Annotated in this window: 102 protein-coding genes and 9 tRNA genes (2 of these 111 only partly in view); 88 read left to right on the top strand and 23 right to left on the bottom strand. The window is 65.3% G+C overall.

Annotated features, from left to right (window positions below; translation table 11 throughout):
* The 43 genes from RAM80_RS09525 to RAM80_RS09315 all read left to right on the top strand — a co-directional run.
* Positions 1–214 carry the 3' end of a ketoacyl-ACP synthase III gene (locus RAM80_RS09525; protein WP_416426104.1) on the top strand. The gene continues 710 nt to the left of window position 1, outside the view, so only the last 214 of its 924 coding nucleotides appear in the window; its start codon lies beyond the left edge, outside the window; it ends in the stop codon at positions 212–214.
* 91 nt (positions 215–305) lie between these two features.
* Positions 306–1,598, top strand: coding sequence for a motility associated factor glycosyltransferase family protein (locus RAM80_RS09520; protein ID WP_416426103.1), 1,293 nt, complete (start codon positions 306–308; stop codon positions 1,596–1,598).
* Positions 1,595–1,861, top strand: coding sequence for a hypothetical protein (locus RAM80_RS09515; RefSeq protein WP_416426101.1), 267 nt, complete (start codon positions 1,595–1,597; stop codon positions 1,859–1,861). Before RAM80_RS09520 ends, RAM80_RS09515 begins: the two co-directional genes overlap by 4 nt.
* Positions 1,862–2,919: 1,058 nt before the next feature.
* The gene (locus RAM80_RS09510; RefSeq protein WP_416426099.1) at positions 2,920–3,768 is read left to right on the top strand and encodes a flagellin domain-containing protein; all 849 of its coding nucleotides are present in this window, start codon (positions 2,920–2,922) and stop codon (positions 3,766–3,768) included.
* A 73-nt stretch (positions 3,769–3,841) separates the two neighbouring features.
* Positions 3,842–4,201 carry a flagellar protein FlaG gene (locus RAM80_RS09505; protein WP_416426098.1) on the top strand — a complete coding sequence of 120 codons (360 nt, stop codon included), beginning with the start codon at positions 3,842–3,844 and terminating at the stop codon, positions 4,199–4,201.
* A 95-nt stretch (positions 4,202–4,296) separates the two neighbouring features.
* The gene (gene fliD, locus RAM80_RS09500) at positions 4,297–5,787 is read left to right on the top strand and encodes a flagellar filament capping protein FliD (protein WP_416426097.1); all 1,491 of its coding nucleotides are present in this window, start codon (positions 4,297–4,299) and stop codon (positions 5,785–5,787) included.
* A gap of 158 nt (positions 5,788–5,945) precedes the next feature.
* Positions 5,946–6,341 carry a flagellar export chaperone FliS gene (gene fliS / locus RAM80_RS09495; protein WP_277962281.1) on the top strand — a complete coding sequence of 132 codons (396 nt, stop codon included), beginning with the start codon at positions 5,946–5,948 and terminating at the stop codon, positions 6,339–6,341.
* A 23-nt stretch (positions 6,342–6,364) separates the two neighbouring features.
* Positions 6,365–6,658 (top strand): flagellar protein FliT, encoded by a 294-nt coding sequence (gene fliT, locus RAM80_RS09490; RefSeq protein ID WP_416426095.1) that lies wholly within the window; start codon positions 6,365–6,367, stop codon positions 6,656–6,658.
* 167 nt (positions 6,659–6,825) lie between these two features.
* Positions 6,826–8,301 carry a sigma-54 dependent transcriptional regulator gene (locus tag RAM80_RS09485; protein ID WP_416426094.1) on the top strand — a complete coding sequence of 492 codons (1,476 nt, stop codon included), beginning with the start codon at positions 6,826–6,828 and terminating at the stop codon, positions 8,299–8,301.
* A 233-nt stretch (positions 8,302–8,534) separates the two neighbouring features.
* Entirely contained in the window at positions 8,535–9,743 is a 1,209-nt protein-coding gene (locus RAM80_RS09480) for a sensor histidine kinase (RefSeq protein WP_416426093.1), read from the top strand.
* A gap of 5 nt (positions 9,744–9,748) precedes the next feature.
* Positions 9,749–11,152 (top strand): sigma-54-dependent transcriptional regulator, encoded by a 1,404-nt coding sequence (locus RAM80_RS09475; protein WP_416426092.1) that lies wholly within the window; start codon positions 9,749–9,751, stop codon positions 11,150–11,152.
* 204 nt (positions 11,153–11,356) lie between these two features.
* On the top strand, positions 11,357–11,686 hold the full coding sequence (gene fliE / locus RAM80_RS09470; RefSeq protein WP_027981673.1) for a flagellar hook-basal body complex protein FliE: 330 nt from the start codon (positions 11,357–11,359) through the stop codon (positions 11,684–11,686).
* A 15-nt stretch (positions 11,687–11,701) separates the two neighbouring features.
* Complete coding sequence (fliF, locus tag RAM80_RS09465) at positions 11,702–13,492, top strand: flagellar basal-body MS-ring/collar protein FliF (RefSeq protein ID WP_416426091.1); 1,791 nt, start codon at positions 11,702–11,704, stop codon at positions 13,490–13,492.
* Positions 13,485–14,504: a flagellar motor switch protein FliG gene (gene fliG / locus RAM80_RS09460; RefSeq protein WP_416426090.1), complete on the top strand. Its 1,020-nt coding sequence runs from the start codon at positions 13,485–13,487 to the stop codon at positions 14,502–14,504. The genes fliF and fliG overlap by 8 nt, the downstream gene beginning before the upstream one ends.
* Positions 14,505–14,652: 148 nt before the next feature.
* Positions 14,653–15,417: a flagellar assembly protein FliH gene (fliH, locus tag RAM80_RS09455; protein ID WP_416426089.1), complete on the top strand. Its 765-nt coding sequence runs from the start codon at positions 14,653–14,655 to the stop codon at positions 15,415–15,417.
* Entirely contained in the window at positions 15,407–16,765 is a 1,359-nt protein-coding gene (fliI, locus tag RAM80_RS09450; protein WP_416426088.1) for a flagellar protein export ATPase FliI, read from the top strand. Before fliH ends, fliI begins: the two co-directional genes overlap by 11 nt.
* 6 nt (positions 16,766–16,771) lie before the next feature.
* Positions 16,772–17,221, top strand: a complete 450-nt coding sequence (fliJ, locus tag RAM80_RS09445; protein ID WP_416426087.1) for a flagellar export protein FliJ — start codon at positions 16,772–16,774, stop codon at positions 17,219–17,221.
* An 88-nt stretch (positions 17,222–17,309) separates the two neighbouring features.
* On the top strand, positions 17,310–17,615 hold the full coding sequence (locus RAM80_RS09440) for an STAS domain-containing protein (protein ID WP_416426086.1): 306 nt from the start codon (positions 17,310–17,312) through the stop codon (positions 17,613–17,615).
* Positions 17,616–17,617: 2 nt separating this feature from the next.
* Positions 17,618–19,324, top strand: coding sequence for a SpoIIE family protein phosphatase (locus RAM80_RS09435; protein ID WP_416427441.1), 1,707 nt, complete (start codon positions 17,618–17,620; stop codon positions 19,322–19,324).
* Positions 19,325–19,350: 26 nt separating this feature from the next.
* Positions 19,351–19,695 (top strand): Hpt domain-containing protein, encoded by a 345-nt coding sequence (locus RAM80_RS09430; protein WP_416426085.1) that lies wholly within the window; start codon positions 19,351–19,353, stop codon positions 19,693–19,695.
* A gap of 189 nt (positions 19,696–19,884) precedes the next feature.
* Positions 19,885–21,348 (top strand): flagellar hook-length control protein FliK, encoded by a 1,464-nt coding sequence (locus RAM80_RS09425; RefSeq protein ID WP_416426084.1) that lies wholly within the window; start codon positions 19,885–19,887, stop codon positions 21,346–21,348.
* A gap of 207 nt (positions 21,349–21,555) precedes the next feature.
* The gene (gene fliL, locus RAM80_RS09420) at positions 21,556–22,059 is read left to right on the top strand and encodes a flagellar basal body-associated protein FliL (RefSeq protein ID WP_416426083.1); all 504 of its coding nucleotides are present in this window, start codon (positions 21,556–21,558) and stop codon (positions 22,057–22,059) included.
* Positions 22,060–22,068: 9 nt separating this feature from the next.
* Positions 22,069–23,037, top strand: coding sequence for a flagellar motor switch protein FliM (gene fliM, locus RAM80_RS09415; protein WP_416426082.1), 969 nt, complete (start codon positions 22,069–22,071; stop codon positions 23,035–23,037).
* 55 nt (positions 23,038–23,092) lie between these two features.
* Positions 23,093–23,560 carry a flagellar motor switch protein FliN gene (fliN, locus tag RAM80_RS09410; RefSeq protein ID WP_416426081.1) on the top strand — a complete coding sequence of 156 codons (468 nt, stop codon included), beginning with the start codon at positions 23,093–23,095 and terminating at the stop codon, positions 23,558–23,560.
* Complete coding sequence (gene fliO, locus RAM80_RS09405) at positions 23,561–24,034, top strand: flagellar biosynthetic protein FliO (RefSeq protein WP_416426080.1); 474 nt, start codon at positions 23,561–23,563, stop codon at positions 24,032–24,034. It begins immediately after the preceding gene.
* Positions 24,034–24,786: a flagellar type III secretion system pore protein FliP gene (gene fliP / locus RAM80_RS09400; protein ID WP_416426079.1), complete on the top strand. Its 753-nt coding sequence runs from the start codon at positions 24,034–24,036 to the stop codon at positions 24,784–24,786. The genes fliO and fliP overlap by 1 nt, the downstream gene beginning before the upstream one ends.
* A gap of 21 nt (positions 24,787–24,807) precedes the next feature.
* A complete protein-coding gene (gene fliQ / locus RAM80_RS09395; RefSeq protein ID WP_027981659.1) occupies positions 24,808–25,077 on the top strand; it encodes a flagellar biosynthesis protein FliQ in 270 nt (89 codons plus the stop codon).
* Complete coding sequence (gene fliR, locus RAM80_RS09390) at positions 25,074–25,859, top strand: flagellar biosynthetic protein FliR (RefSeq protein ID WP_416426077.1); 786 nt, start codon at positions 25,074–25,076, stop codon at positions 25,857–25,859. The genes fliQ and fliR overlap by 4 nt, the downstream gene beginning before the upstream one ends.
* 1 nt (position 25,860) lies before the next feature.
* Positions 25,861–26,997, top strand: coding sequence for a flagellar biosynthesis protein FlhB (gene flhB, locus RAM80_RS09385; protein WP_416426075.1), 1,137 nt, complete (start codon positions 25,861–25,863; stop codon positions 26,995–26,997).
* A 186-nt stretch (positions 26,998–27,183) separates the two neighbouring features.
* Positions 27,184–29,313 (top strand): flagellar biosynthesis protein FlhA, encoded by a 2,130-nt coding sequence (gene flhA / locus RAM80_RS09380; RefSeq protein ID WP_416426073.1) that lies wholly within the window; start codon positions 27,184–27,186, stop codon positions 29,311–29,313.
* Positions 29,314–29,324: 11 nt separating this feature from the next.
* The gene (flhF, locus tag RAM80_RS09375; RefSeq protein WP_416426072.1) at positions 29,325–30,638 is read left to right on the top strand and encodes a flagellar biosynthesis protein FlhF; all 1,314 of its coding nucleotides are present in this window, start codon (positions 29,325–29,327) and stop codon (positions 30,636–30,638) included.
* A gap of 123 nt (positions 30,639–30,761) precedes the next feature.
* Positions 30,762–31,595: a flagellar synthesis regulator FleN gene (fleN, locus tag RAM80_RS09370; RefSeq protein WP_416426070.1), complete on the top strand. Its 834-nt coding sequence runs from the start codon at positions 30,762–30,764 to the stop codon at positions 31,593–31,595.
* Complete coding sequence (gene fliA, locus RAM80_RS09365) at positions 31,589–32,338, top strand: RNA polymerase sigma factor FliA (protein WP_416427440.1); 750 nt, start codon at positions 31,589–31,591, stop codon at positions 32,336–32,338. Before fleN ends, fliA begins: the two co-directional genes overlap by 7 nt.
* Before the next feature lie 260 nt (positions 32,339–32,598).
* Entirely contained in the window at positions 32,599–32,973 is a 375-nt protein-coding gene (locus tag RAM80_RS09360; protein ID WP_177323407.1) for a chemotaxis response regulator CheY, read from the top strand.
* A 19-nt stretch (positions 32,974–32,992) separates the two neighbouring features.
* Positions 32,993–33,781 carry a protein phosphatase CheZ gene (locus RAM80_RS09355; protein ID WP_416426068.1) on the top strand — a complete coding sequence of 263 codons (789 nt, stop codon included), beginning with the start codon at positions 32,993–32,995 and terminating at the stop codon, positions 33,779–33,781.
* A gap of 12 nt (positions 33,782–33,793) precedes the next feature.
* The gene (locus RAM80_RS09350; protein WP_416426066.1) at positions 33,794–35,998 is read left to right on the top strand and encodes a chemotaxis protein CheA; all 2,205 of its coding nucleotides are present in this window, start codon (positions 33,794–33,796) and stop codon (positions 35,996–35,998) included.
* 48 nt (positions 35,999–36,046) lie between these two features.
* Positions 36,047–37,180 carry a protein-glutamate methylesterase/protein-glutamine glutaminase gene (locus RAM80_RS09345; RefSeq protein WP_416426064.1) on the top strand — a complete coding sequence of 378 codons (1,134 nt, stop codon included), beginning with the start codon at positions 36,047–36,049 and terminating at the stop codon, positions 37,178–37,180.
* The gene (locus tag RAM80_RS09340) at positions 37,180–37,920 is read left to right on the top strand and encodes a flagellar motor protein (RefSeq protein ID WP_416426062.1); all 741 of its coding nucleotides are present in this window, start codon (positions 37,180–37,182) and stop codon (positions 37,918–37,920) included. The genes RAM80_RS09345 and RAM80_RS09340 overlap by 1 nt, the downstream gene beginning before the upstream one ends.
* Positions 37,921–37,930: 10 nt before the next feature.
* The gene (motD, locus tag RAM80_RS09335; protein ID WP_416426060.1) at positions 37,931–38,818 is read left to right on the top strand and encodes a flagellar motor protein MotD; all 888 of its coding nucleotides are present in this window, start codon (positions 37,931–37,933) and stop codon (positions 38,816–38,818) included.
* A 56-nt stretch (positions 38,819–38,874) separates the two neighbouring features.
* Positions 38,875–39,663 (top strand): ParA family protein, encoded by a 789-nt coding sequence (locus tag RAM80_RS09330; RefSeq protein ID WP_416426059.1) that lies wholly within the window; start codon positions 38,875–38,877, stop codon positions 39,661–39,663.
* Positions 39,663–40,511 (top strand): CheW domain-containing protein, encoded by an 849-nt coding sequence (locus RAM80_RS09325; protein ID WP_416426057.1) that lies wholly within the window; start codon positions 39,663–39,665, stop codon positions 40,509–40,511. Before RAM80_RS09330 ends, RAM80_RS09325 begins: the two co-directional genes overlap by 1 nt.
* A gap of 69 nt (positions 40,512–40,580) precedes the next feature.
* Positions 40,581–41,060, top strand: a complete 480-nt coding sequence (locus tag RAM80_RS09320) for a chemotaxis protein CheW (RefSeq protein WP_027981645.1) — start codon at positions 40,581–40,583, stop codon at positions 41,058–41,060.
* Entirely contained in the window at positions 41,061–41,453 is a 393-nt protein-coding gene (locus tag RAM80_RS09315; protein ID WP_416426055.1) for a DUF2802 domain-containing protein, read from the top strand.
* An 85-nt stretch (positions 41,454–41,538) separates the two neighbouring features.
* Here RAM80_RS09315 and RAM80_RS09310 read toward each other — a convergent pair whose 3' ends face one another.
* On the bottom strand, positions 41,539–43,029 hold the full coding sequence (locus RAM80_RS09310) for a DHA2 family efflux MFS transporter permease subunit (RefSeq protein ID WP_416427439.1): 1,491 nt from the start codon (positions 43,027–43,029) through the stop codon (positions 41,539–41,541).
* Positions 43,030–43,078: 49 nt separating this feature from the next.
* Positions 43,079–44,116 carry an HlyD family secretion protein gene (locus tag RAM80_RS09305; RefSeq protein WP_416426053.1) on the bottom strand — a complete coding sequence of 346 codons (1,038 nt, stop codon included), beginning with the start codon at positions 44,114–44,116 and terminating at the stop codon, positions 43,079–43,081.
* A gap of 175 nt (positions 44,117–44,291) precedes the next feature.
* On the opposite strand from RAM80_RS09305, the gene gltX reads away from it, so the two are divergent.
* From gltX to RAM80_RS09250, 11 genes are all read left to right on the top strand, one after another.
* Entirely contained in the window at positions 44,292–45,770 is a 1,479-nt protein-coding gene (gene gltX / locus RAM80_RS09300) for a glutamate--tRNA ligase (RefSeq protein ID WP_416426051.1), read from the top strand.
* 279 nt (positions 45,771–46,049) lie between these two features.
* Positions 46,050–46,125, top strand: a tRNA-Ala gene (locus RAM80_RS09295).
* Between the two features lie 72 nt (positions 46,126–46,197).
* Positions 46,198–46,273, top strand: a tRNA-Glu gene (locus RAM80_RS09290).
* A gap of 50 nt (positions 46,274–46,323) precedes the next feature.
* A tRNA-Ala gene (locus RAM80_RS09285) sits at positions 46,324–46,399 on the top strand.
* A 43-nt stretch (positions 46,400–46,442) separates the two neighbouring features.
* A tRNA-Glu gene (locus tag RAM80_RS09280) sits at positions 46,443–46,518 on the top strand.
* 111 nt (positions 46,519–46,629) lie between these two features.
* A tRNA-Ala gene (locus RAM80_RS09275) sits at positions 46,630–46,705 on the top strand.
* 43 nt (positions 46,706–46,748) lie between these two features.
* Positions 46,749–46,824: transfer RNA gene (locus RAM80_RS09270), tRNA-Glu, on the top strand.
* 173 nt (positions 46,825–46,997) lie between these two features.
* Complete coding sequence (locus RAM80_RS09265) at positions 46,998–47,537, top strand: TetR/AcrR family transcriptional regulator (protein ID WP_416426049.1); 540 nt, start codon at positions 46,998–47,000, stop codon at positions 47,535–47,537.
* Positions 47,538–47,553: 16 nt separating this feature from the next.
* Positions 47,554–48,381, top strand: coding sequence for an alpha/beta fold hydrolase (locus RAM80_RS09260; protein WP_416426047.1), 828 nt, complete (start codon positions 47,554–47,556; stop codon positions 48,379–48,381).
* A 49-nt stretch (positions 48,382–48,430) separates the two neighbouring features.
* Positions 48,431–48,868, top strand: a complete 438-nt coding sequence (locus tag RAM80_RS09255; RefSeq protein WP_416426045.1) for an acyl-CoA thioesterase — start codon at positions 48,431–48,433, stop codon at positions 48,866–48,868.
* Between the two features lie 117 nt (positions 48,869–48,985).
* Positions 48,986–49,945 (top strand): tRNA dihydrouridine synthase, encoded by a 960-nt coding sequence (locus tag RAM80_RS09250; protein ID WP_416426043.1) that lies wholly within the window; start codon positions 48,986–48,988, stop codon positions 49,943–49,945.
* Between the two features lie 102 nt (positions 49,946–50,047).
* On the opposite strand, the gene RAM80_RS09245 is transcribed toward RAM80_RS09250, so the two are convergent.
* Positions 50,048–53,338 carry an EAL and GGDEF domain-containing protein gene (locus RAM80_RS09245; RefSeq protein ID WP_416426040.1) on the bottom strand — a complete coding sequence of 1,097 codons (3,291 nt, stop codon included), beginning with the start codon at positions 53,336–53,338 and terminating at the stop codon, positions 50,048–50,050.
* Between the two features lie 56 nt (positions 53,339–53,394).
* Entirely contained in the window at positions 53,395–54,279 is an 885-nt protein-coding gene (locus RAM80_RS09240) for a LysR family transcriptional regulator (RefSeq protein ID WP_416426038.1), read from the bottom strand.
* Positions 54,280–54,410: 131 nt separating this feature from the next.
* Between RAM80_RS09240 and leuC the strand changes: the two genes are divergently transcribed.
* The 18 genes from leuC to RAM80_RS09150 all read left to right on the top strand — a co-directional run bounded on the left by leuC (position 54,411) and on the right by RAM80_RS09150 (position 72,802).
* The gene (leuC, locus tag RAM80_RS09235) at positions 54,411–55,844 is read left to right on the top strand and encodes a 3-isopropylmalate dehydratase large subunit (protein WP_416426037.1); all 1,434 of its coding nucleotides are present in this window, start codon (positions 54,411–54,413) and stop codon (positions 55,842–55,844) included.
* A complete protein-coding gene (gene leuD, locus RAM80_RS09230) occupies positions 55,841–56,485 on the top strand; it encodes a 3-isopropylmalate dehydratase small subunit (RefSeq protein WP_416426035.1) in 645 nt (214 codons plus the stop codon). The genes leuC and leuD overlap by 4 nt, the downstream gene beginning before the upstream one ends.
* Positions 56,486–56,526: 41 nt before the next feature.
* The gene (gene leuB, locus RAM80_RS09225; RefSeq protein ID WP_416426033.1) at positions 56,527–57,609 is read left to right on the top strand and encodes a 3-isopropylmalate dehydrogenase; all 1,083 of its coding nucleotides are present in this window, start codon (positions 56,527–56,529) and stop codon (positions 57,607–57,609) included.
* Positions 57,610–57,666: 57 nt separating this feature from the next.
* Positions 57,667–58,779 carry an aspartate-semialdehyde dehydrogenase gene (gene asd, locus RAM80_RS09220; protein ID WP_416426031.1) on the top strand — a complete coding sequence of 371 codons (1,113 nt, stop codon included), beginning with the start codon at positions 57,667–57,669 and terminating at the stop codon, positions 58,777–58,779.
* 300 nt (positions 58,780–59,079) lie between these two features.
* The gene (locus RAM80_RS09215) at positions 59,080–60,081 is read left to right on the top strand and encodes an aspartate-semialdehyde dehydrogenase (RefSeq protein ID WP_416426029.1); all 1,002 of its coding nucleotides are present in this window, start codon (positions 59,080–59,082) and stop codon (positions 60,079–60,081) included.
* Positions 60,082–60,218: 137 nt separating this feature from the next.
* Entirely contained in the window at positions 60,219–63,029 is a 2,811-nt protein-coding gene (locus tag RAM80_RS09210) for a FimV/HubP family polar landmark protein (RefSeq protein ID WP_416426027.1), read from the top strand.
* A 109-nt stretch (positions 63,030–63,138) separates the two neighbouring features.
* A complete protein-coding gene (truA, locus tag RAM80_RS09205; protein ID WP_416426025.1) occupies positions 63,139–63,993 on the top strand; it encodes a tRNA pseudouridine(38-40) synthase TruA in 855 nt (284 codons plus the stop codon).
* A 61-nt stretch (positions 63,994–64,054) separates the two neighbouring features.
* Positions 64,055–64,687 carry a phosphoribosylanthranilate isomerase gene (locus RAM80_RS09200; protein WP_416426023.1) on the top strand — a complete coding sequence of 211 codons (633 nt, stop codon included), beginning with the start codon at positions 64,055–64,057 and terminating at the stop codon, positions 64,685–64,687.
* A gap of 311 nt (positions 64,688–64,998) precedes the next feature.
* A complete protein-coding gene (gene accD / locus RAM80_RS09195; protein WP_416426021.1) occupies positions 64,999–65,919 on the top strand; it encodes an acetyl-CoA carboxylase, carboxyltransferase subunit beta in 921 nt (306 codons plus the stop codon).
* Positions 65,916–67,223: a bifunctional tetrahydrofolate synthase/dihydrofolate synthase gene (gene folC, locus RAM80_RS09190; RefSeq protein WP_416426019.1), complete on the top strand. Its 1,308-nt coding sequence runs from the start codon at positions 65,916–65,918 to the stop codon at positions 67,221–67,223. The genes accD and folC overlap by 4 nt, the downstream gene beginning before the upstream one ends.
* The gene (locus tag RAM80_RS09185) at positions 67,207–67,884 is read left to right on the top strand and encodes an SPOR domain-containing protein (protein WP_416426017.1); all 678 of its coding nucleotides are present in this window, start codon (positions 67,207–67,209) and stop codon (positions 67,882–67,884) included. Before folC ends, RAM80_RS09185 begins: the two co-directional genes overlap by 17 nt.
* 77 nt (positions 67,885–67,961) lie before the next feature.
* Positions 67,962–68,522, top strand: coding sequence for a CvpA family protein (locus RAM80_RS09180; RefSeq protein WP_416426015.1), 561 nt, complete (start codon positions 67,962–67,964; stop codon positions 68,520–68,522).
* Between the two features lie 42 nt (positions 68,523–68,564).
* Complete coding sequence (gene purF / locus RAM80_RS09175) at positions 68,565–70,070, top strand: amidophosphoribosyltransferase (protein ID WP_416426013.1); 1,506 nt, start codon at positions 68,565–68,567, stop codon at positions 70,068–70,070.
* A gap of 235 nt (positions 70,071–70,305) precedes the next feature.
* Positions 70,306–71,520, top strand: a complete 1,215-nt coding sequence (locus RAM80_RS09170) for an O-succinylhomoserine sulfhydrylase (RefSeq protein ID WP_027981620.1) — start codon at positions 70,306–70,308, stop codon at positions 71,518–71,520.
* Complete coding sequence (locus RAM80_RS09165) at positions 71,517–72,293, top strand: SDR family oxidoreductase (RefSeq protein ID WP_416426010.1); 777 nt, start codon at positions 71,517–71,519, stop codon at positions 72,291–72,293. Before RAM80_RS09170 ends, RAM80_RS09165 begins: the two co-directional genes overlap by 4 nt.
* 123 nt (positions 72,294–72,416) lie before the next feature.
* Positions 72,417–72,492 (top strand) — tRNA-Val (locus tag RAM80_RS09160).
* A 62-nt stretch (positions 72,493–72,554) separates the two neighbouring features.
* Positions 72,555–72,631: transfer RNA gene (locus RAM80_RS09155), tRNA-Asp, on the top strand.
* A gap of 94 nt (positions 72,632–72,725) precedes the next feature.
* Positions 72,726–72,802 (top strand) — tRNA-Asp (locus tag RAM80_RS09150).
* A 192-nt stretch (positions 72,803–72,994) separates the two neighbouring features.
* Here RAM80_RS09150 and RAM80_RS09145 read toward each other — a convergent pair.
* Genes RAM80_RS09145 through RAM80_RS09135 form a run of 3 tightly spaced genes read right to left on the bottom strand, consistent with a single transcriptional unit; the run spans position 72,995 to position 74,742 of the window.
* Positions 72,995–73,654, bottom strand: coding sequence for a DUF799 domain-containing protein (locus RAM80_RS09145; RefSeq protein WP_416426008.1), 660 nt, complete (start codon positions 73,652–73,654; stop codon positions 72,995–72,997).
* Complete coding sequence (locus RAM80_RS09140) at positions 73,654–74,025, bottom strand: DUF4810 domain-containing protein (RefSeq protein ID WP_416426006.1); 372 nt, start codon at positions 74,023–74,025, stop codon at positions 73,654–73,656. The genes RAM80_RS09145 and RAM80_RS09140 overlap by 1 nt, the downstream gene beginning before the upstream one ends.
* A 33-nt stretch (positions 74,026–74,058) precedes the next feature.
* Positions 74,059–74,742, bottom strand: coding sequence for a CsgG/HfaB family protein (locus tag RAM80_RS09135; protein ID WP_416426004.1), 684 nt, complete (start codon positions 74,740–74,742; stop codon positions 74,059–74,061).
* Positions 74,743–75,045: 303 nt separating this feature from the next.
* On the opposite strand from RAM80_RS09135, the gene RAM80_RS09130 reads away from it, so the two are divergent.
* Together RAM80_RS09130 and RAM80_RS09125 are read left to right on the top strand one after the other, a co-directional pair.
* Positions 75,046–75,954 (top strand): DUF2242 domain-containing protein, encoded by a 909-nt coding sequence (locus RAM80_RS09130; RefSeq protein ID WP_416426002.1) that lies wholly within the window; start codon positions 75,046–75,048, stop codon positions 75,952–75,954.
* A gap of 506 nt (positions 75,955–76,460) precedes the next feature.
* Positions 76,461–77,992 (top strand): IS3 family transposase gene (locus tag RAM80_RS09125; RefSeq protein WP_416422263.1). Its coding sequence is split into 2 segments (ribosomal slippage): positions 76,461–76,902 and positions 76,902–77,992, totalling 1,533 coding nucleotides; the frame shifts between segments, so codons are not numbered across the junction.
* Between the two features lie 547 nt (positions 77,993–78,539).
* On the opposite strand, the gene RAM80_RS09120 is transcribed toward RAM80_RS09125, so the two are convergent.
* Positions 78,540–79,580: an AraC family transcriptional regulator gene (locus RAM80_RS09120; RefSeq protein ID WP_416426000.1), complete on the bottom strand. Its 1,041-nt coding sequence runs from the start codon at positions 79,578–79,580 to the stop codon at positions 78,540–78,542.
* Positions 79,581–79,584: 4 nt separating this feature from the next.
* Positions 79,585–80,715, bottom strand: coding sequence for a nitrilase-related carbon-nitrogen hydrolase (locus tag RAM80_RS09115; RefSeq protein ID WP_416425998.1), 1,131 nt, complete (start codon positions 80,713–80,715; stop codon positions 79,585–79,587).
* Positions 80,716–80,842: 127 nt separating this feature from the next.
* On the opposite strand from RAM80_RS09115, the gene RAM80_RS09110 reads away from it, so the two are divergent.
* From RAM80_RS09110 to RAM80_RS09100, 3 genes are all read left to right on the top strand, one after another.
* Positions 80,843–81,448, top strand: coding sequence for a glutathione S-transferase (locus tag RAM80_RS09110; protein ID WP_416425996.1), 606 nt, complete (start codon positions 80,843–80,845; stop codon positions 81,446–81,448).
* Positions 81,449–81,599: 151 nt separating this feature from the next.
* Complete coding sequence (locus RAM80_RS09105) at positions 81,600–83,636, top strand: FAD-dependent oxidoreductase (RefSeq protein WP_416425994.1); 2,037 nt, start codon at positions 81,600–81,602, stop codon at positions 83,634–83,636.
* 41 nt (positions 83,637–83,677) lie between these two features.
* Positions 83,678–84,574: a 1-aminocyclopropane-1-carboxylate deaminase/D-cysteine desulfhydrase gene (locus tag RAM80_RS09100; RefSeq protein WP_416425992.1), complete on the top strand. Its 897-nt coding sequence runs from the start codon at positions 83,678–83,680 to the stop codon at positions 84,572–84,574.
* Positions 84,575–84,706: 132 nt separating this feature from the next.
* Here the strand turns inward: RAM80_RS09100 and RAM80_RS09095 are convergent, their stop codons facing one another.
* Together RAM80_RS09095 and RAM80_RS09090 are read right to left on the bottom strand one after the other, a co-directional pair.
* Positions 84,707–85,258, bottom strand: coding sequence for a cytochrome b (locus RAM80_RS09095; RefSeq protein WP_416425990.1), 552 nt, complete (start codon positions 85,256–85,258; stop codon positions 84,707–84,709).
* A complete protein-coding gene (locus RAM80_RS09090) occupies positions 85,255–86,235 on the bottom strand; it encodes a DUF1853 family protein (protein ID WP_416425989.1) in 981 nt (326 codons plus the stop codon). Before RAM80_RS09090 ends, RAM80_RS09095 begins: the two co-directional genes overlap by 4 nt.
* A 527-nt stretch (positions 86,236–86,762) precedes the next feature.
* On the opposite strand from RAM80_RS09090, the gene RAM80_RS09085 reads away from it, so the two are divergent.
* From RAM80_RS09085 to pepN, 6 genes are read left to right on the top strand one after another with little or no spacing between them, the layout of a single operon-like run.
* Complete coding sequence (locus RAM80_RS09085; RefSeq protein ID WP_416425987.1) at positions 86,763–87,653, top strand: NAD(+) kinase; 891 nt, start codon at positions 86,763–86,765, stop codon at positions 87,651–87,653.
* Positions 87,653–88,624, top strand: a complete 972-nt coding sequence (locus RAM80_RS09080; protein ID WP_416425985.1) for a metallophosphoesterase — start codon at positions 87,653–87,655, stop codon at positions 88,622–88,624. Before RAM80_RS09085 ends, RAM80_RS09080 begins: the two co-directional genes overlap by 1 nt.
* Complete coding sequence (locus RAM80_RS09075) at positions 88,621–89,490, top strand: rhomboid family intramembrane serine protease (protein ID WP_416425983.1); 870 nt, start codon at positions 88,621–88,623, stop codon at positions 89,488–89,490. The genes RAM80_RS09080 and RAM80_RS09075 overlap by 4 nt, the downstream gene beginning before the upstream one ends.
* Before the next feature lie 14 nt (positions 89,491–89,504).
* A complete protein-coding gene (locus RAM80_RS09070) occupies positions 89,505–89,765 on the top strand; it encodes a YeaC family protein (RefSeq protein WP_008371636.1) in 261 nt (86 codons plus the stop codon).
* On the top strand, positions 89,762–90,592 hold the full coding sequence (locus RAM80_RS09065) for a DUF2797 domain-containing protein (protein ID WP_416425981.1): 831 nt from the start codon (positions 89,762–89,764) through the stop codon (positions 90,590–90,592). Before RAM80_RS09070 ends, RAM80_RS09065 begins: the two co-directional genes overlap by 4 nt.
* A 12-nt stretch (positions 90,593–90,604) precedes the next feature.
* Positions 90,605–93,262 (top strand): aminopeptidase N, encoded by a 2,658-nt coding sequence (gene pepN, locus RAM80_RS09060; RefSeq protein ID WP_416425979.1) that lies wholly within the window; start codon positions 90,605–90,607, stop codon positions 93,260–93,262.
* Positions 93,263–93,511: 249 nt separating this feature from the next.
* Here pepN and RAM80_RS09055 read toward each other — a convergent pair whose 3' ends face one another.
* Positions 93,512–93,808 (bottom strand): DUF3077 domain-containing protein, encoded by a 297-nt coding sequence (locus RAM80_RS09055; protein WP_416425978.1) that lies wholly within the window; start codon positions 93,806–93,808, stop codon positions 93,512–93,514.
* A 474-nt stretch (positions 93,809–94,282) separates the two neighbouring features.
* Here RAM80_RS09055 and RAM80_RS09050 point away from each other — a divergent pair, with 474 nt between their 5' ends.
* On the top strand, positions 94,283–95,077 hold the full coding sequence (locus tag RAM80_RS09050) for a hypothetical protein (RefSeq protein WP_416425976.1): 795 nt from the start codon (positions 94,283–94,285) through the stop codon (positions 95,075–95,077).
* A gap of 60 nt (positions 95,078–95,137) precedes the next feature.
* The gene (locus tag RAM80_RS09045; protein ID WP_416425974.1) at positions 95,138–95,749 is read left to right on the top strand and encodes a DUF5666 domain-containing protein; all 612 of its coding nucleotides are present in this window, start codon (positions 95,138–95,140) and stop codon (positions 95,747–95,749) included.
* Positions 95,750–95,820: 71 nt separating this feature from the next.
* Here RAM80_RS09045 and RAM80_RS09040 read toward each other — a convergent pair whose 3' ends face one another.
* The 10 genes from RAM80_RS09040 to gcl form a co-directional block, all read right to left on the bottom strand.
* Complete coding sequence (locus tag RAM80_RS09040) at positions 95,821–98,955, bottom strand: multidrug efflux RND transporter permease subunit (protein ID WP_416425972.1); 3,135 nt, start codon at positions 98,953–98,955, stop codon at positions 95,821–95,823.
* 8 nt (positions 98,956–98,963) lie between these two features.
* Positions 98,964–100,109, bottom strand: a complete 1,146-nt coding sequence (locus RAM80_RS09035; RefSeq protein ID WP_416425970.1) for an efflux RND transporter periplasmic adaptor subunit — start codon at positions 100,107–100,109, stop codon at positions 98,964–98,966.
* Between the two features lie 250 nt (positions 100,110–100,359).
* Positions 100,360–101,361, bottom strand: coding sequence for a sulfate ABC transporter substrate-binding protein (locus tag RAM80_RS09030; protein ID WP_416425968.1), 1,002 nt, complete (start codon positions 101,359–101,361; stop codon positions 100,360–100,362).
* A 91-nt stretch (positions 101,362–101,452) separates the two neighbouring features.
* Positions 101,453–102,277, bottom strand: a complete 825-nt coding sequence (locus RAM80_RS09025) for an ion transporter (RefSeq protein WP_416425966.1) — start codon at positions 102,275–102,277, stop codon at positions 101,453–101,455.
* Between the two features lie 39 nt (positions 102,278–102,316).
* Positions 102,317–103,159 (bottom strand): urea transporter, encoded by an 843-nt coding sequence (locus RAM80_RS09020; protein WP_416425964.1) that lies wholly within the window; start codon positions 103,157–103,159, stop codon positions 102,317–102,319.
* Between the two features lie 123 nt (positions 103,160–103,282).
* The gene (gene pyk / locus RAM80_RS09015) at positions 103,283–104,698 is read right to left on the bottom strand and encodes a pyruvate kinase (RefSeq protein ID WP_416425962.1); all 1,416 of its coding nucleotides are present in this window, start codon (positions 104,696–104,698) and stop codon (positions 103,283–103,285) included.
* On the bottom strand, positions 104,695–105,969 hold the full coding sequence (locus tag RAM80_RS09010) for a glycerate kinase type-2 family protein (protein WP_416425960.1): 1,275 nt from the start codon (positions 105,967–105,969) through the stop codon (positions 104,695–104,697). Before RAM80_RS09010 ends, pyk begins: the two co-directional genes overlap by 4 nt.
* A 120-nt stretch (positions 105,970–106,089) precedes the next feature.
* Positions 106,090–106,980, bottom strand: coding sequence for a 2-hydroxy-3-oxopropionate reductase (locus tag RAM80_RS09005; protein ID WP_416425958.1), 891 nt, complete (start codon positions 106,978–106,980; stop codon positions 106,090–106,092).
* A gap of 110 nt (positions 106,981–107,090) precedes the next feature.
* Positions 107,091–107,873 (bottom strand): hydroxypyruvate isomerase, encoded by a 783-nt coding sequence (hyi, locus tag RAM80_RS09000; RefSeq protein WP_416425956.1) that lies wholly within the window; start codon positions 107,871–107,873, stop codon positions 107,091–107,093.
* An 18-nt stretch (positions 107,874–107,891) separates the two neighbouring features.
* The gene (gcl, locus tag RAM80_RS08995) at positions 107,892–109,667 is read right to left on the bottom strand and encodes a glyoxylate carboligase (RefSeq protein ID WP_416425954.1); all 1,776 of its coding nucleotides are present in this window, start codon (positions 109,665–109,667) and stop codon (positions 107,892–107,894) included.
* A gap of 213 nt (positions 109,668–109,880) precedes the next feature.
* On the opposite strand from gcl, the gene RAM80_RS08990 reads away from it, so the two are divergent.
* Positions 109,881–110,321, top strand: coding sequence for a GlcG/HbpS family heme-binding protein (locus tag RAM80_RS08990; protein ID WP_416425953.1), 441 nt, complete (start codon positions 109,881–109,883; stop codon positions 110,319–110,321).
* Positions 110,322–110,397: 76 nt separating this feature from the next.
* Here RAM80_RS08990 and RAM80_RS08985 read toward each other — a convergent pair whose 3' ends face one another.
* Positions 110,398–111,006 carry a TetR/AcrR family transcriptional regulator gene (locus tag RAM80_RS08985; protein WP_416425951.1) on the bottom strand — a complete coding sequence of 203 codons (609 nt, stop codon included), beginning with the start codon at positions 111,004–111,006 and terminating at the stop codon, positions 110,398–110,400.
* A 210-nt stretch (positions 111,007–111,216) separates the two neighbouring features.
* Here RAM80_RS08985 and RAM80_RS08980 point away from each other — a divergent pair, with 210 nt between their 5' ends.
* Together RAM80_RS08980 and RAM80_RS08975 are read left to right on the top strand one after the other, a co-directional pair.
* Positions 111,217–112,338 (top strand): efflux RND transporter periplasmic adaptor subunit, encoded by a 1,122-nt coding sequence (locus RAM80_RS08980; protein ID WP_416425950.1) that lies wholly within the window; start codon positions 111,217–111,219, stop codon positions 112,336–112,338.
* Positions 112,335–114,982 carry the 5' portion of an efflux RND transporter permease subunit gene (locus RAM80_RS08975; RefSeq protein ID WP_416425948.1) on the top strand. Its footprint extends 427 nt past the window's final position, so the window shows 2,648 of its 3,075 coding nt (coding positions 1–2,648); the start codon lies at positions 112,335–112,337; its stop codon lies off the right edge, out of view. The genes RAM80_RS08980 and RAM80_RS08975 overlap by 4 nt, the downstream gene beginning before the upstream one ends.

The following is a 114,982-nucleotide window of genomic DNA, read 5'->3' as shown; positions in this document are numbered from 1 at the left end:
CCAGGGCAGCGCGGCCATCGTCGACGCCGTGGCGCGACGCTTCGAGGAAGAGCCGGAGAAGTTCATCAAGGACATGGTCGAGACCGGCAACACCGTCTCCTCCAGCGTGCCGCTGCTGCTGGAAAAGCACGTGATGGACGCCAAGTGGAAACGCGTGGCCATCAGTGGCTTCGGCGTAGGCCTGTCCTGGGGGTCGGCGATTCTCTATCGCTGAGTGCCTGGGGGAGCTGGCAAGCCAGCTCCCCCCGTTGTTTGCGGCTTCTGGTACGCTTTACGGCTGAACGTACCATCAGGGCCGCCCCACCATGACCGATATCCCCCAGCGCAACGCACAGCTGCTGCAAACGCGCTGGCCTTCGCTGTTCACCCGCCTGCAACTGGAAAATCCCGAGACCGTCCCCGCGCAACTGGTGGAAGGGCTGGGGTCGACCCTGAGCGTCAGTGGCGTGCAGCTCACCAGCCGCCACGACCGAGTGGCCGAGGCGCAGCTGCAAGCGGCGAGCGTGCCGGCCGATGCCGCCCATGTGCACGTCTATGGCACCGGCCTGGGTGACCTGCAGCTGGCCTTGCTGCAGCGCCCCGTGTTGCAGCGCCTGACCGTGCACATCCTCAACAGCGCGATCTTCGCCCTGGTGGTGCAGATCCTCGACCAGGGCGACTGGCTCAAGGACCCCCGGGTCGAGCTGGTGATGGCCGGTGACCACGCCGAAATCTGCCTGCCGTTCTTCGCCGTGCCCGCCGAGCTGGTGCTGGCCGACGACTACAACGCGAAGATCCGCGACCGCCTGATCAGCGAGGTGCACCTGGCGTTCAACAACCGTGATTTCACCGTGCAAGACCCGGAAATCGCCGAGCGCCTGCAACACGCCGTGCCCCTGCTGCAGCGCGACCCCGACGTGGCCGAGCTGTTTGCCAGCCAGCCGGGCCGCGAGTTCTTCGTGATTGCCACCGGGCCGAGCCTGGAGCAGCACTTCGCCGCGTTGAAGCACGTGCGCGAACGCGCCCAGCGGCCGTTCTTCATCTGCGTCGACACCGCCTACCGGCCCCTGCTGGCCCAGGGCATCGTTCCGGACCTGGTGGTCAGCATCGACCAGCGCATCAGCAGCCGCCACCTGCCGGCCGAAGGCTCAGCGGCCGTGGGGCTGGTGTACCTGCCACTGCTGGAGCGCGCGCTGCTGGAAAGCTGGCAGGGGCCGCGGCATGTCGGCTATTCCAGCAGCCCGGTGTATGCGCAATTGCGCGAGCAGCTGCCCAAGGCCAGCCTCTACGTGGGCGGCAGCGTCATCCACCCGGCGGTGGACCTGGCGGTGAAGATGGGGGCAGGGCGGGTGACTCTGTTCGGCGCCGACTTCGCCTTCCCGGGCGACAAGACCCACGCCGGCTGGGGCGACGGCGACCTGGGGCCGCAATTGCAGGCGGCCCGCCACTGGGTGCTCGACGGCCACGGCCAGCGCGTGCGCACCCAGCTCAACTTCCGCAGCTACCTGGTGGAGCTTGAACGCTTCATCGCCGGCCACCCGCAGGTGCCGTTCTTCAACACCAGCCGTGCCGGGGCGATGATCGCCGGCACGCGTTTCGATCCGGAGTGGTGCCAATGAGTGGTTTCGAGCAACACCGGGCGGCAGCAGTCCACTGCGCGCACCTGTTCCGCCTGGGGCGGGATGTCGAGGCGGCGTTGGTGATGGTGGAGGTGTTTGGTGCGGTGATGCCGTTGTTCGAGGGGGCCTCGGTGCAGTTGCAACAGCAGTGGCAGGCGGTGTTGGGGCAGATTCTGGTGTGTCAGGAAGGGCAGGATTGGTTGGGGTTGGCGGATTATCTGGAGTATGAGTTGGTGGAGTTGATGCGACAGGTCGCACTGTAGCGGCTGCGCTGAAAACAGCACTCAAGCGAGACAGGTGCTGCTCTTGATCTTGATCTTGATCCCGTGAGGCCTTTGACCTTGATTGTGTGCCCCGTAAAGCGCCAGGGCCGACTGGAGGCGTCGGCCAAGCGGTCCCCGGCGTAGCCGGGGAAGACGGAACCGGAGGCGCTTCTATTCCGGGCCGTCGGCCGCTTGGGCGACGCCGGAAGGAGGGGACCCGCAGCGAAGCGTAGGGACCAAGCAGGGGCAAGCCTTTTTTGCTTACTTTTTGTGGCGTTTGACAAAAAGTGAGTCGGCGTAAGGCCGAAAAGGTGAAGTGGCATCACCCTGAATGCTGGATATACATAGGGCTTTCGAATCCCGCTTCGGCGATTTCGAACATATCCATTTTCGCGGTGAGACCACCGACCGTTTCGCCCTTACGGCGACTCCCTTTTTGGCAGTCGCCCCAAAAAGGAAGCAAAAAAGGCTTGCCCCTGCTTGGGCCCTCCGCTGCGCTACGGGTCCCCTCCTTCCGGCGCCGCTCAACGGGCAGACGGCACCCGCTATAGAAGCCTGCGGGTTACCGTCTCTTCGGCCTGCGGCCTCGGCCCTTCGGGCAGCCCGTTGATCGACGCCTCCAGTCGGCCCGGGCGCTTTACGGGGCATACAATCAAGATCACAAGCCAGATCAAGATCAAGAGCCAGATCAAAAGCCAGATCAAGATCTATAGCAGATCAAAAGCGCAGCCCAACCTCCGAATCGTGATCGGCGTCACGAAAGTGGCACTGCAGCCTTGGTGGGCTGGTCTATCGTCAAACCTCTGCCGCCGGGATCACTCGGCGCAGAAAATGTGATCTGTGTCACAGTCGATACCTGGAAAGGTGCAGCCAAATGAATCGTCGGCCGGGCTGGAAGCCCCGGTTTACAAGGGTTTTCCCACTGATGGCATTTTTTTTCAGAAAAGACCCTCAAGCAACTTCCCATCACGACGATAACTATTACGAAGGTTCTCTAGGCCACACCCGGCGGTTGCCAGGGCCGGAAGCCGCTGCACCCACCCATCGAGGAATTCGTCATGGCTTTGACTGTAAACACTAACATCGCTTCGCTGACCGTTCAGAACAACCTGAACAACGCCGCCAGCTCCCTGTCCACCGCTATGACTCGTCTGTCTTCCGGCCTGAAAATCAACAGCGCCAAAGACGACGCTGCCGGTCTGCAAATTGCCAGCCGTCTGACCACTCAGATCAACGGTCTGACCACTGCTACCAAGAACGCCAACGACGGTATCTCGATCGCCCAGACCGCTGAAGGCGCTCTGCAAGAATCGACCAACATCCTGCAACGTATGCGTGAACTGGCCGTTCAGTCCCGAAACGACTCCAACAGCACCGCTGACCGTACTTCGCTGAACGCCGAATACGACCAGATGAGCCAGGAACTGACTCGTATCTCGACTTCGACCACTTTCGGTACCGGCATGAAACTGCTGGACGGTTCGGCTTCGACCCTGGAGTTCCAGGTTGGCGCGATGACTGGTTCCGACCAGCACATCACCCTGTCCCTGACCGGCGACTTCTCGGCCAGCGGCCTGGGCCTGTCGTCCACCTCGATCTCGGGTTCGGACAACACCACCGCTCACACCAACGTCGACGCCTCGATCTCCGCGATCGACGCCGCACTGTCCACCATCAACAGTGCACGTGCTGACCTGGGTGCCAAGCAAAACCGTTTCGCCAGCACCATCTCCAACCTGAACAACATCGTTTCGAACGCTACCGCTTCGCGTTCGACCATTCAGGATGCTGACTTCGCTGCTGAAACCGCTGAACTGACCAAGCAACAAACTCTGCAGTCGGCTTCCACCGCGATCCTGTCGCAAGCCAACCAACTGCCATCCGCTGTACTGAAGCTGCTTCAGTAATAGCAACGGCTAGTTGAACGGAAGGGTGCTCACGAGTGCCCTTTCGTTTTTTCACATTTTCGAGGTGACGGACATGGACATGAGCGTCAAATTGAACGCGTCTTACCCCCAGGTTGTGACCCAGGCGGCGGCAACTCCGGCTGCGCCAGTGGCGACCGCCGCCACCGCGACCGACGGCAAGACCAGCACCGCCACCGGCAAACAGCCAGAGCGGGCAGAATTGGATAAAGCAGTGAAGGACATGCAGGCCTTCGTCGATTCGACGCAGCGCAACCTGCAGTTCTCCATTGATGACACCACCCACCAGGTGGTGGTCAAGGTCATCGCCACCGAGAGTGGCGAGGTTGTCCGGCAGATTCCGTCGGAAACCGCCTTGAAATTGGCGCAGAGCCTGAAAGAAGGCAACAGTGTGCTGTTTGATACGCAAGTCTGAGCGTGTTGGCACGAGACTTGTTTGATTCTGTAGAAATCAGCTTACGATAGGCGTTTTGTCAAAAAGTCGACAGCCGCCGGAACGGGAGTTCAACCATGACCACTACTTCCAGCACCACGAGTTCGACCAGTACCACGGGCACGACATCCGTCAGCAGTTCGGGCGGCATCACCGTCAGTGGCGTGGGTTCGGGTATCGATACCTCGAGTATTGTCGAAGCGTTGGTGAACGCCCAGAAGGCGCCCAAGCAGACGCAGATCACCGCGCAGCTTTCCACTACCTCCGCCCTCAGTGCGGCGGTGGATACCGTGAACACGGCGTTGAAGACGTTCACCACCGCGATGGCGGCGTTGAACGATGTCAACTCGTTCACCGGGCTGGCGGCGACGTCGTCCAATACTTCGGTGGCAACGGCAACCTCCAGCAACTCGGCTGCCGCAGGTACCTATGACCTGACGGTCACGCAGTTGGCGACCGCCTCGAAGGTGACCACCGCGGCGGTCAGCGGTGGTTCGAGCACGGTGATGAACACTGCGGCGACGACGCTGAGCATCACCCAGGCCAACGGCACCTCCTACAGCGTTTCGCTGGCGGCCAACACGTCGTTGTCTGGTGTGCGGGATGCTATCAACACCCAGCTGCAGTCCGACGGCGTCACCGCCAACCTGGTGACCGACTCCACCGGTGCTTCGCGCCTGGTGCTGTCGTCGACCACCACGGGCGCCAACACCGGCCTGTCGATGAGTGGCATCGATGCCCTGGCAATCGATGGTACCCAGGCGGGCTCCAGCACGGGTGCCGGCTACCTGGGCAAGCTGCCTCAGGACGCGATCTATTCGATCGACGGCCTGGACAACATGACCAGCTCCAGCAACACCCTGACGACGGCCATCAGCGGCGTGACCATCAATCTCACCGGTGGCAGTGACTCGTCGGGTAACCCGGGCACCAGCACTATTACGGTGGGTTCCAGCACTGACGACATGAAAACCTCGGTGACCACCTTTGTCAGTGCCTACAACGCGCTGATGCTGGCGGTCTCGGCGCAGACCGCGGTGACCCCTACCGGTGCCACGTCCAGTACCAGCACCTCGGCCACCACCACGGCCGGCGCGCTGACCGGTGACTCGGGTATCCGTTCGCTGCTGGCTTCCATCCAGGGGCAGTTGACCAAGTCGAGCACCACCAGTGGCAACCTCAGCGTGCTGTCGCAACTGGGTATCAGCACCCAGGAAGACGGCACCCTGCTGATGAACTCGACCACCTGGGACACGGCCATGACCACCAACGCTGGCAACGTCGCCAGCCTGTTCGTGGGCACCGACGGGTTGCTGACCCGCCTGACCTCGGTAATTACGCCGTACACCCAGACCGGTGGCATTCTCGAGACCCGGATCAAGGCCTATGCTGCCACCACGACTGATCTGCAAAACCAGCAGACCGACCTCGATTCGCGGATGGACGCCCTGACCACCACGCTGACCGCCAAGTACACCCAGATGGACACCCTGGTGGCCCAGCTCAACGCCACCAGCACCAGCGTCATGACCACCTTGAACGCCCTGAACACCAAGTCGTCGAGCTGATCACGCCGCACCGCCATGGGCCCGGAACCGCTGTCAAAGGCGGCCCGGGCTTTTGTCGTTTGAGGCCGTGGCGCAGGCAGGCTAAAGTTTTTTGCGGGCCAGTCGACACAATGGTCATGCAAGCACACATCACCGTTGACGTGTAACGAGGAAGCAACATGAATCCCATGAAAGCCCTTCGCCAATATCAGAAGGTCAGCTCCGTGGCGCAGACCTCCGAGGCGAGCCCGCACCGCCTGGTGCAGATGCTCATGGAAGGTGGGCTCGACCGCCTGGCGCAAGCCAAGGGCGCGCTGAGCCGTGGCCAGATTGCGCAGAAGGGCCTCATGCTGAGCAAGGCCATCGAGATCATCGGTGGCCTGCGCACTGGCCTGGACCCCGAGAAAAGCGGCGGCGACCCGGCCTCGCTGCAAGACCTGGATGCACTGTATGCTTATATGATGCAGCGCCTGGGCGAAGCCAACCGCAAGAACGATCCGGAGATGATCGATGAAGTGGCGCGTTTGCTGATTACCGTGAAGAGTGGCTGGGACGCCATTGCCAACGTCGAGTAAGGCCAATGTCTGAGGAAGTCGACATGAGTGCGCTGCAACGTATTGAACACACCAGCCATGCCCTGACCGATGCATTGGCGGCGCGTGATTGGGAAGCCATTCGCGAGCTGGATCGCCAGTGCCGGGCTTGCGTCGATGCGCTGATGACCGAGGACCAGGCGGACGAGGAGCAGTTGCGCAGCAAACTCGAGGGTTTGCTGGCTGTGTATCGCCGGTTGCTGGAGGCTAGCCAAGGCGAGCGCAAGGCAATAGTCGACGAGATGTCACAACTGAAACATGCGCACAACGCTGCAAAGGTTTACCATCTGTTCCGTTAATTTGCTCGGTTGATCAGAAGTAATGCGCCATAAATTTGACTGTATTCGCTTTTTTGACTTAACTAGTAGCTGTTTACTTTCTTCAGGCGTCTAAAGGCCAAACCAGGCCGATTTTCGTCTAGCTTGCCCATAGCGGGCATCGAGTTGACTAGGGAAGTTGCTATTGCATGTGGCGTGAAACCAAAATTCTGCTAATCGATGACGATAGCGTTCGCCGCCGTGACCTGGCGGTGATACTCAATTTTCTTGGCGAAGAAAATTTGCCCTGCACCAGTGGCGACTGGCAGCAGGTGGTCGATTCGTTGTCGTCGAACCGGGAAGTGCTGTGCGTCCTCGTGGGGACTGTAAACGCGCCCGGTAACCTTCAGGGCTTGCTTAAGACCATCGCTGGGTGGGATGAGTTCCTTCCGGTGCTGCTTTTAGGTGATACGGCCACCGGCGACCTGCCGGAAGACTTGCGCCGGCGCGTGCTTTCCAGCCTGGAAATGCCGCCCAGCTACAGCAAGCTCCTCGACAGCCTGCACCGCGCCCAGGTCTACCGCGAGATGTATGACCAGGCCCGCGAGCGCGGCCGGCAGCGCGAGCCCAACCTGTTCCGCAGCCTGGTCGGTACCAGCCGTGCCATCCAGCACGTGCGCCAGATGATGCAGCAGGTGGCCGACACCGACGCCAGCGTGCTGATCCTCGGCGAGTCGGGTACCGGCAAGGAAGTGGTGGCGCGCAACCTTCACTACCATTCCAAGCGTCGCGACGCGCCGTTCGTGCCGGTCAACTGCGGGGCCATTCCCGCCGAGCTGCTGGAAAGCGAACTGTTCGGCCACGAGAAGGGCGCCTTCACCGGTGCCATCACCAGCCGCGCCGGGCGTTTCGAGCTGGCCAACGGCGGTACGCTGTTCCTCGACGAGATCGGCGACATGCCGCTGCCGATGCAGGTCAAGTTGCTGCGCGTGCTGCAGGAGCGCACCTTCGAGCGCGTGGGCAGCAACAAGACCCAGAGCATCGACGTGCGCATCATCGCTGCCACGCACAAGAATCTGGAAAGCATGATCGAGGTGGGTACTTTCCGCGAGGACCTGTACTACCGCCTGAACGTGTTCCCGATCGAAATGGCGCCGCTGCGCGAGCGTGTCGAAGACATTCCGTTGCTGATGAACGAACTGATCTCGCGCATGGAACATGAAAAGCGCGGCTCCATTCGCTTCAACTCCGCGGCCATCATGTCGCTGTGCCGTCACGGCTGGCCGGGCAACGTGCGCGAACTGGCCAACCTGGTGGAACGCATGGCCATCATGCATCCGTACGGGGTGATCGGCGTCGCCGAGCTGCCGAAGAAATTCCGCTACGTCGACGACGAAGACGAGCAGATGGTCGACAGCCTGCGCAGCGACCTCGAAGAGCGCGTAGCCATCAACGGCCATACCCCGGACTTCACCACTGGCGCCATGCTGCCGCCCGAAGGCCTGGACCTCAAGGACTACCTCGGTGGCCTGGAGCAGGGCCTGATCCAGCAGGCGCTGGATGACGCCAACGGTATTGTCGCCCGTGCCGCCGAACGCCTGCGTATCCGCCGTACTACCCTGGTGGAAAAAATGCGCAAGTACGGCATGAGTCGCCGTGAGGGCGATGATCAGACAGATGATTGACGCCTGAGTTCCCGCAAGCGGCGCACGGAAGCGCCGCCGGACTCGCTCTGTAGCTTTTTTCTCGCCTTTACCTTCCCCGCAAGCCCCTGTCCTTATTGGCTTTCCTTGATTTGTATCAAGGATGATTCCAATCTTTGCCGCTGTAATGCCCTGTACAAAATGATCCGGCACGACGATTGCTACATGTCAGTCACGATACCCGTTTATGACGGTATGCCACGCGAGAGATCACGATGCCACAGGCCGCCCCCATGACCACCGCCCCTGAACTCGAGGGTCAACCCTCCGTCGAGCAAACCAGCCGGCTTGGCCTTGAGCAGGCGTTTGCGCTGTTCAACCAGATGTCCACGCAGCTCAGCGACTCCTACAGCATGCTCGAGGCCCGCGTGGCCGAGCTCAAGGGCGAGCTGGCGGTGGTGAGCGCCCAGCGCATGGCCGAACTGGCCGAGAAAGAGCGCCTGGCCAACCGCCTGCAGCACCTGCTGGACCTGCTGCCCGGGGGTGTCATCGTCATCGACGGCCATGGTGTGGTGCGCGAGGCCAACCCGGCCGCCACCCTGCTGCTGGGCGAGCCGCTGGAAGGCATGCTGTGGCGCCAGGTGATCGCCCGCTGCTTCTCGCCCCGCGAGGACGACGGCCACGAAGTATCCTTGAAGGATGGCCGCCGGCTGTCCATCGCTACCCGTTCGCTGGACGCCGAGCCGGGCCAGCTGGTGCTGCTTACCGACCTGACGGAAACCCGGCGGTTGCAGGACCAGCTGGCGCGCCACGAGCGTCTGTCCTCCCTGGGCCGCATGGTGGCTTCGCTGGCCCACCAGATCCGCACGCCGCTGTCGGCCGCGCTGCTCTACGCCAGCCATTTGACGGAGCAAGCCTTGCCGGTGGAAACCCAGCAGCGCTTTGCCGGCCGCCTGAAAGAACGGCTGCACGAGCTGGAACACCAGGTGCGCGACATGCTGGTGTTCGCCCGCGGCGAGCTTCCGCTCAGTGACCGCCTGACGCCGCAAGCGTTGTTCGAGGCCCTGCAGGCGGCGGCCCACACCCACGTGCAGGACCTGTCGGTGCGCTGGCAGTTCGACTGCCCCCGCGGCGAGCTGCTGTGCAACCGTGACACCCTGGTGGGCGCGCTGCTGAACCTGGTGGAGAACTCGATCCAGTCCAGCCCCGGCCAGGTCCACCTGAAGATTCATTTGTACGCCCGTGATCATCAATTGCGGCTGGCCATCAGCGACAACGGCAGCGGCATCGAGCCGGCGGTGCTGGCGCGCCTGGGCGAGCCGTTCTTCACCACCAAGACCACCGGCACCGGCCTGGGCCTTGCCGTGGTCAAGGCCGTGTCCCGCGCCCACCAGGGCGAGCTGGCGATTCGTTCGCGGCTGGGCCGCGGCACCTGTGCGCTGGTGACGCTGCCACTGATCCATACCCGTGCGGTGCAGGAGTAACGCTGATGGCTATCAAGGTCCTGCTGGTCGAAGATGATCGGGCCCTGCGCGAGGCGCTGGGCGATACCCTGGAGCTGGGCGGCTACGACTACCGCGCGGTGGGCAGCGCCGAGGACGCCTTGCTGGCGGTGGGTGCCGAGGTGTTCGGCATGGTCATCAGCGACGTCAACATGCCAGGCATGGATGGCCACCAGCTGCTGTGCCAGCTGCGCGCGCGCCAGCCACAATTGCCGGTGCTGTTGATGACGGCCCATGCGGCGGTGGATCGCGCAGTGGAAGCCATGCGTGCCGGCGCCGCCGATTACCTGGTCAAGCCGTTCCTGCCCAAGGCCCTGCTGGACCTGGTGGCCCGGCATGCCCTGGGTTGCCTGGGTGCCACCGAAAGCGAAGGCCCGGTGGCCGTGGAGCCTGCCAGCGCCAAGCTGCTGGAGCTGGCCGCACGGGTGGCGCGCAGCGATTCCACGGTGCTGATCTCGGGGGAGTCCGGCACCGGCAAGGAGGTGCTGGCACGCTACATTCACCAGCAGTCCAACCGCGCCAACCGGCCGTTCATTGCCATCAACTGCGCGGCGATCCCCGACAACATGCTGGAAGCCACGCTGTTCGGCCACGAGAAGGGCTCGTTCACCGGCGCCATTGCCGCGCAGGCGGGCAAGTTCGAGCAGGCCGACGGCGGCACGCTGCTGCTCGACGAGATTTCCGAGATGCCCCTGGGCCTACAGGCCAAGCTGCTGCGGGTGTTGCAGGAGCGTGAAGTGGAACGGGTAGGGGCGCGCAAGCCGATTGCCCTGGACATTCGCGTGGTGGCTACCACCAACCGCGACCTGGCCGGCGAAGTGGCGGCGGGGCGCTTCCGTGAAGACCTGTTCTATCGCCTGTCGGTGTTCCCGTTGGCCTGGCAACCGCTGCGCGAGCGTACCGCCGACATTCTGCCGCTGGCCGAGCGCCTGCTGGCCAAGCACGTCAATAAAATGAAGCACGCTGCCGTGCGCCTGGCGCCGGGCGCCCAGGCCTGCCTGGTGAGCTACCCCTGGCCGGGCAACGTCCGCGAACTGGACAATGCCATCCAGCGCGCGCTGATCCTGCAGCAGGGCGGGCTGATCCAGGCCGAGGACTTCTGCCTGGCCGGCCCGGTGGGCGTGGCGCCGTCGCCGGCGCTGTCCATCGTGCGCAGCGCGCCTGCCGCCGTCGAGTCCTTGACGGCGCTGCCGGCGGAAACCGCCGGGGCCCTGGGTGATGACCTGCGCCGCCGGGAATTCCAGCTGATCATCGACACCCTGCGCACCGAGCGCGGCCGCCGCAAGGAGGCCGCCGAGCGCCTGGGCATCAGCCCCCGCACCCTGCGCTACAAGCTGGCGCAGATGCGTGACGCGGGCATGGACGTGGAAGCCAGCCTGTACGCCAGTTGAATATTTAACCCCTGACACGAACCCTTGTGGGAGCTGGCTTGCCAGCGAGTTTTTGAAGCCTCAAAAGCTCGCTGGCAAGCCAGCTCCCACGTTGTTGTGTAAGGATTTTGTGATGCAAGTCCGGAGCTGGCACCCTTGTTGCTACCTCCTTTGTATCCGTTGTAACAGTGTCAAAAAATTGCGGGCCGTCGGAGAGAGTGATCCATGAGCCAAGGTATTGAATTCAACCGTCTGATTATGGACATGCGCACCATGCAGGCCGATGCCATGGGTGCCAGCAAAACTGCTGCCGCGCCAGAAGTGGCCGGCACCAGCAGCTTTGCCGATTTGCTGGGCAATGCGGTCAACAAGGTCAGCGACACCCAGCAGGCGTCCGACCAGTTGGCCAACGCCTTCGAGATCGGCAAGAGCGGTGTCGACATCACCGACGTGATGGTGGCGTCGCAGAAAGCCAGCGTGTCGTTCCAGGCGCTGACCCAGGTACGCAACAAGCTGGTCCAGGCGTATCAAGACATTATGCAGATGCCGGTATAAGGGCGAGATTGAGACATGGCAGACGCAGTCGTGGATAACGTACCAGCCAAGAACGGCGCAGCCGGCGGCAAGCCGCCGCTGTTTGGCCTGTCCTTCCTGGAAAATATTTCCAAGATGACCATGTTGCGTCAGGTGGGCCTGTTGGTCGGCCTGGCTGCCAGCGTGGCGATTGGTTTTGCCGTGGTGCTGTGGTCGCAGCAGCCCGATTACCGTCCGTTGTACGGCAGCCTGGCCGGCATGGACACCAAGCAGGTGATGGAAACCCTCAACGCCGCGGACATTCCCTACACCGTGGAGCCCAACTCCGGCGCGCTGCTGGTGAAGGCCGACGACGTCGGCCGTGCGCGCATGAAGCTGGCCGCCGCGGGCGTGGCGCCGAGCGACGGCAACGTCGGCTACGAGATCATGGACAAGGAACAGGCGCTGGGCACCAGCCAGTTCATGGAGACCGCCCGTTACCGCCAGGGCCTGGAAGGCGAGCTGGCCCGCACCATCTCGAGCCTGAACAATGTCAAGGGTGCCCGCGTGCACCTGGCCATTCCGAAGAGCTCGGTGTTCGTGCGTGACGACCGCAAGCCTACCGCCTCGGTGCTGGTGGAGCTGTACCCGGGCCGCACCCTGGACGCAGGCCAGGTGCTGGCCATCGTCAACCTGGTGGCCACCAGCGTGCCTGAAATGGACAAGTCCGGCGTTGCCGTGGTCGACCAGAAGGGCAACCTGCTGTCCGAACAGCTGCAGGACTCCGAGCTGACCATGGCCGGCAAGCAGTTCGACTACAGCCGCAAAATGGAAAGCATGCTCACCCAGCGTGTGCACAACATCCTGGAGCCGGTGCTGGGCAACGACCGCTACAAGGCGGAAGTGTCGGCCAATGTCGACTTCAGCGCCGTCGAGTCCACCAGCGAGCAGTTCAACCCCGACCAGCCGGCCCTGCGCAGCGAGCAGTCGGTGACCGAGCAGCGCTCCAGCGGCAGCGGCCCGTCCGGCGTGCCAGGCGCCCTGAGCAACCAGCCGCCGACCCCGGCCAGCGCCCCGCAGAAAACCGGTGGTGCCGCCGCACCGGCCGCGCCGGCGGCGATCCCGCCAGGCCAGCCGCTGCTGGACGCCAACGGCCAGCAGATCATGGACCCGGCCACCGGCCAGCCGATGCTGGCGCCGTACCCGGCCGACAAGCGCAACCAGTCGACCAAGAACTTCGAGCTGGACCGTTCCATCAGCCACACCAAGCAGCAGCAGGGTCGCCTGACCCGCCTGTCGGTGGCGGTGGTGGTCGACGACCAGGTCAAGACTGACGCCAAGGGCGAAGTCACCCACACCCCGTGGAGTGCCGACGACCTGGGCCGCTTCACCCGCCTGGTGCAGGACGCCGTGGGCTTCGACGCCAGCCGTGGCGACAGCGTGACCGTGATCAACGCACCGTTCTCCGCCGACCGTGGCGAAGTGGTGCCGGAAGTGTCCTTCTACCAGCAGCCCTGGTTCTGGGAAGTGGTCAAGCAGGTACTGGGCGTGCTGTTTATCCTGGTGCTGGTGTTTGGCGTGCTGCGCCCGGTGCTCAATAACATCACCGGTGGTGGCAAGGGCAAGGGTTTGGTCGGCGCCGGCGGCGACGTGGAACTGGGTGGCATGGGCGGTCTGGATGGCGAACTGGCCAACGACCGCGTCACCCTGGGTGGGCCGCAGAGTATTCTGCTGCCAAGCCCGAGCGAGGGATATGACGCTCAGTTGAACGCAATCAAGAGTCTGGTGGCCGAAGACCCGGGCCGCGTCGCCCAGGTCGTGAAAGAGTGGATTAACGCCGATGAGTAACAATCAAGCGCTTGCCGCCAAACTGACCAAAGTCGACAAGGCGGCCATCCTCCTGCTGTCCCTGGGCGAGACCGATGCTGCCCAGGTGCTGCGGCACATGGGCCCCAAGGAAGTACAGAAAGTTGGCGTGGCCATGGCGCAGATGCGCAACGTGCACCGCGAGCAGGTCGAGCAGGTGATGAGCGAGTTCGTCGACATCGTCGGCGACCAGACCAGCCTGGGCGTGGGTTCGGACACCTACATCCGCAAGATGCTGACCTCGGCCCTGGGCGAGGACAAGGCCAACGGCCTGATCGACCGCATCCTCCTGGGTGGCAACACCAGCGGCCTGGACAGCCTGAAGTGGATGGAGCCGCGCGCCGTGGCCGACGTGATCCGCTACGAGCACCCGCAGATCCAGGCCATTGTGGTGGCGTACCTGGACGCCGACCAGGCGGGCGAGGTGCTGGGCCATTTCGACCACAAGGTACGCCTGGACATCATCCTGCGCGTCTCGTCGTTGAACACCGTGCAACCGGCGGCGCTGAAAGAGCTGAACCTGATCCTGGAGAAGCAGTTCTCGGGGAACTCCAACGCGGCGCGTACTACCCTGGGTGGTATCAAGCGGGCGGCGGACATCATGAACTTCCTCGACAGCTCGGTGGAAGGCGCGTTGATGGACTCGATTCGCGAAGTCGACGAAGACCTGTCCAGCCAGATCGAAGACCTCATGTTCGTGTTCAACAACCTGGCCGACGTGGACGACCGCGGCATCCAGGCGCTGCTGCGCGAAGTGTCCTCCGACGTGCTGGTGCTGGCCCTCAAGGGCTCGGACGAGAACGTCAAGGAGAAGATCTTCAAGAACATGTCCAAGCGTGCCGCCGAACTGCTGCGCGACGACCTGGAAGCCAAGGGGCCGGTACGGGTCAGCGACGTGGAAACGGCGCAGAAGGAAATCCTCACCATTGCCCGCCGCATGGCCGAAGCCGGCGAGATCGTGCTGGGTGGCAAGGGCGGCGAGGAAATGATCTAACCCCCTGTAGCCGCTGCCGCCAGGCTGCGCTGGCCCTGATTTGCACTGCAGATTTACAGTGTACGTGAGGGCCAGCGCAGCCTGGCGGCAGCGGCTACAAGGCGGCTCTTTTTTGTGCATTGCATTCTGGCGCCATCAGGAATAATTCATGTCCCGCCCCTCTGAACAACACCCCAGTGACCTGATCCGCGCCGAAGACCTGCAAGGTGTCGACCTGTGGGCCATTCCCAGCTTCGACCCCGAAGTGCCCGAGCCTGAACCCGAACCCGAGCCGATCGTCGAGGAAATCGAGGAAGTGCCGCTGGAAGAAGTCCAGCCGCTGACCCTGGAAGAACTCGAGAGCATCCGCCAGGAGGCCTACAACGAAGGCTTCGCCACGGGCGAGAAAGAAGGCTTCCACAGCACCACCCTCAAGGTGCGCCAGGAGGCCGAAGTGGCCCTGGCCGCCAAGCTGCAAAGCCTGGAACAGCTGATGGGCCACCTGATGGCGCCCATCGCCGAGCAGGACAGCCAGATCGAAAAGTCCCTGGTGGAACTGGTGGCGCACATCACCCGCCAGGTGATCCAGCGCGAACTCAAGACCGACTCCAGCCAGATCGAGCACGTGCTGCGCGAATCGCTGAAGTTGCTGCCCATGGGCGCCGGCAATGTGCGTATCTTCGTCAACCCGCAGGACTTCGAGCAGGTCAAGGCCCTGCGCGAGCGCCATGAGGAAAGCTGGCGCATCCTCGAGGACGAGGCGCTGCTGCCCGGCGGTTGCCGGGTAGAGTCCGAGCACAGCCGCATCGACGCCAGCATGGAAACCCGCATTACCCAGGCCATCGCGCAGCTGTTCGACCAGTTGCACGAACAGGCCCTGCACCCCGCCGAAGCCGACGTCAGCGTCGACCTGGAAGGCCCCGATGCGCCTTGACCGCACCAGCTTCGCCAAGCGCCTGGGCGGCTACGCGCCCACCATCAGCCTGCCGGCCCAGCCGGTGCTGGAAGGGCGCCTGCTGCGCATGATCGGCCTGACGCTTGAAGCCGAAGGCCTGCGCGCTGCCATGGGCAGCCGCTGCGTGGTGATCAACGACGACAGCCACCACCCGGTGCAGGTGGAAGCCGAGGTCATGGGCTTCTCCGGCACCAAGGTGTTCCTGATGCCGGTGGGCAGTGTCGCCGGCATCGCCCCCGGTGCCCGCGTGGTGCCGCTGGCCGACACCGGTCGCCTGCCCATGGGCATGAGCATGCTGGGACGGATTCTTGACGGTGCCGGCCGCGCGCTGGACGGCAAGGGCGGCATGAAGGCCGAGGACTGGGTGCCCATGGACGGCCCGACCATCAACCCGCTCAAGCGCGACCCCATCAGCCAGCCGCTGGACGTGGGCATTCGCAGCATCAACGGTTTGCTGACGGTAGGCCGCGGCCAGCGCCTGGGCCTGTTCGCCGGCACCGGCGTGGGCAAGAGCGTGCTGCTGGGCATGATGACCCGCTTCACCGAGGCCGACATCATCGTGGTGGGGCTGATTGGTGAGCGGGGCCGCGAGGTGAAGGAATTCATCGAGCACATCCTCGGCGAAGAAGGGCTCAAGCGCTCGGTGGTGGTGGCTTCGCCCGCCGACGAAGCGCCGCTGATGCGCCTGCGCGCCGCGATGTACTGCACGCGCATCGCCGAATATTTCCGCGACAAGGGCAAGAACGTCCTGTTGCTGATGGACTCCCTGACCCGTTTCGCCCAGGCCCAGCGGGAAATTGCCCTGGCCATCGGCGAGCCGCCAGCCACCAAGGGCTACCCACCATCGGTGTTCGCCAAGCTGCCCAAGCTGGTGGAGCGCGCCGGCAACGCCGAGGCCGGGGGCGGCTCCATCACCGCCTTCTACACCGTGCTGTCCGAGGGTGACGACCAGCAGGACCCCATCGCCGACTCGGCGCGGGGCGTGCTCGACGGTCACATCGTGCTGTCCCGGCGCCTGGCGGAGGAGGGGCACTACCCGGCCATCGACATCGAGGCGTCCATCAGCCGGGTCATGCCCAGCGTGGTCAGCCCCCAGCACATGGGCCAGGCCCAGCACTTCAAGCAGCTGTGGTCGCGCTACCAGCAGAGCCGCGACCTGATCAGCGTGGGCGCCTACGTGCCCGGCGGCGACCGCGAGACTGACCTGGCGATCAACCTGCACCCCACGCTGGTGCGCTACCTGCGCCAGGGCCTGGACGACAACGAGAGCCTGGAAGCCAGCAGCGAGCGCCTGGCAGCCGTGTTCAAACCTGTCGCGCCGAGCTGATAAGCCATGGCCATCAGTCGCGCAGCACGCCTGGCCCCGGTGGTCGACATGGCCGAAAAGGCCGAGCGCACGGCTGCCCAGCGCCTGGGTCACTTCCAGGGCCAGGTGCGTCTGTCGGAAACCAAGCTGGCCGAGCTTGACCGCTACCGCGAGGACTACCAGGCGCAGTGGCACACCTACGGCAGCAAGGGCGTGTCGGGCCAGTGGCTGATGAACTACCAGCGGTTTTTGAACCAATTGGAAACCGCCGTTGCCCAACAGAAGCAGAGCCTGGCCTGGCACCAGAAGAACCTGGAGAACGCCCGGGGCACCTGGCAACAGGCCTACGCCCGCGTCGAGGGCCTGCGCAAGCTGGTGCAACGTTATATTGACGAGGCACGCCAGCTGGAAGACCGCCGCGAGCAGAAGCTGCTGGACGAGTTGTCCCAGCGTTTGCCGCGTCAGGGCAGCTTCTAGCCAATTATTTGTCAAGGGGCAGGTTGCCGGGGTTCGTGCGTGGTGCTAAACCTTGTACGGAGCTGGCTAATTTAAAGGAATTTTGTACATGGCCGTAGAAGCTAATCAATCTGGTGATGGCAAAGAGCTGACCATCAGCATCAAGGGACGCTTTGACTTCGGCTCCCACCAGGACTTCCGCAACGCCTACGAGCGGGTCAACACCAAGCCAACCGCCTACCGCATCGATCTCAAGGACACTACGTACCTGGACAGCTCGGCGCTGGGCATGTTGCTGCTGCTGCGCGACCACGCCGGTGGCGACCACGCCAAGGTACGGCTGATCAACAGCCAGCCGGACGTGAAGAAAATCCTCGCGATTTCCAACTTCGACAAACTGTTCGAGATCGAATGAGCATGCTCGCGGCCAGTGAACCACTGACCGTACTGATTGCCGACGACAACATGACTGATCGCATGTTGCTCTCCAGCATCGTACGGCGTCAGGGCCATCGCGTGTTGACCGCCAGCGATGGCCAGGAAGCAGTCGAAGTGTTCGCCCAGCGCCGCCCGCAGCTGGTGCTGCTGGACGCGATGATGCCGGTGGTGGATGGCTTCGAGGCCGCCCGGCAGATCAAGGAGCTGGCCGGCGAGGCGCTGGTACCGATCATCTTCCTCACCTCCCTGACCGAAGAGGAAGCGCTGGTGCGCTGCCTGGAGGCGGGCGGTGACGATTTTCTGGCGAAGCCCTACAACCAGGTGATCCTGGCCGCCAAGATCAAGGCCATGGACCGCATGCGCCGCCTGCAGGCCACGGTGCTGGAGCAGCGCGACCAGATCACCCGCCACCACGGCTACCTGCTCAACGAGCAGCGCGTGGCCAAGGCGGTGTTCGACCAGGTGGCCCACTCCGGCTGCCTCAGCTCGCCCAATATCCGCTACATGCAGTCCCCTTACGCGCTGTTCAACGGCGACCTGCTGCTGGCCTCGTTCACGCCGTCGGGCGGCATGCACCTGCTGCTGGGCGACTTCACCGGCCACGGTTTGCCGGCGGCGGTGGGCGCCATGCCCCTGGCGGAAGTCTTCTATGGCATGACCGCCAAGGGCTATGGCCTGCCGGAAATCCTCCGGGAGATGAACGCCAAGCTCAAGCGCATCCTGCCGGTGGACATGTTCTGCTGCGCGACCCTGCTCAACCTGAATTTCCAGCGGCGCATCGTCGAGGTGTGGAACGGCGGCATGCCCGACGGCTACCTGCACCGGCTGGACACCGGCGAGCACGTGCCGCTGCGCTCGCGCCACCTGCCGCTGGGGGTGCTGTCGCGGGCGACCTTCCAGGAAAAGACCGAGACCTTCGCCCTGCAGCCCGGTGACCGGCTGTTCCTGATGTCCGATGGTGTCATCGACACTGCCAACAGCGATGACCAGCTGTTCGGCCTGGAGCGCCTGCAGCGGGTGTTCGAGCTGAACAAGGACCCCGACCTGCTGTTCGAGGACATCCAGGCCGCGCTCAAGGCGTTCCGCGGTGAGTCGCGCGATGACGTGAGCATGGTCCAGGTCACCATGGTGGAACCCGACACCCTGGTGCCGCCGGCCACCGTGTACTCCGACAGCGGCGCGTCCAGCCCGCTGAACTGGTCCATGAGCCTGGAACTGCGCGCCGACACCCTCAAGCGCTTCAACCCCTTGCCCTACCTGTTGCAACTGCTGCAGGAAATCCACGGCCTGCGGGCCCAGAGCGGTGCGCTGTACAGCGTGCTCTCGGAACTCTACTCCAATGCCCTGGAGCATGGCGTGCTGGGGCTCGATTCCAGCCTCAAGCGCGATGCCGAAGGATTTGCGCAATATTACGAGCAGCGCAATACTCGTCTCAGCCAACTCAAGGACGGTTACGTGCGCCTGCACTTCCTGGTCACCCCGGAAGGCAACGGCGGCCGCCTGATCATCGATGTCGAGGACAGCGGCCATGGCTTCGACCCGCGCCAGGTCATGGCGCGCCCCGCCGAGGAAAAAGGCCTTTCCGGACGGGGTCTGAAACTGATCCGGCAACTGAGCCACAGTGCCCAATGGTCGGAAGACGGTCGAAGTGCCTGCGTGGAATTTTCCTGGGGGGCTCTGGCATAATCCCGGCTTGATCAAGGAGCGAACAAGTGTCACATCAACATCTGGACTATGACGTGCTCAGCGCGTTGCAGGAAGTCATGGAGGAGGAGTACCCGCTGCTGCTGGATACCTTCCTCACCGACTCCGAAGTGCGCCTCAGCGAGCTGCACATGGCCACCGACCCCGCCCAGCTGGGGCAGGCCGCCCACAGCTTCAAGGGCAGCAGCAGCAACATGGGCGCCACTGCCCTGGCGGATCTTTGCCGCCAGCTGGAGGAGCGCGTCAAGCATCCGCCACTCAACGGCATCGAAGACCTGGTCAACCGCATCGACCATGAATTCGCCACCGTGCGCCGCCTGTACAGCGACGAGCGCCAGCGTTTCGCCTGCTGAACCACCCCTTGTAGCCGCTGCCGTCAGGCTGCGCTGGCCCTGTGCCACGCTGGAGATTTCCAGGTGTTCACGCAGGCCAGCGCAGCCTGGCGGCAGCGGCTACAGGGGAGAGTGTCAAGGCTTGGCCCGACTCTTGCTACCTTCCCTGCACCTGTACCCCCCCGATTTCAGTGCAGCGGAGACCTGTAAATGTCAGTCGCGTCAAACCCCCTCTTGCAGATCGGCAGTACCGCCAGCACCCAGGCCAGTACCCTGGCGAGCCTGAGCAAGGCCGCGGAGCCCGCCAAGGACACCTCCGCAGACTTCGCCAAGGTGTACGCCAAGCAGTCGCAGAACCCGCCTGCGAAAGCGGCGAGCGCCACTGCCAGCCAGGCCAGTGCCCAGCAGAACCAGGCGAAGAACAGCACTGCCCATGACAAGGACACTGCCGCTGCGAAGCCGGCCGTTGCCGATAGCGGCAAGAATTTGCCTGCCCACAAAACCGCCAAGGCGGACCAGCCGGGCAAGGCCGACAAGTCGGATAAGAGCGCCAGCAGCACCAAGGCCGACAAGAGCGACAAGAGCGACGCCACGGACAAGAGCAAGGCCAAGGACGACGACCAGGACGACGACGCCACCGTCACCGACGCCGCCAGCACCGACACAGCCACCCCGGTAGCCACCGTCGCCACCCCGGAGCCAGCCGCGCCCGTGGCCCCCGTGGTCGACCCGGCCCTGGCCCAGGCGCAGCAACCCACGCCGGTCCCGGACCCGACCCAGGCGGCGGCCGTGGTGCAGGTGGCGCCGCCGGTGGTGGACACGCCCGCCACGACCGACAGCGACACCTTCGACCCGTCCAAGGACGACCCGCTCGCCAACATGCCCACCCTGCGCCTGGCGCTGGAGCAGAACGCCAAGGCCCAGGGCACCACCTCGGCCCACGCGCAGCCGGACACCGCGGCGGCACAGGCCACCAACGGTTCCGACACCGACCAGAGCTTCGCCAGTGGCCTGGCGGCCATGGTGGTGCAGCAGAAGGGCAGCGGTGAGAGCGACGTCAGCGACAAGGCGTTCAGCGCGCAGATCGACGATGGCCTGAAGGACGTCAAGGGCGCCACCGCCGACACCCGCATCGACGACTTCGCCAATCGCCTGGCGGCCATGACCGACACCTCCGCGACCAAGACTGCCGCAGCCACCCCGGCCGCCGTGCAGGCGCCCACCACCCAGCTGGCCATGAACCAGAACGGCTGGACCGAGGGCGTGGTCAACCGGGTCATGTACCTGTCCAGCCAGAACCTCAAGTCGGCGGACATCCAGCTGACCCCGGCCGAGCTGGGCCGCCTGAGCATTCGCGTGGACATGACCCCCGACCAGCAGACCGCGGTGACCTTCACCAGCGCCCACCTGCACGTGCGCGAGGCGCTGGAAAGCCAGCAGGGCAAGCTCAAGGACATGTTCGCCGAGCAGGGCATGGGCCAGCTTGACGTCAACGTCTCCGACCAGTCGCGCCAGTCCTCCCAGGACCAGGCCCAGCAGAACCAGCGCAGCAGCCGCAGCAGCAGTACCGGGAGCGACAGCCTGGACGGCGTCGCCGCCGCTTCGCCGTTGGCCTCGGAGCCTACGGTGCAGCAGGTGATCGTCGGCACCAGCGCCATCGATTATTACGCCTGACGCCGCTTTTTGTGGGAGCTGGCTTGCCAGCGAGCTGTTGAGGTCCGAACAGCTCGCTGGCAAGCCAGCTCCCACAGACCGCGCATCCCAGGTGCCACGCCAATCCTCCCGCGAACGCTTTGTCAGCATCCCGACAAATCTGGCATAACACTTGCTCCACCCTCTCCAGGTGAGTGTTAACCCCCCGATTAGTGACGGATTATTGGCATGGCGAAGAGCGAAGCAGCAGAGAAAGAACCGGCAGGCAAAGGCAAGCTGAAGATGATCATTCTTCTTGTCGTGGTCCTGCTGCTGGTGATCGGTGGCTCCGTGGGCGCTACCTGGTTCTTCCTGCACAAGGGCGCCGAGGCCAAGCCGGCCGAGGCCGCCGCCGCAGCCCCCGCGGGCAAGCAGCCCGCCCTGTACGAACCACTGACCCCGGCGTTCGTGGTCAACTTCAAGCAAGACGGCCGTGACCGCTACATGCAGGTCAGCCTGACCATGCAGGCGCGCGACAAGGCCGACCTGGATGCCCTGCTGGTGCACATGCCGGTGATCCGCAACAACCTGGTGATGATGTTCTCCGGCGAAAACTTCGCCACCCTGGCCACGCCCGTGGGCGAGGAAATGCTGCGCCAGAAAGCCACGGCGGCGGTGCAGGCCGTAGCCCAGAAAGAAGTCGGCAAGCCGGTCATCGACCAGCTGCTTTTCACTAACTTCGTATTGCAGTAGGAACACGACATGGCCGTGCAAGACCTGCTGTCCCAGGATGAGATCGACGCCCTGTTGCACGGCGTCGACGATGGGCTGGTGCAGACCGAGAGCCTGGGTGAGCCAGGCAGCGTCAAAAGTTATGACCTGACCAGCCAGGACCGTATCGTCCGGGGGCGCATGCCGACCCTGGAAATGATCAACGAGCGCTTCGCGCGCTACACCCGCATCAGCATGTTCAACCTGCTGCGCCGCTCGGCGGACGTGGCGGTGGGCGGCGTGCAGGTGATGAAGTTCGGCGAATACGTGCACTCGCTGTACGTGCCCACCAGCCTCAACCTGGTGAAGGTCAAGCCGTTGCGCGGCACCGGCCTGTTCATCCTCGACGCCAAGCTGGTGTTCAAGCTGGTGGACAACTTCTTCGGCGGCGACGGCCGTCACGCCAAGATCGAAGGCCGTGAATTCACGCCGACCGAGCTGCGCGTGGTGCGCATGGTGCTGGACCAGGCCTTCATCGACATGAAGGAAGCCTGGCAGGCCATCATGGAAGTCAACTTCGAGTACATCAACTCCGAAGTGAACCCGGCCATGGCCAACATCGTCGGCCCCAGCGAGGCGGTGGTGGTGTCCACCTTCCACATCGAACTGGACGGCGGTGGCGGCGACCTGCACGTGACCATGCCGTATTCCATGGTGGAGCCGATCCGCGAGATGCTCGACGCCGGCTTCCAGTCCGACCTGGACGACCAGGACGAGCGCTGGAGCAAGGCCCTGCGCGAGGACGTGCTGGACGTCAGCGTGCCGCTGAGCGCCACCGTTGCCCGTCGCCAGCTGCGCCTGCGCGACATCCTGCACATGGCGCCGGGGGACGTGATTCCCGTGGAGCTGCCGGAAGAACTGGTACTGCGCGCCAACGGCGTGCCGTCCTTCAAAGCCAAGCTGGGTTCCCACAAGGGCAACCTGGCGCTGCAAGTGATCGAGCCGATCGAACGTCGCTGACTGGCGCTGTCGATAAGCTGTTATCCCTGAATTTACTGCCCGTCGAGGACCCCTGATGGCTGACGAACACGAAATGACTTCCCCGGAAGACCAGGCCCTGGCCGACGAATGGGCTGCGGCCCTGGGTGAGTCCGGCGACGCCGGGCAAAGCGACATCGACGCACTGCTGGCGGCCGATGCCGGCAACGGCAGCGCCGGCTCGCGCATGGCCATGGAGGAGTTCGGTACTTCGCCCAAGCACAACGGCCCGGTCAGCCTGGAAGGCCCGAACCTGGACGTGATCCTGGACATCCCGGTGACCATCTCCATGGAAGTGGGCTCCACCGACATCAACATCCGCAATCTGCTGCAGCTCAACCAGGGCTCGGTGATCGAGCTGGACCGCCTGGCCGGCGAGCCGCTGGACGTGCTGGTCAACGGCACGCTGATCGCCCATGGCGAGGTGGTGGTGGTCAACGAGAAGTTCGGCATCCGCCTGACCGACGTGATCAGCCCCAGCGAACGCATCAAGAAGCTGCGCTGAATGGGCCGCCTGCTGACCCTGCTGCTGGCGCTGCCGCTGCCGGCGTTCGCCGCCACGGTGGGCGCGCCCGCTGCGCCTGCCACCCCGGCTGCCACCCCTGCGGTGCCTGCCGTGGGGTCGGCGCTGGGCAACGGCATGGCCGGCCAGCTGACCCAGCTGATGCTCGGCCTGCTGCTGGTGATCGGCCTGATCTTCGCCCTGGCGTGGGTGCTGCGCCGCGTGCAGCAGGCCACCCCCAACGGCGGCCAGGTGATTGAGCTGCTGGGTTCGCGCGCCCTGGGCCCGCGGGACCGGCTGGTGCTGGTGCAGGTGGGGTCCGAGCAGATCCTGCTGGGCCTGAGCCCGGGCCGCATCGCCCCGCTGCATGTGCTGGAGCACCCGATTGCGGTGCCAGCCAAGACCAAGACGGCCTCGCCGGAGTTCGCCCAGCGCCTCATGGAGCTGATGGGCAAGGACCACAAGGATAAGCACTGATGGGCGCGCTGCGCTTTTTGTTGACCCTGGCACTGTTGGTGGCCGCGCCCATGGCGCTGGCCGCCGACCCGTTGTCGATCCCGGCGATTACCCTGGGCACTGGCGCCAACGGCCAGCAGGAATACTCGGTCAGCCTGCAGATTCTGCTGATCATGACGGCGCTGAGCTTCATTCCGGCGTTCGTCATGCTGATGACCAGCTTCACCCGCATCATCATCGTCTTCTCCATTCTGCGCCAGGCCCTGGGCCTGCAGCAGACGCCGTCGAACCAGCTGCTCACGGGCATGGCGCTGTTCCTGACCATGTTCATCATGGCGCCGGTGTTCGACAAGGTGAACCAGCAGGCGCTGCAGCCCTACCTGGCCGAGAAGATGAGCGCCCAGGACGCCGTGCTCAAGGCCGAGGGGCCGGTGCGCGACTTCATGCTGGCGCAAACCCGCCAGAGTGACCTGGACCTGTTCATGCGCCTGTCGCGCCGCACCGATATCGCCAGCCCCGACCAGGCGCCGCTGACCATCGTGGTGCCGGCGTTCGTCACCTCGGAGCTGAAGACCGCGTTCCAGATCGGCTTCATGATTTTCATCCCGTTCCTGATCATCGACCTGGTGGTGGCCAGCGTGCTCATGGCCATGGGTATGATGATGCTGTCGCCGTTGATCATCTCGCTGCCGTTCAAGATCATGCTGTTCGTGCTGGTGGATGGCTGGGCACTGATCATCGGCACCCTGGCCAGCAGTTTTGGCGGCGTCTGAGACCCCGCACGGAGATCCGTCATGACCCCTGAAGTGGCTGTCGACCTGTTTCGCAATGCGCTGTGGCTGACCACCATGATGGTCGGCATCCTGGTGGTGCCCAGCCTGGTGGTGGGCCTGATCGTGGCCATGTTCCAGGCGGCCACGCAGATCAACGAACAGACCCTGAGCTTCCTGCCGCGCCTGCTGGTGATGCTGATCACCCTGATCATCGTCGGGCCCTGGCTGGTGCGTACCTTCATGGAGTACATCACCAACCTGTACACCAGCATCCCGCAAGTGATTGGATGAACCCGCTCCTGCACCTGACCGACGCCCAGATCGGCGCCTGGGTTTCCAGCTTCATGCTGCCGCTGTTCCGCGTCGGCTCGATGCTGATGGCCATGCCGGTGTTCGGTACCACCATGGTGCCCAAGCGCATACGCCTGTACCTGGCCATGGCCATCACCGTGGTCATCGCGCCGTCGCTGCCGGCCATGCCGGTGGTGGATTCCCTGAGCCTGCAGGGGCTGATGCTGGCGGGCGAGCAGATCATCATCGGCTCCCTGCTGGGCTTTTCCCTGCAGATGCTGTTCCAGGCCTTCCTGATTGCCGGGCAGATCCTCGCCATCCAGATGGGCATGGGCTTCGCGTCCATGAACGACCCGGTCAACGGCGTGCAGACGGCGGTGGTGGGGCAGTTCTTCACCATGCTGGTGACGCTGCTGTTCCTGGCCATGAACGGCCACCTGGTGGTGTTCGAGGTGCTGGTGGAAAGCTTCACCACGCTGCCGGTGGGCGGCGGGGTGCTGGTGAGCCAGTTCTGGGAGCTGATCATGCACATGAGCTGGGTGCTGGCGGCGGCGGTGATCCTGGTGCTGCCGGCCATCACCGCGCTGCTGGTGGTCAACGTCGCGTTCGGGGTGATGACCCGCGCGGCGCCGCAGCTGAACATCTTCTCCATCGGCTTCCCGCTGACGCTGGTCATGGGTATGGTGATCCTGTGGCTGAGCCTGGCGGACATTCTCAACCAATACCAGCCCATGGCCACCGAGGCCTTGCAGTGGCTGCGCGAACTGGCACGGGCACGCTGACATGGCAGAGAGCGAGAGCGGTCAGGACAAGACAGAAGACCCCACGGACAAAAAGCTGCGCGAGGCGCGCGAACGTGGGGAAGTGGCACGCTCCAAGGAGCTCAACACCCTGGCGGTGATGATCGGCGGCTGCGGCGCGTTGCTGGCCTACGGCGGGCATCTGGCGCAGACGCTGATGGAGCTGATGCGCATGAACTTCACCATCAGCCGCGAGACCCTGCTGGACCAGAGCCAGATGGGCGTGGTGCTGCTGGCCTCGGGCAAGATGGCCATCGACGCGGTGCAGCCGATTCTGCTGGTGCTGCTGATCGTCTCGTTCGTTGCCCCCATTTCCCTGGGCGGCTGGTTGTTCTCGCCGGGTAGCATGGCGCCGAAATTCAGTCGTATGAACCCCCTCAACGGCATCAAGCGCATGTTCTCCATGCACGCGCTGACCGAGCTGCTGAAAGCCCTGGCGAAATTCTTCGTGGTGCTGCTGGTGGCCCTGTTCGTGCTCAACAAGGACCGCAACGACCTGCTCAGCATCGCCCACGAGCCGCTGGAAATGGCCATCATCCACTCGGTGCAACTGGTGGGGTGGAACGCGCTGTGGATGTCCATGGGGCTGCTGATCATTGCCGCCGTGGACGTGCCGATCCAGATGTACCAGGCGCGCCAGAAACTGCTGATGACCAAGCAGGAAGTCCGCGACGAGCACAAGGACAGCGAGGGCCGCCCCGAGGTCAAGCAACGTATTCGCCAGCTGCAGCGCGAGATGTCCCAGCGCCGCATGATGTCGGCCATTCCCACTGCCGACGTGATCATCACCAACCCGACCCACTACGCCGTGGCGCTCAAGTACGACCCGGAGAAGGGCAGTGCGCCGATGCTGTTGGCCAAGGGCACCGATTTCATCGCCCTGAAGATCCGCGAGATCGGCAACGAGCACAACATCCAGATCCTCGAATCGCCGGCGCTGGCGCGGTCCATCTACTACTCCACCGAGCTTGAGCAGCAGATTCCCGCCGGCCTGTACCTGGCCGTGGCCCAGGTGCTGGCGTACGTCTACCAGATCCGCCAATACCGCGCCGGCCGCGGCAAGCGCCCGACGCCGCTCAAGGACCTGCCGATCCCGCCGGACCTGCGCCGCGACAATTGAATGTGGGAGCTGGCTTGCCAGCGAGATTTTTGCTGACGCCGCAAAACTCGCTGGCAAGCCAGCTCCCACAGGATGGTGACACCCCTTAAATTGCCGGCCCCGGCAAAAGTTGGAAAGGTTCTTGCAGAGGCATACCCACAACGCCATCAGGCGTCAAAAGTTTGCTTGAGCTCACGGGGACTATCGGTGGATCGCACTCAGTTAATCAACAACGCGCGCAGCAACCTGGTCGGCCTCGGCCGGGGCAGCCTGGGTGTGCCGCTGTTGCTGTTGATCATGCTGGCAATGATGATGTTGCCGGTCCCGCCGTTCCTGCTCGACGTGTTCTTCACCTTCAACATCGCCTTGTCGATCGTGGTCCTGCTGGTGTGCGTGTACGCCCTGCGGCCGCTGGACTTCGCCGTGTTCCCGACCATCCTGCTGGTGGCGACGCTGCTGCGCCTGGCGCTGAACGTGGCGTCCACCCGCGTGGTCATGCTGCACGGCCACGACGGCCACCAGGCCGCGGGCAAGGTGATCCAGGCCTTCGGCGAAGTGGTGATCGGCGGCAACTACGTGGTCGGTGCGGTGGTGTTCGCCATCCTCATGATCATCAACTTCGTGGTGGTGACCAAGGGTGCCGGGCGTATCTCCGAGGTGAGCGCACGTTTCACCCTGGACGCCATGCCCGGCAAACAGATGGCCATCGACGCCGACCTCAATGCCGGCCTCATCGACCAGGCCCAGGCCAAGCTGCGCCGCCTTGAAGTGGCCCAGGAAGCCGAGTTCTACGGTTCCATGGACGGTGCCAGCAAATTCGTCCGCGGTGACGCCATCGCCGGCCTGCTGATTCTGTTCATCAACCTGCTGGGCGGCATGGCCATCGGTATCTTCCAGCACGGCCTGAGCTTCGCCGAAGCCGGCAAGGTGTACGCCCTGCTGACCATCGGTGACGGTTTAGTGGCACAGTTGCCATCACTGCTGCTGTCCACGGCTGCCGCCATCATGGTGACCCGTGCCTCGGGCTCCGAGGACATGGGCAAGCAGATCAGCCGCCAGATGTTCGCCTCGCCCAAGGCGCTGGCCGTGTCGGCGGGCCTGATGACCATCATGGGTGCGGTGCCGGGCATGCCCCACGTGTCGTTCCTGTTCCTGGCCATGCTGGCCGGCGGCGCCGCCTACCTTGTGTGGAAGAAACAGAACGAGGCCAAGGTTGCCGCTGCCGCCGAAGTACAGCGCCAGCAGGACCTGCTGCCATCGCCAACCCGCTCCCAGGACACCAAGGAACTGGGCTGGGACGACGTCACCCCGATCGACATGATCGGCCTGGAAGTGGGCTACCGCCTGATTCCGCTGGTGGACCGCAACCAGGGCGGCCAGTTGCTGGCGCGGATCAAGGGGGTGCGCAAGAAGCTGTCCCAGGACCTGGGCTTCCTGATGCCCACCGTGCACATTCGCGACAACCTCGACCTGGCGCCCAGCGCCTATCGCCTGACGCTGATGGGGGTGATCCTGGCCGAGGCCGAGATCTACCCGGACCGCGAACTGGCGATCAACCCGGGCCAGGTGTTTGGCACCCTCAACGGCATCACCGCCAAGGATCCGGCTTTCGGCCTGGACGCGGTGTGGATCGAGCTGAGCAACCGGCCCCAGGCGCAGTCGCTGGGTTACACGGTGGTCGACGCCAGCACGGTGGTGGCCACGCACTTGAACCAGATCCTGTCCAAGCACGCCCACGAGCTGATTGGCCACGAGGAAGTGCAGCAATTGCTGTCGGTGCTGGCCAAGGGCTCGCCGAAGCTGGCCGAGGAGCTGGTGCCGGGCGTGCTGTCGCTGTCCAACCTGCTCAAGGTGCTGCAGGCGCTGCTGGCCGAGCAGGTGCCGGTGCGCGACATCCGCAGCATCGCCGAAGCCATCGCCAACAACGCGGTCAAGAGTCAAGATACCGCCGCTTTGGTCCAGGCAGTACGGGTTGGCTTGAGCCGCGCTATCGTCCAAAGCATTGTAGGGCTTGACTCCGAGCTACCTGTTATCACCCTGGAGCCAAGGTTGGAACAGATATTGCTCAATAGTTTGCAGAAGGCCGGTCAGGGTCAGGAAGAAGGCGTTCTGTTGGAGCCAAGCATGGCCGAGAAGCTGCAGCGGTCGTTGATCGATGCGGCGCAACGCCAGGAAATGGCCGGGCAACCGGTGATCCTCCTGGTGGCGGGCCCGATCCGCGCGATGCTCTCGCGCTTCGGCCGCCTGGCAGTACCTAATTTACATGTCTTGGCGTATCAGGAAATTCCTGACAACAAGCAAGTGACCATCGTTGCGACAGTAGGGCCCAACGGCTGAGGTAGTGGGTTATGCAAGTTAAGCGTTTTTTCGCCGCCGATATGCGTCAGGCCATGAAACTGGTCCGTGACGAGCTGGGCGCCGATGCCGCTATCATCGGCAACCGTCGGATTGCCGGCGGCGTCGAGCTCACGGCCGCGCTGGACTACAAACTGTCCGCGCTGGCACCGCGTGTGCCGAACATGGAGCTTGAGGACGAGCTGCGCAAGACGCAGTCGCGGATCGTCAACGCCCAGGCTGAACTGGACACCCGTGGCGACAGCGACGCGGTCACCAACCGGCAACTGTTTGCCGGCCTGCCGCTGACCGCGCCCGAGCCGCTGGTGGAGCCGACCTTCGTCGAGCCGCCGCGCCCGCAGGCCCCGCCTGCCGCGCCGGTGGACCAGCGCCTGTTCGAGTCCATGCGTTCGGAGCTCAACGGCCTGCGCGAGTTGCTGGAAGTGCAGCTCGGCTCCCTGGCCTGGACCCAACTGCAAGGCAGCAAGCCTGCGCAGGCCAACCTGTGGCGCCGCCTGCAGCGCATCGGCCTGTCGGGCCCGCTGTCGCGCGAGCTGCTGGACATGGTTGGCGAGATCAATGAACCGCGCCAGGCGTGGCGCATGCTGCTGGCCCACCTGGCCCGCATGATCGTGACGCCGGACGTGGAGCCGCTGGAAGAGGGCGGTGTCATCGCCATGGTCGGCCCGGCCGGCATGGGCAAGACCACCACCCTGGCCAAGCTGGCGGCCCGTTACGTGCTCAAGTACGGCGCGCAGAACATCGCCCTGGTGAGCATGGACAGCTTCCGCATTGGTGCCCAGGAGCAGCTCAAGACCCTGGGCCGTATTCTCAACGTGCCAGTGACCCACGTCGACCCGGGCCAGTCCCTGGCCCAGGCGCTGGAGCCTCTGCTGCGCAAGCGCGTGGTGCTGATCGATACCGCCGGCCTGCAGGCCAGCGACCCGGCCCTGCGCCTGCAACTGGAAAGCCTGGCAGGGCGCGGCATCAAGGCGCGCAACTACCTGGTGCTGGCAACCACCAGCCAGAAGCAGGTTTTGACTGCTGCCTACCACAGTTACAAGCGTTGTGGGCTCGCAGGTTGTATCCTGACGAAATTGGACGAATCGGCAAGCCTGGGCGAAGTGCTTAGCCTGGCGATTGGTCATGAACTACCAGTGGCTTATCTCACCGACGGGCCACGCATTCCGGACGATTTGCACCTGCCAAGACGGCACCAGTTGGTGAGCCGCGCGGTTAACGTGCAAATGCAGGATGAGCCCAGCGAAGAGGCCATGGCCGATATGTTCGCTGATCTCTACCACAGCCCGAGTAAACGAGTTGGCTGAGGTGAATGTTTTGAAGTCGTTGCAATCTACCTACATTGTTGGTCTGCCGGGCATTTTTCATGTGTTTGAAAGCGCAGCCAGTCATGTGGCCTCGGTCTAAGTAAGACAAGGTAAAGAACGAACATGGGCAGCATGCATCCCGTACAGGTGATCGCCGTGACAGGCGGCAAAGGCGGCGTCGGCAAGACCAACGTGTCAGTGAACTTGTCTTTGGCGCTGGCCGAGCTTGGCCGTCGCGTGATGTTGTTGGACGCCGACCTGGGCCTGGCGAACGTCGACGTCCTGCTGGGGCTGACACCGAAACGAACCCTTGCCGATGTCATCGAAGGGCGCTGTGAGCTGCGCGACGTGCTGCTCCAGGGGCCTGGTGGCATCCGCATCGTGCCGGCCGCGTCCGGCACCCAGAGCATGGTGCACCTGACGCCAGCTCAACACGCGGGCCTGATCCAGGCCTTCAGCGACATCGGCGACAACCTCGATGTGCTGGTGATCGACACCGCCGCCGGTATCGGCGACTCGGTGGTCAGCTTCGTGCGCGCCGCGCAGGAAGTGCTGCTGGTGGTGTGCGACGAGCCCACCTCGATCACCGATGCCTACGCGCTGATCAAGCTGTTGAACCGCGACTACGGCATGAACCGCTTCCGCGTGCTGGCCAACATGGCCCAGAGCCCGCAGGAAGGCCGCAACCTGTTCGCCAAGCTGACCAAGATGACCGACCGTTTCCTCGACGTGGCCCTGCAGTACGTGGGTGCCGTGCCGTACGACGAATGCGTGCGCAAGGCCGTGCAGAAACAGCGCGCGGTGTATGAGGCGTTCCCGCGTTCCAAGTGTGCGCTGGCGTTCAAGGCCATCGCCCAGAAGGTCGACACCTGGCCGTTGCCAGCCAACCCACGCGGGCACCTGGAGTTCTTCGTCGAACGCCTGGTGCAGCAGACCAGTGCAGGTCCCGTATCATGAGCGCCAGCGGCTATCGGATGTACAGCAAGGCTTCCCGCGAGTCGCAGCAGTACGAGCTGATCGAGCGCTATGCGCCGCTGGTCAAGCGCATCGCCTATCACCTGCTGGCGCGCCTGCCGGCCAGCGTGCAGGTGGAAGACCTGATCCAGGCCGGCATGATCGGCCTGCTCGAGGTGTCCACCAAGTACGACTCCACCAAGGGCGCCAGCTTCGAGACCTACGCCGGCATCCGCATTCGCGGCGCCATGCTCGACGAGGTGCGCAAGGGCGATTGGGCCCCGCGTTCGGTGCACCGCAACACGCGCATGGTCAGTGACGCGATTCGCGCTATCGAAGCGAAAACCGGTCGCGACGCTAAAGATCATGAGGTTGCGGCCGAACTCCAGTTGAGCCTGGACGATTACTACGCGATTTTGAACGATACCCTGGGCAGCCGCCTGTTCAGCTTCGACGACCTGTTGCAGGACGGCGAGCACGAAGGCCTGCACGAGGATGGCGCCAGCGCCGGGCTCGAGCCCTCGCGGGACCTGGAGGACGAGCGTTTCCAGGCGGCCCTGGCCGAGGCCATCAGCAACCTGCCGGAGCGTGAACGCCTGGTGTTGGCCCTCTACTACGACGAGGAGCTGAACCTGAAGGAGATCGGCGAGGTGCTGGGGGTCAGCGAGTCGCGGGTCAGCCAGCTGCACAGCCAATGCGCGGCGCGCCTGCGCAGCCGGTTGGGCGAGTGGCGCGCACGGGCATAATTCCTTGGTGGGCCAAGGTGTGTGGGAGCTGGCTTGCCAGCGAGCTTTTCAGGGCCTCAACAGCTCGCTGGCAAGCCAGCTCCCACAGGGCCTGCATTAGCAGTTCAATGGCCCGCAATCGCTGTAAAACTGGATTTGGGGATGCGGCATGGGTATTTTCCTTGCCGCACGTCATGTAGTGCACTAGCCAGATTTGATTGAATGCGCGTTCGGGGACCGGACGCGTTTAAGACTGCTTGGAGGTCTAATTGGACAAGAACATGAAAATCCTCATCGTTGACGACTTCTCGACGATGCGGCGGATCATCAAGAACCTGTTGCGCGACCTGGGCTTCACCAATACCCAGGAAGCCGATGATGGCACCACCGCGCTGCCAATGCTGCACAGCGGCAGCTTCGACTTCCTGGTGACCGACTGGAACATGCCTGGCATGTCCGGCATCGACCTGCTGCGCCAGGTGCGTGCGGACGAGCGCCTCAAGCACCTGCCGGTGCTGATGGTGACCGCCGAAGCCAAGCGCGAGCAGATCATCGAAGCGGCCCAGGCTGGCGTCAACGGCTACGTGGTCAAGCCATTCACGGCACAAGTGCTGAAAGAGAAAATCGAAAAGATTTTCGAGCGCGTCAATAGCTGATGTCCGCCACGGGGGTGCTATGGAGCATAAGAACTCATCTTTGGGCGACTTCGAGTCGACCCTGAAGAAACATGCGCAGGAGTTGGTCGAAAGCCTGGAACGAGGCAAGTTCGGCGACGCTGTGCAATTGATCCATGAGCTGAACCAGACCCGTGATCGTGGCCTGTACCAGGAAGTTGGCAAGCTCACCCGCGAGTTGCACAGTGCGATCGTCAGTTTCCAGATTGACCCGCACATGCCGCAAGCCGAGGAAGTTTCACAGATCACGGATGCCACCGAGCGCCTTTCCTATGTGGTCAGGCTGACCGAAGGTGCGGCCAACCGCACCATGGACCTGGTGGAGCAGAGCACGCCGGTGCTCAACGACCTCAGCGGCGAGGCCAAGGCCTTGAGCGCCGACTGGCAGCGTTTCATGCGCAAGGAAGTCGGCGCCGCCGAGTTTCGCGACCTGGTGAAGCGTGTCGACGGTTTTCTGACGCAAAGCGAGCAGGGCACCCGCAAGGTGTCCGGCGCGCTGAACGACATTCTGCTGGCGCAGGATTACCAGGACCTTACCGGCCAGGTGATCAAGCGCGTGACGCAACTGGTCACGGAAGTTGAAAGCAACCTGCTCAAGCTGGTGCTCATGGCCAGCCAGGTAGACCGCTTCGCGGGCATCGAACACGACCGTGAACAGCTTCGTGCTGAAAAAGATCAAGAAAAACATCCCACTCGGGGTGAAGGTCCGCAGATTCATGCCGATAAACGTGAAGACGTTGTGTCCGGTCAGGACGATGTCGACGATCTGCTATCCAGTCTTGGTTTTTAAGGGGCACGTTAAATGAGCTTCGGCGCCGACGAAGAAATCCTCCAGGATTTCCTGGTAGAAGCCGGTGAAATTCTTGAGTTACTTTCCGAACAACTGGTCGAGCTGGAAAGCCGACCTGATGACGGTGATTTGCTCAATGCAATTTTTCGCGGTTTTCACACTGTAAAAGGGGGCGCCGGCTTCCTCCAGCTCAACGAGCTGGTGGAGTGCTGTCACATCGCCGAGAACGTCTTCGACATCCTGCGCAAGGGTGAGCGTCGCGTTGACTCGGAACTGATGGACGTGGTGCTCGAAGCGCTGGATGCGGTGAACGGCATGTTCAGCGAAGTTCGCGAGCGCACCGACATCACCCCGGCCACGCCTGAACTGCTGGCGGCGCTGTCGCGCCTGGCCGAACCTGCCAGCGCCGACGAGGCGCCGGTAGCGGTTGCCGAACCTGAGCCTGTGGTTGAAGAGCCCGCCGAGTCGGGTGACATCACCGACAGCGAGTTCGAACAACTGCTCGACTCGCTGAGCGCGGTCAAGGCCCAGGCCGAGGCCCCGGCCAGCCAGCCACCGGCAGCCCAGGCCCCGGCCGCCGACAGCGACGAAATCACCGACGACGAGTTCGAGTCCCTGCTCGACCAGCTGCATGGCAAGGGCCAGTTCGCGCCTGACGCCGTGGCGCCGGCCAGCACTGCCGGCAGCGCGCCGGCCAGCGACGAAATCACCGATGACGAATTCGAGGCCCTGCTGGACCAGTTGCACGGCAAGGGCACCTTCGCCCCTGACGCGCTGGACAGCGGTGCCCAGCCACCGGCCGCCGAACAACCGGCGGCTGCGGCCAGCGACCTGATCACCGACGACGAATTCGAGTCGTTGCTGGACCAGTTGCATGGCAAGGGCAAGTTCAGCGAGGCGCCAGCCGCCGCCGAAGCGGCCGTGGCCGCCCCGGTCGCTGCCAAGCCGGCGCCCAAGCCCGCTGCCGCCCCCGCCCCGGCCAAGGCTGCCGCCCCGGCGCCAGCCCGTGCCGCCGCGCCTGCGCCAGAGAAACACGCCGCCAGCGAAGCGGAAACCACCGTGCGGGTCGACACCGCGCGGCTGGACGAAATCATGAACATGGTCGGCGAACTGGTGCTGGTGCGTAACCGCCTGGTGCGCCTGGGCGCCAACAGTGGCGACGAGTCCATGCAGAAGGCCGTGTCCAACCTCGACGTGGTCACCGCCGACCTGCAGACCGCGGTCATGAAGACGCGCATGCAGCCGATCAAGAAGGTCTTCGGGCGCTTCCCCCGGCAGGTTCGCGACCTGGCACGCCAGCTCAAGAAAGAGATCAACCTGGAGCTGATCGGCGAAGAGACCGACCTGGACAAGAACCTGGTCGAGGCCCTGGCCGACCCGCTGGTGCACTTGGTGCGCAACGCGGTGGACCACGGCGTCGAGACCCCGGAAGAGCGCGAGGCCGCCGGCAAGTCGCGCAACGGCAAGGTGGTGCTGTCCGCCGAGCAGGAAGGCGACCACATCCTCTTGTCCATCAGCGATGACGGCAAGGGCATGGACCCGCAGGTGCTGCGTGCCAAGGCCGTGGAAAAGGGCCTGATGGACAAGGACGCGGCCGACCGCCTGAGCGAATCGGACTGCTACAACCTGATCTTCGCCCCCGGCTTCTCGACCAAGACCGAGATCTCCGACGTGTCCGGCCGCGGCGTGGGCATGGACGTGGTGAAGACCAAGATCTCCCAGCTCAACGGTTCGATCAACATCTACTCGGCCAAGGGCCAGGGTTCGAAGATCGTCATCAAGGTGCCGTTGACCCTGGCGATCATGCCGACGCTGATGGTGATGCTGGGCAACCAGGCCTTCGCCTTCCCGCTGGTCAACGTCAACGAGATCTTCCACCTGGACCTGTCGCGCACCAACGTGGTCGACGGCCAGGAGGTGGTGATCGTACGCGACAAAGCCCTGCCGCTGTTCTACCTCAAGCGCTGGCTGGTCAGTTCGGCCGCCCACGAGGAGCAGCGTGAAGGCCACGTGGTGATCCTGTCGGTCGGCACCCAGCGCATCGGCTTCGTCGTCGACCAGCTGGTAGGCCAGGAAGAGGTTGTCATCAAGCCACTGGGCAAGATGCTCCAGGGTACGCCGGGCATGTCGGGCGCCACCATTACCGGTGACGGCCGCATTGCCCTGATTCTCGATGTTCCGAGCATGCTCAAGCGCTACGCAGCGCGGCGTATTTGATTCTGTGGGCGGGCGCACCCGGTGCGCCCGGCCGCTAATGGAGTGTTTATGGCAGTCAAGGTCCTGGTGGTGGATGATTCCGGTTTCTTCCGCCGCCGCGTCTCGGAAATTCTCTCGTCGGACCCCGCTATCCAGGTAGTGGGCACCGCGACCAATGGCAAGGAAGCGATCGAGCTGGCCCAGTCGCTCAAGCCCGATGTCATCACCATGGACTACGAGATGCCCATGATGGATGGCATCACCGCCGTGCGGCATATCATGCAGCGCTGCCCCACCCCGGTGTTGATGTTCTCCTCGCTGACCCACGAAGGCGCCCGGGTGACCCTGGATGCGCTGGACGCGGGTGCGGTGGATTACCTGCCGAAGAATTTCGAAGACATCTCGCGCAACCCCGAGAAGGTCAAGCAGATGCTGTGCGAGAAGGTGCATACCATCTCGCGCAGCAACCGTCGTTTCAGCGCCTACAGCGCCCCGGCGGCGGCCGCTGCGCCTACGCCGGCCGCTGCGGTTGCCAGCAGCCCGGCCCCTGCGCCACGGCCAGCGCCCGTGCGCACCCCGGTGGCCAGCCACGCCCCGGCCGCGGCGGCCCACGCGCCGTCGTCGCCGGCGCCCAAACGCAAGAACTACAAGCTGGTGGCCATCGGTACGTCCACCGGCGGCCCCGTGGCCCTGCAGCGCGTGCTGACCCAGCTGCCGGCCAGCTTCCCGGCGCCCATCGTGCTGATCCAGCACATGCCGGCGGCCTTCACCAAGGCCTTCGCCGAGCGCCTGGACAAGCTGTGCCGCATCACCGTCAAGGAAGCCGAGGACGGCGACGTGCTGCGCCCCGGCCTGGCGCTGCTGGCCCCCGGTGGCAAGCAGATGATGGTGGACGGCCGCGGCACGGTGAAAATCCTGCCGGGCGACGAGCGCCTGAACTACAAGCCGTGCGTGGACATCACCTTCGGCTCCGCCGCCAAGTCCTACGGTGACAAGGTGCTGGCCGTGGTGCTGACCGGCATGGGCGCCGACGGCCGCGAGGGCGCGCGCCTGCTCAAGCAGGGTGGCAGCCACATCTGGGCCCAGGATGAAGCCAGCTGTGTCATCTACGGCATGCCCATGGCGATCGTCAAAGCCAACCTCGCCGATGCCGTGTACGGCCTCGACGACATCGGTCGGCACCTGGTCGAGGCCTGTGTCTGATGGACGTCCTGAGCCTACTGGGGCTGCTGCTGGCCTTCATCGCCATCATCGGCGGCAATTTCCTCGAAGGCGGTCACCTGTCGGCGCTGCTCAACGGCCCGGCGGCGCTGATCGTCATTGGCGGCACCCTGGCTGCCTGCCTGTTGCAGTCGCCCATGAGCGCGTTCAAGCGCGCCATGCAGAACGTCATCTGGATCCTGTTCCCGCCGCGCATCGACCTGGCCGGTGGCATCGACCGGGTGGTGAACTGGAGCCTCACCGCGCGCAAGGAAGGCCTGCTGGGCCTGGAGTCGATCGCCGACAGCGAACCCGACAGTTACTCGCGCAAGGGCCTGCAACTGCTGGTGGACGGCGCTGAGCCGGCGGCCATCCGCAGCATCCTGGAAGTGGATTTTCTCACCCAGGAGGCCCGCGATATCCAGGCCGCCAAGGTGTTCGAGAGCATGGGCGGCTACGCGCCGACCATCGGCATCATCGGCGCGGTGATGGGCCTGATCCACGTGATGGGCAACCTCGCCGATCCGTCGCAGCTGGGCAACGGCATTGCCGTGGCCTTCGTCGCCACCATCTACGGGGTGGCCACCGCCAACCTGATCCTGCTGCCCATCGCCAACAAGCTCAAGGCCATTGCCGTGCGCCAGGCGCTGTACCGCGAGATGATGCTCGAAGGCATCCTGTCGATCGCCGAGGGCGAGAACCCGCGGTCCATCGAGCTCAAGCTGCAAGGCTTCATGGAGTGAGGGAATAGCCATGGCCCGCCGTCGTCATACCGAAGAGCATGAAAACCACGAACGCTGGCTGGTGTCCTACGCGGACTTCATCACCCTGCTGTTCGCCTTTTTCGTGGTGATGTACTCGATCTCGTCGATCAACGAAGGCAAGTACAAGGTACTGTCCCAGGCGCTGGTGGGGGTGTTCAACGACCCCCAGCGCAGCCTCAAGCCCATTCCCATCGGGGACGAGCGGCCGCTGACCATGCGCCCCTCGGAGCCTCTGGTGACCGACAGCGAACAGCCCGACGCCGGCATTGCCAGCGCCGCCGAGGACCCGCTGAAGAGCATCGCCGACCAGGTGCGCGACGGCTTCGGCGACCTGATCAAGTCCAACCAGCTGACCGTGCGCGGCAACGAGCTGTGGATCGAGATCGAGCTCAAGTCCGGCCTGCTGTTCGGCAGCGGCGACGCGATCCCCAGCGACAAGGCGTTCACCATCATCGAGAAGGTCGCCGGCATCATCAAGCCGTTCGGCAACCCCATCCACGTGGAAGGGTTCACCGATGACCAGCCGATCCGCACCGCGCAGTACCCCACCAACTGGGAGCTGTCGTCGGCGCGGGCGTCGAGCATCGTGCGCATGCTGGCGATGGAAGGCATCAACCCCGGGCGCATGGCCTCGGTAGGCTACGGCGAGTTCCAGCCCATCGACACCAATGCCACCCCCGAAGGCCGCGCGCACAACCGCCGCGTGGTGCTGGTGATCTCGCGCAACCTCGACGTGCGCCGCAGCATTACCGGTGCCGGCAGCGCCAATGTGACGCCGGACGCGGCATTGCGCCGTGCTGGCACACAAAGTGCACCGCAGCCCGTATCGCAGTCGGTTGGGGGCAATGCTGTCAATTCCCCGTCACCGGCCTTATAACTTGAGTCGCATGTCTCGGTAGGCAAACGCTGCCGTGCCGGGAGGAAGCAAATCCCATGAGAGTCTGGGCAGTAGCCAACCAAAAAGGTGGTGTCGGCAAGACCACCACCTCCATCGCCCTGGCCGGCCTGCTGGCCGAGGCGGGCAAGCGCGTGGTCGTGGTCGACCTCGACCCCCACGGTTCCATGACCAGCTACTTCGGGCACAACCCCGACGCGCTGGAACACAGCTGCTACGACCTGTTCCTGCACAAGGGCCAGGTGCCCCAGGGCTTGCCCGGGCAACTGCTGCTGAGCACCAGTGACGAAAACGTGGCGCTGCTGCCGTCCAGCACGGCGCTGGCCACGCTTGAGCGTCAATCTCCTGGCCAGAGTGGCCTGGGCCTGGTGATCGCCAAAACACTGGCGCAGCTGTGGCAGGACTTCGACTACGCCATTATCGACAGCCCGCCGCTGCTGGGCGTGCTGATGGTCAACGCCCTGGCCGCCAGCCAGCAGCTGGTGATCCCGGTGCAAACCGAATACCTGGCCGTGAAGGGCCTGGAGCGCATGGTCAGCACCCTGGCCATGATCAACCGCTCGCGCAAGCAGCCGCTGCCGTTCAGTATCGTGCCGACCCTGTTCGACCGTCGCACCCAGGCCTCCATGGGCACCTTGCGGGTGCTCAAGGACGCCTATCCGGAGCAGATCTGGCAGGGCTACATTCCGGTGGACACGCGCCTGCGTGACGCCAGCCGGGCAGGGCAGATGCCCTCGCAGTTCGACCCCAAGAGCCGCGGCGTGGTGGCCTACCGCGCGCTGCTCAAGCACCTGCTGGCCCAGCAACTTGTCGCGCAGGTGGCCTGATGAACCGGCCGGTCACTACCGTTACCAAGCCGCAGGTCGCGCTGCAGTCCTACCTTGACGGCCTGCTGCAGGACGCCACCGAGGAGCTGGACGCCGAGGTGCTGGAACCCAGCGACCAGGTGCTCGACGAATTCCAGGCCGCGGTGCTCGAGGAGCAGGTGCGTGACGCCCGGGTAGAACCCAAGGCGCCCGTTGCACCGCCCGTCGCCCCGGCCCCTGCACCCGTGGCAAAACCTGTGCCGGTGGCCCCGGCGGTCGTTGCGCCCGCTCCAGTTTCGCCGCCGGTTGCCGAAGTAGTGGCAACACCGGTGGAACCGGTGGTCGAAGTGCACAAGCCCACCCCGCCGGGCGCCGTGCCGCCCGCTACGGTGGACGGCCGGCCCAGTTGGGCGGCCGAGCCCTTCGAATGCCTGTTGTTCGATGTTGCCGGGCTGACCCTGGCGGTGCCGCTGGTGTGCCTGGGCTCGATCTACGCCCTGGCCGGCCACGAGCTGACGCCGCTGTTCGGCCAGCCCAGCTGGTTCCTGGGGATCCTGCCCAGCCAGGCCGGCAACCTCAAGGTGCTGGACACGGCGCGTTGGGTGATGCCCGACCGCTACCGCGACGATTTCCAGCAGGGCCTGCAGTACGTGATCTCCGTGCAGGGCTACGAGTGGGGGCTGGCGGTGCATCAGGTCAGCCGCTCGCTGCGCCTGGACCCGGAGGAGATCAAGTGGCGCAGCCATCGTGGCCAGCGCCCGTGGCTGGCGGGCACGGTGATCGAACACATGTGCGCGTTGCTGGACGTCTCGGCCCTGGCCGAACTGATTGCCAGCGGCGCGGTGAAACAGCTGCAAGAACTCAAATGATTAGCGGCGCCGCGCGGCGCCACTGTACTGCACACACACCGTCATCACGGTTTTCGAGAGGTTAGGGGTATGAAGAAGTCGTCTGCACAAGGTTCCGAAGATCCTATTCTGCAGTGGGTAACCTTTCGCCTGGATAATGAGTCGTACGGCATCAACGTGATGCAGGTGCAGGAAGTACTGCGCTACACCGAGATCGCTCCGGTGCCAGGCGCCCCCAGCTACGTGCTGGGTATCATCAACCTGCGCGGCAACGTGGTCACCGTGATCGACACCCGCCAGCGCTTCGGCCTGATGCCGGCTGACGTCAGCGACAACACCCGCATCGTCATCATCGAGGCCGACAAGCAAGTGGTCGGCATCCTGGTCGATAGCGTCGCCGAAGTGGTATACCTGCGCCAGTCGGAAGTGGAAACCGCGCCGAACGTGGGCAACGAGGAATCGGCCAAGTTCATCCAGGGCGTGTGCAACAAGAACGGCGAGCTGCTGATCCTGGTGGAACTGGACAAGATGATGACCGAGGAAGAGTGGTCCGAGCTGGAGAGCATCTGATTGATTCTAGAGGTAGGTGTCATCGTGCTGGCCGTGTTGTGGGTGGTCACGCTCGCGGTATTGCTGGGCAACATCCGCGGGCAGCGTGAAATCGCTGCTCAGCAGGCGGCTGGCGATGCCATTCGCGACCAGCGCATCAAGGACCTGGCGCGCCGCGTCGAGGATTACCAGAATGGCACCGTGCGCATGGGTGAAGACCTGCACGAGTTGCGCGCCGTGGTGGCGCCGCTGCCGGACAAGCTGAGCATGCTGGAGCAGCGTGACCCTTCCAGCCTGTCCTTCGCCCAGGCCGCGCGCCTGGTGGGCATGGGCGCCAGCGTCGACGAGCTGACCCAGTCCTGCGGCCTGACCCAGGCCGAGGCGGAGTTGATGAGCAAGCTGCACCGCGGCTGAATCGTGTCGCGCCCATCGCGACCAAGGTCGGCTCCTACGGTGTAGGAGCCGACCTTGGTCGCGATGCAGGCGAATCGATTTCAGGTCAATGTGCAGCGGCGGGTGCGGCGCCTTTCGGCAACGCCCTGGTCAACATCACTGCCACCATGGCAATCCCCAACCCCAACCCCACCCAGTGGAACGCATCGTTGTAGGCCATGATCAGCGCCTGCTGGTGCACGATCTCGCTCAGGCGCCCCAGCGCCGCCGTGTCACTGCCCAGCCGCTCGCCCAGCTGCCCCAGGCGTTCGGCCACCTGTGGGTTGCCCGGCACCACTGACTCGCGCAAATAATCGAAGTACACCTTGGTGCGCGCATCCAGCAGTGTCGCCAGCAGGGCGATGCCGATGGCGCCGCCCAGGTTGCGCAGGATGTTGAACAGGCTCGATGCCGAGCCCGCGTCCTGGGGTTGCAGGTAGGCGGTGGCGATCAGCGAGATGGTCACCATGATCAGCGGCTGGCCCAGGGCGCGGATGATCTGGATCTGGTTGAACTGGCTGCCGGCAAAGTCCGGGTTCAGCACCCCGGAGGAAAAGCTCGCAAGGCCGAACAGGCCAAAACCCAGGGTGCAGAGGATTTTCGGCGAGATGATCTTCATCAGTTGCGGCACCAGCGGGATCAGCACCAGCTGCGGCAGGCCCATCCACATGATCACCTCGCCGATCTGCAGCGCGTTGTAGTTCTGCACCTGCGCCAGGTACAGCGGCAGCAGGTAGATCGAGCCATACAGGCCCACGCCCATGCCCAGGCTGGCGATGCTCGACAGGCCGAAGTTGCGGTTGCGCAGGATGCCCAGGTTGATCAGCGGGTTGGCGCGCGACACCTGCAGGATCACGAAGGTGATCAGGCTGAGCAAGGCGATGACCGCCAGCACCACGATCTCGGTGGACTCCAGCCAGTCCTGGCGGTGGCCTTCTTCCAGGAACACCTGCAGGCAGCCCAGGCCCACGCCCAGGGTGAGGATGCCGGCGTAGTCGGTGCTTTTCAGCAGCGCCCAGTGCGCCGCCTTCTTTTCCAGGCCATACAGCAGCCCGGCGATCATCAGCAGGCCGGGCGGCACGTTGATGTAGAAGATGTACTGCCAGCCGAAGTTCTCCGTCAGCCAGCCGCCCAGGGTGGGGCCGATGGAGGGCGCGAAGGTGGCGGTCATGGCGAACATGGCCATGCCCTTGGCGCGGTGGTGCTCGGGCAGCTTGATCAGCGTCAGGGTGAAGGCCAGCGGTATCAGCGCGCCGCCGGTGAAGCCCTGCATGGCGCGGAAGACGATCATGCTTTCCAGGTTCCAGGCCATGGAACACAGCAGCGACGACGCCAGGAAGCCCAGCGACACCCACACCGCCAGGCGCCGCGCCGACAGCAGCTGCACCAGCCAGGCGGTGAGCGGGATCATGATGATCTCGGCCACCAGGTACGAGGTGGAGATCCACGAACCTTCCTCCAGGGTCGCCGACAGTGCGCCCTGGATGTCCTTGAGCGAGGAGTTGGTGATCTGGATGTCGAGCACGGCCATGAAGGCGCCGAGCATCACGCTCATCACCGCGATCCAGTCGCGCCGGGTGGGTTCGCCCACCGGGCGCAACAGTTGATCACCGGCCATCGGCGATATTGACGCTGACGGTGACTGACATGCCCGGGCGCACCTTGCCGTGCAGCGGGTTGTCCGCGGCGAAGGTCAGCTTCACCGGGATGCGCTGCACCACCTTGGTGAAGTTGCCGGTGGCGTTGTCCGGCGGCAGCAGGCTGAACTGCGCGCCCGAGGCGGCGAACAGGCTGTCGACGCGGGCATCGATGGGCTGGTCGGGGAAGCTGTCGAAGGTCAGGCGCGCGGCCTGGCCGGGCTGCATGTGGCCGATCTGGGTTTCCTTGAAGTTGGCCTGCACCCAGATGTCCTCGTCGGGGACGATGGACAGCAGGTAGGCGCCGGCCTGCACCACCTGGCCGGGGCGCGCGGCGCGCTGGCCGATCATGCCGCTGATGGGCGCGTGCACCTGGGCGCGGGCCAGGTTCAGCTGGGCCTGGGCCAGGTCGGTGCGGGCAGTGGCGATCTGTGCGTCGAGGCGCTTGATCTCGGCGTTCAGGGCGTTGACCTGCTGGCGCTGGCCCTGCACGTCGGCCTGGGCCTTGCTGACCTGGGAGTGGGCCACGCGGGTGTCGGCCGACAGGGTGGTGACGCGTTCCTCGGAGACATAGCCGGGCTTGCGCAGGGCTTCGGCGCGGTTCAGGTCGATCTGCGAGCGCCCCAGGGTCGCCTGGCTGGCGGCCACCTGGGCCTCGGCCGAGGCAATCAGGCTGCCCTGCTGGGCCAGCTTGCTCTGGGCCTGCAGGCGTTCGGCCTGGCGGGTGTCGAGGGTGGCCTGGGCGCGCTCCACGGCGAACTGGAAGTCGGCGGCCTCCAGGGTCACCAGCAGGTCGCCCTGGCGCACGTGCTGGTTGTCCTGCACCAGCACCTGGTCGATGCGCGCCGTCAGCTGGCTGGACACCCGGGTGATCTCGCCCTGCACGTAGGCGTTGTCAGTGCTTTCGAAGAAGCGGCCCTTGAACCACCAGTGGGCGAGGAAGCCCGCGGCGATCAGCAGGACCAGGGTGGCGAAAATAAGCAGTCGGCGTTTGAGCGGCGCAGGCATGGTCGATCCGTCGAAAAGGTGGGGCAGGGTGCCAGGGGGTGATGATCGGGCGGGGCAAGGGGGCCGGCAAGCGGCAATCATGCCGTTGATAGCCGGTAATGTGGCGCATTGCTGGAGCACCACGTGCCGGGCCTGCTAACATCCGCCCTTTGATTCACTCTGCTCGAGACCTTTCATGACCGTTCGTACGCGTATCGCGCCATCGCCCACCGGCGACCCCCATGTCGGCACGGCCTACATTGCCCTGTTCAACTATTGCTTTGCCAAACAGCATGGCGGCGAGTTCATCCTGCGCATCGAAGACACCGATCAGCTGCGTTCCACCCGCGAGTCGGAACAGCAGATCTTCGACGCCCTGCGCTGGCTGGGCATCGAGTGGAGCGAAGGCCCGGACGTAGGCGGCCCGCACGGCCCGTACCGGCAGAGCGAGCGCGGCGACATCTACAAGCAGTACGCCCAGCAGCTGGTGGACATGGGCCACGCCTTCCCGTGCTTCTGCACCGCCGAAGAACTGGACCAGATGCGTGCCGAGCAGATGGCCCGCGGCGAGACCCCGCGCTACGACGGCCGCGCGCTGCTGCTGTCGAAGGAAGAAGTGGCGGCCCGCCTGGCGGCTGGCGAACCGCACGTGATCCGCATGAAGGTGCCGACCGAAGGCGTGTGCGTGGTGCCGGACATGCTGCGCGGCGACGTCGAGATCCCGTGGGACCGCATGGACATGCAAGTGCTGATGAAGACCGACGGCCTGCCGACGTACTTCCTCGCCAACGTGGTCGACGACCACCTGATGGGCATCACCCACGTGCTGCGTGGCGAAGAGTGGCTGCCGTCGGCACCCAAGCTGATCAAGCTGTACGAGTACTTCGGCTGGGAACAGCCGGTGCTGTGCTACATGCCGCTGCTGCGCAACCCGGACAAGAGCAAGCTATCCAAGCGCAAGAACCCGACCTCGGTGACTTTCTACGAGCGCATGGGCTTCATGCCCGAGGCCATGCTCAACTACCTGGGCCGCATGGGCTGGTCCATGCCCGACGAGCGCGAGAAGTTCTCGCTGGCCGAGATGGTCGAGCATTTCGACCTGTCGCGCGTGTCCCTGGGCGGGCCGATCTTCGACATCGAGAAGCTGAGCTGGCTCAACGGCCAGTGGTTGCGCGACCTGCCGGTGGAAGAGTTCGCCGCGCGCGTGCAGAAGTGGGCGTTCAACCCTGACTACATGATGAAGATCGCGCCGCACGTGCAAGGCCGCGTCGAGACCTTCAGCCAGATCGCCCCGCTGGGCGGCTTCTTCTTCGCCGGCGCGCTGCAATTGGACGCCAAGCTGTTCGAGCACAAGAAGCTCTCGGCCGACCAGGTGCGCCAGGTAATGCAACTGATCCTGTGGAAGCTGGAATCCCTGCGCACCTGGGAAAAAGACCGCATCACCGCCACCATCCAGGCCGTGGTCGAGGCCCTGGAGCTGAAGCTGCGCGACGCCATGCCGCTGATGTTCGCCGCCATCACTGGCCAGGCCAGCTCGGTGTCGGTGCTCGACGCCATGGAAATCCTCGGCCCGGACCTGACGCGCTTCCGCTTGCGCCAGGCCCTGGACCTGCTGGGTGGTGTGTCGAAGAAAGAAAACAAGGAATGGGAAAAGCTGCTGGGCAGCATTGCCTGATTCCATCCACAAGGTGGGGGTTCCCCCACCTTGTGGGAGCTGGCTTGCCAGCGAGCTTTTGTTGCCCTGAAAAGCTCGCTGGCAAGCCAGCTCCCACATCTGCACCGCCCTTGCCCCAGCAAAACCGGGGCAGGGCGCCTGTTTCGTCGGTAAGTGGTTGTATTGCTGGAAAATTTTTTTGAATTTTTTCAAAAATAAGTTTGACAGCCCTTCGATCCGGTCTTAATATGCGCCCCGTCCACACAGCAACACGCAGAAATGCGAAGCGCTGAAGATTGTGGGGCTATAGCTCAGCTGGGAGAGCGCTTGCATGGCATGCAAGAGGTCAACGGTTCGATCCCGTTTAGCTCCACCAAATTCCAAGGCCTGAAGTCGTTGTTTGACTTCGGTCAGATCAGATCCAGACTGATCTTGGTAAGAAGGTTTTGTCCCCTTCGTCTAGTGGCCTAGGACACCGCCCTTTCACGGCGGTAACAGGGGTTCGAGTCCCCTAGGGGACGCCATTTAAAACTAGCGATGTTGTACGGTCGCTGCGTCGCAAGACGATAAATTCGGGGCTATAGCTCAGCTGGGAGAGCGCTTGCATGGCATGCAAGAGGTCAACGGTTCGATCCCGTTTAGCTCCACCAATTTGCCAGGGTTCGTGAAAACGGACTTGCTCGAAGGTTTTGCGTCCCCTTCGTCTAGTGGCCTAGGACACCGCCCTTTCACGGCGGTAACAGGGGTTCGAGTCCCCTAGGGGACGCCACGATTTGCCCGCTCTGCGGGAATTTTGAGGCTCATTCGCCTTTTGGATGAGCTTTTTGTTTTTAAGTGACGGCACGTGTAACGGGCTGTCGCGTCGCAAGACGATAAATTTGGGGCTATAGCTCAGCTGGGAGAGCGCTTGCATGGCATGCAAGAGGTCAACGGTTCGATCCCGTTTAGCTCCACCAATTTGCCAGGGTTCGTGAAGACGAACTTGCTCGAAGGTTTTGCGTCCCCTTCGTCTAGTGGCCTAGGACACCGCCCTTTCACGGCGGTAACAGGGGTTCGAGTCCCCTAGGGGACGCCACGATTTACCCGCTCTGCGGGATTTTTAAGGCTCATTCACTGGTTGAATGGGCCTTTTGTTTGCCTGCGATTTGACCTCCCTCCTTTTTGATCCGCCGACCAGTGGCACGGCGAACGCCTTGCGGAAAAATATTACGAGCATAATATTACCTCCATAATATTCGGAGGTGCCCCATGGCTGACAAGAAAGCCCAGAGCCGCGAAAAAATCCTCGAGGCGGCGCGCAGGGCCATGATCCTGCGCGGCGTGGCCGACCCCAGCGTCAGTGAAGTGATGGGCGCCGCCGGCATGACCGTCGGTGGCTTCTACGCCCATTTCGACAGCAAGGACGCGCTGATGCTCGAAGCCTTCAGCCAGCTGCTGGGCCAGCGCCGGGCCTTGCTCGAACAGGTCGACCCCAACCTGCCCGGTGAAGAGCGCCGCGCGCTGATGGCGCGCTATTACCTGTCGCGCAACCACCGTGACGCCGAAGACCGCGCCTGCCCGCTGCCCACCGCGCTGGGCGAGATGGGGCGGCTGCCCGAGGCCTTTCGCGAGGTGCTCACCGAGCATGTGCAGCTGTTGGTTGGCCAATTGGCCGACAACCCCCAGGACACCGACAAGGCCCTGGCCGACCTGGCCTTGATGATTGGTGGCCTGGCCCTGGGGCGTGCCCTGGGCCAGACCGAACTGTCCGACCGTATCCTGCGCGCGGCCAAGGCCGCGGTGCGCTAACGCTGGGAGTGCAACCATGACCACGCTCACCTGGGTTCGCGGCGTCAACCAGACCCTCGGCCACCTGGCCCCACGGCAGATCGCCGCGCGCATGCGCCTGGCCTTCATGCACCCCCGCACGCTGCCGCCACGGGCCTGGGAGCTGCCGCTGCTGGCGCGCGCCGAGCGCGTGACCCTGCGCTTCGGGCTTTCGGTGCTGCGCTGGGGGCAGGGCCCCACGGTGCTGCTGATGCACGGCTGGGAAGGGCGGCCCACACAGTTCGCGACGTTGATCGAGGCGCTGCTGCAGGCCGGCTATAGCGTGGTGGCCCTGGAAGGGCCGGGGCATGGCCGTTCCCGTGGCAGCCAGGCCCATGTGGTGCTGTTTGCCCATGCCCTGCTGGAAGCGGCCGCCGAACTGCCGCCGCTGCGTGCGGTAATCGGCCACTCCATGGGCGGCGCTGCGGCGCTGCTGGCCAGCCAGTGGGGGCTCAAGGCCGAAGTGTTGGTGAGCGTCTCGGCGCCGGCGCGTATCCTCGGCATGCTGCGCAATTTCGCCGCCCACGTGGGGCTGCCGGCGCGGGCGCGTTCGGCGTTCATCCGCCAGGTGGAGCGCACCGTGGGCATCGCCGCCGCGCAGCTGGACGTCAGCCGCTACCAGCTGGACATGCCTGGGCTGATAGTCCACGCCAGCGATGATCCGCTGGTGCCGGCCGCCGAGGCGCAGTCGATTCACCAGGCCTGGTTCGGCAGCCGTCTGCTGCTGTTGCCCGAGGGCGGGCACCAGCGCGTGCTGGCCGACCCGCAACTGATCGACGGCGTGCTGGGCCTGCTGCGTCACCAGCCGGCACGGCAATCGGCGTGAGGGTGCGCTAGACTCGCGTTTTGCCCATTGAGCAGGAGCGAGTGCGCGCATGAATTGGGATTTGGCAACGCCCTTTGTCATCGACCTGAGCGTCGGTGCCGAGGATATCGATGGATTGGGGCACGCCAACAATGCGGTGTACGTGACCTGGCTGGAACGCTGCGCCTGGCGCCATTCCCAGCGGTTGGGGCTGGACCTGGCCGAATACCGGCGGCTGAACCGGGCCATGGCGGTGGTGCGCCATGAAATCGACTACCTGGCCGCTGCTTATGAACATGACGAGTTGCAGATGGCCACCTGGATCGTCGAGTCCGACCAGCGCCTGAAGATGACCCGGCGCTTCCAGCTGATTCGCCCCAGGGACGGGGTGACGCTGCTGCGCGCCCACACCACCTTCTGTTGCATTGACCTGGCCAGCGGCAAGCCCAAGCGCATGCCGCCGGAGTTCATCGACGGCTATGGCCCGGCCCTGATGACTGTTCTCTGACCTTGTGGGAGCTGGCTTGCCAGCGAGCTTCTCGGCGGCCTCAAAAGCTCGCTGGCAAGCCAGCTCCCACAGGTTACAATGCGCGCAATTTTCTTCCTTCCTTCCCCGAGATTCCCCATGCACATTGCCCTGGCCCCCATGGAAGGCCTGGTCGACAACATCCTGCGTGACGTGCTGACCCGTGTCGGCGGTATCGACTGGTGTGTCACCGAGTTCATTCGCGTCAACGACATGCTGCTGCCGCCCGCGGTGTTCCACAAAATGGCGCCGGAGCTGGCCAGCGGCTGCGTGACCCCCGCCGGCACGCAGATGCGCGTGCAGCTGTTGGGATCGGACCCCATCTGCCTGGCCGACAACGCGGCCCTGGCGGTGAGCCTCGGTGCGCCGGTCATCGACCTGAACTTCGGCTGCCCGGCCAAGACCGTCAACAAGTCCCGCGGCGGGGCGGTGCTGCTCAAGGAGCCGGAGCTGCTCAACAACATCCTCTGCGAAGTGCGCCGTGCCGTACCGGCGCATATCCCGGTAACCGCCAAGATGCGCCTGGGCTTCGACAGCCCCGACGGCGCCCTGGTGTGCGCCGAGGCCCTGGCCGAAGGCGGCGCCGAGGTGCTGGTGGTGCACGCCCGCACCAAGGTCGACGGCTACAAGCCGCCGGCCCACTGGGAGTGGGTGGCCAAGGTGCGCGACGTGGTCAAGGTGCCGGTGTACGCCAATGGCGAAGTGTGGACGGTGGACGACTGGCGGCGCTGCCGCGAGATCAGCGGCGTGCCCGACATCATGCTCGGCCGCGGCCTGGTCTCGCGCCCCGATCTGGCCCGGCAGATCGCCGCGGCCCAGGCCGGCATCGAGCTGGCGCCCATGACCTGGGCCGAGCTGATGCCGCTGCTGCAGGAGTTCTGGCGCCAGGCCGTCATCGACCTCACCCCGCGCCAGGCGCCGGGGCGCCTCAAGCAGTGGCTGGCGATGCTGACGCGCACCTTCCCCGAGGCGGTGGAGCTGTTCGCGCTGGTGCGCCGCGAGACGGATTGCGAGCGGGTGGGGCAGCTGCTGGGCCTACCAACCCTCCAGGCGGCCTGACCCTGTAGCCGCTGCCGTCAGGCTGCGCTGGCCTGAATGTGCACTGGAGATCTTCAGTGAGGCATGCGGCCAGCGCAGCCTTTCGGCAGCGGCTACAAGCTTTCACTGTGAGTCATCGATCAACATCTGCCTGAACTCCGCCAGCGGCAGCGGGCGGCTGTGCAGGTAGCCCTGGTACAGGTGGCAGCCCAGCCGTTCGAGGAATTCCAGCTGTTCGGACAGCTCCACGCCCTCGGCAATCACCGTGAGGTCGAGGCTGCGGGCCATGGCGACGATGGCGCGGACGATCTCGGCGTCGTTGGGGTCGTGGGTGGCATCGCGAACGAATGACTGGTCGATCTTCAAGGCGTCCACCGGCAGGCGCTTGAGGTAGGTCAGCGACGAATAGCCAGTGCCGAAGTCGTCCATGGCAAAGCTGACGCCCAGTTTCTTCAGGCTGCGCATCTTGCTGATGGTGTCCTCCAGGTTCTGGATGACGATGCCTTCGGTGATTTCCAGTTTCAGCAGCGTGCAGGGCAGGTTGTGCTGGCTGAGGCTGTGGGCCACGCGCTCGACGAAGTCGTTCTGGCGGAACTGTCGCGGGCTGATGTTCACGCACAGGGCAAAGTCGTTGACGTCGATCAGGCCGTCGGCCAGCAGCTGCGCGCAGGCGCCGCAGGCTTCGTCGAGGATCCAGCTGCCAACCTCCAGGATCAGGCCGCTTTCTTCCAACACCTGGATGAACTGCGCCGGCGATTGCTGGCCCAGCAGCGGGTGGTGCCAGCGCAGCAGCACCTCGGCGCCGACGATGCGGTCCTCGCGGGCGTCCACCTGCGGCTGGAAGTGCAGGCTCAGCTCGCCCCGGGCCAGGGCCATGCGCAGGTCGTTTTCCATCTGCAGGCGCTCGCTGGCGGCCTTCTGCATGGTGTTGTGGAACATCTGCGTGGTGTTGCGCCCCGAGTCCTTGGCCCGGTACAGGGCAATGTCGGCGCGCTTGAGCAGGTCGGCCGGGGTGGTGCCGTGGTCGGGTATCAGCGCCACGCCGATGCTGGGGGTGACCTGCAGGCGCTGGCCGTCCAGCGACATGGGCTCGGCCAGCAGCGCGCGCAGGGTGTCGGCCAGTTCGCGGACCTGGGCGGTGACCTCGGCGCGGTTGCCTTCCAGGCCCGTCAGCAGCACCACGAACTCGTCGCCGCCCAGGCGCGCCACGGTGTCTTCCAGGCGCACGCTGGCCTCCAGGCGCGCGGTGATGATCTTCAGCACCGTGTCGCCCACCGGGTGGCCCAGGGAGTCGTTGATGTGCTTGAAATGGTCCAGGTCCAGGAACAGCAGGGCGCCGCGCAGGTTGTGGCGCTTGAGCAGGGCGATCTGCTGGCTCAGGCGGTCCATCAGCAGCGCGCGGTTGGGCAGGTTGGTCAGCGGGTCGTGGTAGGCCAGGTGGCGGATCTGCGCCTGGGCGTTCTTCAGCTGGCTGACGTCGCGGGCGTTGAGCAGCAGGCACGGGGTTTCGTTGAGGGTGATGGGCTCGATGGACACTTCCAGGGTCAGCGCCTCGCCGCGCTTGTTGCGGCCGATCAGCTCGCGGTGGTGCACGTGGCCGCTGTCTTCCAGCTCGGCCAGCAGCAGGGCCTGCTGGCGCGGGTCGGCCCAGAAGCCGACGTCGTCGATGCTGCGCCCCAGCACTTCGCTGCCGCTGTAGCCGGTGAGCCGGCAGAAACCGTCGTTCACCTCCAGGTAGCGGCCGCTGTCGCGCTCGCTGATGGTGATGGCGTCGGGGCTTGAGTGGAACGCCTTGGCGAACTTCTCCTCGCTGCTTTTCAGCGCCGCTTCGGCCCGTTGCTGCTGGGTGATGTCACGCAGGGTGGTGACCACGCAGGGCTGGTTGTCGACGGTGATCAGGCGGCTGGAGATCAGGCAGGTGAGCACCTGGCCGTTCTTGTGCATCACCTGCACGGCGACGTTGTTCAGCGCCCGCTCGCGAATCACCTCCTCGATGCGCTGCAGGCGCTGCGCGCTGTCCAGCCAGAAGCCCAGCTCGTCGGCGGTGTGGCGCTTGACCTCCTCGGCGCTCCAGCCAAAGGTCTGGGTGAAGCTGGGGTTGATCTCGATGAACTGGCCGCTGGCCTGCAGGGTCACGCAGATGGGGTCGGTGCTGGCCTGGAACAGGCTGGCGAACTTCTCTTCGGAGCTGACCAGGCGCTGCTCGCGCTCCACCTGCTCGGTGATGTCCAGCAGAGTGCCGGCCATGCGCAGCGGCTGGCCGCTGTCGTCGCGGTACAGCCGCGCGCGGCTCTCGATGTAGCGCGAGGCGCCGTTTTCCAGGGCGATGCGGTAGGTGATCTGGTAATTGCCCGCCGGGCCCTCGCGCAGGCTGCGGTAGGCCTGGCGCATGGTGTTGCGCTCGTCGTCGGGCACGCCCTCGAAGAACGCCTCGAAGGATTCGTGGAACGGCACCGGCGCCAGGCCGTGCAGCTGCGCCGCGCGCGCCGAGCCGTAGAGCATGCCGCTGGGAATGTGCCAGTCCCAGGTGCCCAGCTGCGCCGAGTCCAGGGCCAGGTCCAGGCGCTCCTGGCTGTCCTTGAGCGCCTGTTCGGCGCGTTTGTTGTCGCTGGTGTCGGTAAAGGTGCTGAGCAGGTAGCTGTCGCCCTCAAGCTCGATGTTCTGGGTGCTGAGGATGCCGTCGTGCACCTGGCCGCTGCTGGCGCAGAAGCGCACCTCCATGTTCACCGGCTCGCTGGTGTGGCGCGTGGCCTCCAGCAGCTTGTGGCGCTGCTCGGGCTCGGCCCACAGGCCCAGCTCCACGGTGGTCTTGTTGATGATCTGGTGCGCGGCCCAGCCCAGGGTCTTCTCGAAATGGTGGTTGACCTCGTGGATCAGGCCGTCGGCGCGGCGCGTCAGCAGCACCACGTTGGGGCTGAGGTGGAAGAGGGTGGCGAAGCGCTTTTCCGAGTTGATCAGCGCCGTTTCCCGGTCGCGCTGGCGGGTGATTTCGCGGATCACGCCGATCATCTGCGGGCGGCCGTCCTTGTCGGCGATCAGGCTGCCGCTGATTTCCAGCCAGTGCAGGCTGCCGTCCGGCCAGCGGATGCGGTGGCGCAGGGCCTGCTCCACCGGCTCGCCGCGCAGCACCGCCTGGAACGCCTGGGTGGTGCGGCTGCGGTCCTCCTCGGGCAGCAGTTCCAGGTAATCCAGGTCGTTGGGCAGCGGCGCGCTGGGGTCGAAGCCGAACAGCGCCTGGGTGCCCCGCGACCAGCTGATCTTGCCGCTGCCCACGTCCCAGAACCAGGCCCCCAGGTGCGCGCCGTTGAGCGCCGCCAGCAGTTGCGGCGCGCTTTCCCAGGTCTGCTCGGACTCCTGGGGATCAGCCGCATGAATACGCGGCAAGCGCGGAAAGCGTGAAGCTGACTTGGGCATGGACCAGACCTTTGGCGGTTACGGCTTCCTTAAGGTAGACCGTCTGCGCCCGAGCGCTACCCGGCTAACGTGTCGGGCTCGGCGTCGAGCAGGGCCATGAAGGCCCGCGCAGCGTTGGACAGCGTTCTTTCGGTGTGCACGATGTAGCCTAGCTGGCGACTGAGCTGAATGCCCGGCAAAGCAATGCTGCGCACCTGGTCGTCGAGCATGGTGCGCGGCAGCACGCTCCAGGCCAGGCCGATGGAGACCATCATCTTGATGGTTTCCAGGTAGTTGGTGCTCATGGCGATGTTGGCCGTCAGGCCCCGCGCCTCGAACAGGCGCTGGACAATATGGTGGGTAAAGGTGTTGCCGCCAGGGAACACAGCCGGATGATAGGCGATATCCGCCAGGCTCACCGCGCCGTTGAGCGCCAGCGGGTGCTCGGGCGCCACCACGAAGTCCAGCGGGTCGGTCCACACCGGCACCGCGCGTACCAGGGTATGGGGCTCGGGGGCCAGGGTAATCACCGCCAATTCCGCGCGGCCATGGAGGATTTCCTCGTAGGCCACCTCCGAATCGAGGAACTGGATGTCCAGCGCCACGTCCGGGTAGCGCTTGGTGAAGGCGCGCAGCACCGGCGGCAGGCGGTGCAGGCCGATGTGGTGGCTGGTGGCCAGGGTCAGGCGGCCGCCGACCTCGCCGGTCAGGTTGGTCAGGGCCCGGCGGGTGTCGTCCAGCACGTTGAGAATCTGGTAGGCGCGGGGCAGCAGGGCACGCCCCGCTTCCGTCAGGCTGACTTCGCGCCCAAGGCGGTCGAACAGGCGTACATTGAGTTGTTGCTCAAGGCCGGCGATGCGTTTGCTGATCGCCGGCTGGGTGAGGTGCAGGCGTTCGCCGGCCCCGGAAAAGCTGCCACATTCGGCGATGGCGAGGAAGGCGTTGAGGTTGGCCAGGTCCATCTATTCGGATTCCTGTTGGTTATCCAAAGCATGAAAATTATGAATTTGAGTAATCCAATGTAACCCCTTAGCATTCGCCCTACAAGCCAAGCGGTTATTGGCATAGAAAAGATACTGATGAGGAAAGTCTGATGGCCGGCAAAACGCTCTACGACAAGCTCTGGGACTCGCATTTGGTCAAACAGCGCGACGACGGTTCGGCGCTGATCTACATTGATCGTCACATCATCCATGAAGTGACCTCGCCCCAGGCTTTCGAAGGCCTGCGCCTGGCCGGCCGCAAGCCATGGCGCATCGACGCCAACATCGCCACCCCGGACCACAACGTGCCGACCACCCCTGAACGCAAGGGCGGCATCGAGGCCATCGCCGACCAGGTGTCGCGCTTGCAGGTGCAGACCCTCGACGACAACTGCGACGAGTACGGCATCACCGAGTTCAAGATGAACGACGTGCGCCAGGGCATCGTCCACGTCATCAGCCCGGAGCAGGGCGCCACCTTGCCCGGCATGACCGTGGTCTGCGGTGACTCGCACACCTCCACCCACGGTGCCTTCGGCGCCCTGGCCCACGGCATCGGCACCTCGGAAGTGGAGCACGTGCTCGCGACCCAGTGCCTGGTGGCCAAGAAAATGAAGAACATGCTGGTACGCGTGGAAGGCCAATTGCCCTTCGGCGTCACTGCCAAGGACATCGTGCTGGCCGTGATCGGCAAGATCGGCACCGCCGGCGGCAACGGCCACGCCATGGAATTCGCTGGCAGCGCCATTCGCGACCTGTCCATCGAAGGCCGCATGACCATCTGCAACATGTCCATCGAAGCCGGCGCCCGCGTGGGCCTGGTGGCGGCGGACGAGAAGACCGTCGCCTACGTCGAGGGCCGCCCGTTCGCGCCAAAGGGCGAGAACTGGATCAAGGCCGTCGAAGCCTGGAAAGACCTGGTGTCCGACGCAGACGCGGTGTTCGACACCGTGGTGGAACTGGACGCCGCGCAGATCAAGCCGCAGGTCAGCTGGGGCACCTCGCCGGAAATGGTCCTGGCCGTTGACCAGAACGTGCCGGACCCGGCCAAGGAAGCCGACCCGGTCAAGCGTGGTTCCATCGAGCGCGCCTTGAAGTACATGGGCCTGAGCGCCAACCAGGCGATCACCGATATCCAGCTGGACCGCGTGTTCATTGGCTCGTGCACCAACTCGCGGATCGAAGACCTGCGCGCCGCCGCCGAGATCGCCAAGGGCCGCAAGGTGGCCTCCACGGTCAAGCAGGCCATCGTCGTGCCGGGCTCGGGCCTGGTGAAAGCCCAGGCCGAGAAGGAAGGCCTGGACAAGATCTTCCTCGAAGCGGGCTTCGAATGGCGTGAACCAGGCTGCTCCATGTGCCTGGCCATGAACCCGGACCGCCTGGAGTCGGGCGAGCATTGCGCGTCCACCTCCAACCGCAACTTCGAAGGCCGCCAGGGTGCCGGTGGCCGTACCCACCTGGTGAGCCCGGCCATGGCCGCCGCCGCCGCGGTGACCGGTCGTTTCATTGATGTCCGTGAATTGATCCAAGGGAGCGCAGCATGAAAGCCTTTACCCAGCACACCGGCCTCGTCGCGCCTCTGGACCGTGCCAACGTCGACACCGACCAGATCATCCCCAAGCAATTCCTCAAGTCGATCAAGCGCACCGGCTTCGGCCCCAACCTGTTCGACGAATGGCGCTACCTGGACGTGGGCCAGCCTTACCAGGACAACTCCAAGCGCCCGGTAAACCCTGATTTCGTGCTCAACCACGCCCGTTATCAAGGCGCCAGCGTGTTGCTGGCCCGCGAGAACTTCGGCTGCGGCTCGAGCCGCGAGCACGCGCCATGGGCCTTGGAAGAGTACGGTTTCCGTACCATCATCGCCCCCAGCTACGCCGACATTTTCTTCAACAACAGCTTCAAGAACGGCCTGTTGCCGATCATTCTCGACGACGCCGAGGTCGACGAGCTGTTCCAGCAGGTCGAGGCCAACCCTGGCTACCAGTTGACCATCGACCTGCAGGCGCAGACCGTGACCCGCGCCGACGGCAAGGTGTTGACCTTTGAAATCGACGAGTTCCGCAAGCACTGCCTGCTCAACGGCCTGGACGATATCGGCCTGACCTTGCAGGATGGCGATGCCATCGCGGCGTTCGAAGGCAAGCACCGGGCCAGCCAGCCCTGGTTGTTCCGCGACGCCTGACTGTTTCGCAATTTCGAATTGAACAAAAGATCGAGGAAAGCATGAGCAAGCAGATTCTGATTCTCCCAGGCGACGGTATTGGTCCGGAAATCATGACCGAGGCGGTCAAGGTGCTGAACCTGGCCAACGACAAGTTCAACCTGGGCTTCGAACTGCAGCACGACGTGATCGGTGGCGCTGCCATCGACAAGCACGGCGTGCCCCTGGCCGACGAGACGCTGGAACTGGCGCGCAAGGCCGATGCCGTGCTGCTGGGCGCCGTGGGTGGCCCCAAGTGGGACAAGATCGAGCGTGACATTCGCCCCGAGCGCGGCCTGCTGAAGATTCGCGCGCAACTGGGCCTGTTCGGCAACCTGCGCCCGGCCATCCTGTACCCGCAACTGGCCGACGCTTCCAGCCTGAAGCCGGAAATCGTCGCGGGCCTGGATATCCTCATCGTCCGTGAACTGACCGGCGGCATCTACTTCGGCGCCCCGCGCGGCAACCGCGAACTGGAAAACGGCGAGCGCCAGGCGTACGACACCCTGCCGTACAGCGAAAGCGAGATCCGCCGCATCGCCCGCGTCGGCTTCGACATGGCCCGCGTGCGTGGCAAGAAGCTGTGCTCGGTGGACAAGGCCAACGTGCTGGCTTCCAGCCAACTGTGGCGTGAAGTGGTCGAGGAAGTGGCCAAGGACTACCCGGACGTCGAGCTGAGCCACATGTACGTGGACAACGCCGCCATGCAACTGGTGCGCGCGCCCAAGCAATTCGACGTGATCGTGACTGACAACATGTTCGGTGACATCCTGTCGGACGAGGCGTCCATGCTCACCGGTTCCATCGGCATGCTGCCGTCGGCGTCGCTGGATGCCAACAACAAGGGCATGTACGAGCCGTGCCACGGTTCCGCGCCGGACATCGCCGGCAAGGGCATCGCCAACCCGTTGGCGACCATCCTGTCGGTGTCGATGATGCTGCGCTACAGCTTCAACCAGCAGGCTGCCGCCGACGCCATCGAGAAGGCCGTGAGCCTGGTGCTGGACCAGGGCTTGCGCACCGGCGACATCTGGTCGGACGGTTGTGCGAAAGTTGGTACGCAGGAAATGGGTGATGCAGTAGTCGCGGCGCTGCGGAATCTGTAATCTCTTGGGCCCGCTACAGCAGTAGCGGCCCACTTTTTTGTCAAAGGTGTAGTTGCGATGAAACGTGTAGGTCTGATCGGTTGGCGCGGTATGGTCGGTTCCGTGCTCATGCAGCGGATGCTGGAAGAGCAGGACTTCGATCTTATCGAGCCGGTGTTTTTCACCACTTCCAATGTCGGCGGCCAGGGCCCGGCGGTAGGCAAGGATATTGCCCCGCTCAAGGACGCTTACAGCATTGAAGAGTTGAAAACCCTCGACGTCATTCTGACCTGCCAGGGCGGCGACTACACCAGCGAGGTATTCCCCAAGCTGCGTGAAGCCGGCTGGCAGGGCTACTGGATCGACGCCGCTTCCAGCCTGCGTATGCAGGATGACGCGGTCATCGTCCTGGACCCGGTCAACCGCAAGGTCATCGACCAGCAGCTGGATGCCGGCACCAAGAACTACATCGGCGGCAACTGCACCGTCAGCCTGATGCTGATGGGCCTGGGCGGCCTGTTCGAAGCCGGCCTGGTGGAATGGATGAGTGCCATGACCTACCAGGCGGCCTCGGGCGCCGGTGCGCAGAACATGCGCGAGCTGATCCGCCAGATGGGCGCTACCCACGCGGCCGTGGCCGATGACCTGGCCAACCCGGCCAGCGCCATCCTCGACATCGACCGCAAGGTCGCCGAGGCCATGCGCAGCGACGCCTACCCAACGGAAAACTTCGGTGTGCCGCTGGCAGGCAGCCTGATCCCGTGGATCGACAAGGAACTGCCCAACGGCCAGAGCCGCGAAGAGTGGAAGGCCCAGGCCGAGACCAACAAGATCCTGGGCCGCTTCAAGAGCCCGATCCCGGTCGACGGCATCTGCGTGCGCATCGGCGCCATGCGTTGCCACAGCCAGGCGCTGACCATCAAGCTGAACAAGGACGTGCCGCTGGCCGACATCGAAGGCCTGATCAGCCAGCACAACCCCTGGGTCAAGCTGGTGCCGAATCAGCGCGAGATCAGCATGCAGGAGCTGAGCCCGACCAACGTCACCGGTACCCTGAACGTGCCGGTTGGCCGCCTGCGCAAGCTGAACATGGGCTCCCAGTACCTGGGCGCGTTCACCGTCGGCGACCAGCTGCTGTGGGGCGCCGCCGAGCCGCTGCGCCGCATGCTGCGGATCCTGCTGGAACGGTAAGTGCTGCTGTGAGTTGAAAGAAACCCGTGCCGTTTGGTGCGGGTTTTTTTTTGGCTTGCCTTGATTTGCACGGATCGGCAGTGAACAACCAGGGTGGACATGGTGATGGTGCTGGCGTGACTGGCCCGAAACAAACGTAGGAGCCGGGCTTGCCCGCGATGCGCCGCGCGGGCGGCGCGCGATCTGATGAACGCCAAAAAAACCAACGGCATGCACCAATGGCCCACCCCAACCCCGAGACAAGCGCAACAATTAGATATAAAGTCCCGCCCCCCTGCCAAACCCCCGAGGATCGCAACCATGACCCAGACTTTCGACATCGCCATCATCGGCGCCACCGGTACCGTCGGCGAAACCCTGGTGCAGGTCCTTGAGGAGCGTGATTTCCCGGTGGGCAACCTGCACCTGCTGGCCAGCATCGAATCGGCCGGCGCCTCGGTGCCGTTCCGCGGCAAGAACGTGCGGGTGCGCGAGGTGGAGCAGTTCGATTTCAAGCAGGTGCGCGTGGCGTTCTTCGCGGCGGGCGCCGCCGTGACCCGCAGCTTCGCCGCCAAGGCCACGGCAGCCGGTTGCACGGTCATCGACCTGTCCGGCGAGCTGGCGGCGCCGCACGTGGTGCCGGAAGCCAATGGCCAGGTGCTGGCCACCCTGCAGGCGCCGGTGCAGGTCGGCAGCCCCAGCTCCAGCGCGGTGGCGCTGGCGCTGATCCTGGCGCCGCTGCGTGAACAATTGGCCCTGGTGCGGGTCAATGTCACCGTTGCCATGGCCGTGTCGGCGCTGGGCCGCGAGGCCGTCAGCGAGCTGGCGCGCCAGACCGCCGAGTTGCTCAACGCTCGCCCGCTGGAGCCACGTTTCTTCGACCGCCAGGTGGCGTTCAACCTGCTGCCCCAGGTGGGCAAGCCGGATGCCCAGGGCCATGTGGTGCTGGAGCGCCGCCTGGTGAGCGAGCTGCGCGAGCTGCTGCAGCTGCCTTTGCTAAAGATTTCCGTGACTTGCGTTCAAGCTCCGGTGTTTTTTGGCGATAGCCTCACTGTGTCGCTGCAGACCGAGGCTGCCGTCGACCTGGCCGCGGTGAACGCCGCGCTGGACGGCGCCGAGGGCGTGGAGTTGGTGGAGGAGGGGGACTACCCCACCCCGGTCGGTGACGCGGTGGGCCAGGATGTGGTCTATGTTGGTCGCGTGCGCACCGGCATTGATGACCCCTGCGAACTCAACCTTTGGGCTACGCTCGATAACGTGCGCAAGGGCGCCGCGCTAAACGCCGTGCAGCTGGCTGAGTTGTTGATAAAAGACCTGCTGTAAAAGATACTTGGCAACAATTTGCATAATGATTCTAGCCCGGTGCCAAGCGCCGGGCCGATTGCTTGAGGTGAGCTGCCTCCAGGCAGCTTTTCACTTCTTCTCGCTTGCCGAGGAAATGTTCAAACAAGGATTAGGCCATGGTTCAAGTTCGCAAACTGGTGTTAGCAATAGCCGCCGCTTCGGCGCTGTCCTCCGGTATGGCGCGTGCACTGGATCTGGGTGAAGTCACCCTCAAATCGGCCGCCAACCAGCCGCTGGTGGCCGAGATCGAACTGCTCGACGTTCGCGACCTGGCGCCGGCCGACATCAAGCCCAGCCTGGCCTCGCCCGAGGAATTCCAGAAAGCGGGCGTGAACCGTGATGCCATCCTCAATGACCTGACGTTCACCCCGGTGATCAACAGCGGCGGCCGCAGCGTGATTCGCGTGACCTCGAAGCAGCCGGTCAGCGAGCCGATGCTCAAGTTCCTGGTGCAGGTGCTGTGGCCCCAGGGCCGCCTGTTGCGCGACTACAGCGTGCTGGTCGACTCCAGCAAGTTCGGGCCGCAGAACGCCGCCCCCGTGCAGCCTGCCACCACCCCCGCGGTCACCACCCAGACCCAGGGCAGCGAAGGCGGCTACACCACCGGCAAGCGCGACACCCTGTGGGACATTGCCCAGAAGAACGCCGTGCCGCCGGCCTCCGTGCAGCAGACCATGCTGGCGATCCAGGCGCTGAACCCCGACGCCTTCGTCGACGGCAACATCAACCGGCTCAAGACCGGCCAGGTGCTGCGCCTGCCGGACGCCCCGCAAGCCACCGCCCTGGGCCAGGGCCCGGCGATTGCCGAAGTGGCCCGCCAGAACGCCGCCTGGCGTGAAGGCCGCCGCCTGGGCCCGCGCGCCCAGCAGCTAGACGCCACCCGCCGCACCGGCACCGGTAATGCACCGGCGCAGACCGAGGCTGGCGACAAGCTCAGCCTGGTGGCTGCCGATGGCAAGAACGGCCAGGGCAAGGCCGGCGACCGTCAGGCGCGCCTGGCCCAGGCCAAGGAAAACCTCGACGCCACCCGCCGCGACAATGCCGAGCTGAAAAGCCGCATGGGCGACCTGCAGAGCCAACTGGACAAGCTGCAGAAGCTGATCCAGCTCAAGAACGATCAACTGGCCAAGCTGGAAGCCGCCAGCGCCGCCGCACCGGCTGCGCCTGCCGCCGATGTCGCAGCCGCCACGCCGGCCCCGGCCGTCAACGCCCAGCTTGCGCCGGCCCCGGCACCGGATGCCGCCACGCCGGCCGCCCCGGCCGCACCCGCCACGCCACCGGAAGCGGCTACCCCCGCGCCGGCACCTGCCCCAGCACCGGCAGAAGCCCCGGCCCCGGCCGAAGCGCAGCCTGGCCTGTTCGGCAAGTTCCTGACCAGCCCGATCATGCTCGGCCTGATCGGTGGCGCCGCGGTGCTGATCCTGCTGCTGGCGGCGCTGCTACTGGCGCGTCGCCGCAAGGCCCAGCTGGAAGCCGAAAAGCACATGCGCATGGCCCGTGCCCTGGCCGAGGAAACCGACTTCGACAAGGACCTGGACCTGCCGCCCAGCAGCTTCGAAGGCCTGGAAACCCCGCCGCCGGCGGTGAAGCTGGCGCCGGCCATGGTCGCCGCGTCTGCCGCTGCCGCCGTGGCCGCCGCCGAGCCGGCGCCGGTGGTGCAGCCGCCGGTGTCCGAAATCATCCCCACGCCGCCGCTGCGCCCGGCTGCCGAGCCGGTGGTTGCCGCGCCGGTGGTCGAACCGCTGGTGGCCTCGGTCATCGAGCCGAAGGTGGCGCCCGTGGTTGCCCCTGAAGCCGACCTGCTGGCCGAGGCCGACCGCCTGATGGCCGAAGGGCGCCTGGGCGAGGCCGCGGAGCTGCTGGAACCTGCCGTGAAGGCCCAGCCCGAGCGCAGCGACCTGCGCCTCAAGCTGATGGAAGTCTACGCCCACCAGGGTGACCGCAACGCCTTCATCGGCGAAGAGCGCCAGCTGGTTGCCACCGGCCAGAACCACAACGCCGTGGAAGCGCTGAAAGCACGCTTCCCCGCCATGCTCGGGGTGGCCATGGCCGCTGCGGGCGCTGCCGCCGTGGCCGCCGAGCTGGACGCCCAGTACGTCAAGGACCTGCTGATGGACGAGCCGGGTGCTGCCGACCCGATCGACGACACCTTCGACAGCGACTTCGACCTGAACCTGGACGACGACCTCGGCGAGCCGGCCGAACCTGACCTGGACGTCGCCGACTTCGACGACGACCTGGTGCTGGACGCCCCGCAGCCGCTGGAAGCCGCCGCCGAGCCTGCGCCTGCCGTGGAAGCCCCTTCGGCCCTGGAAGAGGACGACCTGGACTTCGAGGCGCTGCTGGCCGAGCACAGCGCGCCTGCCGAAGCGCCGCCGGTGGATGACCTGGCCGATTTCGACCTGGCCATCGCCGACGACGAACCGGCCGCGCCGACCCTGGACCCCGAGCTGGAAGCCCAGCTGGAAGATTTCGAGGCCGAGCTGAACCTGGACAAGCCCGACGTGCCGCCGGCACCGGTGGATGACCTGGAGCTGCCGGACGACTTCGACCTGTCCCTGGCCGAGGAAATGGACGCCGCGCCCCAGGCCGCCCCGGACAAGCTGCACGAGCAGCTGGGTGACGTCAGCGCCGAGCTCGACAAACTCTCCGCCAGCCTGGAGCACCCGCCCATCGCCGAGCCGTTCAAGGCCCCCGAGAAGCCGGCGCTGGACGACCTCGACAACCTCGACGACCTGCCGCCGTTCGAAGACGACTTCGACTACCTGTCGGGCACCGACGAGGCCGCCACCAAGCTCGACCTGGCGCGTGCCTACATCGAGATGGGCGACCATGACGGTGCACGCGACATCCTCGACGAAGTGGTCAAGGAAGGCACCGAGGGCCAGCAGAGCGAAGCGCGCGAGATGCTCTCGCGGCTGGTCTGAGGCCTCCACTGCACCCTGACAACGGCAGCCCGCGTGGCTGCCGTTGTCGTTTCTGCCCCCTGGCCCCGTATAATGGCGGCCATTGCGCTTTATCACAGGCTTGAACCACGTGGACATTCTTCAACAATCGGCCAGCGAAGTCGCTGCCGAAGGCTTCACCCGCATCGCCCTGGGCGTCGAATACAAAGGCTCGCGCTACCGCGGCTGGCAGCGCCAGGCCAGCGGCGTGCTGACCGTGCAGGAAACCCTGGAAAAGGCCCTGTCGATCGTCGCCGACTCGCCCGTCGACCTGATGTGCGCCGGCCGCACCGACGCCGGCGTGCACGCCTGTGGCCAGGTGGTGCACTTCGACACCCGCGCGGTGCGCTCCATGAAGGCCTGGACCATGGGCGCCAACATCAACCTGCCCCACGACATCAGCGTGACCTGGGCCAAGGAAATGCCGCCCACCTTCCATGCGCGCTTCACGGCCATCGCCCGGCGCTACCGCTACGTGATCTACAACGACCAGATCCGCCCCGCGCACCTGGGCGACGAGATCACCTGGAACCACCGGCCGCTGGACGTGGAGCGCATGGCCGAGGCCGCCCAGTACCTGATCGGCACCCATGACTTCAGCGCCTTCCGCGCCGGCCAGTGCCAGGCCAAGTCGCCGATCAAGCAGATGCACCACGCCCGCGTGACCCGCCACGGCAAGATGATCGTGCTGGATATCCGCGCCAACGCCTTCCTGCACCACATGGTGCGCAACATCGCCGGCGTGCTGATGACCATCGGCGCCGGCGAGCGCCCGGTGGAGTGGATGCGCGAAGTGCTGGAAGGCCGCGAGCGCCGTGCAGGCGGCGTGACCGCGCACCCGTTCGGCCTGTACCTAGTGCAGGTGGAATACCGCGACGAGTTCCCGCTGCCGGAGCGCTACATCGGCCCGCACTTCCTGACAGGCTTCGATACATTGCCGGGCTGACGGCATGGAATCCATTTGCTAACATCCAGAGCTTTGGCGTCTTCCTGAGGTTTTTCCGCATATGTCCGCCGTTCGCAGCAAAATCTGCGGTATTACCCGCATCGAGGACGCGCTGGCCGCAGCCGAGGCGGGCGCCGATGCCATTGGCCTGGTGTTCTACGCCAAGAGCCCGCGGGCCGTCACGGCCGAGCAGGCGCGCGCCATTGTCCGTGCGCTGCCGCCGTTCGTGACCACCGTAGGGCTGTTCGTCAACGCCAGCCGCTGCGAGCTGAACGAGATCCTCGAAGTGGTGCCGCTGGACCTCCTGCAGTTCCATGGCGACGAGACCCCGGCCGACTGCGAGGGCTACCACCGCCCGTACATCAAGGCAGTGCGCGTGCGCCCCGGCGAAGACCTGGAAGCCATCTGCAAGCAGTACAGCGGTGCCAGCGGCATTTTGCTGGACACCTTCGTGGCCGGCGTGCCGGGCGGCACCGGCGAGGCGTTCGACTGGAGCCTGGTGCCTGCGCGGCTGAGCAAGCCGGTCATCCTGGCGGGCGGCCTGTCGGCGGCCAACGTGGCCCAGGCCATCGCCCAGGTGAAACCGTATGCGGTAGACGTCAGCGGCGGGGTAGAGGCCGCGAAAGGCATCAAGGACGCGGAAAAGATCGAGGCGTTCATGCAGGCGGTACGCGGTACGATTTCGCGCGAATGACGACCGACGTGGGAGCGGGCTCTGCCCGCGAAAAGCCCGCCACGCAGTTGCTGAAATACCCTGGTGTCTGCTTCGCGGGCAGAGCCCGCTCCCACGGGGTCAGGTGAGGTTGTGCCAAGGGATGTGACGGTTGCCAATCTGCCACCGTCCATACCTCTGGCAAGGCGATGGCGACCGATGGGTCGGCCATCCGAAATTTGAAGATGGCGCGAGCGCACACGTGCAGTTCCCCATCCTTTACACGAATTAAATTGAGCTCAAGGGCATGCGCGGGATCGCGCGAGCTGTCCCCGTTACTGGAGAAATAAAGCATGAGCAACTGGTTGGTAGACAAACTGATCCCTTCGATCATGCGTTCCGAGGTGAAGAAAAGCTCGGTGCCTGAAGGCTTGTGGCACAAGTGCCCGTCCTGCGAGGCGGTGCTGTACCGTCCCGAGCTGGAAAAGACCCTGGACGTTTGCCCCAAGTGCAACCACCACATGCGCATCGGCGCCCGTGCGCGCCTGGACATCTTCCTCGACGCCGAAGGCCGCAACGAGCTGGGCGCCGACCTGGAGCCAGTGGACCGCCTGAAATTCCGTGACGGCAAGAAGTACAAGGACCGCCTGACCGCGGCCCAGAAGCAGACCGGCGAGAAAGACGCGCTGATCTCCATCAGCGGCACCCTGCTGGGCATGCCGGTGGTGTGCAGCGCCTTCGAATTCTCGTTCATGGGCGGCTCCATGGGCGCCATCGTCGGCGAGCGCTTCGTGCGCGCGGCCAACTACGCCCTGGAAAACCGTTGCCCGATGGTGTGCTTCGCCGCCTCCGGTGGCGCGCGCATGCAGGAAGCGCTGATCTCGCTGATGCAGATGGCCAAGACCTCGGCCGTGCTGGCGCGCCTGCGCGAAGAAGGCCTGCCGTTCATCTCCGTGCTGACCGACCCGGTGTACGGTGGTGTTTCCGCTTCCCTGGCCATGCTGGGTGACGTGATCGTCGCCGAGCCCAAGGCCCTGATCGGCTTCGCCGGCCCCCGCGTGATCGAGCAGACCGTGCGTGAAAAACTGCCGGAAGGCTTCCAGCGCAGCGAATTCTTGCTGGAGCACGGCGCCATCGACATGATCGTCTCGCGCCAGGAACTGCGCCCACGCCTGGGCAGCCTGCTGGCACAGATGATGGGCCTGCCAACGCCGACCTTCGTCGCCGCTCCGATCGAGCCGATGGTGGTTCCGCCGGCGCCTGCCACTGTATGACGCAACGTACCCTGGGCGAGTGGCTCGCTTATCTTGAGCAGTTGCACCCGGCGGCCATCGACATGGGCCTGGACCGTTGCCAGCAAGTGCTGGCGCGGCTGGGCCTGGGTCGCCTGGCGCCGCGGGTGATTACCGTCACCGGCACCAACGGCAAGGGTTCGACCTGCGCCTTTGTCGCTTCGCTGCTCAAGGCCCAGGGCCTGAAAGTCGGCGTCTACGCCTCGCCACACCTGCTGCGCTACAACGAGCGGGTGCTGATCGACGGCGTGGAGGTCGACGATGCCCGGCTGTGCGAGGCCTTCGCGGCCCTGGAAGCAGCCCGTGGCGAAATTTCCCTGACCTACTTCGAAATGGGCACCCTGGCAGCCTTCTGGCTGTTCAAGCAGGCGGCGCTGGACGCCGTGGTGCTGGAAGTGGGCCTGGGCGGGCGGCTGGACGCGGTCAACCTGATCGACGCCGACCTGTCCCTGATCACCAGCGTGGGCCTGGACCACGCCGATTACCTGGGCAACACCCGCGAATCCGTGGGCTTCGAGAAGGCCGGCATCATGCGTGCCGGCCATCCGGCCCTGTGCGGCGACCTCGACCCACCGCACACCGTGCTGGACAAGGTGGCCGAGCTGGACTGCCCGTTCTTCCTGCGCGGCGATGCCTACGACCTGACCATCGGCGACAGCCAGTGGCAATGGCGTGGCCGCACCCTGGCCGGCGATGCGCTGGTGCTGGACGGCCTGCCGCTGCTGGACCTGCCCATGGAAAACGCCGCGCTGGCACTGCAGGCCTATGGCCTGACCGGCCTGCCCTGGCAGCGTGAGCAACTGGTCGCCGCCTTGCTGGCCACCCGCGTCACCGGCCGCCTGGATCGGCGCCAGGTGACCTGGAAAGGCAAACCCCTGAACCTGCTGCTGGACGTGGGGCACAATCCCCACGCCGCCGAGTACCTGGCGCGCCGCCTGGCCGCCCGGCCACCGGCGGGCAAGCGCCTGGCGGTGTTCGGCCTGCTGGCCGACAAGGACCTGGACGGCGTCATCGCGCCGCTGGCCAGCCATGTCGCCCAATGGGCGGTAGCGCCGCTGCCCACCGGCCGTACGCGCCCGGCGGACGAACTGGTGCAGGCCCTGGCGAACCTTGGCGCGACCGTGGCGTCCTATGCCAGCGTCGAACAGGCCCTCGAGGCCCAGTGCGACCTGGCAACGGCGGATGATGAAATACTGCTGTTCGGATCTTTTTATTGTGTCGGCGAAGCCCTGGAATGGCTGGCCCGGCATGCCACGGAGGAAGTTGCGGATGGCTTTGCTGGATAAGGTGTTCAAACAGCGCATGGTAGGCGCCCTGGTGCTGATCGCCCTGGCGGTGATTTTCCTGCCCATGCTGTTTTCCCGCCAGGACGAGCTGCGCCAGGTGCGCGTGGACGCGCCCGAAGCCCCGCAGGCGCCGGTTGTCCCGCAGGTCAAGGTCGAGCCGGTGCCGGTGCCTGAGCAGCAGAGCCTGCCCCAGGACGCCGAATCGGTGGAGGCCCAGGCGGCGCCCACCGCGCCACCGCCTTCGATGCCGGTAGCGCCGCAGCCGGTCGTCGCTCCAGCCCCGCGTGCCCAGGTTCAGGCTCAGGCGCCAGCGCCGGCACCCAAGCCAGCCCCTGCACCCGTGGCCAAGCCTGCTCCCGCTCCAGCGCCTGCGCCGGTGGCCAAGGCCGACACGGCCGCCAGCAAGATCGACGCCAACGGCCTGCCGGTGAGCTGGGCGGTGCAACTGGCCAGCCTGTCCAGCCGCAGCGGCGCCGACAGCCTGCAAAAATCCCTGCGCAGCCAGGGCTATAATGCCTATGTACGCTCGGCCGACGGCATGAACCGGGTGTTCGTCGGGCCGCTAATCGACCGCGCCGAGGCCGAGCGCCTGCGTGACCTGATCAGCCGCCAGCAGAACGTCAAGGGTTTTGTGGTACGGTTCCAGCCAGAGCGCAACTAAACAGCTGGCAATCACTGCTTACCCATAAGGCGGCGCTCTGCTAAAATGCGCCGCCTTATCCTGTTGCAGGCTGCACCGTGGCATTTACCTGGGTTGACTGGGCGATACTCGCGATTATCGCCATCTCCGCTTTGATCAGCTTGAAGCGCGGCTTCGTCAAGGAAGCCTTGTCTCTGCTCACCTGGATCATTGCCGGTGCGGTCGCCTGGATGTTCGGAGGCGCATTGTCACAATACCTGGAAGGCTACATCCAGACGCCTTCGGCCCGCGTGATCGCAGGCTGCGCCATCCTGTTCGTCGCCACGCTGCTGGTCGGCGCCATGGTCAACTTTCTCATTGGTGAACTGATCCGCGTGACCGGCCTGTCCGGCACCGATCGGTTCCTGGGCACCGCCTTTGGCGCGGCGCGCGGCGGCCTACTGGTGGTCGTCGGCGTCGGGCTGCTGAGCCTGGGCCCGTTTCAACAAGACACCTGGTGGCAACAGTCTCGGCTGGTGCCCCAATTTCTATTGGTCGCCGACTGGTCGAAAAACCTCGTTCTGGGGATGACCAGCCAGTGGCTCGCCAGCGGAATCAGCACACCAGTTGATATTCCGTTCAAGGATCAACTCTTCCCGACCGCTCACAAGGGTCAATGACGGGTTGTTCAGTTCAGATTCATTAAGTAGGGGTTGCGTCGCATGTGTGGCATCGTCGGTATCGTCGGTAAGTCGAACGTCAATCAGGCGCTGTATGACGCGCTAACCGTCCTCCAGCACCGCGGCCAGGACGCTGCCGGTATTGTGACCAGCCATGACGGCCGGTTATTCCTGCGCAAGGACAACGGGTTGGTGCGTGATGTGTTCCAGCAGCGCCATATGCAGCGCCTGGTGGGCAGCATGGGCATTGGCCACGTGCGCTACCCGACCGCGGGCAGCTCGACCTCGGCCGAGGCCCAGCCGTTCTACGTCAACTCGCCGTATGGCATCACCCTGGCGCACAACGGCAACCTGACCAACGTTGAACAGTTGGCCAAGGAAATCTACGAATCGGACCTGCGTCACGTCAACACCAGCTCCGACTCCGAAGTGTTGCTGAACGTGTTCGCCCACGAGCTGGCCACGCGCAAGCAGCTGCAGCCTACCGAGGAAGACGTGTTCGCCGCGGTGGCTGACGTGCACAAGCGCTGCAAGGGCGGCTACGCCGTGGTGGCGATGATCACCGGCTACGGCATCGTCGGCTTCCGCGACCCGAACGCCATTCGTCCGATCGTCTTCGGCCAGCGTCACACCGACGAAGGCGTGGAGTACATGATCGCCTCCGAAAGCGTGTCCCTGGACGTGCTGGGCTTCACCCTGATCCGCGACCTGGCCCCGGGCGAAGCGGTGTACATCACCGAAGACGGCAAGCTGCACACCCGCCAGTGCGCGCCAAACCCGCACTACGCGCCGTGCATCTTCGAACACGTGTACCTGGCCCGCCCTGACTCGATCATCGACGGCATCTCGGTGTACAAGGCGCGCCTGCGCATGGGCGAGAAGCTGGCCGAGAAGATCCTGCGCGAGCGTCCCGAGCACGACATCGACGTGGTCATCCCGATCCCGGACACCAGCCGCACCGCGGCCCTGGAGCTGGCGAACCACCTGGGCGTGAAATTCCGCGAAGGCTTCGTCAAGAACCGCTACATCGGCCGTACCTTCATCATGCCCGGCCAGGCCGCGCGCAAGAAATCGGTACGCCAGAAGCTCAACGCCATCGAGCTGGAATTCCGCGGCAAGAACGTGATGCTGGTGGACGACTCGATCGTGCGCGGCACCACCTGCAAGCAGATCATCCAGATGGCCCGTGAAGCCGGCGCCAAGAACGTCTATTTCTGCTCGGCAGCCCCGGCCGTTCGCTACCCGAACGTCTACGGCATCGACATGCCAAGCGCCCACGAGCTGATCGCGCACAACCGCAGCACCCAGGAAGTGGCCGACCTGATCGGCGCCGACTGGCTGATCTACCAGGACCTGCCGGACCTGATCGACGCTGTTGGCGGTGGCAAGGTCAAGATCGAGCACTTCGACTGCGCGGTGTTCGACGGCAAGTACGTGACCGGCGACATCGACGAGAAATACCTGAACAAGATCGAACAGGCGCGCAACGACGCCTCGAAAATCAAGACCCAGGCCGTGAGCGCGATCATCGACCTGTATAACAACTGATCGGTAGCGCGTTCCACAACGCCCGGGCCTCTGCAAAGAGCCCGGGCGTTTTTGTGAGTACCTCACATTCTCGTAGCCGCTGCCGCCAGGCTGCGCTGTCCCTTCAGTCCACTGGAGATCTGCGGCGTGGAACAGGGCCAGCGCAGCCTGGCGGCAGCGGCTACAGGCCTGCAGCAGCGGAATTTGGTAGACTTGCGGTCTGCGTTTTCTAATTACCAGCTTTAGGAGTAGCGGCATGACACAGGAATGGGACGCCGGGCGACTGGACAGCGATCTGGAAGGGGTCAGCTTTGACACCCTGGCCGTGCGCGCCGGTCAGCACCGCACGCCGGAAGGCGAACACAGCGACCCGCTGTTCTTCACCTCCAGCTATGTATTCCGCACCGCGGCCGACGCGGCGGCGCGCTTTGCCGGTGAAGTGCCAGGCAACGTCTACTCGCGCTACACCAACCCCACCGTGCGTTCGTTCGAAGAGCGTATCGCCGCCCTGGAAGGCGCCGAGCAGGCCGTGGGCTTCGCCACCGGCATGGCCGCCATCACCGCCGTGGCCATGGGCCTGTGCAGCGCCGGCGACCACGTGCTGATTTCCCAAAGCGTGTTCGGCTCCACCATCAGCCTGTTCGACAAGTACTTCAAACGCTTCGGCATTGAAGTGGACTACGTGCCACTGGCGAACCTGGCAGGGTGGGACGCGGCCATCAAGCCCAACACCAAGCTGCTGTTCGTCGAATCGCCGTCCAACCCGCTGGCCGAGCTGGTGGACATCACCGCCCTGGCCGAGATCGCCCACGCCAAGGGCACCCTGCTGGTGGTGGACAACTGCTTCAGCACGCCTGCGCTGCAGCAGCCGCTGAAGCTGGGCGCCGACATCGTCGTGCACTCGGCGACCAAGTTCATCGACGGCCAGGGCCGTTGCATGGGCGGCGTGGTGGCCGGCCGTGCCGAGCACATGAAGGAAATGGTCGGCGTGGTGCGTACCGCCGGTGCTTCGCTGAGCCCGTTCAACGCCTGGATCTTCCTCAAGGGCCTGGAAACCCTGAACCTGCGCATGCGCGCCCACTGCGCCAGCGCCCAGGCCCTGGCCGAGTGGCTGGAGCAGCAGGACGGCATCGAGAAGGTGCACTACGCCGGCCTGCCCAGCCACCCGCAGCATGAACTGGCCAAGCGCCAGATGCGCGGCGGCTTCGGCGGCGTGGTCAGCTTCGAGGTCAAGGGGGGCAAGGAGGGCGCCTGGCGCTTCATCGACGCTACCCGCCTGATCTCGATCACCGCCAACCTGGGTGACAGCAAGACCACCATCACCCACCCGGGCACCACGTCCCACGGTCGCCTGTCGCCTGCCGAGCGTGAAGCCGCCGGCATCCGTGACAGCCTGATCCGCGTGGCCGTGGGCCTGGAAGACGTGGCCGACCTGCAAGCCGACCTCGCGCGCGGCCTGGCGGCATTGTGATCGACTGGTCTGCGAAAACCGCCAGCCACAATGGCCGGGTCGCCCTGGTCACTGGCGCGGCGCGCGGCATCGGCCTGGGCATCGCTGCCTGGCTGATCGCCGAGGGCTGGCAGGTGGTGCTCACCGACCTTGACCGCGTGCGCGGCCCCAAGGTGGCCCAGGTGCTGGGCGAGAACGCGCTGTTCATTGCCATGGACGTTGCCGACGAAGCCCAGGTCAAGGCCGGCGTGGCCCAGGTGCTGGGCCAGTTCGGCCGCCTGGACGCGCTGGTGTGCAACGCCGCCATCACCGACCCCCACAACACCACGCTGGAAACCCTGGCGCTGGAGAAGTGGAACCGCGTGCTGGCGGTGAACCTCAGTGGGCCGATGCTGCTGGCCAAGCACTGTGCGCCGTACCTGCGTGCCCATGGCGGCGCCATCGTCAACCTGGCGTCTACCCGCTCCGGCCAGTCCGAGCCCGACACCGAGGCCTACGCCGCCAGCAAGGGCGGCCTGGTGGCCCTGACCCACGCCCTGGCCATCAGCCTGGGCCCGGAGATCCGGGTCAACGCCGTGAGCCCGGGCTGGATCGACGCCCGCGACCCGTCCGAGCGCCGCGCGGCACCGCTGTCCGACGCCGATCACGCCCAGCACCCGGCAGGGCGCGTGGGCACCGTGGAGGACGTGGCGGCGCTGGTGGCGTGGCTGCTGTCGCGCAATGCCGGCTTCGTCACCGGGCAGGAGCTGGTGGTGGACGGCGGCATGACCCGCAAGATGATCTACCAGGAATAGAAGAAGGTGCCCCCATGGAAGGGGGGGGCGCGGTAAGAAAACCGTCTTTTTGAAAAAACTTCAATAAAGTTATTGACTTACCTTCGTTGGCTGCGTAAAGTTCGCGTCATTGGAGAGGCAAGAGGGTGATTAGCTCAGCCGGGAGAGCATCTGCCTTACAAGCAGAGGGTCGGCGGTTCGATCCCGTCATCACCCACCACTCTGATCCTCTTTCATCCCAAAGAGGGGAGGCCTTGTTACTGAGAAGGCGTCCAGCACTGCGCAGCGGTAGTTCAGTCGGTTAGAATACCGGCCTGTCACGCCGGGGGTCGCGGGTTCGAGTCCCGTCCGCTGCGCCATTTTTACCTGATTCGGCCTTGCCGTGTCAGAGATCGAGAAGCTCGAAACGTCTCGGTCAGACCTGTTTCAACTGCACGCAAGTGCAAGCGATACGCAGCGGTAGTTCAGTCGGTTAGAATACCGGCCTGTCACGCCGGGGGTCGCGGGTTCGAGTCCCGTCCGCTGCGCCATACAAAGCTTCGAGGCCCTTGAACTCCTCGAAGCACAAAGAAAGCGACCTTCGGGTCGCTTTTTTTGTGCCCGCGATTTGGTGCTGCAACCACGATGCACCGCGTCGCCTGCATCGCGGCCAAGGCCGGCTCCTACGCGGATGGTGTAGGAGCCGACCTTGGTCGCGATGCAGGCGACGCGGTTTCTGTTGCTTAGTCAGTGCCGTACTTCGGCGAACGCGGGCCATACAGCAGGGCGTTGGGGTGCCCGGCGGACAGCAGTCGCGCGCTGGTCAGCCCGGCGATCGGGTAGCCGGCATCGGTGCTGCTGTTGATGATCTGCTTCACCGCCGCGGTGATCAGCATGCCGATCAGGCCGCCGCTGTTGTTGTTCTGGCCTTCTTCGCTGGAAGCCGAGGCCGCGCCGGTCCACAAGGTGGTGCCGGTCTTCAGGTCGACCAGGCTGGCGGTGGCGGTGACCACGGTGGCGCTGCTGAGCACCATGTACTTGGTGCCGTAGTCCGTCACCTTCACGTACAGGGCGGCGTCGGCGCCGAAGATCGAGCGCAGTTTCGGTGCTGGCACCTGGCTGATCTCGGCGGCGTTGTTCAAGCCGTTCTGCTTGAACGTCTCGTCCACCAGGCCCACCGGCATCACGTAGTAGCCGGCCTCGGCCAGCGGGAAGGTCACCTGGCTCATCATGCTGTAGGTGGCCGTTACGTCTGGCGATTCGTTGACCGGCGGCAGCACCAGGATCGAGTGCGGGCGCGCGGCCTTGAAGGCGGTGTAGTCGAGGTTTTTCTGCGGGCCGGCGCAGCCGCCCAGCAGGGCCAGGGCCAGCAGGGCCGCGGCAGGTTTGAACAGGCGCAGCATTATTGGGTTGCTCCGTGCGTGGCGTTTTTCACCAGGAAGTCCATGTAGGCGGTGGATTCAGGGAACAGCGCCTTTTCCTGCTGGAACTGCTGAATCATCTGATCGTTCTTGCCCATGCTCGAGTACAGCAGCCCCAGTTGGGCGTGGTAGCCCGGCGGCGGGGTGCCGTTCTTGGCGCGGATCTTCTCCAGGTCAGCTTCCAGCGCCTGCGCCTGCTGTTCCTTGGACTCGCCCTTGAAATACTCGTGCACCTGGGTCTGGTAGCCTTCCCATTGGTACAGGGTCTTGGGTTGCTGCGCGCAGCCGCTCAGCACGGCGCCGGCCAGCAGGGTGATGGCCAGCCCGAGGCGTGGCGTGAAGGTGTTGCCCATGGCGAATGTCGCTCCTTGTGTGACGCGGGGAAATTACGGGCGGGTCGGCTGCCAGCTGCCGTTGTCCACGGCTTCTACCAGGCGGTTGACGGCCTCGCGCATGGCCAGGTCGAGCACTTTGCCGTTGAGGGTGGAGTCGTAGCTGGCGGTGCCGCCGAAGCCGATCACTTCGCGGTTGGACAGGGAGTATTCACCGGCGCCCTGGGTGGAATAGACCACTTCGGAAGTGCTGATGTTGACGATGTTCAACGCTACCTTGGCGTAGGCTACCTGGGTCTTGCCGCGGCCCAGGATGCCGAACAGTTCGTGGTCGCCGACTTCCTTGCGGCCGAACTCGGTGACGTCGCCGGTCACCACGTAGTCGGCGCCCTTGAGCTTCTGTGCCTGGCCCTTGATGGCGGCTTCCTGGGCTATCTCGCCCATGTTGTCGCGGTCCAGCACGTTGAAGCGGTTGGTCTGCTGCAGGTGGGTAATCAGCACGGTCTTGGCCTGGCTGCCGAGGCGGTCGACGCCGTCGGAGAAGATGCCGCGCATGTAGCTGGAACGGTTGTCGAACTTGCCCACGGCGATGGGCGAACGCGGGCCGGCGTAAGGGCGGCCGGCGCTTTCCACCTTGGCCACGCTCAGGGCCTGGGAGCTTTCGGTGGCGCAACCGCCGGTCAGGGCGAGGGTCAGGGCAGCCAGGCCCAGGCACAGGCCACGGGTAACAGTTTTCACACACAATCTCCTGATGAACAAATGATCTTCCTGAAGGCGCGCAACAGCTCTATTCCCTCGGTGCCCGCAGGAATTGGATGCGGAACTGCACGGTGTTTCTGAGGGAATGTGTAACGAAGGCGACGCATCCTACAGACGTGGCGCGGTGATGTCATATGACTTTACACCGCGTCCATGTGTCGCCCCGGCTTTTAACTGGACGGCGCTCGTAGTAGGGTTGGAGGTTGTCTAAAACTCATTTCATGCGCCTTGTCTCTCCTTACTGAGGCACAATAGAGGCTGATTGTTTGCCCAGGATTCGCAATGTCTAAGTCACTGAGCTTGAGCGCCCCACGGTTGGGCTGTGCTTTGGCGTTCTCGCTGCTCGCCTTGAGCGGCTGTTCTTCGAAGAAACCGGCCATGTACGAGCACGAAGATTTCTCCGACTCGGGGACCTACTCGCGCAACTACCCGGTCAGCGATTCGTCGTCGTGCGAGGCCGCGCGCCGCGCGCTGCTCAGCCAGGGCTACATCATCACCAGCAGCGACCCCAAGCAGCTCAGTGGCCACAAGAGCTTCCAGCAGACCGGCGAGACGCACATGGAGATCAGCTTCAACGTCACCTGTGCCGCCGATGGCAACAGCAACCAGACCTCGACCATGTTCGCCAACGCCCTGCAGGATCGCTACGCGCTGAAGAAGGTCAACAACTCGGCCAGCCTGGGCGTGGGCGTGCTGGGCTCGGTGTCGATGCCGATCGGCTCCACCGACGACTCCATGGTCAAGGTGGCCAGCGAGACGGTGACCTCGGCCAAGTTCTATGACCGCTACTTTGCCCTGGTGGACGTGTACCTGCCGGCCGAGGCGAAGAAGGCCGCGCACATCGTCGACAAGCCCAAGGCCGACCTGGGCGTGCCGGAGCCCAAGGCCGAGGTGAAGCCTGAAGCGAAGAAAGAAGAACCCAAGCCCGAGGTCAAGGCCGAGGCCAAGGTCGAGCCTGAAAAACCGGCTGAGCCTGTAGCGCCAGCACCTGCCGCTGCGGCGGTGGCGGCGCCTGCTGTGCCTGCAGCTACTGCAGCTGCTACGCAGGGTTCGGAGCCGGTGGTGCCGCCGGCGGATGCGGCGCCGATCACGCCGGTGTCGACGACTGCCACCACGGAAGCTGCGCCTGCTGCGAACGGTACTGATAGCAGTACTACTACGACGACTACGGCTACGCCTGCCGCGCAATAATTCGCTGAGGTTTCGTGGTGTCCTTGCCCATCACGGACTGCTCTTGCTTCCGTGCGGCCTTTGATCTTGATTGTGTGCCCCATAAAGCGCCAGGGCCGACTGGAGGCGTTGACCGAGCGGTCCCTGGCGTAGCCGGGGAAGACGGAACCGGAGGCGCTTCTATTCCGGGCCGTCGGCCGCTTGGGCGACGCCGGAGGGAGGGGACCCGCAGCGAAGCGTAGGGACCAAGCAGGGGCAAGCCTTTTTTGCTTACTTTTTGTGGCGTTTGACAAAAAGTGAGCCGCCGTAAGGGCGGAAAGGTGATTCTGCATCACCCTAGGAAATGGATATGTTCACGATATGTGGATCCCGCTTTTGAGGGTTTCGGACATATCCATTTTCGCGGTGAGACCACCGACCGTTTCGGCCTTACGCCGACTCACTTTTTGGCAGTCGCCCCCCGTGTCAGCCTACCTGTCACCTTTGTTGATTGACTCAATCATCCAAGGGGGCGAAGGTGCAAGGCAATGACGAAGCGTTATGACAATGACTTCAGAGACTGGGCGGTTCAGCAAATGATGCCGCCCCTGAACCGCTCCGTGGCAGAGCTCGCCGTCGCAATCGGCGTCACTCCACAGTCGCTTAGGAACTGGAGACAAATGGCTAGAGATAAAGGGTTGATCGTTCCTGGAAACAACAAGACCAGCGATCAATGGTCCAGCGCTGACAAGTTCAACGCTGTCATGGAGACCGCGCCGCTGAGCGAGGTCGAGCTTTCCCAGTACTGCCGGATCAAGGGTATTTTTCCCGAGCAGATCCAGCAATGGCGCCTGGCCTGTCAGAACGCCAACGCGGCGCTCGATGTTCAACCCAGCAAAAAGCAGACTGCCGATTCACGGCGAATCAAGGAGTTGGAGCGACAATTATCGCGCTCTGATGCCGGTCGCAAGGAGGCGGAGGCTTTGCTGGAACTCAGAAAAAAAGCCAATGCGATCTGGGGCAAGGACAAGGAAGGCTGATCAGCGCCCCCGATCGCATGCAGGCTCTGGTATTGATCGCTGCTGCCGTCGACGCCGGCGCACGCCGGTTTCGTGCTTGCAACGAGCTGGGATTGTGCCTTCGGACCGTGCAGCGTTGGCGTCACAGCGACGCCGACAAGCGTCAGACAGTCCCGCGCAAACCGCCGCCGAACAAGCTCAGCGAAGCCGAGCGCCAGGCTGTGATGGACGCGGCCAACCAGCCGGGTTATTCGAGCCTGACGCCGCATCAGATTGTGCCAAAGCTGGCGGACGAAGGGATTTACCTGGCCTCGGAGTCGACGTTTTACCGAGTATTGAAAGCGCACAACCAGCTCACGCGACGCGGCCGTGCAAAGGCCCCCAAGCGTCGCATCTTGACCACGCATCGGGCGGATGGCCCCAACCAGGTCTGGTGCTGGGATATCACCTGGTTGCCGAGCACGGTGAAGGGTCGTTTTTTCTACTGGTACATGGTCAAGGACATCTACAGCCGCAAGCTGGTGGCCAATGAAGTGCACGAATCCGAATGTGCGGAACATGCCTGTGTCTTGCTGGAAAAGGGCTGTTTACGCGAGCGTACGGCCGGTCGAGCGCTGGTGCTGCACTCGGACAACGGCCATGTGATGAAGGGCTCGTTGCTGCGCGAGAGCATGATTTCACTAGGTGTCGAGCCTTCGTTCAGCCGTCCGCGGGTGAGCAATGACAATGCCTATGCGGAGACGCTTTTCCGCACGGCCAAATACTGCCCGCAATGGCCTGAACGTCCCTTTGACAGCTTGCTTGAAGCGAGGCTGTGGGTGCAGAAATTTGTTGAATGGTACAACGAGGAACACCGCCATAGCGGCCTGAAGTACGTAACACCGAACGAGCGTCACGAAGGCTTGGCCCCCAAATTACTGGAGGCCCGAGATAGGTTGTATGCAGCTGCCCGGGAAAGGAACCCGGTTCGGTGGAGCCGGAACACGCGTAATTGGCAGCTTGCCGAGGCGGTGTATTTGAACCCGGAGCGGCCTGATGCCGGGGTTGCTATCGTGAGTTGAGGCAGGAATTAGGCGACAGGTACATTGACACGTACCGGTCGCCCCAAAAAGTAAGCAAAAAGGGCTTGCCCCTGCTTGGGCCCTCCGCTGCGCTACGGGTCCCCTCCTTCCGGCGCCGATCAACGGGCAGACGGCACCCGCTATAGAAGCCTGCGGGTTACCGTCTCTTCGGCCTGCGGCCTCGGCCCTTCGGGCAGCCCGTTGATCGACGCCTCCAGTCGGCCCGGGCGCTTTACGGGGCATACCATCAAGATCACAAGCCAGATCAAGATCACAAGCCGGATCAACAGCAGATCACAAGCCAGATCAAGATCACAAGCCGGATCAACAGCAGATCAAAAGGCAGATCACGATCGGCAGGTGGGGTAAATTCTTGTTTGCTGTACTCGTTCTCCGTTGACCCCGGTCATTTTTCTTTCATTGCCAGGCGCTATGCTGTCAATGACATCAACGAGAGGACAAGAGCATGGATGAGTACCAGGAAGAACTGCTGGAATCGCGCGCCGTCGAGCTGGACCCGCTGGAACCCGCCGAAGACGCCACCGAGCTATAACGCCCGCACGCTCGCGCGCCGATAGTCCCCGGGCGTCTGCGCCGTCCAGCGCTTGAACGCGCGCGCGAAGGCCTCGGCCGAAGCGAACCCCAACAGATAGGCGATCTCGCCAAACGCCAACTCCGTGTCACGGATGTAGGCCATGGCCAGGTCGCGCCGCGTGTCATTGAGAATCGCCCGGAACTGGGTGCCTTCATCGGCCAGCTTGCGCCGCAAGGTCCAGGTCGGCAGCTTCAACCGCGCCGCCACCTCCCCAAGATCCGGTTCCCGCCCGCCATTCAACAACGGCCCCAGCAACTGGCTGATGCGCTCGCTCAGGCTGCGGGTGCGCGTGCGCTGTTCCAGCTCCTGCTCGCACAGGCTCAACAGGTACTTGTAGGTGCTGGGGCAATGGTCCGGGTTGCGCAGCGCCAGGCTGGCCAGGCTCAGGCGCAGTTGGTTGTGCTCGGCGCCGAAGCTCACCGGGCCGTGGCTCAGGGCCTGGTATTGCTCGGCATAGGGCGGCAGTTCGTATTCCACCTCGATGCGCTCGGCGCGCAGCGCCTGGCCGCACAGGGTGCCGAGCTGCTGCAGCCAGCCGCCCAGCACCGAGTCCACCACGAAGCGGTTGTAGGCGTTGTAGGGGCTGATGGAGTAGAAGCGCAGCCAGGCGCCGCGTGCGTCTTCGTGCAGGCTGGACTGGCCGCGGTAGTTGGACTGGCTCAGCGGCGCGAAGCGGATCAGCGTGCGCGCCGCCTCGCGCACGGTGGGCGCCTGGGCCGCAGTGACCCCGGCCAGGCCGGCCTGGGGCAGGCGGCACAGGTTGCCCATGCGCAGGCCCAGGGCCGGGTCGCCAGTGAGCTGGATAGCGGCGTGGCCCAGGCGCATGTAGCGCGGTATCGACAGCCGCGCGCCGGCTTCGGCCAGGCGCGAAGGGTCCAGGCCGTATTGCAGCAGCAGCGGCGCGGGGTCCTGGCCGTGGCTGGCCACCGCGTCGGCCAGGGCGTGGATAAAGCCGACGGACAGGTCGCCCAGTCTTACCGGTTGGCTGGGCATGGGCCTACAGCCACAGGTTGATCAGCCGCGCGCCGCGACCGTCGTCGGTCGGGTGGGTCTGGCCGTCGTGGTTGGCGAAGCTCTGGCCGTCGCTGAACTGGTCCCAGAACTGCCCGCGCAGGAACACGCTGACGCTGGCGCGGGCCTTGCTGACCGGCGCGCGGCTGGCGTGGGCCAGGCGCTGCCAGGCCTCGCCTTCGCTGACCTCGCCCGGCTGGATGCCCAGTTGCGCGGCGTCGGCGCGGTCGGGGTTGCCGCGCCAGGGTTCGCGCCACACGTCCTTGCCGTTCAGCGCGGCTGGCACGGCGATCAGCTCGCAGCCCTTGGCGTCGAGCTGGGCGTAGTTGGCGGGGTACCAGCTGTCGCTGCCGATCAGCACGCCCAGACGCCCGGCCGGGGTGTCCAGCACCTGCAACTGCGGGTCGGGGCTGGCCTGCACGTAGCGGCGCTGGACGAAATCGGGGTACAGCTGGCGCTGGGGCTGGCCCATGGGCTTGCCGTCGGCGCCGAACACCACGCTGATGTTGTAGAGGCCGCCGTTGCCGGTCACCAGGGTGCCGTCGCGCAGCTGCGGGTCGGGCAGGATGATCGAGCCCGCCACCAGGGTGATGCCGAACTCCTTGGCCAGGCCGCCGAACACCTGCTGGTAGTCGCGGGCCATGCTGCTGGCCTTCATGCGCAGGCGGGTGTCCTGGGTGCGGTCGTCGCCCTGGGCCTGCAGCCAGGCGCGGGCAAACAACAGTGGGTTGCTGTAGCCCAGCCACTGGTTGGCCTCGGCCAGGTGTGGCGCCTGGTACAGCTCGTCTTTCTCGCCCAGCGCCCACAGCAGGGTGCCGATGTGCTCGGGCAGCACCACCACGGTCTTGGCGCTGAGCATGCCCAGGTTGCGCGCCTGGCTCAAATAGGCCGCCAGCTTGCGGTGCAGGCGCGGCAGGCTCTGGTAGTCGGTGGCGAACAGCTCGGGCTGGATGCCCAGCAGGTTGCCGCGGTCGGCGCGCACGCCGTCGTCCAGCGCCACCTGGATGCGCAGGTCGGACAGGTAATGGCCTGCCGGCCGGTCCTGGGTCCACAGGGCATAGGTGCCCAGCGCAACGACGAGGACGAGAGAGAGCAGGCTGAACAACAATCGGGCCATGGGCTGGCGTGAAACTCCCGGGTGGGTGAAATGAAATTTTAGCCGCACAGGTTATCAAGGTGTGAGCGGCTTTGCCCGTTTGTGGCGCCGGGGTTACTGTAACCGGACACCTCAAGGAGAGACGCCCGTGAAACTGATTGGCATGCTGGATTCGCCCTACGTTCGCCGCACCGCCATTTCCCTGGACCTGTTGGGCATTGCCTTCGAGCACGACGCCCTGTCGGTGTTCAGCACCTTCGACGCGTTCGCCGCGATCAACCCCGTGGTCAAGGCGCCGACCCTGGTGCTGGACGACGGCACGGTGCTGATGGACTCGACGCTGATCATCGATTACTTCGAGCGCCAGGCCGCCGCCCCCTTGTTGCCCAGCGCGCCGCAGCCGCTGGCCCAGGCGTTGAGCGTGGTCGGCCTGGCCCTGGCCGCCTGCGAGAAGGCCGTGCAGATCGTCTACGAGCGCAACCTGCGGCCGGCCGAAAAACTGCACCAGCCGTGGGTGGCGCGGGTCACCGGGCAGTTGCTGGCGGCCTGCAGTGCCTTGGATCGGCATTGGGCAACCACGCCATTGGCCGACGGCCAGCGCCCCGACCAGGCGGCGCTCAGCAGCGCGGTAGCCTGGTCGTTCATCCAGCTGATGGTGCCGGACGTGGTCAAGCCCGCGGACTTCCCGGCGCTGCGCAGCCAGGCCGAGCAGTTGGAGCAGACCGCGGTGTTCAAGCGTTACCCGATGGTCTGATCGGCTGTGCTATAGGATCAATAACTTGTCACTTTCGGTCATTGAGGCGTACTTCCCTTGGCCGTAGATTCAACGACAGATAAACGACGGGGGCCGGTACAGATTGCCGAGCCCGCCGCATACCGTGATTTGCCTGTTGATGGAGTGACACATGGCCGCCGCCCACTACCCGCACCTGCTTGCCCCGCTGGACCTGGGTTTCACCACCCTGCGCAACCGCAGCCTGATGGGCTCGATGCACACCGGCCTTGAGGAAAAGCCCGGTGGCTTTGCGCGCATGGCTGCTTATTTCGCCGAGCGCGCCCGTGGCGGCGTGGGCCTGATGGTGACCGGCGGCATTGCCCCCAACGAGGAGGGCGGCGTCTACGCCGGCGCGGCCAAGCTCAGCACCCCGGAAGAAGCCGACAAGCACCGCGTGGTCACCCAGGCGGTGCACGAAGCGGGCGGCAAGATCTGCCTGCAGATCCTTCACGCCGGCCGTTACGCCTACAGCCCCAAGCAGGTGGCGCCCAGCGCGCTGCAGGCGCCCATCAACCCGTTCACGCCCCACGAGCTGGACGAGGCGGGCATCGAGAAGCAGATCGCCGACTTCGTCAACTGCGCGCAACTGGCCCAACAGGCCGGTTACGACGGCGTGGAAATCATGGGGTCGGAAGGCTACTTCATCAACCAGTTCCTGGCCGCGCAGACCAACCGCCGCACCGACCGCTGGGGCGGTGCCTACGCGAACCGCATGCGCCTGGCCGTGGACATCGTCACCCGCGTGCGCGAAGCGGTGGGCCCGCAGTTCATCATCATCTTCCGCCTGTCGATGCTCGACCTGGTGGAAGGCGGCAGCGATTGGGAGGAGATCGTCATCCTCGCCAAGGCCATCGAACAGGCCGGCGCCACGCTGATCAACACCGGCATCGGCTGGCACGAGGCGCGCATCCCCACCATCGCCACCAAGGTGCCGCGTGCGGCGTTCAGCAAGGTCACCGCCAAGCTGCGTGGCGCGGTGCAGATCCCGCTGATCACCACCAACCGCATCAACACCCCGGAGGTGGCCGAGCAGATCCTCGCCGAGGGCGACGCCGACATGGTGTCCATGGCCCGGCCGTTCCTCGCCGACCCCGACTTTGTCAACAAGGCCGCCGAAGGCCGCGCCGACGAGATCAACACCTGCATCGGCTGCAACCAGGCGTGCCTGGACCACACCTTCGGCGGCAAGTTGACCAGCTGCCTGGTCAACCCGCGCGCCTGCCACGAGACCGAGCTCAACTACATCCACACCGCCAAGGTGAAGAAGATCGCCGTGGTCGGAGCCGGCCCTGCGGGCCTGTCCGCCGCCACCGTGGCCGCCGAGCGTGGGCACCAGGTGACCCTGTTCGATTCGGCCAGCGAGATCGGCGGCCAGTTCAACGTGGCCAAGCGCGTGCCTGGCAAGGAAGAGTTCTACGAAACCCTGCGCTACTTCAAGCGCAAGCTGGAAACCACCGGCGTCGACCTGCGCCTCAACACCCGCGTCGACGTGGCGCAGCTGGCGGCCGGCGGTTTCGACGATATCATCCTGGCCACCGGCATCGCCCCGCGCCTGCCGGCCATCGACGGCATCGGGCACGCCAAGGTGCTCAGCTACCTGGACGTGCTGCTGCAACGCAAGCCCGTAGGCCAGCGCGTGGCGGTGATCGGCGCCGGCGGCATCGGCTTCGACGTCAGCGAGTACCTGGTGCACGAAGGCGTGGCCACCAGCCAGGACCGCGCCGCGTTCTGGAAGGAGTGGGGTATCGACACCGCCCTGGAAGCCCGTGGCGGCGTGGCTGGCATCAAGGCCCAGCCCCATGCCCCGGCGCGCCAGGTGTACCTGTTGCAGCGCAAGGCCAGCAAAGTGGGCGACGGCCTGGGCAAGACCACCGGCTGGATCCACCGCACCGGCTTGAAGAACAAGGGCGTGCAAATGCTCAACAGCGTCGAGTACCTGAAGGTCGATGATGCCGGGCTGCACGTGCGCATCGGCGAAGGCGAGCCCCAGGTGCTGGCGGTGGACAACGTGGTGATCTGCGCCGGCCAGGACCCGCTGCGCGAACTGCAGGAGGGGCTTGTAGCCGCCGGGCAGTCGGTGCACCTGATCGGCGGCGCCGACGTGGCGGCCGAACTGGACGCCAAGCGCGCCATTAACCAGGGTTCGCGGCTGGCCGCCGAGCTGTGACCCGGTAAACTGGCAGGCCCATGGCCTGCCAGTGACCTGCAATGACCCTTCCCGACTGGGCGCACCCTGCGCCCCTGCATCCCCTGGACCTCGGTTGGCTGCGCGCCGCCGGGGTGCAGGTGGCCATCCTGCGCCTGGACCAGATCGACCCGTTCATCAGCGGCAACAAATGGTTCAAGCTCAGCGAACACCTGCAACGCATGCGCCGCGAAGGCTTGAGCGGGGTGATGAGCCTGGGCGGCGCCCATTCCAACCACCTTCACGCCCTGGCGGCGGCGGGCAAGCGCCTGGGCTTCAAGACCGTGGGCCTGTTGCGTGGCCACCCGCAGCAGACGCCTACCGTTGATGACCTGCAAGCGTTTGGCATGGAACTGCACTGGCTGGGTTACGCCGGCTACCGTGAACGGCATGCGCCGGGGTTCTGGCTGCCGTGGCAGGCGCGTTACCCCGATTTGCTGGCGGTGCCCGAAGGCGGTGGCGGCGAGGAGGGCGCGCGTGGCTGCCAGGTGCTGCTGGAGCAGGTGCGGGCGGGGTTGCCGGGGCTGGGGTGGGATGGCTTCGATGCCTGGTGGCTGGCCGTGGGCACCGGCACCACCTTGGCAGGCCTGGTGCAGGCCGGCGGGCCGTTCGCCTACGGCGCCATGGCGGTACCGGGTGACCATGGCGTGGAGGCAAACCTGGCGGCGTTGCTGGGCACCGGCGATGGTTTTGAGCTGATCGACGCCAGCCGAGGCGGCTTTGCCAAGGTGGATGAAGCGCTGCTTGCGTTCATGGCCGCCGCCGAGCAGGAGAGCGGCGTGCCGTTGGAGCCGCTGTACAGCGGCAAGGCCCTGCTGGCGCTGCACGACAACCTCCATCGCTTCGCCCCTGGCACCCGCCTGGTGTTCATCCACACCGGCGGCCTGCAGGGAACACGCGCCGCCCCCCACCCCACGTAGCAGCTGCCGCAGGCTGCGTCCGGCCGTTACACGGTGTGCCTGCCGTTGCGCGGCGCTTCCGGACGCGGCCTGGCGGCCGCTGCTACGGGATCTCCTGCGTAGCAGCTGTCGCAGGCTGCGTCCGTCGGGGCATCAACCCTGCTTGCGCGGCAGCATCCGCACCAGGGTGTTATCTCGCACCACGTAATGGTGATACAGCCCCGCCAGCGCATGCAGGCCAATCAGCCAATAGCCCCAGGTGCCGATCTGCTCGTGCCAGTGCTTGATCTGCTTCGCCGCCTCGTCGTTCGGGCCGATCAGGTGGGGCAGTTCCAGTCCCCAGAACGGCACCGGCTTATCGGCGGCGCTGAGGATGAACCAGCCCAGCAGCGGCATGGCCACCATCAGCGCGTACAGCAGGGTATGCATCAGGTGCGCAAGGCCGGTCTGCCAGGCCGGCGGCTTGGGGACGATTTTCGGCGCGGCGCCAGCGATTTTCGCCGCCAGGCGTATCCACACCAGCACGAACACGGTCAGCCCGGTCATGAAGTGCAGTTGCACGATCAGCGCGCGGCTGTCGCTGCCCTTGGGGAAGTTGCCGCGCAGCTCGATGCAGGCGTAGACGATGGCCAGCAGTACCAGCATCAGCCAGTGCAGGGCGATCGACAGGCTGCCATAGCGGGCCTCGGTGTTTTTCCAGGTCATTGAATTTCCTCACGGTCGTTGCATCTTTTTATAGGTGGCGCATTGGGCCACAGGTCCGCGACCAGAAACAGCCGTTCGGCCTCTTCCCAGGCGCCATCGCTGGCTTGGACCAGGCGCACCAGCAATTGTGCCGGGGCCAGCGGGTCCAGCGCCTGCAGCCACTGCTGCAGTTGCGCGGCGTCCCAGGTGTCCTGCTCGGCGTAGCGCGCCGGCGCCAGCCAGGCGTGGCGTGGCAGCAGCTGCCAGCGCCCGGGCTGGCTTTGCAGGTAGAACGCCGGCCAGTCGCGCTGGTGCAGCCACCGGCCGCGCAGGTGCTGGGGGTGTGCGCCGGGCGGCGGTTGCGCGGTGCCGGGCCAGGGGTACAGCAGGTAGCCGCCCAGCCACAGTTGCGCGCTGAACTGCACGATGCCCAGCGCCGCCAGGGCCTGGCGGCTTTCGTCGCGGGCGGAAATGGGCAGCTGGTGCTGGGCCAGGTGCGCCAGCTTCAGGTCCAGGCGGTCGTGGCTGCCCGGGCCCAGCCACAAGGCAGCGTGCTCGCCGTCACTGGCCTGGGGCCCCAGGTACAACTTGATCGCCAGCTCCAGGTGGTGCACGCCGCCGCCGTCGCGCAACAGGATGTCCAGCTCGCCCAGGGTGTGCCCCTCGCGGCGTATCGGCAGGTTCGAGGCAATCAGCTCGATGCCCGGCGCCTGGCTCAGGGCAAACTGCCACAAGCGCTCGTAATAGAGCCCCAGGCGACGAGTGGCGGCGCCCCGGGCCAGCCAGGCCACCAGCGGGCTGTGATCCACATCCAGCGCCCGCAGCCACGCCTCCAGCCGCCAGGGCTGCGCCACCCAGTCGCTGCCGGTCAGTGGGTGGCGTTGGGGCCACGGCGTCTCGGCCAGCATCGGCGGCGCCAGGATCACCCACGCCAGGTCACGCACCTGCGGCTGGCGCAAGTGGCGGGGTAGAGCGGCTAACGTGGGAAATAGAGTCATCGTGCGAGCATAGCCGGTTGGTAACCACTACGCCGATCTCAAGGCCTGCACCAAAGGCTAAAACCTCGGTCCATCAGGCCATGGCACGGTGCAACAAATGTAGCTGCTGCCGCCAGGCTGCGGCCCGCCGTGCGGACGGCGGGTGGTGGCCGTTACGCAAATCCCGAGTCGGCCCGCAGCCGCTGCCGCCAGGCTGCGGCCCGCCGTGCGGACGGCGGGTAGTGGCCGTTACGCAAATCCCGAGTCGGCCCGCAGCCGCTGCCGCCAGGCTGCGGCCCGCCGTGCGGACGGCGGGTGGTGGCCGTTACGCAAATCCCGAGTCGGCCCATAACCGCTGGCCGGCATGAACCCTGGAGATCTCCAGCGGGGCATAGGGCCAGCGCAGCCTTCGGCAGCGGCTACGGTGCTTTAGCCACCTCATACAGCAAACCTTTTTGTCCTGCCGGTTGCTTTCGCCCATAATCGACCCCACGTTTCCCAAGGCGCCGCACCGTGGCCGCGCCCGTTCCAGACCCCGCAGGAGCCCCATGGAGCAATTTCGCAATATCGGTATCATCGGCCGCCTCGGCAGTTCCCAGGTGCTTGATACCATTCGCCGCCTGAAAAAATTCCTGCTCGACCGGCACCTGCACGTCATTCTCGAGGACACCATTGCCGAGGTCCTGCCGGGGCATAACCTGCAGACCTCGACGCGCAAGATGCTCGGCGAAGTGTGCGACATGGTGATTGTCGTCGGCGGCGACGGCAGCCTGCTGGGCGCCGCGCGCGCGCTGGCCAAGCACAACGTGCCGGTGCTGGGCATCAACCGCGGCAGCCTGGGCTTCCTCACCGACATCCGCCCCGACGAACTGGAGGTGAAGGTCGCCGAGGTGCTGGACGGCCACTACCTGGTGGAAAACCGCTTCCTGCTGCAGGCCGAAGTGCGCCGCCACGGCGAGGCCATCGGCCAGGGCGACGCCCTCAACGACGTGGTGCTGCACCCCGGCAAATCCACGCGCATGATCGAGTTCGAGATCTACATCGACGGCCAGTTCGTGTGCAGCCAGAAGGCCGACGGCCTGATCGTCGCCACGCCCACCGGGTCCACCGCCTACGCGCTGTCGGCGGGCGGGCCGATCATGCACCCCAAGCTCGACGCCATCGTCATCGTGCCCATGTACCCGCACACGCTGTCGGGCCGGCCGATCGTGGTGGATGGCAACAGTGAACTGAAGATCGTGGTGTCCAAGGACATGACCATCTACCCGCAGGTGTCCTGCGACGGCCAGAACCACTTCACCTGCGCCCCGGGCGACACCGTCACGGTCAGCAAGAAGTCGCAGAAACTGCGCCTGATCCACCCGCTGGACCACAACTACTACGAAGTCTGCCGCACCAAACTCGGTTGGGGCAGCCGGCTGGGAGGCACAGGAGACTGATGCTCGATCCCGCACGCAGCTACGATCTGATCGGTGACGTGCACGGTTGCGCTCATACCCTTGAGCACTTGCTCGACACCCTCGGTTACCGCAAACAGGGCGGTATCTGGCGGCACGCCCAGCGCCAGGCGCTGTTCCTGGGCGATATCATCGACCGCGGCCCGCGCATTCGCGAGGCGCTGCACATCGTCCACGACATGGTCGACGCCGGCCAGGCGCACTGCATCATGGGCAACCATGAATTCAACGCGCTGGGCTGGTGCACACCGGCGCCGCCGGGCAGCGGCAAGCAGTTCGTGCGCGAGCACACGCCGCGCCACGCACGGCTGATCGGCGACACCCTGGCGCAGTTCGAACAGCACCCCGGCGACTGGAAAGACTTCGTGCAGTGGTTCTACGACATGCCGCTGTTCATCGACGCCGGGCGCTTCCGCCTGGTGCACGCCTGCTGGGACCACAGCATGATCGAGCTGCTGCGCGGCCAGTACCCGGACGGCTGCATCGACGAGCACTTCGTACAGGCCGCCGCGGTGCCAGGCAGCTTTGCCTGCAACGTCTTCGACCGCCTGCTGCGCGGCACCGACATGCGCCTGCCCGACGGCCTGACCCTGACCGGCGGCGACGGCCTGACCCGCGCCTTCTTCCGCACCAAATTCTGGGAAGACGACCCGCAGACCTACGGCGACATCGTCTTCCAGCCCGACGCGCTGCCCGAAGAGGTGGCCAGCACGCCGCTGTCCAGCAGCCAGAAAAACAACCTGCTGCGCTACGGCATCGACGAGCCGCTGCTGTTCGTCGGCCATTACTGGCGCAGCGGCCGGCCCTCGGCCATCCGCCCCAACCTGGCCTGCCTGGACTACAGTGCCGTGCTCTACGGCAAGCTGGTGGCCTACCGCCTGGACCAGGAAACGCTCATCGACCCGCACAAGTTCGTGTGGGTGGACGTGGAACGCGCGCAGGTGCAGCCATGAGGCCAGTGACCGTGATGCGCGTGCCCCTGGGCACCGACCTCAGCGGCTTCGTGCAGCTGCTGGCGCGGCTGCAGGTGCCGCACCGGGTCAGCGAGGAGCGGGGCGAACAGGTGCTGTGGGCCGTCGACGAACAGATGGCCGCCGACATCCGCGACCTGTACGCCCGCTACCCTGATGGCAACGCCGACCTCGACCTGAGCAGCTACCAGCCCCGGCCACGAATCTCGCGGCCCAGCCTGGCCGACCAGGCCCGTGCCTGCCCGGCCACGGCGCTGGTGTTGCTGCTGTGCCTGATCGTCGCCGGCCTGACCTACCTGGGCGACAACTTCGACACCCTGCACTGGCTGACCTTCCAGGACTTCAGCTTCGACAGCGAAAACCTCTACTTCCTGCCCCTGGGCGCCAGCCTCGACGCTGGCCAGTGGTGGCGGCTGTTCACGCCCATGTTCCTGCACTTTGGCGTGCTGCACCTGGCCATGAACGCCCTGTGGTACTGGGAACTGGGCAAGCGCGTCGAAATCCTGCAGGGCCGCATCAACCTCATCGGCCTGACCCTGCTGTTCAGCCTGGTGTCCAACACGGCCCAGTACTGGTACAGCGGGCCGACCCTGTTCGGTGGCCTGTCCGGCGTGCTGTACGGGCTGCTGGGTCACGTGTTCGTGTTCCAGTGGCTGGCGCCCAACAACGTCTACCGCATGCCGCGCAGCGTGCTGGTGATGATGCTGGCGTGGCTGGTCATCTGCATGACCCCGCTGGTGGGCATGTTCGGCCAGATCGCCAACGCCGCCCACGTCGGCGGGCTGTTGGTCGGTTGCCTGACAGGGCTCTTGGGTGGCGCCTTCGCGCGCCGTAAACTACGCGCATAAATTCTGGAGACGCCATGACTTCCTTCGCCCACATGATCGAAAACATCACCCCCGAAATCTACGAGAGCCTGAAACTGGCCGTGGAAATCGGCAAATGGTCCGACGGCCGCAAGCTCACCACCGAGCAGAAAGAGCTGTCGCTGCAGGCGGTGATCGCCTGGGAGATGCAGAACCTGCCCGAAGACCAGCGCACCGGCTACATGGGCCCGCAGGAATGCGCCTCGAAGTCGGCGCCGGTGGCGAACATTCTGTTCAAGTCGGATGCTGTCCATTGAACGAGATTGGTCGCGGTACCCTGAGCAAGATGGCCACCCGGCTCGACGAGTCGGCGGTCCAGTACAGCTTTCGCCTGGGCGACGTCGAGATCCCGGTCAATGACCTGATCGGCAAGCCCCTGCGCCTGGAATACCTGGGCGCCATCCACTGCACCCACTGCGGTCGCAAGACCAAGACCAGCTTCAGCCAGGGCTACTGCTACCCCTGCATGACCAAGCTGGCCCAGTGCGACGTGTGCATCATGAGCCCCGAGCGCTGCCACTACGACGCCGGCACCTGCCGCGAGCCGTCCTGGGGCGAGCAGTTCTGCATGACCGACCACGTGGTGTACCTGGCCAACTCGTCGGGCATCAAGGTCGGCATCACCCGCGCCACCCAGCTGCCCACGCGCTGGCTCGACCAGGGCGCCAGCCAGGCCCTGCCGATCGTGCGCGTGGCCACCCGCCAGCAATCGGGGCTGGTGGAAGACCTGTTCCGCTCGCAAGTGGCCGACCGCACCAACTGGCGCGCGCTGCTCAAGGGCGACGCCGCGCCGGTCGACCTGCCCCAGGTGCGCGACATGCTGTTCGACACCTGCGGCGCCGGCCTGTCGATGCTGCAGGAACGCTTCGGCCTGCAAGCCATCCAACCCTTGCATGACACCGAAGTGCTGGAGATCCGCTATCCGGTCCAGGCCTACCCGGCCAAGATCGCCAGTTTCAACCTGGACAAGAATCCGATCGCCGAGGGCACGCTGCTGGGCATCAAGGGCCAGTACCTGATCTTCGACACCGGCGTGATCAATATTCGCAAATACACGGCGTACCAGCTCGCCGTGCATCAGTAGAAGGATGTCAGCATGCGCACCGAACAGCCGAAAATGATTTACCTCAAGGACTACCAGGCCCCTGAGTACCTGATCGACGAAACGCACCTGACCTTCGAGCTGCACGACGACCATACCCTGGTCCACGCGCAGCTGGTCATGCGCCGCAACCCGGCCCGCGGGCCTGGTTTGCCGCCGCTGGTGCTGGACGGCCAGCAGCTTGAACTGCTGTCGGTCAGCCTGGGCGACCTGGAACTGGGTACTGCCGATTACCAGATCGACGACAGCCACCTGACCCTGCACCCCACTGCGGCCAGCTTCACGCTCGACACCAGCGTGCGCATCCACCCCGAGACCAATACGGCGCTGGAAGGCCTGTACAAGTCCGGCAGCATGTTCTGCACCCAGTGCGAGGCCGAGGGCTTCCGCAAGATCACCTACTACCTCGACCGCCCGGACGTGATGAGCAAGTTCACCACCACGGTCAGCGCCGAGCAGCACAGCTACCCGGTGCTGCTGTCCAACGGCAACCCGATTGCCAGCGGGCCCGGTGAAGACGGCCGCCACTGGGCCACCTGGGAAGACCCGTTCATGAAGCCGGCGTACCTGTTCGCCCTGGTGGCCGGCGACCTGTGGTGCGTGGAAGACAAGTTCGAGACCGCCTCCAAGCGCGACGTCACCCTGCGCATCTACGTCGAGCCGGAAAACATCGACAAGTGCCAGCACGCCATGACCAGCCTGAAGAAGTCCATGCGCTGGGACGAAGAGGTGTATGGCCGCGAGTATGACCTGGACATCTTCATGATCGTCGCGGTCAACGACTTCAACATGGGCGCCATGGAGAACAAGGGCCTCAACATCTTCAACTCCAGCGCCGTGCTGGCGCGCGCCGAGACCGCCACCGACGCCGCCCACCAGCGTGTCGAGGCCATCGTCGCCCACGAATACTTCCACAACTGGTCGGGCAACCGCGTTACCTGCCGCGACTGGTTCCAGCTGTCGCTGAAAGAAGGCTTCACGGTGTACCGTGACGCCGGCTTCTCCTCGGACATGAACTCGGCCACGGTCAAGCGCATCCAGGACGTGGCCTACCTGCGCACGCACCAGTTCGCCGAAGACGCCGGCCCCATGGCCCACCCGGTGCGCCCGGACAGCTTCATCGAGATCTCCAACTTCTACACCCTGACCGTGTACGAGAAGGGCGCCGAAGTGGTCGGCATGATCCACACCCTGCTGGGCAACGAAGGCTTCCGCAAGGGCAGCGACCTGTACTTCGAGCGCCACGACGGCCAGGCCGTGACCTGCGATGACTTCATCAAGGCCATGGAAGACGCCAACGGCGTCGACCTGACCCAGTTCAAGCGCTGGTACAGCCAGGCCGGCACCCCGCGCGTGCAGGTCAGCGAGACCTACGACGCCGCGGCCAAGACCTACAGCCTGCACTTCCACCAGACCTGCCCGGCCACCCCGGACAAGGCCGAGAAGCTGCCGTTCGTGATTCCCGTGGCCCTGGGCCTGATCGACGCCCACGGCAACGACCTGCCGCTGCAACTGGCCGGTGAAAGCGCGCCGGAGGGCACCAGCCGCGTGCTGTCGGTGACCGAGGAAGACCAGACCTTCACCTTCCACAACATCGACGCCAAGCCGTTGCCGTCGCTGCTGCGCGGCTTCAGCGCGCCGGTGAAGCTGAGCTTCGACTACAACCGCGACCAGCTGATGGTGCTGATGCAGCACGACAGCGACGGCTTCAACCGCTGGGACGCCGGCCAGCGCCTGGCCGTCCAGTGCCTGCAGGAACTGACCGCGCAGTACATGGAAAATAAACCCATGGTGCTCGACCCACGGCTGATCACCGCCTTGGGCACCGTGCTGGCGAACCACAGCCTGGACCAGGCCATGGTCGCCGAGATGCTCTCGCTGCCGAGCGAGGCCTACCTGGCCGAACTCAGCGACCGCGCCGAAGTGGACGCCATCCACGCCGCCCGCGAATTCGCCCGCGCGCAGATCGCCGAACACCTGTACGGCGCCCTGTGGCAGCGTTACCAGGCCAACCGCGCCATCTCGCGCGAGACCGCCTACGTGCCGGAGGCCGAGCACTTCGCCCGCCGCGCGCTGCAGAATATCGCCCTGTCGTACCTGATGCTGACGGCCAAGCCGGAGGTGCTGGAAGCCACCCTGGAGCAGTTCGACGCCTGCGACAACATGACCGAGCGCCTCACCGCACTGGCCGTGCTGGTCAACTCGCACTTCGACGCCGAGAAAGCCAAGGCCCTGGACACCTTCGCCGAGCACTTCAAGGACAACCCGCTGGTCATGGACCAGTGGTTCAGCGTGCAGGCCGGCAGCACCCTGCCAGGCGGCCTGAAACGCGTGCAGGCGCTGATGCAGCACCCGGCGTTCACCTTGAAGAACCCCAACAAGGTGCGCGCCCTGATCGGCGCCTTCGCCCAGCAGAACCTGGTCAACTTCCACGCCGTGGACGGCTCGGGCTACCGTTTCCTGGCCGACCTGGTCATCCAGCTCAACGCCCTGAACCCGCAGATAGCCTCGCGCCAACTGGGCCCACTGACCCGCTGGCGCAAATACGACCCGCACCGCCAGGCGCTGATGCGCGGCGAGCTGGAGCGCATCCTGGCTTCCGGCGAGCTGAGCAGTGACGTGTATGAAGTGGTGAGCAAGAGCCTGGCGTAAGCTGGCTGTTGTTTAATCAGGCGCCGCACCTGCCTTGCAGGGCGGCGCCTTTTTTGTGCCTTCGCGCTTTGCGTAGCCGCTGCCGCCAGGCTGCGCTGGCCCTGCGCCCCGCTGCAAATCTCCAGTGAACTCCAGGGCCAGCGCAGCCTTCGGCAGCGGCTACGTGTTCGGCGGGGAATTGGTTGCGTTGGCGGACGCGGCCTGCGGCCGCTGCTACGGGTTTTTCCCACGGGCACCTGCGATGCTGGCCTATCTGGAGGCGTGCACACCTTGCAGCGAAGCAGCAACTAATCCGCTACTCATCTCTGTGAGACATTCGATTGCGTGGTTCAGTGCTTGGGCTGCCTCTACCGTAGCATCACAACGCTCGTCCGCCAGCACACGGATGGTGTTGAGTATCGCGTTGGCACTCTGCAGTGCCTCATCGATCGGCACATCGCCACGTACCGTGAACAGATGACCGGAAGGGCTTGTTCCAAAGTCGATTTCGCAGGTGGTAGGCAACGGTGAAAGGGTTTCGGATAAAGCAGCGGCGCAGATGGACATGATTCGATCCCATGTTGAGTGAAGATCGCCACTAACCCTTCGACAAGTTGGGTGGCAGACCGTGCGGCGTTCGAAGTCGGGTAACTCTCGATCAACATGGAAGCCAAGAGGCCCGCGCCACACGGCCCGCCATAAAGCAAAGCAAAAGGCAAAAAAATGCCCCAGCTTTTATGGGGGCGCTACTGCGCCATGTTGATTGAGTGCCGGCTTCGACCCCGGGTCGTTGATTTGGCAACGACGGGGGAAGGTTATCTTTACAGGCGGATGACTGCAAGCGCCGTGTGGCCGCAGCCTTCGGCAGCGGCTACGTGTACGGCGGGGGATTGGTTGCGTTGGCGGACGCGGCCTGCGGCCGCTGCTACGGGACCTTGGGGTGATGTGGTCGCGTCCGCGCGCCACGCCAAATCAACCATCAAGAATCCCCACCCGCCGCCGATACGTCCCAACGCCCCCTGGACTTTTCGGCTGACATTCATGAAGCAGTTTTTCAACAAGCCTTACCTGTTACCCACTCTTATTTCCCTGGTGCTGCTGGCCGTGGTGTCGCTGTGGCTGAGCCCGGCGCTGGACGTGCTGGCGCTGGCGCGTGACCTGCGCTGGCTGGCGGTGCTGGCGCTGTTCCTGTACAGCCTGTTCTGCTGGGCGTGCATCTCCCTGGGCCGCTGGGGCGAGGTGGCGTGGAAGCGCGCCGACTACCTGTGGCTGGGCTGCGTGGCGCTGGCGCTGGTGGTGCAGGCGGCAGGCGAGGGCAGCCTGCGCTGGGTGGCCACGGCGTTGCTGCTGGTGTTGGCGCTGGCGTTGCGCGCGGCCAAGGTCAAGGCCGAGGTGCTGCTCAAGACCCCGCGCCGCCAGCCGGTGTGGCTGATCCTCAACCAGCGCCTGGAAATTCCTTCCGAAGGCCGCCTGGACATGAAGGCCCAGCGCGCCAAGGTGCGCCTGGTGCAGCTGCTGCGCGATTGGCGGGTGGGCAAGTTTCCCCTGGCCCACGTGCAGGTGGCGGCCAAGGCCCCGGACCTGCTGGCCAGCTCGGTGGTCGAGGTAAAGCCGCGCTTCAGCGAGCCGGAGTTCAGCTACGACTTCCAGCACTCGCTGGAGGCCACCGACCTGGGCCGCTGGATCCTCGAACAGCCGGTGAACACCGTGTACCTGTTCGGCGAAACCAACGCCACGCTGCTGGCCCAGCTGTTCCGCTGGGGCAAGGACCACGACCTGGAAGTGATCATCGATGGCGGCGTGACCCTGCTCAACGAAGAGCACGCGCTGGCCTGAGCAACGGTGATAGAGTGGGAATTGATCGCTAGCTATCGATTTCCCTCAGGAGTGCCGTTCATGAAGCTCAAACGCTTGTTCACTGCATCCAGCCTGGCCCTGGCGGTGCTTGCCAGCAGCGGCCTGCACGCCGCCGACGCGCAACCCACGGGCGTGCGCGGGGCCATCACCGCCATCAACGGCGACGACCTGCAGGTGAAGACCAACCGCGGCGAAGACGTGGTGGTGCACCTGACGCCCGACACCCAGGTGCGCGGCGTGACCCTGGCCAACATCGCCGACATCAAGCCGGGCAGCTACGTCGGTTCGGCCGCCATTCCCCAGGCCGACGGCACCCTCAAGGCCCTGGAAGTGCATGTGTTCCCGCCTTCCATGGCCGGCACCGGCGACGGCCACCGCGCCTTCGACCTGGCGGCCAACAGCAGCATGACCAACGGCAGCGTCGGCGACCTGGTGGTGGCCAACGGGCGCACCATCACCGTGAAATACAAAGGCGGCGAGCAGAAGATCCTGGTGCCGGACGACGTGCCGGTAGTCAACCTGGTGCCGGCTGACCGCAGCCTGCTCAAGCCGGGGGTGAAGATTGTGCTGTTCGCGCAGAAGGCGGCGGACGGCAGCTACACCGCGAAGGCCATTTCCGCTGGGGAAAATGGCCTGAAGCCGCCGATGTAAGGTGGCGGCGCCCCCCCGCCCTGTAGCCGCTGCCGCCAGGCTGCGCTGGCCCTTCCATGCGCCGCAGATCTTCAGTGCACCGACGGGCCAGCGCAGCCTTCGGCAGCGGCTACGGAAGGGGTAGGGCGCCGGCGCAAGCGCACCACCAGGCCATACAGCAACGGCACGAAGAACACCGTCAGCACCGTCGCCGAGAGCATTCCGCCGAACACGCTGGTGCCAATCGCCCGCTGGCTGGCCGAACCCGGGCCGGTGGCCAGGGCCAGGGGCAGCACGCCGAACATGAACGCCAGCGAGGTCATCACGATGGGCCGCAGGCGCATGCGCGCGGCGTCCAGTATCGACTGGTGCAGGCTGGCGCCCTGGCGGTGCAGGGTCTCGGCCACCTCGATGATGAGGATGGCGTTCTTCGCCGTCAGGCCCATGATGGTGATCATCCCCACCTTGAAGTACAGGTCATCGGGCATGCCGCGCAGGTGTGTGGCAGCCAGCGCGCCCAGCAGCCCCAGGGGGATGGCGAGGATCACCGCCAGCGGCATCGACCAGCTTTCATACAGGGCGGCCAGGCAGAGGAAAATCACCAGCACCGACAGCCCGAACAGCAGCGGCACCTGGTTGCCCGACAGGCGCTCCTGGTACGACTGCCCGGCCCACTCGTAGCCCACCCCCACCGGCAGCTGCGCCACCAGCGCGCCCAGCGCATCCATGGCCTGGCTGGTGCTGTAGCCCGGCGCCGGCTGGGCGCTGATGGCCATGGCCGGGAAGCCGTTGAAGTGGTCGATCTGCAACGCGCCCAGGGTCCAGCGCATGCTGACGAAGGCACTCAGCGGCACCATGTCGCCATTGCTGTTGCGCACCCGCGCCTGCAGCAGGCTGTCGGCGGCCTGGCGGTCACGGCCCTCGGCCTGCACCAGGATGCGCCGCACCTGGTTCTTGTAGATGAAGTCGCCCAGGTACTGCGAACCGTAGAGCGTGGCCAGGGTGTCGTTGATCTCGCTGACCGCCACGCCCATGCTCTGCGCCTTGACCCGGTCGATGCTCACGCGCAGCTGCGGCGCGTCGTCCTGGCCGGAGAATGACACGTCGGCCAGCACCGGGCTCTTGGCCGCCAGGGCCAGCAGCTGGTCCTTGGCCGCCAGCAGCGCGTCGTGGCCCAGGCCACCGCGGTCCTGCAGGCGCAGGTCGATGCCCTCGGTGCGGCCCATGGAGGGCAGCGGCGGGGTGTTCAATGCCTTCACCGTGGCCTTGGGCTGGCTGGCGGTGCCGTGGGCGAAGTGCGTGTTGATGCGCTGCATGATCGCGTCCACCTGCTGGTCGGGCTGCTTGCGCCGCGACCAGTCGATCAGCGTCGGCCACACCATGGCCGCGTTCTGGCCGTCGCCGAAATAGCTGAAGCCCTGCATGGCGAAGCGGCTTTCGATGTTCGGGTCCTGGGCCATGAAGCGCTGCACCTCGTCCACCACCTGGCGCGTGTCCGCCTGGGTGGCGCCGGTGGGCAGCTGGATCACCGTGGCGAAATTGCCTTTGTCTTCCTTGGGCAGGAAGCCGCCCGGCAGGTAGGCGAACAACAGCGCGCACAGGCCCAGCAGGCCGGCGTACAGCAGCATGAAGCGCAGCGGCCGGCGCAGGAAGGCGTCCAGTGCCCGCAGGTAACGGTCGGCGAACGCCTGGCTGGCGCGCGCCACGCGGCCGGGGCTGGTGCCGTGGCTGGCGGGCTTGAGCAGGGTGGCGCACAGCGCCGGGGTCAGGCTCAGGGCCAGGAACGCCGACAGCGCCATGGGCACCGCCAGCGCCACGGTGAACTGCCGGTAGATCTGCCCCACGGCACCAGGGAACAGCGCCATGGGCACGAACACCGCAGTCAGCACCAGGGTGATGGCGATGATGGCGCCGCTGATCTGGCCCATGGCCTGCAGGGTGGCCTCGCGCGGACCCACGCCTTGCTCGGCCATGATCCGCTCGACGTTCTCCACCACCACGATGGCGTCGTCCACCAGGATGCCGATGGCCAGCACCATGCCGAACAGCGTCAGCACGTTCAGCGAGAAACCCAGCACCAGCATGGCCGCGCAGGTGCCGGCCAGGGCGATGGGCACCACCAGGCTGGGGATCAGCGTGGCGCGCCAGTTGCCCAGGAACAGCCACATCACCGCGAACACCAGCACCATGGCCTCCACCAGGGTGTAGCCAACCTTGACGATGGACAGGTGGACGAAGGTCGAGGTGTCGAAGGCGGTGTGGTAGTGCAGGCCCGGCGGGAACTCCGGCGCCAGCTCGGCGAGGGTGGCCTTGATGGCGTCGGCGGTCTGCAGGGCATTGGCGCCGCTGGCCAGCTTCACCGAGATGGCGCCAGCGTAGCGGCCGTTGAGGAACGCCGGGTAGTCGTAGTTCATGCCGCCCAGCTCCACCCGCGCCACGTCGGCCACGCGCAGGGCCGAGCCGTCGGGGTTCACGCGCAGGGCGATGGCGCCGAACGCCTGGGGCGTGTCCAGCTCTTCCTGCACCGCCAGCGGCGCGGTAATCGCCGTGCTGGCCGGCGACGGCGGGGTGCCGATGGCGCCCAGGGTAATGCGCTGGTTCTGCAGGCTGATGGCGTTGACCAGCTCGGTGGTGGTGATGCCGGTGGCGGTCAGGCGCTGCACGTCGGGCCAGATGCGCATGGCGTACTCGGGGCTGTACACCTCGACCCCGCCCACCCCCGGGGTGCGCAGCAGGGCCGGGCGGACCACGCTGGTGGCGTAGTCGCCCAGCTCGATGTCATCGACGTTGGGGTTGTCGGCGGTCAGGGTCACGAACATCAGCTCGTTCTGGCCGCTCTGTTCCACGGTCAGGCCCTGGCGCCGCACGCTCTCGGGCAGGCGCTCTTCCACGCGCTTGAGGCGGTTCTGCACCTCCACCGCCGCCAGCTGGGTGTTGGTGCCGGTCTCGAACGACAGGTTCAGCTCGATGGTGTTTTCCGAGCTGTTGGAGGCGAAGTACAACAGCCCCGGAATGCCGCTCAGCTCACGCTCGATCACCGCCGTGACGGTGCGTTCGGCCACCTCGGGCGAGGCGCCCGGGTAGCTGGCAGTGATGCCCACGCGCGGCGGCGCGACGTTGGGGTACTGCTCCATGGACAGGCGCGTGGCCGCGCCCAGCCCGGCCAGCAGGATGACAATGGCGATGACCCAGGCCATGACGGGCCGGGCGATGAAAAAGGCTGACATGGGATTCCCTATGAGCGGTCGGCTACCGTGCCGGTGTCGGCGGAAGGTTTCACGGCCACGGCCTGGCCGTCACCCAGGGCGCCGCCGTCGAGGATCACCTGCTCGCCGCCGTCCAGCCCGGCGCTGACCCGCCACTGGCGGCCCTGCAGGGTCTGGGCCTGGACGTTGACCTGGCGCGCGTGGCCGTCCTTGAGCACCATCACGTAGGCGCCGTCGCGGGTGCGGGTCAGCGCCTGCTGTGGGATCAGCACGTCGTGGTGGCCGCCGGCGCGTTCGAACTCCACCTGCACGTACAGGCCGGGCAGCAACAGCTGCTCGGGGTTGTCGAACTGCGCACGCAGGGCCACGGTGTCGGTTTTCGGGTCTACCGCGGTGTCGGTGAACAGCAGCTTGCCGGCGCGCTTGTACAGGCTGCCGTCGCTCAGGCGCAGGGTCACGCGGGCGGCACCGGGGCTGTCCTTGAGCGCCTCGCCCAACGCCAGGAAATCGCTGGCCGGCTGCGAGAAGTTGACGTAGATGGGGTCCAGCTGTTCGACGGTGGTCAGCGGCGTGCCTTCGTCCTGGCCGACCATGGCGCCTTCGCTGACCAGCGCGCGGCGGGCGCGCCCGGCGATCGGCGCCTTGACGCTGGCGTAGTCCAGTTGCAGGCGCGCGCTGCGCACCTTGGCTTCGGCGGACAGCACCGCGGCCTTGGCACGTTTCTCGGCGAACAGGTCCTGGCGGCTCTGCTGCACGCTGATGGAATTGTCCACCACCAACTGCTGGGAACGGCGGGCAATGTCGCCGGCAGACTCGGCGGCCACGCGCGCCTGGGCCAGTTCAGCCTCGGCGGCGGCCAGCTGGGCGGCAAACGGCGCCGGGTCGATGCGGAATAGCAGGTCGCCGGCTTTCACCGCCGCGCCCTCGGTGTAGGTGCGCTGTTCGACGATGCCGGCCACGCGGGCGCGGACCTCGGCGGTGCGGAAGGCTTCCAGGCGCCCGGTGAGCACCGTGGTGCGCGGTTCCAGGGCCGGCGTGGCGGTGGCCACGTCCACGGCAATCGGCCCGGCGGCGGCCGCCTGGGTAGGTGAAGCAGGCTTGTCGCAGCCCACCAGCATCCCGCTGGTGGCAATCGACAGGACCAGGGCTTTTAGCGTGGGCGTGAAGCTGGGCATGGTCGTACTCGGGTCGGCTCTCTTCATGAGAGGGGTGGGGCGTGAAGAGCAATGGCTGTGCCAATGTAGAAAGGACGAAACAATTGGCCGATGGATTACCGTGGGTGTCGCTTTTTTGCAATTACCTGGAACGAAGGTGCCAGGGTTGGCACCATGTCGGAGCGTATAACTTGTGGGAGCTGGCTTGCCAGCGAGCTTTTGGGGCCATCAACAGCTCGCTGGCAAGCCAGCTCCCACAACGGGGGTGTTGTTATTGCTGGGTGTAGATCTGGTCAAACACCCCGCCATCAGCGAAGTGGGTTTTCTGCACGGTGCGCCAGTCGCCGAAGGTCTTTTCAACCGACAGGAAGTCGACCTTGGGGAAGCGGTCCTGGTACTTGGCCAGCACCGCCGGGTCACGCGGGCGCAGGTAGTTCTGCGCGGCGATGTCCTGGCCTTCCGGCGACCACAGGTACTTGAGGTAGGCCTCGGCCAGGGCGCGGCTGCCTTTCTTGTCCACCACCTTGTCGACCACGGCCACCGGCGGCTCGGCTTCGGCGGAGACGCTGGGGTAGATGACCTCGAATTTGTCGCGGCCGAACTCGCGGGCAATCATTTCCGCTTCGTTCTCGAAGGTCACCAGCACATCACCAATCTGGTTGGTCATGAAGGTGGTGGTGGCGCCACGGCCACCGGTGTCCAGCACCGGCACCTGCTTGAACAGCTTGCCGACGAAGGCCTTGGCCTTGTCCTCGTCACCGCCGTTCTTCAGCACGTAGCCCCAGGCCGACAGGTAGGTGTAGCGGCCGTTGCCGCTGGTCTTGGGGTTGGGGACGATCACCTGCACGCCGTCCTTGAGCAGGTCGGGCCAGTCTTTCAGGGCCTTGGGGTTGCCCTTGCGGACGATGAACACGGTGGCCGAGGTGAACGGCGCGCTGTGGTTGGGCAGGCGCGTGACCCAGTCGTCGGGCACCAGCTTGCCGTTGTCGGCCAGGGCGTTGATGTCGGTGGCCATGTTCATGGTGATGACGTCGGCGGGCAGGCCGTCGATCACCGAGCGCGCCTGCTTGCTGGAACCGCCGAAGGACATCTGCACGCTGACCGGCTCGTTGTGCTCGGCCTGCCAGTGTTTCTGGAACGCGGCGTTGTAGTCCTTGTAGAAATCACGCATCACGTCGTAGGAAACGTTCAGCAAGGGCGGCTGGGCAGCCTGGACCAGCCCGGCCAGGCCCAGCCCGGCGGCGAGCAGCGAGGCGCTCAAGAGTTTGTGCATGGTGGATGTCCCTGTTGTTGTCGTTGGAATCAATTGGCCAGCCACTATAGCCGGGCGCTGTTGGCGCCCGAAAGACCGAAAAGTTGGGCGCTTATGGAGTTTTTTCAAACAAGGCATTTCCGCAACGGGAGCAGAACGCCGCCTCGCTGTCGTGATCGGCCTTGGCGCACACCGGGCATGGGCGCTCCTGGCGCTCGCCGCGCATGGCGTTGGCCAGCTCGGCGGTGAAGATGCCGGTGGGCACGGCGATGATCGAGTAACCGGTGATCATTACCAGCGCCGAGATCATCTGCCCCAGCGGGGTCTTGGGCACGATGTCGCCGAAGCCCACGGTGGTGAGGGTGACGATGGCCCAGTAGATGCCCATGGGAATGCTGGTGAAGCCGTGCTCGGGGCCTTCGATCACGTACATCAGGGTGCCGAACACCGTCACCAGGGTGGCCACGCTGAGCAGGAACACAATGATCTTCTGGCGGCTGCCGCGCAGGGCCGACATCAGGTAGTTGGCCTGGCTCAGGTAGGGGCGCAGCTTGAGCACGCGGAAGATGCGCAGCATGCGGATCACCCGCACGATCATCAGGTACTGGGCGTCGCTGTAGTAAATGGCGAGGATGCCCGGCACGATCGCCAGCAGGTCCACCAGCCCATAGAAGCTGAAGGCGTAGCGCAGCGGCCGCGGCGTGCAGTACAGGCGCAGCAGGTATTCCACGGTGAAGATGCCGGTCAGGCCCCACTCGATGTTGGCGAACAGCGTGGCGTACTCGCGGTGCACGCTCTCGATGCTGTCGACCATCACCAGCACCAGGCTGGCGAGGATGATCAGCAGCAGGGTGGTGTCGAAGCGCCGGCCGGCCACCGTGTCGCTGTGGAAGATGATGGTGTAGAGCTTCTGGCGCAGGGTGCGTTGGCTTTCCATAGGGTCCGGGTTCCTGAACATGGACCAAGCCTAGGGCGTTTACCGGCGACTGTGCAAGGTGCCCTCCACCAGGCTGGCGCGGGCACCGGCGCGCACCAGCCAACAGGCGAGAATGAACGGCGCGGTGAGGCCGGGCAGCGGCAGGCTGGCGAACCCCGGTTGCAACAGCAGCGCCAGGCCGATGGCCAGCACTGCGCGCAGCGGCTGGGCGCTAAAGGCCAGCGCCGCCAGCGCCGGGTTGAAACCGTACAGGCCGGGCAGCGCTGGCTCGCCCTGCAGCCAGGCGAAGGCCAGGCCGGCGGCAGAGCCCAGCAGCGCCCAGCGCGCGGCGCGGCGATCGGCCAGGTACAGGCCCAGGGCAATCAGCGCGCCAGCCAGGGGGCTGGGCAGCACGAAGATCTGCCCCAGGCCTGTGAGCACGTCACTCAGGTTGAAAGTTTGCAGGCTGCCAGGGGCGGGGCTGATGCCCAGCGCCAGGGCCCAGCCGGCCAGCACGAACGGCGCGGTGTAGGCGGGCAGGCAGCTGGGGCGCGCGCAAACGCGCAGCCAGCGCGCCAGCAGCAGGCTGCTCAGGCCACTGGCGGCGATGATCAACAGGGGCAGGGTCAGGCCCAGCGGCAGCCACTGGCTGAACAGCAGGCCGATCAGCACGCCGTTGTAGCTGTACAGGCCGGCCTGGCGGTGTTCGCGCAGGTAGCCACGGCGTTGCGCGGTGAGCAGGCCGCTGGCCGCGCCCAGCAGCGCGCCGCCCAACAGCTGCGGGGCGCCCACCAGTATCGCCAGCAGGCAGCACAGGCCGCACAGCGGGTTGCGTTGCAGCAGCACCTGGCTGAAGCCGTTGAGCAGGGCGGTGGCCCAGTCGGGGCAGAAATGTCGGGGCATGGCAGCACGATCGGGGAATTGATAAACACCCTGTAGGAGCCGACCTTGGTCGCGATCAGGCGCCGCGGTGGGTCAGCGAGGGCCTCATCGCGAGCAAGCTCGGCTCCTACGGGCCAGGTGTTGTCACACCAGCGTTTCGATACGCAGCGAATTGGTGCTGCCCGGCTTGCCGAACGGCACGCCGGCGGTGATCACCAGGGTGTCGCCACGGCTGGCCAGCCCTTGCGCCTGGGCGATTTCCAGCGCCGTGGAGCAGACTTCCTCCACCTGCCGCAAGCGGTCATTGACCACCGAACGCACGCCCCAGGCCACGCTCAACTGCCGGGCCGTGGCCAGGTTGGGCGTGAGGTTGAGGATCGGCACCCGCGGCCGTTCGCGGGCGGCGCGCAGGGTCGAGGCACCGGATTCGCTGTAGTTGACCAGCACTGCCACCGGCAGGATGCCGCTGATACGGCGGATGGCGCAGCTGATGGCGTCCGACACGGTGGCCTCGGCCTGGGGCCGGCTGACGTCCAGTTGTGCCTGGTAGTCGGGGCCGCTTTCCACCTGGCGGATGATTTTGCTCATCATCTGCACGGCTTCCAGCGGGTAGTCGCCGGAAGCCGTCTCGGCCGACAGCATCACCGCGTCAGCACCCTCGGCCACGGCGTTGGCCACGTCGGTGACCTCGGCGCGGGTGGGCGCGGGGGCGAAGCGCATGGATTCGAGCATTTGCGTGGCCACCACCACCGGCCGGCCCAGGGCGCGGCACACGGCAATGATGCGCTTCTGGATCTGCGGCACGGTCTCGGCCGGCACTTCCACGCCCAAATCGCCACGGGCCACCATGATCGCGTCGCTGAGCCGCGCGATCTCTTCCAGGTGCACCAGCGCCGAGGGCTTCTCGACCTTGGCCATCAGCCGCGCGCGGCCGCCGATCAGCTCGCGGGCCTCGAGGATGTCCTCGGGGCGCTGCACGAATGACAGCGCCACCCAGTCCACCCCCAGCTCCAGGCCGAAGCTCAGGTCGCGGCGGTCCTTGGCGGTCAGCGGGCTGAGCTCCAGCACCGCCTGGGGCACGTTGACGCCCTTGCGGTCCGACAGCTCGCCGCCGGCGATGACCTGGGTGTCGATGGCGTCGGCATGCCTGGCGGTCACCTGCAGGCGCAGCTTGCCGTCGTCCAGCAGCAGGTCCATGCCCGGCTCCAGGGCGGCGATGATCTCGGGGTGCGGCAGGTTCACCCGGCGTGCATCGCCGGGGCTGGTGTCGAGGTCCAGGCGGAACGCCTGGCCGCGGTGCAGCAGCACCTTGCCGTCGGCGAAACGGCCGACGCGCAGCTTCGGCCCCTGCAGGTCCATGAGCACGCCCAGCGGCGTGTTCAACTGCGCTTCCACGTCGCGAATCCATTCCAGGCGCTGGGCGTGGTCGCCGTGCTCGCCGTGGCTGAAGTTGAGGCGGAACAGGTTGACCCCGGCCAGCGCCAGTTGGCGGATGTCTTCCTGGCTGCGGGTGGCAGGGCCCAGGGTGGCGAGGATCTTGGTGTTCTTGTAGGCGGTCATGGCGCGGTGGCCTCCAGAATCAGGATGGCGCGGAAGTCGTTGACGTTAGTGCGCGTGGGTTCGGTGACCACCAGGTCGCCCAGCGCCTGGAAGTAGCCATAGCCGTTGTTGTTGTCCAGCTCGGCGCTGGCGCTCAGGCCCAGCTGCGCGGCGCGGCGGTAGCTGCAGGGGGTCATGACCGCCCCGGCGTTGTCCTCGGAGCCGTCGATGCCGTCGGTGTCGCCGGCCAGGGCGTAGATGCCGGGCTGGCCCTTGAGGCTCTCGGTGAGGCTGAGGAGGAATTCGGCGTTGCGCCCGCCGCGGCCGTTGCCGCGCACGGTGACCGTGGTCTCGCCACCGGAGAGAATCACGCACGGCGCCGCCAGCGGCTGGCCGTGAATGGCGATCTGCCGGGCGATGCCGGCGTGCACCTTGGCCACTTCGCGCGACTCGCCTTCCAGGTCGCCGAGTATCAGCGGGCTGAAGCCGGCGGCGCGCGCCTTGACGGCGGCGGCCTGCAACGACTGCTGTGGCGTGGCGATCAGTTGGAAGTGGCTGCGCGCCAGGCACGGGTCGTCGGCCTTGACGGTCTCCGATTCAGGGTTGTGCAGCCAGTCGCGCACGGCCGCTGGCACCTCGATCTGGTAGCGCGCCAGGATCGCCAGCGCCTGGGCCGAGGTGCTGGGGTCGGCCACGGTGGGGCCGGAGGCGATGACCGTGGCCAGGTCGCCGGGTACGTCGGAAATCGCGTAGGTGTGCACGGTGGCCGGCCAGCAGGCCTTGGCCAGGCGGCCGCCCTTGATGGCGGAGAGGTGTTTGCGCACGCAGTTCATCTCGCCAATGGTGGCGCCGGATTTCAGCAGCGCCTTGTTGATGGCCTGCTTGTCGGCCAGGGTGATGCCGGCGGCGGGCAGGGCCAGCAGCGCCGAGCCGCCGCCCGAAAGCAGGAAGATCACCCGGTCGCTTTCAGTGAGGTTGCTGACCAGTTGCAGCACGCGCTGGGCCACGGCCAGGCCGGCGGCGTCGGGCACCGGGTGGGCGGCTTCCACCACCTCGATTTTCCGGCAGCTGGCGCCGTGGCCGTAGCGGGTGACTACCAGCCCGCTGACCTCGCCCTGCCAGCAGCGCTCGACCACTTCGGCCATGGCGGCTGCGGCCTTGCCGGCGCCGATGACGATCACCCGGCCGCTGCGGTCGGCGGGCAGGAAGGGTTCCAGCACCTGGCTTGGGTGGGCCGCGGCGATGGCCGTGGCGAACAGCTCGCGCAGGAAGGATTGCGGATCGACTGACATGGCAGGCTCCCGGAAGAATTCTTGTTTTTGGAGTGAGGTGTGGGAGCTGGCTTGCCAGCGAGCTTTTTGCGCCCCCGAAAAGCTCGCTGGCAAGCCAGCTCCCACAGGTCCTGCGATGTATCAGTTGTCGCGGATGCTGAAGTTGGCCATGTGTTCCAGGCCCTTGATCAGCGCCGAGTGGTCCCAGTTGCTGCCGCCCAGGGCGGCGCAGGTGCTGAACAGCTGTTGCGCGTTGGCGGTGTTGGGCAGGTTCACGCCCAGCTCGCGGGCGCCTTGCAGGGCCAGGTTGAGGTCTTTCTGGTGCAGGCTGATGCGGAAGCCGGGGTCGAAGGTGCCCTTGATCATGCGCTCGCCGTGCACTTCGAGGATCTTCGACGAGGCGAAGCCGCCCATCAGCGCCTCACGCACCTTGGCCGGGTCGGCGCCGTTCTTCGCCGCGAACAGCAGCGCTTCGGCCACGGCCTGGATGTTCAGGGCGACGATGATCTGGTTGGCCACCTTGGCGGTCTGGCCGTCGCCGTTGCCGCCGACGCGGGTGATGTTCTTGCCCATGCTCTGGAACAGCGGCAGGGCGCGGTCAAAGGCGTCCTGGTCGCCGCCGACCATGATGCTCAGGGTGGCGGCCTTGGCGCCCACTTCACCACCGGACACTGGTGCGTCCAGGTACTGCGCGCCACGGGCGTTGACCTTGGCGGCGAAGGCCTTGGTGGCGGTGGGCGAGATGGAGCTCATGTCGATGACGATCTTGTTGCGGCTCAGGCCCTCGGCGATGCCCTGCTCGCGGAACAGCACGTCCTCGACCTGCGGGGTGTCGGGCACCATGACGATGATGAATTCCGCTTCCTGGGCCACGTCGCGCGGGTTGGCCAGGGCCACGGCGCCGGCGGCGACAAGGTGGGTGGGCGCGGCGTCGTGGTGGGTGGAGAGGAACAGTTGGTGACCTGCTTGCTGCAGGTTCTGCGCCATGGGCAGGCCCATGATGCCGGTGCCGATGAATCCGATTTTTGCCATGGTATGAAGCCTCTTAATTATTTTTGTGAATGCGGCACTGTGGGAGCTGGCTTGCCAGCGAGCTTCTGGGGCCTCTGAAAAGCTCGCTGGCAAGCCAGCTCCCACAGGTGTCAGACGGCGTTATGCGTTTTGAGCCAATGCAGGCCAGCCTCGGTGGTGGTCAGCGGCTTGTACTCGCAGCCCACCCAGCCCTGGTAGCCGATCTTGTCCAGGTGCTCGAACAGGAAGCGGTAGTTGATCTCGCCGGTGCCCGGTTCGTGGCGGCCGGGGTTGTCGGCCAGTTGCACGTGGTTGATGCGCGGCAGGTGCGCTTGCAGCGTGCGCGCCAGGTCACCTTCCATGATTTGCATGTGGTAGATGTCGTACTGCAGGAACAGGTTGGCGCTGCCCACCTCGGCCTGGATCGCCAGCGCCTGGTCGGTGGTGGTCAGGTAGAAGCCAGGAATGTCGAGGGTGTTGATCATCTCCATCACCAGGCGAATGCCCGCGGCCTGCAGCTTGTCGGCGGCGTACTGCAGGTTGGCGACGAAGGTGGCCTTCACCGTGGCGCAGTCCACGCCCTGGGGGCGGATGCCGGCCAGGCAGTTGATCTGGGTGTTGCCCAGCACCTGGGCGTAGGCGATGGCCAGGTCCACGCCGGCACGGAATTCCTCGACGCGGTCAGGGTGGCAGGCAATGCCACGCTCGCCCTTGGCCCAGTCACCGGCCGGCAGGTTGAACAGCACCTGGGTCAGGCCGTGGGCCTGCAGTTGCGCCTTGATCTCGGCGGAGTTGAAGTCGTACGGGAACAGGTATTCCACGCCACTGAAACCGGCATCGGCGGCGGCCTTGAAGCGGGCGAGGAAGTCCTGTTCGGTGAACAGCATCGACAGGTTGGCGGCGAAACGCGGCATGAAAGCCTCCTAGAAAAATCAGTCGAGCAGCGAGATGGCGGTAGGGGCGTCGTTGCCGACCAGCGCCAGGTCTTCGAATTCGTTGACGGCGTTGATCTCGGTGCCCATGGAAATGTTGGTCACCCGTTCCAGGATGATTTCCACCACCACCGGCACCTTGAACTCCTCGATCAGCGCCTGGGCCTTGCGCAGCGCCGGCTGGATCTGTGCCGGTTCGAACACGCGCAGGGCCTTGCAGCCCAGGCCTTCGGCGACGGCCACGTGGTCGACGCCGTAGCCGTTGATTTCCGGGGCGTTGATGTTCTCGAACGCCAGCTGCACGCAGTAGTCCATGTCGAAGCCGCGCTGGGCCTGGCGGATCAGCCCCAGGTAGGAGTTGTTCACCACCACGTGGATGTACGGCAGGTGGAACTGCGCGCCCACGGCCAGCTCTTCGATCATGAACTGGAAGTCGTAGTCACCCGACAGCGCCACCACCTTGCGGCTCGGGTCGGCCTTGACCACGCCCAGGGCTGCGGGAATGGTCCAGCCCAGCGGGCCTGCCTGGCCGCAGTTGATCCAGTGGCGTGGCTTGTACACGTGGAGGAACTGCGCGCCGGCGATCTGCGACAGGCCGATGGTGCTGACGTAGCAGGTGTCCTTGCCGAACACCTGGTTCATTTCCTCGTACACGCGCTGGGGCTTGACCGGCACGTTGTCGAAGTGGGTCTTGCGCTGCAGGCTGGCCTTGCGCTGCTGGCAGTCGGCGAGCCAGGCGCTGCGGTCCTTCAACTTGCCAGCGGCTTTCCACTCGCGGGCCACTTCCAGGAAGCGGTCCAGGGCTGCGCCTGCGTCAGAGACGATGCCCAGGTCAGGGGTGAACACGCGGCCGATCTGCGTGGGTTCGATGTCCACGTGAATGAAGCGGCGGCCTTCGGTGTACACGTCCACCGAGCCGGTGTGGCGGTTGGCCCAGCGGTTGCCGATGCCCAGCACCACGTCGGACTTGAGCAGGGTGGCGTTGCCGTAGCGGTGCGAGGTCTGCAGGCCGACCATGCCGACCATCTGCGGGTGGTCGTCAGGGATGGTGCCCCAGCCCATCAGGGTGGGGATGACCGGGATGCCGGTCAGCTCGGCGAACTCCACCAGCTTGGCGCTGGCGTCGGCGTTGATCACGCCGCCACCGCTTACCAGCAGCGGGCGTTCGGCCTGGTCGAGCATGGCCAGGGCCTTCTCCACCTGGGTGCGGCTGGCGGTGGGGCGGGTCACGGGCAGCGGCTCGTAGGCGTCGATGTCGAACTCGATCTCGGCCATCTGCACGTCGAACGGCAGGTCGATCAGCACCGGGCCAGGGCGGCCGGAGCGCATTTCATAGAAGGCTTTCTGGAAGGCGTAGGGCACCTGGCCCGGTTCCAGCACGGTGGTGGCCCACTTGGTCACCGGCTTCACGATGCTGGTGATGTCCACGGCCTGGAAGTCTTCCTTGTGCAGGCGGGCGCGGGGCGCCTGGCCGGTGATGCACAGGATGGGAATGGAGTCGGCGGAGGCGCTGTACAGGCCGGTGACCATGTCGGTGCCCGCCGGGCCCGAAGTGCCGATGCACACGCCGATGTTGCCGGCCTTGGTGCGGGTGTAGCCCTCGGCCATGTGCGAGGCGCCTTCGACGTGGCGGGCCAGCACGTGGTCGATGCCGCCGACCTTCTTGAGGGCCGAGTACAGCGGGTTGATGGCGGCACCGGGAATGCCGAAGGCGGTTTCCACACCTTCGCGGCGCATCACCAGAACGGCTGCATCGATTGCTCTCATTTTGCTCATGGTTTTGTGCCTCTTTGTGTTTTGTAATTGTATACAAGTGGCTTGTTGGCCGAGTTTATTCACGGCACCGGCTTCAGGTCAAACCCTTTTCGCTTTTGCCGAGGGATGGCGTTTGCAGGCCATTGGTCGGGAATATTTGCGATATTGTATACAATAAATTTTGTATTTGTGCTCTATTTGTCGTGTCGATTTTTCATTCAAGAGGATCTGCCGATGACTGCCATTACCTTGGCTGCTGCCAATCGTCTCGCCGAACACGCCCTGGCCACGGGGCGCGACATCAAGGCCGCGCCGCTTACCGTGGCGGTGCTGGACAGCGGCGGGCACCTGGTGAGCCTGCAACGCCAGGACGGCGCCAGCCTGCTGCGGCCCCACGTGGCCATTGGCAAGGCGTGGGGCGCCATCGCCCTGGGCAAGGGCTCGCGCCTGCTGGCGACGGACGCGCAGGCACGCCCGGCGTTTTTCGCGGCGTTGAACGGGCTGGGGCAGGGCGGTGTGGTGCCGGCGCCGGGTGGGGTGCTGATTCGTGACCAGCAGGGCGTGGTGATAGGCGCGGTGGGAATCAGCGGGGATGTGTCCGATGTGGACGAGCGCTGTGCGATCAGCGCGATCGAAGCGCTGGGCTGGAGCGCTGATGCGGGTGTGAGCGCATAAATTTGTGGGAGCTGGCTTGCCAGCGAGTTTTCCGGGGCGCCAAAAGCTCGCTGGCAAGCCAGCTCCCACAGGGCCTTTATGCGTCGGGCGTGCAGCCCTTCAGCACCATCCGGATGATCGTTTGCGCCGCCGCCTCGTAATCGCTCTCGTCCAACCGCGCCTTGCCGGTGACCACGGCGATCTGCCAGTCGAAATCGGCGTAGGTCTGGGTCGCCGCCCAGATGCTGAACATCAGGTGGTGCGCATCGACGTGGGCGATCTGCCCGCGGTCGATCCAGGTCTGGATGCAGTCGATGTTGTGCTTGGCCTGCACGTTCAGCTGTTCCACCTGGTCGGGGCTCAGGTGCGGGGCGCCGTGCATGATCTCGCTGGCGAACACCTTGGACGCCGCCGGCAGGTCGCGGGAGATGCGGATCTTGGAACGGATGTAGCCGCCGAGCACCTCGAACGGGTCGCCTTCGGGGTTGAACGGCGTCGAAGCCGCCAGGATCGGCTCGATAATGCTTTCCAGCACCTCGCGGTACAGGTTTTCCTTGGACTTGAAGTAGTAATAGACGTTGGGCTTGGGCAGCCCGGCCTTGGCCGCGATGTCGCTGGTCTTGGTGGCGGCGAAGCCCTTGTCGGCAAATTCTTCGCTGGCCGCGCGCAGGATCAGTTCTTTGTTGCGCTCGCGAATGGTGGTCATAAAGCCGATGATTCCTTGCCTGCTGGGCGGTGCGGCATGGTAGCACCGTGCTCGCGCGGGGCTCAACTTGGGGCGGGCGACGGGCGGCCTGTCGGCTACCTGAATGGAGGGCGGGTTGGGCCAGTGGCGTTGGGGGCCGCTGCTAGAATTTTTCAGGAAGACAGGCTAGTGGCCATTATCACTGGCCCGTGACACCCGAGGTGTTCGCCCGTGCCCAAGCGTCGTCGTGGTCTGGTCATTTTTGCCGGCATCGTGCTGGTGCTGTTGGCCTGCTGGCTGGTCTACCACCTGCTGGCCGGCCGGGCCAAGCCCAAGCCTCCGCCCGCCGCCGAGCCGGTGGCCGTGGTGCCGGTGAAACAGCAGGACGTGCCGGTGTACATCGACGCCCTGGGCACGGTGACCCCCACCCGCACCGTCACCGTGGTCACCCAGGTGGCCGGCGTGCTCACCGAGGTGCCGTTCCAGGAAGGCCAGCACGTGAAAAAAGGCCAGGTGGTGGCGCGCATCGACGACCGTGCGTTGAAAGCGCAGCTGGCCCAGGCCCGCGGCGTGCTGCTGCACGACCAGGCGCTGCTGGCCAACGACCAGCGCGACCTGGTGCGTTTCGGCCAGCTGATCAAGGTGGGCTCGGTCAGCCAGCAGACCCTCGACACCCAGCGCTCGCTGGTGCAGCAACAGCAGGGCACCGTGGCCGCCGACCAGGGCAGCGTGCAGAACCTTGAAGTGCAGGTCAGCTATTGCACCCTTTATTCACCGGTGGACGGCGTGGTCGGCTTGCGCCTGGTGGACCCCGGCAACTACGTGAACCCGCAGACCAGCACCGGCATCGCCGTGATCACCCAACTGCAGCCCGCCACCGTGGTGTTCGCCGTGCCCGAGGACGACCTGGGCGCCATCGACCAGGCCATGGCCAAGGGCCCGGTGACGGTGCTGGCCTACGACCGCAACAAGCACGACCTGCTGGCCACCGGCAACCTGCTGGCGCTGGACAACCAGGTGGACACCAGCACCGGCACGGTGAAGGTCAAGGCGCAGTTCAGCGACCCGGCCAATCACCTGTTTCCCAACCAGTTCGTCAACGCCCGGCTACAGGCCGACCGCCTGGCGCAGATCGCCGTGGTGCCGACCCAGGCCATCCAGCACGGCAGCCAAGGCGACTTCGTATTCGTGGTCAACGGCGACAAGGCGGCGCTGCGGGTGGTCAAGCTGGGCCCGGCCACCGGTGACGTCACCGCCATCCTCGACCAGGGCGTGAAGCCCGGCGAGCAGGTGGTGACCGAGGGCGCCGACAAGCTGGACAACGGTTCGTCGGTCAAGGTCGCCACGCCATGAATGTCTCGCGGCCGTTCATCGAGCGGCCGGTGGCCACCGCGCTGATCATGGTCGCGGTGCTGCTGGTGGGCCTGCTGGGCTACCACCTGCTGTCGGTGTCGGCGCTGCCCGAGGTCGACTACCCCACCATCCAGGCGTTCACCCAGTACCCCGGCGCCAGCCCCGAGGTGATCAGTTCGTCGATCACCGCGCCGCTGGAGCGCCAGTTCGGCGAGATGCCCGGGCTCAAGTCGATGAACTCCACCAGCTCCGACGGCGCCTCGGTGATCACCCTGCAGTTCGACCTGGCGCTGTCCCTGGACGTGGCCGAGCAGGAGGTGCAGGCGGCCATCAACGCCGCCGGCACCTTCCTGCCGGCCAACCTGCCGTACCCGCCGGTGTACAGCAAGGTCAACCCGGCAGACGCGCCGGTGCTGACCCTGTCGCTGACCTCCGACGTGCTGCCGCTGACCAAAATCCAGGACCTGGCCGACACCCGCCTGGCGCAGAAAATCTCGCAGATCACCGGTGTCGGCCTGGTGACCCTCAGCGGTGGCCAGCGCCCCGCCGTGCGGGTGCAGGCCAATACCTCGGCGCTGAACGCGCTGGGGCTGTCGCTGGATGATGTGCGCACGGCCCTGGGCACCGCCAACGTCAACCAGGCCAAGGGCAACATCGACGGCAAATTCCAGGCCTATTCCATCGGCGCCAACGACCAGTTGCAGTCGGCCGAGCAGTACCGCGACCTGATCATCGGCTACAAGAACGGCGCGCCGATTCGCCTGGCGCAGATCGCCGCGTCCATCCAGGGCCCGGAGAACCCGCGCCAGGCCGCCTGGACCAACGCCACGCCGTCCATCGTGCTGAACATCCAGCGCCAGCCCGGCGCCAACGTCATCCAGGTGGTGGACCGCGTGCAGCGCCTGCTGCCGGCCTTGCGCGCGAGCCTGCCGGGCACCCTCAAGGTGGCCGTGCTCACCGACCGCACCCAGACCATCCGCGCCTCGGTCACCGACGTGCAGCTGGAGCTGGGGGTGGCGATCCTGCTGGTGGTGATCGTCATCTTTGTCTTCCTGCGCGACCTGGCCGCTACGCTGATCCCGGCGCTCACCGTGCCGCTGACGCTGATCGGCACCCTGGCCGTGGCCTACGCCCTGGGCTTTTCCCTGAACAACCTGACGTTGATGGCGCTGACAATCGCCATCGGCTTCGTGGTCGACGACGCCATCGTCATGATCGAGAACATCACCCGCTACATCGAGGACGGCGAGACGCCCCTGCAGGCCGCGCTCAAGGGCTCGGCGCAGATCGGCTTCACCATCATCTCGCTGTCGGTGGCGCTGATCGCGGTGATGATCCCGCTGCTGTTCATGGGCGACGTGGTGGGGCGGCTGTTCCGCGAGTTCGCCACCACGGTGGCGGTGACCATCGTGATTTCCGCGCTGATCACCCTGACCCTCACGCCCATGCTGTGCGCGCGCCTGCTCAAGGCGCGCAAGGGCGAGCGCCGCGAGGACTTCTTCGACCGCATCAACCACTACTACGTGAAAGGCCTGGACTGGGTGCTGCTGCACCAGGCACTGACGCTGGTGTCCATCGTCATCACCGCGTTGCTGACGGTGTGGCTGATCCTGGTGATTCCCAAGGGCTTCTTCCCCGACCAGGACACTGGCCTGATCCAGGGCATTTCCCAGGCCGCGCCCAGCGTGTCCTTCGCGCGCATGCAGGACGAGCAGCAGCGCCTGGCCGCGCGCATCCTCAAGGACCCGGCGGTGGCCAGCCTGTCGTCCTTCGTGGGCATCGACCAGACCAACCCGACGCTGAACCAGGGCAACCTGCTGATCAACCTCAAGCCGCGCGGCGAGCGTGACAGCAGCGCGGTGGTGATCCGCCGCCTGGCCGACGCCAACAGCGACGAGTCGGGCATCCGCCTGTACCTGCACGGGGTGCAGGACCTGACCCTGGACTCCACCGTCTCCACCACCAGCTACCGCCTCGGGCTGCAGGCCATCGACACCCAGGCGCTGGAGCAGTGGACCAACACGCTGATGGCGGCCATGCGCAAGGACCCGATGTTCGCCGACGTGCAGAGCCAGGCCCTGCAGTTCGGCAACCAGATCCAGCTGACCTTCGACCGTGCCACCGCCTCGCGCCTGGGCGTGACGCCCCAGGCCATCGACGACGTGCTGTACGACGCCTTCGGCCAGCGCCAGGTGTCGACCATCTACACCCAGCTCAACCAGTACCACGTGGTGCTGGCCAGCGACCGCCAACCCGGCAACCTCGCCGACCTGCTCACCGGCCTTTACGTGGACACCGCCAGCGGCGGCGTGGCGCCGCTGTCGAGCATGGCCAGCCAGCAGGTGATACGCGCGCCCATCACCCTCAACCGCCAGGGCCAGTTCCCCTACGCCGACGTCTCGTTCAACCTGGCGCCGGGGCAGACCCTGGGCGCGGCGGTCACGCGGCTGGGGCAGATCGAGCATGACCTGGGCCTGCCGATCACCGTGCAGGCCCAGCTCGAAGGCGCCGCGGCCACCTTCCAGTCGTCCCTGGGCAACCAGCTGTTCCTGGTGCTGGCGGCCATCGTGGTGGTGTACCTGATGCTGGGCATTCTCTACGAGAGCTTCGTGCACCCGGTGACCATTCTCTCCACGCTGCTGTC

The sequence above is a fragment of the Pseudomonas sp. App30 genome, from assembly GCF_047947025.1.
GTDB lineage: Bacteria > Pseudomonadota > Gammaproteobacteria > Pseudomonadales > Pseudomonadaceae > Aquipseudomonas.
Note: the sequence above shows the minus strand (reverse complement) of the source record. Positions and strands in the feature narration are given on the sequence as shown.

Bases quoted from the DNA above. Each gene is read 5' to 3' on its own strand.
- RAM80_RS09520 (WP_416426103.1), top strand. From the start codon at position 306: ATGACCGATATCCCCCAGCGCAACGCACAGCTGCTGCAAACGCGCTGG.
- RAM80_RS09515 (WP_416426101.1), top strand. From the start codon at position 1,595: ATGAGTGGTTTCGAGCAACACCGGGCGGCAGCAGTCCACTGCGCGCAC.
- RAM80_RS09510 (WP_416426099.1), top strand. From the start codon at position 2,920: ATGGCTTTGACTGTAAACACTAACATCGCTTCGCTGACCGTTCAGAAC.
- RAM80_RS09505 (WP_416426098.1), top strand. From the start codon at position 3,842: ATGGACATGAGCGTCAAATTGAACGCGTCTTACCCCCAGGTTGTGACC.
- fliD (WP_416426097.1), top strand. From the start codon at position 4,297: ATGACCACTACTTCCAGCACCACGAGTTCGACCAGTACCACGGGCACG.
- fliS (WP_277962281.1), top strand. From the start codon at position 5,946: ATGAATCCCATGAAAGCCCTTCGCCAATATCAGAAGGTCAGCTCCGTG.
- fliT (WP_416426095.1), top strand. From the start codon at position 6,365: ATGAGTGCGCTGCAACGTATTGAACACACCAGCCATGCCCTGACCGAT.
- RAM80_RS09485 (WP_416426094.1), top strand. From the start codon at position 6,826: ATGTGGCGTGAAACCAAAATTCTGCTAATCGATGACGATAGCGTTCGC.
- RAM80_RS09480 (WP_416426093.1), top strand. From the start codon at position 8,535: ATGCCACAGGCCGCCCCCATGACCACCGCCCCTGAACTCGAGGGTCAA.
- RAM80_RS09475 (WP_416426092.1), top strand. From the start codon at position 9,749: ATGGCTATCAAGGTCCTGCTGGTCGAAGATGATCGGGCCCTGCGCGAG.
- fliE (WP_027981673.1), top strand. From the start codon at position 11,357: ATGAGCCAAGGTATTGAATTCAACCGTCTGATTATGGACATGCGCACC.
- fliF (WP_416426091.1), top strand. From the start codon at position 11,702: ATGGCAGACGCAGTCGTGGATAACGTACCAGCCAAGAACGGCGCAGCC.
- fliG (WP_416426090.1), top strand. From the start codon at position 13,485: ATGAGTAACAATCAAGCGCTTGCCGCCAAACTGACCAAAGTCGACAAG.
- fliH (WP_416426089.1), top strand. From the start codon at position 14,653: ATGTCCCGCCCCTCTGAACAACACCCCAGTGACCTGATCCGCGCCGAA.
- fliI (WP_416426088.1), top strand. From the start codon at position 15,407: ATGCGCCTTGACCGCACCAGCTTCGCCAAGCGCCTGGGCGGCTACGCG.
- fliJ (WP_416426087.1), top strand. From the start codon at position 16,772: ATGGCCATCAGTCGCGCAGCACGCCTGGCCCCGGTGGTCGACATGGCC.
- RAM80_RS09440 (WP_416426086.1), top strand. From the start codon at position 17,310: ATGGCCGTAGAAGCTAATCAATCTGGTGATGGCAAAGAGCTGACCATC.
- RAM80_RS09435 (WP_416427441.1), top strand. From the start codon at position 17,618: ATGCTCGCGGCCAGTGAACCACTGACCGTACTGATTGCCGACGACAAC.
- RAM80_RS09425 (WP_416426084.1), top strand. From the start codon at position 19,885: ATGTCAGTCGCGTCAAACCCCCTCTTGCAGATCGGCAGTACCGCCAGC.
- fliL (WP_416426083.1), top strand. From the start codon at position 21,556: ATGGCGAAGAGCGAAGCAGCAGAGAAAGAACCGGCAGGCAAAGGCAAG.
- fliM (WP_416426082.1), top strand. From the start codon at position 22,069: ATGGCCGTGCAAGACCTGCTGTCCCAGGATGAGATCGACGCCCTGTTG.
- fliN (WP_416426081.1), top strand. From the start codon at position 23,093: ATGGCTGACGAACACGAAATGACTTCCCCGGAAGACCAGGCCCTGGCC.
- fliO (WP_416426080.1), top strand. From the start codon at position 23,561: ATGGGCCGCCTGCTGACCCTGCTGCTGGCGCTGCCGCTGCCGGCGTTC.
- fliP (WP_416426079.1), top strand. From the start codon at position 24,034: ATGGGCGCGCTGCGCTTTTTGTTGACCCTGGCACTGTTGGTGGCCGCG.
- fliQ (WP_027981659.1), top strand. From the start codon at position 24,808: ATGACCCCTGAAGTGGCTGTCGACCTGTTTCGCAATGCGCTGTGGCTG.
- fliR (WP_416426077.1), top strand. From the start codon at position 25,074: ATGAACCCGCTCCTGCACCTGACCGACGCCCAGATCGGCGCCTGGGTT.
- flhB (WP_416426075.1), top strand. From the start codon at position 25,861: ATGGCAGAGAGCGAGAGCGGTCAGGACAAGACAGAAGACCCCACGGAC.
- flhF (WP_416426072.1), top strand. From the start codon at position 29,325: ATGCAAGTTAAGCGTTTTTTCGCCGCCGATATGCGTCAGGCCATGAAA.
- fleN (WP_416426070.1), top strand. From the start codon at position 30,762: ATGGGCAGCATGCATCCCGTACAGGTGATCGCCGTGACAGGCGGCAAA.
- RAM80_RS09360 (WP_177323407.1), top strand. From the start codon at position 32,599: ATGAAAATCCTCATCGTTGACGACTTCTCGACGATGCGGCGGATCATC.
- RAM80_RS09355 (WP_416426068.1), top strand. From the start codon at position 32,993: ATGGAGCATAAGAACTCATCTTTGGGCGACTTCGAGTCGACCCTGAAG.
- RAM80_RS09350 (WP_416426066.1), top strand. From the start codon at position 33,794: ATGAGCTTCGGCGCCGACGAAGAAATCCTCCAGGATTTCCTGGTAGAA.
- RAM80_RS09345 (WP_416426064.1), top strand. From the start codon at position 36,047: ATGGCAGTCAAGGTCCTGGTGGTGGATGATTCCGGTTTCTTCCGCCGC.
- RAM80_RS09340 (WP_416426062.1), top strand. From the start codon at position 37,180: ATGGACGTCCTGAGCCTACTGGGGCTGCTGCTGGCCTTCATCGCCATC.
- motD (WP_416426060.1), top strand. From the start codon at position 37,931: ATGGCCCGCCGTCGTCATACCGAAGAGCATGAAAACCACGAACGCTGG.
- RAM80_RS09330 (WP_416426059.1), top strand. From the start codon at position 38,875: ATGAGAGTCTGGGCAGTAGCCAACCAAAAAGGTGGTGTCGGCAAGACC.
- RAM80_RS09325 (WP_416426057.1), top strand. From the start codon at position 39,663: ATGAACCGGCCGGTCACTACCGTTACCAAGCCGCAGGTCGCGCTGCAG.
- RAM80_RS09320 (WP_027981645.1), top strand. From the start codon at position 40,581: ATGAAGAAGTCGTCTGCACAAGGTTCCGAAGATCCTATTCTGCAGTGG.
- RAM80_RS09305 (WP_416426053.1), bottom strand. From the start codon at position 44,116: ATGCCTGCGCCGCTCAAACGCCGACTGCTTATTTTCGCCACCCTGGTC.
- gltX (WP_416426051.1), top strand. From the start codon at position 44,292: ATGACCGTTCGTACGCGTATCGCGCCATCGCCCACCGGCGACCCCCAT.
- RAM80_RS09265 (WP_416426049.1), top strand. From the start codon at position 46,998: ATGGCTGACAAGAAAGCCCAGAGCCGCGAAAAAATCCTCGAGGCGGCG.
- RAM80_RS09260 (WP_416426047.1), top strand. From the start codon at position 47,554: ATGACCACGCTCACCTGGGTTCGCGGCGTCAACCAGACCCTCGGCCAC.
- RAM80_RS09255 (WP_416426045.1), top strand. From the start codon at position 48,431: ATGAATTGGGATTTGGCAACGCCCTTTGTCATCGACCTGAGCGTCGGT.
- RAM80_RS09250 (WP_416426043.1), top strand. From the start codon at position 48,986: ATGCACATTGCCCTGGCCCCCATGGAAGGCCTGGTCGACAACATCCTG.
- RAM80_RS09245 (WP_416426040.1), bottom strand. From the start codon at position 53,338: ATGCCCAAGTCAGCTTCACGCTTTCCGCGCTTGCCGCGTATTCATGCG.
- RAM80_RS09240 (WP_416426038.1), bottom strand. From the start codon at position 54,279: ATGGACCTGGCCAACCTCAACGCCTTCCTCGCCATCGCCGAATGTGGC.
- leuC (WP_416426037.1), top strand. From the start codon at position 54,411: ATGGCCGGCAAAACGCTCTACGACAAGCTCTGGGACTCGCATTTGGTC.
- leuD (WP_416426035.1), top strand. From the start codon at position 55,841: ATGAAAGCCTTTACCCAGCACACCGGCCTCGTCGCGCCTCTGGACCGT.
- leuB (WP_416426033.1), top strand. From the start codon at position 56,527: ATGAGCAAGCAGATTCTGATTCTCCCAGGCGACGGTATTGGTCCGGAA.
- asd (WP_416426031.1), top strand. From the start codon at position 57,667: ATGAAACGTGTAGGTCTGATCGGTTGGCGCGGTATGGTCGGTTCCGTG.
- RAM80_RS09215 (WP_416426029.1), top strand. From the start codon at position 59,080: ATGACCCAGACTTTCGACATCGCCATCATCGGCGCCACCGGTACCGTC.
- RAM80_RS09210 (WP_416426027.1), top strand. From the start codon at position 60,219: ATGGTTCAAGTTCGCAAACTGGTGTTAGCAATAGCCGCCGCTTCGGCG.
- RAM80_RS09200 (WP_416426023.1), top strand. From the start codon at position 64,055: ATGTCCGCCGTTCGCAGCAAAATCTGCGGTATTACCCGCATCGAGGAC.
- accD (WP_416426021.1), top strand. From the start codon at position 64,999: ATGAGCAACTGGTTGGTAGACAAACTGATCCCTTCGATCATGCGTTCC.
- folC (WP_416426019.1), top strand. From the start codon at position 65,916: ATGACGCAACGTACCCTGGGCGAGTGGCTCGCTTATCTTGAGCAGTTG.
- RAM80_RS09185 (WP_416426017.1), top strand. From the start codon at position 67,207: ATGGCTTTGCTGGATAAGGTGTTCAAACAGCGCATGGTAGGCGCCCTG.
- purF (WP_416426013.1), top strand. From the start codon at position 68,565: ATGTGTGGCATCGTCGGTATCGTCGGTAAGTCGAACGTCAATCAGGCG.
- RAM80_RS09170 (WP_027981620.1), top strand. From the start codon at position 70,306: ATGACACAGGAATGGGACGCCGGGCGACTGGACAGCGATCTGGAAGGG.
- RAM80_RS09145 (WP_416426008.1), bottom strand. From the start codon at position 73,654: ATGCTGCGCCTGTTCAAACCTGCCGCGGCCCTGCTGGCCCTGGCCCTG.
- RAM80_RS09140 (WP_416426006.1), bottom strand. From the start codon at position 74,025: ATGGGCAACACCTTCACGCCACGCCTCGGGCTGGCCATCACCCTGCTG.
- RAM80_RS09130 (WP_416426002.1), top strand. From the start codon at position 75,046: ATGTCTAAGTCACTGAGCTTGAGCGCCCCACGGTTGGGCTGTGCTTTG.
- RAM80_RS09120 (WP_416426000.1), bottom strand. From the start codon at position 79,580: ATGCCCAGCCAACCGGTAAGACTGGGCGACCTGTCCGTCGGCTTTATC.
- RAM80_RS09115 (WP_416425998.1), bottom strand. From the start codon at position 80,715: ATGGCCCGATTGTTGTTCAGCCTGCTCTCTCTCGTCCTCGTCGTTGCG.
- RAM80_RS09105 (WP_416425994.1), top strand. From the start codon at position 81,600: ATGGCCGCCGCCCACTACCCGCACCTGCTTGCCCCGCTGGACCTGGGT.
- RAM80_RS09100 (WP_416425992.1), top strand. From the start codon at position 83,678: ATGACCCTTCCCGACTGGGCGCACCCTGCGCCCCTGCATCCCCTGGAC.
- RAM80_RS09095 (WP_416425990.1), bottom strand. From the start codon at position 85,258: ATGACCTGGAAAAACACCGAGGCCCGCTATGGCAGCCTGTCGATCGCC.
- RAM80_RS09090 (WP_416425989.1), bottom strand. From the start codon at position 86,235: ATGACTCTATTTCCCACGTTAGCCGCTCTACCCCGCCACTTGCGCCAG.
- RAM80_RS09085 (WP_416425987.1), top strand. From the start codon at position 86,763: ATGGAGCAATTTCGCAATATCGGTATCATCGGCCGCCTCGGCAGTTCC.
- RAM80_RS09080 (WP_416425985.1), top strand. From the start codon at position 87,653: ATGCTCGATCCCGCACGCAGCTACGATCTGATCGGTGACGTGCACGGT.
- RAM80_RS09075 (WP_416425983.1), top strand. From the start codon at position 88,621: ATGAGGCCAGTGACCGTGATGCGCGTGCCCCTGGGCACCGACCTCAGC.
- RAM80_RS09070 (WP_008371636.1), top strand. From the start codon at position 89,505: ATGACTTCCTTCGCCCACATGATCGAAAACATCACCCCCGAAATCTAC.
- pepN (WP_416425979.1), top strand. From the start codon at position 90,605: ATGCGCACCGAACAGCCGAAAATGATTTACCTCAAGGACTACCAGGCC.
- RAM80_RS09055 (WP_416425978.1), bottom strand. From the start codon at position 93,808: ATGTCCATCTGCGCCGCTGCTTTATCCGAAACCCTTTCACCGTTGCCT.
- RAM80_RS09050 (WP_416425976.1), top strand. From the start codon at position 94,283: ATGAAGCAGTTTTTCAACAAGCCTTACCTGTTACCCACTCTTATTTCC.
- RAM80_RS09045 (WP_416425974.1), top strand. From the start codon at position 95,138: ATGAAGCTCAAACGCTTGTTCACTGCATCCAGCCTGGCCCTGGCGGTG.
- RAM80_RS09040 (WP_416425972.1), bottom strand. From the start codon at position 98,955: ATGTCAGCCTTTTTCATCGCCCGGCCCGTCATGGCCTGGGTCATCGCC.
- RAM80_RS09035 (WP_416425970.1), bottom strand. From the start codon at position 100,109: ATGCCCAGCTTCACGCCCACGCTAAAAGCCCTGGTCCTGTCGATTGCC.
- RAM80_RS09030 (WP_416425968.1), bottom strand. From the start codon at position 101,361: ATGCACAAACTCTTGAGCGCCTCGCTGCTCGCCGCCGGGCTGGGCCTG.
- RAM80_RS09025 (WP_416425966.1), bottom strand. From the start codon at position 102,277: ATGGAAAGCCAACGCACCCTGCGCCAGAAGCTCTACACCATCATCTTC.
- RAM80_RS09020 (WP_416425964.1), bottom strand. From the start codon at position 103,159: ATGCCCCGACATTTCTGCCCCGACTGGGCCACCGCCCTGCTCAACGGC.
- pyk (WP_416425962.1), bottom strand. From the start codon at position 104,698: ATGACCGCCTACAAGAACACCAAGATCCTCGCCACCCTGGGCCCTGCC.
- RAM80_RS09010 (WP_416425960.1), bottom strand. From the start codon at position 105,969: ATGTCAGTCGATCCGCAATCCTTCCTGCGCGAGCTGTTCGCCACGGCC.
- RAM80_RS09005 (WP_416425958.1), bottom strand. From the start codon at position 106,980: ATGGCAAAAATCGGATTCATCGGCACCGGCATCATGGGCCTGCCCATG.
- hyi (WP_416425956.1), bottom strand. From the start codon at position 107,873: ATGCCGCGTTTCGCCGCCAACCTGTCGATGCTGTTCACCGAACAGGAC.
- gcl (WP_416425954.1), bottom strand. From the start codon at position 109,667: ATGAGCAAAATGAGAGCAATCGATGCAGCCGTTCTGGTGATGCGCCGC.
- RAM80_RS08990 (WP_416425953.1), top strand. From the start codon at position 109,881: ATGACTGCCATTACCTTGGCTGCTGCCAATCGTCTCGCCGAACACGCC.
- RAM80_RS08985 (WP_416425951.1), bottom strand. From the start codon at position 111,006: ATGACCACCATTCGCGAGCGCAACAAAGAACTGATCCTGCGCGCGGCC.